Origin of the sequence: Algoriphagus sp. NBT04N3 (assembly GCF_019443765.1) — a bacterium.
In the GTDB taxonomy this organism is placed as follows: domain Bacteria; phylum Bacteroidota; class Bacteroidia; order Cytophagales; family Cyclobacteriaceae; genus Algoriphagus; species Algoriphagus ornithinivorans.
Genome location: NZ_CP048415.1, coordinates 3,585,268 through 3,700,610, shown reverse-complemented (window position 1 = coordinate 3,700,610; position 115,343 = coordinate 3,585,268). Strand labels below are relative to the sequence as shown.

Below are 115,343 nucleotides of genomic sequence, written 5' to 3'. Positions count from 1 at the left end.
GTTCTACCTGAATAGATTTCACTTTACTGTAGGCGAATTTTCCATCAAAATCGAACTGCTTCAATCTATAGTAAATAATGCCTCCTGAAGCAGGAAGATTTTCATCCTTAAATTGATATTCTACGGATTCATTGGAATAACCTTGTCCTTTAACAGTGCCTATTTTTTGCCAATTAGCTACACCATTAATAGAACGTTCAATCTCAAAATGAGAGTTTTCCCACTCTTTAGAAGTTGCCCATTTGAGCAACCCTTTTTGATCAGATTCCAAATAAGAAGCTTCAAAGTAAAGGTATTCTACTTCGAGGATTCGTAGATTGAAGTAATAGATGTATACAACGCCTCTGCCTCCATTTCCTCCGCCATCAAATCCTGCTCCACCACCAGATCCTGTACCATCTCGACCATTTCCTCCGAAGTTTTGACCCGGAGGGTCAGGGTCTTCATTTTTATTTTTCTTTTCATCGTATTGATAAGGGTTGGAGTTACCACCTAAAGTATTTTCATCGATGTCCATTCCCCCTAATCCTGGAAATTCATTTCCGTTAAAGTTCGTGCCTAAACCACCACCTCCAGCTCCGAAATCAAAAGTGTGTAGATTCTCTATCGTAAACCTAACTGCATTTCCTCCATCTCCTCCAAATGCTGTCCCATTGCCATTTGGATTTCCATCTATATCTACTCCCGCGTTATCCAATCCACCACCACCTCCGCCGGAGATCGCTTGCTGTTGACCTTGCGATAAGGCTTCTCCTGCTCCACCAATACCTCCGTGTGATCCAGCTCCTCCCACTCCTTCTGAGTAATTATTTCCATTCCTTAGTGCGGCGCCTCCCCCTCCAGAACCGCCATTCTTCCCATTTAAATCAGATGCGCCTGAAGAAGCACCACCACCACCTCCTGGGGCTAATATTGAATATCCTGAACCATTACTTGGTCCGGTTACAGACGAAGGAGACCCATTTAAGCCTGATTGAGTGGAAGTTCCTGAGCCAGCTCCGCCTTGGCCAACTAATACTGTAAATGGGGTTCCGGCTGGATAACCATATGCGCTTGAAGATGTGAATGTTCCAGTATTTACACCACCTGAACCTCCACCTCCACCAGCAGATCCGGCGCCACCGCCGCCTCCTGCACCTCCGGCCCAAACAAAAAATTCAGCTAACCCTTCAGGTGCATTCCAAGTATAATTACAATTAAATCTGATTATCGTAACTCCAGAAGCGGAACCCTCATCGATTATTTCCATACAATCTTCCTGGTTAGCGTCTGGACACGAAAATGAAATTAATACGATTCCGTTACCTCCTGCTGCTCCAGAGTTATTATTTCCTCTGGAACCTCCTCCTCCTCCGCCAGGAGAAGTTCCAATGGTAGAGTTATTGCTACTTGTTTCTGCTCCTTCTCCTCCAGTTCCATTAGAATTTCCACCATTTCCGCCGTCACCTCCATTTTGGCCACTATTTCCCCAGTTATCTTCACCGTCCTCTCCATACTCTACATTTCCATAGCCTCCAATACCTGGTGTACCAATGCCCCCCGATGTCCCTCCTTCTGCATAAAGGATACTACCTGAATTATAGGGTAGGTTTGAGTCTCTTGTAACCCAAGAGTTTCCTCCGTTAGGACTAGAAGATGTTCCACCTCGACCAACGAATACTCCTAGAGGCTCGCCAGGGGTAACGGGAACGGTAATTTCTGAATAGCCGCCGCCGCCACCGCCGCCGCCACCGTTGCCATTTACAGAATTACCTCCTTTTCCACCACCTGCCCAAACTTTAATGGTGATTTCATAAACATTTGCCGGGACGAAAAAAGTGCCATCGCCTGTAAAAACTGTACTACAAATCCCAAAATATGTAATGTTTTGTAAGGAATTTGGATCTAAACTTACTGTACAAGTATCTGTAATTTTTTTAATACTGGTGAGACTTAGTTGAGTCAAGTCTGGATTTTGGATGCCAATTGTTGAAAATGTTCCAGTCCCATTTGAGATTGTTAACGTATCAGTTCCAGAGCCGTTATTTCCTATACTTAGATCGTATGTTACAATGTAGGTACCATTTGTTAAAATATTGGGATCCCCTAAGATTGTCACTGAAGCAGGACCATTTTCGTATGAAGCAGATATCGAGCTAATTGAAGTAATCTCATATTGTGGTGTAATATCAATTGTGCCAGTTGCCTCTAGACCGTTAATACATGTCCCGAAAAGAGGGATTGAGTATGATTGAGCCCCAATAGTTGGACTAGTAGGTGTGCCTGTTATAGTTATTACTCCCGCGCTGAAGTTAACGCTAAAACCATCTGGTAAACCATTAGGAGCACCGATTGATGAAACACCTGTGGTTGTTTGGGTAAAAGTTAAGGACTGCTGAGAACTAGGGTTGTAGCATACAGTTGGGTACTCAATTGAAGTTGCACTAACAGTAGCTAATAAATTCACATAGGTAGTGTTAGAAGCAGGAGTCAAAGAATTACAACCGGTATTAGGATCTGTGTAACCTACAGTTACAGTTTTATCTCCCTCTGTTAACCATTGAACTGTTACGCTGTTATCTGTATTACTTATTCCTCCAGAAATGATAATATAATCAGTCCCTTCAATGGCATTTAAATCCCAATCGTAATCAGTCTGGTTTGCTTCTGTTGTGTATGTTATATCTGTCTCTGCACATGAGGTACTAGCAGGACTTGAGGTAAAGGTTGGCAATGGCTCAGGGTGCACCACAAAAGGTCCTGTAGGATCGGAAGTTTCATTCCCACAGTCTCCAGATACTATGACATAATAATAGAATGTTCCAGGAACATTGACAGGAGGAGTGTAGGTTTCCTGATCAGAAGTTCCGGGAGCAGTACTACCGGGATTTGCGACATCGTCAGTGACATACCACTGATAGCTGAGATTGGTACCGGAAGCACTTACAGAGATATCGGAAAAAGGCGCATCACCGGGACAATAAGTTCCCGACCCGGATGGCTGGGTATCAATTACTGTAGTTTCTTTTACCACAAAAGGTCCTGTAGGATCGGAAGTTTCATTCCCACAGTCTCCAGATACTATGACATAATAATAGAATGTTCCAGGAACATTGACAGGAGGAGTGTAGGTTTCCTGATCAGAAGTTCCGGGAGCAGTATTACCGGGATTTGCGACATCGTCAGTAACATACCACTGATAGCTGAGATTGGTACCGGAAGCACTTACAGAGATATCAGAAAAAGGCGCATCACCGGGACAATAAGTTCCCGACCCGGATGGCTGGGTATCAATTACTGTAGTTTCCTTCACTACAAAAGGTCCTGTAGGATCGGAAGTTTCATTCCCACAGTCTCCAGATACTATGACATAATAATAGAACGTTCCAGGAACATTGACAGGAGGAGTGTAGGTTTCCTGATCAGAAGTTCCGGGAGCAGTATTACCGGGATTTGCGACATCGTCAGTGACATACCACTGATAGCTGAGATTGGTACCGGAAGCACTTACAGAGATATCGGAAAAAGGCGCGTCACCGGGACAATAAGTTCCCGACCCGGATGGCTGGGTATCAATTACTGTAGTTTCTTTTACCACAAAAGGTCCTGTAGGATCGGAAGTTTCATTCCCACAGTCTCCAGATACTATGACATAATAATAGAATGTTCCAGGAACATTGACAGGAGGAGTGTAGGTTTCCTGATCAGAAGTTCCGGGAGCAGTATTACCGGGATTTGCGACATCGTCAGTAACATACCACTGATAGCTGAGATTGGTACCGGAAGCACTTACAGAGATATCAGAAAAAGGCGCATCACCGGGACAATAAGTTCCCGACCCGGACGGTTGGGTATCAATTACTGTAGTTTCCTTCACTACAAAAGGTCCTGTAGGATCGGAAGTTTCATTCCCACAGTCTCCAGATACTATGACATAATAATAGAACGTTCCAGGAACATTGACAGGAGGAGTGTAGGTTTCTTGATCAGAAGTTCCGGGAGCAGTATTACCGGGATTTGCGACATCGTCAGTGACATACCACTGATAGCTGAGATTGGTACCGGAAGCACTTACAGAGATATCAGAAAAAGGCGCATCACCGGGACAATAAGTTCCCGACCCGGACGGTTGGTTATCAATTACTGTAGCTTCCTTCACTACAAAAGGTCCTGTAGGATCGGAAGTTTCATTCCCACAGTCTCCAGATACTATGACATAATAATAGAACGTTCCAGGAACATTGACAGGAGGAGTGTAGGTTTCCTGATCAGAAGTTCCGGGAGCAGTATTACCGGGATTTGCGACATCGTCAGTAACATACCACTGATAGCTGAGATTGGTACCGGAAGCACTTACAGAGATATCAGAAAAAGGCGCATCACCGGGACAATAAGTTCCCGAGCCGGACGGCTGGGTATCAATTACTGTAGTTTGGTTTATTCTGATTGTTGCGTTTGCCTCTTCTCCACCAACACAACTTCCTCCAGATAGTGAAATAGTTAGGTTAAAATCTCCGACTTGACCTGCGTCTGGCGTCCCGTTGATTGTTAAGGTTGGGCCAGTAATATTAATGTTAATTCCAATAGGTGCCCCAGTTACTGAAACAGTTGATGTGCCTACAATTGTATAAATAATTGGATCAATTGCATCACCTTCACAAACTTCTTGATTATCAGAACCTGGAGGGGATGTCCTAACTATAGTACATGCAAATGTTTCGTTGATTTTATTTCTATATTCCTTTGGATTGAGCTCATTAGTAAATCGGCCTTTATCCAGATCAAGAATATTTAAACTTTTTGAATTAGGACTTAATGGGTAAAAATTATCTTTGTTTATGTTTTTGGCATAAAAGTTCCAGCTGACCAAAACCAGAAATAGAATTAATGCAATATGGAGTAGTTGTTTCTTCATACAACTATAATTGCTTGAAAAATGAATTTCAAATCAATAAAAATGTATTTCAAATATACAATTAATACGATTTACTACAATAAAATTTAGATGTTTTTTTAATTAAGTAAATTGAAAATCAATTAATTAACACAATTTTCTAGGTTAGTTGGAATTTTCGAATTGTAAAAGAAGGTGATTTACCGAAAAAACAAAACGATTTATTTAAAAAAGCCAAAAATTATTTGGAAGAATGTTGTTTAACTGACAAATATTGCATTTTGTAATTATTTGATATGTTTGGACAAAAAAAATGATGTTATCTAGTGTTATTTAAGCAAAATAAGTTTTTTCTGAGATTGGAGTGGTCCTCGATGAGCGAGATATTTTCAAACGTAAATCTAAACTGAACCCCTCTTTTTTTTAACCAAAAAGGGATTCTTAGCTTATAGATACTTCATGAATTGGCTTTTCTGGATAAAATTGTAAATGCATTATTTATGTATTTGAATAAAAAGGTTGACGAATCAAAATGGTCCTTTTTCAATACAAAAAAATATAAGGTTAATGAAATATTAATTCTTCACGCGAAATTAAGGGATTCGAATCTCCGATAAATAAATCCTACCCAGAGAAATTTAAATTCTGATCAGTTTGATTTGTTGCTGATGATTTCCCCAAATTAATTGAACTACAAATACTCCTTGATCAATAGCTCGGAGGTGAAAATTTACCTTTTCAGAAACATCTTCAGGAGACCTTACTGCATAAGTCTCTGTGACTCCTTTTGCATCGGATATTCTGATTATGATCGGTTCGTCATTATAAACTGATGTATTTAGAAGGGTGAGTTTTATTTGCTCATTTCTGCTACTTGGATTTGGATATGTTACCCAATAGGAACTTCCTGAAACAGGCTCCACTTGGATTGATTTCACTTTACTGTAAGTGAATTTTCCATCAAAATCAAACTGCTTTAATCTATAGTAAATAATTCCTCCAGAAGGGGGAAGATTTTCATCACTAAACTGATATTCAAAAGGATCATTTGAATAGCCTTGTCCTTTAACACTGCCAATTTTCTTCCAATTGTCTACACCATTAATTGAACGCTCAATTTCAAAATGAGAGTTTTCCCATTCTTTAGAAGTAGCCCATTTAAGCAGTCCTTTTTTATCTGATTTAAGATAGGTGGTTTCAAAGTAAAGATACTCTACTTCTAGAATACGGAAATTGAAATAATAAATATAAACCACGCCATTTCCTCCTCTGCCGCCTCCAGCGAATCCAGCCCCTCCACCAGAACCAGTTCGATCCAAGCCTTGAAGTCCAATTGAACTGGCATTATCTTGATTCCCATCACCGCCAATTTTCACGTCTACAACTTGGCCTGCTGAATTTACAACTTTACCTCCGAGGCCATTAAACTTATTGACACCATTAAAATTATTTCCTATTCCGCCGCCTCCTGCTCCAAAATTTCTTGTTACTCCTGCAATTACAAACTGGATGCCATTTCCTCCGTCACCACCTTTTCCCTGACCTGTTCCAGCCCCTTGTCCTGTTTGGCCTAAAGAAAAGATTCCTCCACCTCCACCGCCGGCATGAGCACCATTTGTGGAAGCATCTCCTGTTCCACCTGCTTTTCCAATTGAAGTGTTTGAAGGAGCTCCTCCCTGAAAAATTGTTACAGGGGGAGAGCTAGCTGCCCCGCCACCACCTGAAGCGCCACTCGTACCTAGGCCGTTTCCTCGTGAGCCACCCCCTCCACCTCCTAAAGCGAAAGCACCTGAAATAGGACTTCCATCAATGGTTCCAGTTATTGAAGAGGGTAAACCTATGCCACCTTTTTCATTTATATTAGCGGCTCCTTGACCTCCTTGCCCAACTGTAATAGAAAATGTAGTTCCAGCAGGGAGTCCATATGGGTTAGTGGTGGTATAGGATAAATTTTGTACGAGTTGACCGGCACCGCCTCCACCACTCCCTGAGCCGTAGCCACCGCCACCTCCAGCTCCACCTACAACTGCACTAAATCCAGCTAGTCCTTCCGGGGCTGTCCAAGAGGTATTACAAGTGAATTCTATAACGGTAGTTCCCGAAATAGCTCCGTCATCGATAACTTTAAAGCATGATGAGACCTGTGGAAGCGGGTAAGTAATAATTACATATCCGCCGGCGCCATTTCCACCATTTGCATTTCCTTTGGCTCCACCGCCTCCTCCACCGAATGGAATACCAGGGTCACCAGGTCTATTTCCCGCTCCTGCACCTCCAAGCCCTCCATTACCACCATCAGGACCTCCTCCCTTGCCTCCTCTACCACCAGTGTCAGGCGCAGTTGTGTTAGGAAGAGCTCCAATATTTCCAGGTTGATTAATTGTGCCATTCAATCCGGGAAGTGCTGCTGCACCTCTTGTAGTTCCATTCGCTCCACCTCCTCCAAAAGCGTAGGCTACACTAGATGCTTGTGGATTAGGGTGGCTTGAGTCTCTTGTAACCCAACTATTACCTCCATTTCCAGCTGGAGTACCTGGATTAATTTGACCAGCACCACCAGCACCCACGAAAATGCCTAAGGGTTCACCTGGTATCACATTTATTGTTCTTTCAGAATATCCTCCGCCACCACCACCAGCACTATTCGAAGATAGGTTGCCACCACCACCACCACCACCAGCGCCATATACTTTGACAGTTACTTGGAAGATTCCTGCTGGAACATAAAATGTTCCATTAGAGTCAAAGATTTTTGGCTGGATTCCAAAAAAAGTATTGTTGTTGGATGTGAGGGTAATTGGGCAAGAAGTAGGATCAGTATCCTTCCTGATTGAGTTGATGGTCAATGAAGTTAAATCAGCATTGTTTATCCCAGGACTGAAAAATGTAGCTACACCATTGGTGAAATTTACTGTGATATTATTTGCGGCAAGTGGGTTTGCTAATCCCCTTTGGTAATTTATTACAAAGGGCCCATTTGCAAATGAAGCAGGATTTACCTTTAAGGTGACGGTGGCCGCACCTCCAAGATTCGAAGGAGAGACAGAAGAAATTTCTGTTATTGTATATTGAGGTTGTATATCAATAACTCCTGTCGCAGCTACAGTTCCACATCCACCAGTCAAAGGAATAGAATAGGATTTAGGACCAGGAGTTACCGAAGGGTCAACAGTACCACTAATTGTAATTGTACCATTTGTTGCTGTTCCCGACCAAGTAGCTGATAATCCTAATGGAAGACCATTGGCTCCTGAAATGCCAGCATTTGAAATTCCAGTTGCTCCAGTAGTGTTATGTGTAATCGTTGGAAAAATTCCGCCTCCTACCACTGGATTACAGGAACTAGGATTTGGGTTTGATGGTGGAGAAGCAAAATTTTTCTGAATTGTTATTGTATTTGAGATAGCTGGAGTGGTTGCCCCACATCCTTGTGCGTCTTGGTAATTAACTGTTACTGACTTGTTTCCAGGAGTTAGCCATCTTAAAACCAAATTGGGATTTCCATTTCCACCGGATACAATTGTATAATCGACATTTACAGTGCCGGGAATTGTCCAAACATAATTTGTTTCTCCTGGCTGTGTCGAATAGGAGATATTGGTATCTACACAGTAATTTCCTGGTGTTGGTTGACCGACGAAGGAAACAATTGGTAAGGAGTTTACTACGAAAGGTCCTGATGCCGCACTAGTAGCTGTGGTACTACAAGCGGACGATGTAACCCTCACATAATAATATTTTGTTGGCCCAGGAGTAGAGGGAGGGGTATAGGAATTGGATGTGGCACCCGCGATAGCTGTTCCGCTGGAGTTGTTGTTTGCAGTGTTTTCAAACCATTGGTAGGTAAATCCTTGTCGATTTGCTACTGAGATAGGAGAGAAAGCCGCATTTTCACATCTGGTCTGTCCTGTTAGGCTTGGAGAAATAATTGCAGCTTGTGCATTAACTATAATGGTTCCTGTTGCATTGACAATTCCACATCCGCCAGTAACTGGAATGGAATAGGAAAATACCCCAAAATTCGTTGGAGTCCCATTGATTGAAATTATACCTGAATTTAAGCTTGCGGTGATTCCTCCTGGATTGGATGGGCTCCATGTGATTGTTCCCAAACCGGTTCCTCCTGTGACACTGTGTGTTATTGTAGGAATAGCTGTGCTCACACAAACTGTCGGCGATGAAGAAGCAGGAGACACTGTGTTATTTGGATTTACAATATATGCTCCAGAAACTGAGCTTGTTACACTGCTACAGGTAGGTGAATTTACCACTACATAATAATAAGATGTTCCAGAGATATTATTTGGGGGGGTGTAAGTGTTTGAGGTAGCCCCAGAAATCAAGTTGGGAGTGGTATAATCCTGCGTGTCGTTGCTGTACCATTGGTAAGTGTATCCAAACCCTGTCCCAACTGACAACTGGCCAAATGGAGTACCATTAATACATGTAACACCTCCTGGAGTATTCTGGGCTGTAATCGCAGGGGTAGCGTTTATCGTTATTGTTCCAGTTGCATTAATATTTCCACAACCCCCTGTTAATGGAATGCTGTAATTAAAGGTGCCCGATGTAGCAGGAGTCCCGGAGAAAGTAATTTGGTTGGATGCCCAAGAGGCTGTAATTCCTCCTGGATTAGAAGGAGTCCAAGAAATGGCGCCTATTCCTGTTGCTCCAGTAGTAGGTTGAGTTACTCCAGCAGGTAGTGGTGAGCCTTGGCAAAAGATATTTGAGGAAATTGTTCCAGCAGTGTTATTTGCGTTAACAATAAAAGAGCCAGAAAATGAAGATGGTCCTGTACATCCTCCAGTAGAGCCCGAAGGATAAGTAGGAGTAAGTGTATAAGAAAACGTGCCAGTAGAAGATGGGTTACCTTGAATGCTTACAGTTCCTGCGATTGGATCAGTTGTAACATTAATTCCTGATGGAACAGATGGTGACCAATTAATATTGTAACCTGTTGCTCCAGTTAAATTATATGTTATAGTTCCTATACCAGTACCAAGACATATTGGAGCCGGGTTTGGATTACCAGAAACTAATGATGAATTACAGGCCCAATTCAAGATTATTCTACCATTACCACCATTGCCACCATTACCATTTCCTGTTCCTTCTCCTCCACCACCCCCACCTGGTTGATTTCCTTCCGAACCTGAGTTTCCACTATCTCCTCCGTTTCCACCAGCTCCACCTCCAATAGAAGTTCCACCTATCCCTCCTAATGTTGATAATGCTGCTAATCCCGGATTTCCTGCTCCACCCGGTCCGCCAGCTCCACCTCCACCAGAACCTCCTCTATTATTTGAATTTGGAGCATTATTTGAATTACCACCAGAAAAGTTTAATGATCCGCCAGAGCCAGCCCCCCCCGTTCCACCAATAAGTTCATTTCCTCTTCTACCTCCATTTGCTGTTATTGATCCAAATATTGATAATGATCCATCCGTAGAAACTATTGATGGAGTTCCCCCAAGTCCGCCATTACCAACAGTATAATTAATATTTGTGCTAGGAGTTACAGGCAACAGCGGGTGACTTGAAAATCCTCCACCACCTCCACCAGCAGCAGGTCGATTACTTGCAGAGTTATATCCACCACCGCCACCACCGCCCCATACTTGAACCTCAATTGTTGAAATATTATATGGAATTGTAAAATTACCAGATCCCGGAGTATTTAAAGTCAAAGTTCTTGTCTGCCCATACGCCTCCAACCCGACTATAATCAGAAAAGCTAAAAATAAAGATGTAAGTATATTTCTTCTCATACTCATCTTTTTATTAGGATGGTTTTTAAATCAATAAAAATGCATTTCAAATATACTACCTTTTTATTAATTGCAAGAATGAAAAAGGAAGTTGGTTAAAATAATTTGTTGAAAATCAGTGCTTATACGAAGATTGTATGAAATTGTTGATCAAGTACAATAACCAGAAAAATGCCTAATGCATTTTTTTGCTTTCCAAAATACATTTTTTTATTTTCTATAAAATAATATTTTAAATAATTAAAATTTACCGATTAAAATTATGTAAAGTATAATATTTAACAAAATTTATAGTGAAAAAATTTTTATCAACTTAGAAATAAAAAATGATCTATGATTTAAGTTTGATGAATCTTATTCGGGCTGGTCACTGAATTATTAAAAAAATAGGTTTTAAATAAACTAAAAACCATGAAAACAGGCAATATTAATTAGCTCTGGGTAAGGTTCAGAGAACAGTTTTCTTAAAAAAAAAAATTATTTCCTTAATACCTTAAACTGCTGATTTCTATCAGCCCAGCTTAAATCAATAAAATAAAGCCCTGCCGGCTGATCGTTAAAATAGCTTTTAACTACCTCCTGAACTTCTGAGATATTTTTTAAAAATAATGAGGTCCCAAATCCTTTGGAGTTACTGATCCTTAAGATGACTTGTTCCTCCTTCCAATCTTGAGGCTCTCTCCATTCGATTTTAACCTCTTCCTGTAGGAGAGAAGGATTAGGATACAAAACCCAAGGGTTTTTTCCAGGAATTGCATCTATTTGTACAGCCTTTACGGGGCTATAACTGAAGGTTCCATCAAAATCAACCTGCTTAATTCTATAGTAAATATTTCCTGCAGAAACTGGGAGACTCCAGTCGGCAAACTCATACTCTACTTCTCCATCCGAGTATCCTTGGCCTGAAACACTTCCTATAGATGCCCATTCTTGTATGGAATTAAATGATCTTTCTATTTCAAAGTGAGAGTTTTCCCATTCTTTCAAAGTTGCCCAGCGGAGCATAGAAATTCTTGAGTCAATATTTTTTTCAGCTGTAAAATAGGCTAAATCAATGGGTAAGATTCGCCCGTTTAATACTTGACAAAGCTCTATTAGTTGAATTTCATTAGTCCAAGAGATGTTTCCTGAACTTCCTGGGATAGGAGGGTTAGAATTTTCACATAAATCTATTTCATTTCCGGTCCAACCATTTATGACCAATCCGCCTGAGCCTATGTCAATCGTTGCATCCCCAAATTCAAGAGTTGCATTAGGCCCCTGTAAATTTATAATTACTTGGTCGAGTGAAAATGTATTTCTTTGAGTGCTTCTAGAATCAAACCTTACTTCACCACCCTCTTCAACACATATTGTCACATTTTGAAGTTCTGTTATGTATATAAAATTGAGGATTGACCCAGACCCAACTACTATACATCCATTAGTTACAGTAAATCCAGGACCACTACCTTGGTTTGGTCTATCCAAACTAAGATCAGCTCCGTTTCTAAGCACAATTCCACTTAGATTAAAATCATTTTCTCTCCAAAGAAATGATGTATTAGATCTTGCGAATCTTGCAACTTGGCCTTGTGAAAAATTGCCCGTACCCGTCCAATTAACATTGCTCCCAGTTGTTCGATTGGTAGTTACGGTAGTGTTTGTTCCATTATAGGTTCTTGAATTTGAACAATCTGTGCATTGTCCAAAAGAATTAGAGGGCATAATTCCCGCTAAAGCCATTATTAACCAAATAATAACGCAATAATTACCTTTCAAAGTGTCAAGAGTTAGGGTGTGGTGTGATTAGGACAAAAAAACTGCCAAAATTGTTTTCTCAATTTGATAAAAAGCAAAAAATTGATATTCAACATCAAAAAAATAAGGATAGACATAATAATATTGTATGTCAAAAAATAAAAAACCATCCCTCAATCAATAAGGGATGGTTTCAAATTTTTCCAGATTTTGGAATTTTAATCTTTTTTATGGAAAGATTAGCCATTCATACTGATCAAAAACTCAGCATTGTCACGGGTACCTTTCATACGCTGAAGCAAGAATTCCATTGACTCCTGAGAGGTCATATCGCTCATCAGTTTTCTCAAAATCCAAACTCTTTGCATTTCTTCTCTATCCATCAATAAGTCCTCTCGTCTCGTACCTGAGCTAAGTACATCAATAGCCGGATAAATTCTTCGATTGGCAAGCTTACGATCCAAGGCCAACTCCATATTACCGGTACCTTTGAATTCCTCAAATATTACCTCATCCATCTTAGAACCTGTCTCCACAAGAGCGGTCGCAATGATAGTTAAAGAACCTCCGTTCTCAACATTTCTTGCAGCACCAAAGAATCTCTTTGGTTTGTGCAATGCATTCGCATCCACACCACCGGAAAGGATCTTTCCTGAACTTGGAACAACTGTATTGTGTGCTCTGGCTAATCTGGTGATTGAATCCAATAGAATTACTACATCGTGTCCAACTTCCACCATTCTCTTGGCTTTTTCCAAAACGATATTGGATACTTTCACGTGCCTGTCTGCGGTCTCATCAAATGTGGAGGAAATCACTTCAGCACGCACAGACCTAGCCATATCAGTTACCTCTTCAGGACGCTCGTCAATCAATAAGATCATCAGGTGAACTTCAGGATGGTTTTGTGTGATAGCGTTGGCTATTTGCTGTAATAAAACCGTCTTACCAGTTTTAGGTTGAGCTACAATCATCCCTCTTTGTCCTTTTCCAATAGGAGCAAACAAATCCAAAATTCTGGTGGAATAGCCGTCAGATTTGGTGGATAGATTTAATCTTTCCTCTGGGAATAATGGGGTAAGATATTCGAATGGAACTCTGTCTCGGATTTCATCCGTGGTTTTACCGTTAACAGTTCCTATTTTAAGTAAAGCAAAATATTTCTCTCCTTCTTTGGGAGGTCTGATGGATCCTTTGATATGATCTCCGGTCTTCAGGCCAAAAAGTTTGATTTGACTTGGAGATACATAGATATCATCTGGAGACGCCAAGTAATTATAATCTAAAGAGCGAAGGAAACCATATCCTTCCTGCATCATTTCCAAAACCCCCTCATTTTCAATAACTCCATCAAATTCACGCGGATTGACAAAGGTCTTTTTTCTAGAGCCTTGAGGACTGGTTTCTGCCGCAGGTGCCATTACTTCATCCTGAGACTTGAAGTTTTTTCTTTTTGGAAGTTCCACTTCCTGTTCAGGCCTTGGTTCTCGCTGTTTTTGCTCCTGCGCCTTCGGTTTTTCCTCAGTTTCCGTGTCTTCGGAGACATTTACTTCTTCAAAAACCTTTCTTCTCGGACGAAAAGTCTTGTTTTCTTTTTCCTCAACAGCCTTATCCTGAGTTTCTTTCTTTTCAGCTTTTGCAGGCTCTGCTTCCTTTTTCGGCCTTGGCTCTGGATTGTGTTTTGGCTTTTCAGCTTTTTCTTCCTTTTTTGAGTCTTCTTCTGCCTGAATTTCTGTTACGTTCTGTCTTCTAAACTTAGGCTTGAATTCAGGTTCCTCTTTGCTTTCAGGCTTTCCAGACTTTTTTTCTTCTGGTTGGGAAGCTGCAGGCTCTTGAGCTTCTGCGAGGGAGGGCTTTTTCTTAGGGAGGGCTTGCTCTGGGGTGATTGCTTGTTGATCCAAAATGGCGTAGACTAATTCGTCTTTTTTGAGTGATTTGTGGTTTTTAACACCTAACTCTTCAGCGATCTCCTTCAGTTCAGATAAAAGCCTGATTCTGAGTTCTTCTATGTTGTACATAAAGAGAGTATGAAATAAATAATTTGTGGTAAAATGCGAATATGGAATCGTGGATGATTTTCTGAGCAAAAAAGGTCTGCAGGAAAAACTCAAGTCAAAGTGGGCTGACTTGCTCATTCACGGTGATAGCACAATATTAAGCCTTCCAATTTTAATACGCAAATTTTTGGCAATACAAGAAGAAATAAATAAGGTCTTTTTGATCAAGCCATAAGTTGCCTAAGAATAGCCATTGATTTCCAGGGACTTGAGTTATCGAGTTGCTCGCTAAAAAAATTGAGCAAATAGTCCAATAATTTTCTCCTGATCTGAATTCCTGCCTTAAAATCGCATAGAAAACCTTCCTCAATCAACTTTTCCAAATATTCATGGACTAAGGGTAATTCTTCTGGACTGAATGGAAGGGTTCTGCTTTCTTCCAAATAATCTGAGGCTATTTCCGGACCGAAACCCAGATAGTTGGCTTCTTGAATTAAAAAAACTAAGGGGAAGTGCTTGATATCAATATTTTTTTGGTCCAGCTGTTTCAGGCTACTTTTTAAAAAGTCGAAGAGCCACTCGTTTTGATAGTTTTCATAGAGAGTCTTGGAACAAACCTCCGCCATAAACATCAAAATGCCGGAACGCACGAAGTCAAAAGGGATTAGCTGATAGGCATAATCTATTTTCGCCTCTGATATTCTTTGCAAACCAGCTCCTTCTTTTTCATATACAACCAAATCCAAAAGGGTCATGGGTTGATATAAGGCTGCTTTTGATTTGGTTCCCTGGGTTCTTACTCCATTAATAATATAGGATTTAAGACCTAATTCACGGCTGAAGATTTTGACAATGATGCTGCTTTCCTTGTAGCGAATGGCACTCAATACAACTCCCTCTGTCTTCTTCAGCATTTTGCTTTTTATTTTTTATCCTCAAAAAAGCACTTTCTGCATCTGGCCTCGTAACTGTCTTTTTCGCCTAACATTACCTTTTGCCTGGCATCTGAAAGACGCAATGAAAAAGCTGCCAAGTCGCCACATTTCATGCAGATAGCATGAACCTTTGTGACAAATTCTGCAACTGCCATCAATTTGGGCATAGGCTCAAAGGGCAAGCCTTCAAAATCCATATCCAATCCTGCTAGAATCACTCTTTTTCCCTGATTGGCTAATTTTTGTGCAACACTGACAATCTGATCATCAAAAAATTGAACCTCATCTATCCCTACCACATCACAATTGCCACTGAGTAATAATATGTCTTCTGCGAAATTTACCGGAGTGGAACGTATGCTATTTTCATTATGAGAAACCACATCCTCCTCATGATATCGTTTATCAATACTAGGCTTAAAAATCTCAACTTTTTGTCTTGCTATTTTTGCTCTGTTTAATCGTCGGATCAACTCTTCAGTTTTTCCTGAAAACATGGACCCACAAATTACTTCAATCTGACCTTTTTTCTCAGGGTTGTTTTTTCTGCCTATGGAAGGTTCTATGAACATGCCTACTCGCTATATTCTACTTGAGGAAACTTATTGATTTCAGCTACTTTTATTCGCAGCTCACCTTTTTCTAAAATGGACTGGCAAGATAATCGTTCGTTGGCTCTTAATCGGTTTTGTTTTCGATAAAAAAGTTCTCGTTCATTCGGATCGTTGAGATTTTCCATTCCGGACAAGACTATCATTTTACAACTGGTGCATCTCCCTTTTTTCCCACAGGCATGCATCCAGTCAATATTATTTTCATGAATTAATTCAATAACTTTACGATCACTTGCCTCGGAATTAATTTTACGATTAAATAGGTTTTCTATGACTATTCTGGGCATTTCTTCGTTGACTTTTGTAAACGCTATCCTCAATGACAGTTCAAATTAACAGCAATTATTTAGAAAAATATGCCGAAGAGTACGCCACAATAGTTTGTGAGCGGTATTATTCGGGAAAACAGTTTATCACAGGTCAGGATATCATCCAGTTAACCAGCTCCATTCAGGTTAACTTTTTCGTGATCAAAAGGCTATTTGAGCTTTGGCAGGAAGAATTAAATAAGCTCAAGAGCAATCCCTATTTTGATTACAGAGATATCAGTGTTCATGAAGCTTTGACTCAGTTTATGAATGTGCTTTCCAGAAGAATCAAAGTGGAAAAGGGTCATCTTCAGCCACTGGTGAAGCATGCTTTAATGCAGTCAGTTCAGGTTGCTACAGATCCTGTATCTTTTTATCAAAAAGAAATAGACAAAGCCCCTTCTGGCAAAATCAATGAATACTTAAAAGAGAATAAGAAGTATTACAAGTGGAATGCTCAGGTAATTTCTTTTTTGATTGATAAAGCTGGATTCGGACATGACGAGTCTGCTTACAAAAGAGCAATTGCAGCAAATTATCAGGTGATTTCTGAAAATTTGGAATCAGTTAATTTATTGATTGCGACTCTGGGTGATGTTAAGGCTTTTGACCTCGACGCCTATCTGATACAAAATGACACACCAGCTAGTTTGGAAAAAGAACCCGAGCAAGAGGTGTCAAACAAAGAAGAGAGTTCATTTTTTGATGAAGTAGAGAAAGATACCACTCCGTCTCCTGAGACTCCAGTCAAAATTGAGATCAAAGAAGAACCTAAAGCGGTTGTCACCATGGAAAGACCAGCGCCATCTAGGGCTTCCTCTTCTATCAGTGCATCAGAATTGAAGCATAGATTCTCAGCGGAAACTTACAGAGGGATGAAAGGAGTGATCGGTGAATTGTCTGAAGGATTGGCAATCAATCAGCGCTTTATGTTTACCAAGGAATTGTTTGATGGAAATGCTGACCTCTTGAGCCATGCCTTGAAATCTATCGACAACTGCAATTCCTTCGATCAGGCGATTGAATTGATTAATCAGCGTTATGTCAGTGAATTGGGTTGGGAAGGCTCCAGCGAAGAAGTTCAGGAGTTTCTCCAGCTAGTGTACAGAAGGTTTCTGGATTAAAAATTGATCAATTGATTCTTCCTAGCTGCTGAGCTCTGGAAGAATCAAGCTTGATAAAAATAAACAGCAATACAGTAAAAGACCAAAGAGAAGAACCACCATAGCTAAAGAAAGGTAATGGGATTCCAACTACTGGGAAAAGCCCGATTGTCATAGCTATATTGATCATAAAGTGGAATAGCAAGATAGAGATTACTGAGTACCCGTAGATTCTTGAGAATCTTGTTTTTTGGCGCTCTGCCATGACTACCAAGCGGTAGAGTAGGGCAAGAAAGAGTAAAATCACCACTAAGCTTCCAATCCATCCAAACTCTTCTCCCAGAGTACAGAAGATAAAGTCAGTATGTTGTTCAGGAACGAAGTCAAATTTGGTCTGCGTACCCTGCAAATACCCTTTACCCCATAGTCCACCGGATCCAATAGCAATTTTGGACTGAGTTACATTCCAACCTACACCCAATGGATCCAAATCAGGATTGAATAAAACCATTATTCGGTTTTGCTGGTGCTCCGGAAGCTTGGACACAACGAAGTCTATACTGTAGCTATATGCAATTGCTCCAAGGCCAATCAAGGAAAAAGCGACTATTCTCTGCCAGGATTTTTTGCCCAATAAAATCAAAAAGATTACGAGGGCGGTAATTCCGAAGACTATATAAATGTTCTCTTTTATTCCCAGAGAAAGAAGACTTAAAGCAATAAAACCTAGACCTAAAATATAGTATCGCTGTGGAAGTCCCTCTCTGTAAAACATGATTAGAAAGGAAAAGTAAACCATCGCAGTACCTGTATCCGGTTGTAAAAGGATTAAAAGTACAGGTAGCATAAGCACTCCGAATGCTACTAGCTGATTTTTAGTCTTAGAGAGATCAAAAGTGGGTCGCTCCATGATTTTTGCCAGAGCAAGTGCAGTAGCAAATTTTGCAAATTCCCCGGGTTGAATTCTAAATGATCCAAACCCTATGGACAGAGTTTGGCCATTCACTTCTTTCCCAAAAAATGGAGTGACTATCAGAATCCCTATGAATATGAGGTAAATGATGATGGATAGATTTTCAAATAACCTATGGTCTGCGACCATAATTACTGTAATCAGGACGATTGCAGTGAAAATCCATACCAACTGCATTCCGGAATTAATCGAAAAATCGAAAATGCTTTTTTCAGCCTGTCCATCATACACCGCCGCATAAATATTGAACCAACCGATCATTACTAAAGCAAAGTATAGTAATACGGTCACCCAATCGACTCGGTTGATATGGATATCAGACTCTCTCATTTAATAAATAAAATTTCCTGCCAAGACATATTCCTGCAGCGCAGGTCTGGTAATTTCTCCTTTGATATATTTTTCTATCATCAAGGAAGCAGTACTCGCGGCCGCTCTACCTCCCCAGCCAGCATTTTCCACATATACCGCGATGGCAATTTTAGGATCATCCTTGGGTGCAAAAGCCACGAAAACTGAGTGGTCCTCACCATGTGGATTTTGAGCAGTTCCTGTTTTTCCGGCAATGACCAAATCTTTGATCACAGCTCTATTGGCTGTTCCATAAAGCGCCTCTGCCATTGCATTTTGAATCAGATCAAAATGTCTGGCATCAACTCCCACTTCATTTTTGTATCTATATTGGGCAGGTATCTTAGATGGATCCCCGTCTACTGCTTTGATCAAGTGAGGAGTATAATAGTATCCCTTGTTTGCAAAAATCGCAGCTAAATTGGCCATCTGTAAAGGAGTTACCTGTAATTCTCCCTGTCCAATAGATAAAGAATAAATGGTAGAGTATTTCCACCTTCCTTCTCCATAGACTCTATTGTAAAGTTTGCTGGAAGGTACATCTCCACCTTTCTCACCAACCATATCTACTCCTAGAGGCGAGCCAAGTCCAAATTTCATTACCTTTTCTCTCCAATCATTCAAGCCGATTTCGGTGTCTTTGAAGGTGTTGCTGGAAATCTCTCTATTGATGATTTTCCGAAATGCCTGATGATAATAAGGATTACAGGAGTTTCGAATCGCTCCGAATAAATTCACAGGCGATGGGTGATTGTGACAAGCAACGAGAGATCTATTGCAAGCAAAGGTTGTTTCAGGAACTAGGATTCCATCCTGCAATCCGATTAAACTTTGTACGATTTTGAAAATTGAGCCCGGAGGATACATCGCCATAATAGGGCGATTGAATAATGGCTTTGTCTCTAATCGATTGAGTCTTGTGTAAGTTTTTCCAAAATCTGATCCGGTCAATTGATTAGGATCATAAAATGGAGCAGAGATCATTGCCAGAATTTCTCCAGTCTTTGGTTCAATCGCAACCACAGAGCCTGTTTTGCCCTGCATGAGCATTTCTCCATACATTTGAAGCTCCCGATCAATGGTTGAAGTCAGATTGATTCCTGCTACTGAAGCGGTATCGTATTCACCGTCTTTGAATGGTCCTTTATCGATCCCCCGTACATTGACCATTTTGTATTTCACCCCTTTGACGCCACGGAGCTCTTTTTCATAATAGCGTTCAATTCCACTTAAGCCTACATAATCTCCTTGAGAGTAATATTTTAAGGTATCACGCTCGAGTTGCCCGGCACTGATTTCTCCAATATATCCCAAAGCATGTGCAGCGATAGGTTCTGGATAAGACCTGACCGATCGAGTCATGATGAACAATCCTGGATAATCGATCAAAAAGTCCTGAATCTTGGCAAAATCTGTAGTGGAAATTTGCTTGATCATAGGAGAGGGTTTCACCCATGAATATTTCCTAGCTGCATTGTACGATTCGATTAAATGCTCCTTTGTAATTCCAAAGAGCTCTAAAAATCGGGTTGTATCTTTAACTTGAAATTCTTTGGGAACGACCATCAAGTCGAAAATGGGGTTATTGTAAACCAATAATTTCCCATTTCTATCGTAAATCAAACCTCTATAGGGATGATCTACGACACGCTGAATAGCATTCCGTTCAGCCTTTTTCATAAAGCTGTCATCCACCACCTGTATCATGAACAGTTTTGTCAATAAAACTGCACCAATCAGGAAAATGAAGATAAGAATAACTACAGGCCTCTGATCATTCATTAAATACCCCTCCTTTTTTTAAAGAAAAGCAACTGTACAAGTATAGCCAAAAGGAAAGTTAAAGTCGAGGAAAAGAAGCTTTTGTTCAATACTCCAAAAAACCCTCCTGTTCCCCATTGATCGATTGAGAAAAAGATCAATGAGAAGAAAAAAATCATAGGTACAGCATAGGTAAAATACCAACCCATACCCATTTCTTTGAGAGTTGGTTCATTACTGTCATCATAGCCTCCCGTGGGGCTGATTACTTTCAGCCAATACGGCCTGATAAATCCTATGAATGTAGCTGAAGCTGCATGTATACCCATTGTATCATAGAACATGTCAATAAACAAACCAATTCCAAAACTTAACAGAATTAAAGGAATATGGCCGATGGAAACCGGAAGGGAAAGGATAATCAACAGGTACAGAAAGCATAGAGCTACTCCAAACAGTGCCAGGTTTTTAAGCAGGAAAATCTGCACGGCGACTAATATCAGTCCCATCAGGAAAAAGGAAATGAAGGTTCTAATATTCATTGCGGATCTCTGCTTGTTGATATAAGGAGTCTAATTCCCCAATCTGAGTATTTTCTACCAGATACACATAATTGATTCTGCTAAAGTCAGCACTCAGTGCAATCAAGATATCCAGATAGTTTTGCTCTTTTCCAGGGTTAATCTCTTTGATGGTTCCAATTTGTATTCCGCTAGGAAAGATGGAATTGAAACCAGAAGTAATAATTGTATCTCCTACACTTGCCTTTACGTGTCTAGGTACATAGAGCAATTTTGCCTCGTCCGGATTTTTGCCGTCCCAATTCACCGAACCAAAAACGTCATTAGACTTGATTTTGGAGGATATCAATAAGCCGGTATTCAATAAGGAAATCCCAACGGAATAGTTTTTAGAAACAGTTTTGACTCTTCCCACGACACCATCCTGATTGAAGATTCCCATTCCGGGCTTGATGCCATCCTTTTCACCTTTATTAATGGTGATGTGATTTTGGGCAAAACGGAGGGTTTGACTAATTACTCTGGCACTTTTAAACTTAAAGCTTGCTTCAAAGGCAGAGTCAAGTTCAAAAGTAACGCTGTCCGCAGGAGGATTAATCCGAGTCAGCTTTTCCAGCAAAGCTGCATTCTGTTCTGTCAGTTCCTTATTTGCTTCAGCCAAAGTAAAAAAATCCACAACATCGGACTGGGTTTTTAAGACTGAACCTGTCAGAGCTGTTGATGAATTAAAGAAAGCTGCACCCTGAGGGGAATTGTTAGAGACAATCATCCAGACTGCCACTACTTCCAGCAAAACAAAAAGAAGAAAAGACCTGAGACTATAAAGGAATTGGAGGATGCGTAGCATTCAGGGTTTAGGTCATCAATACGGTTCTGAAATTCTGTACATTTTTCAATGCAGTGCCCGTACCTCTTACAACAGCTCTGAGTGGGTCTTCTGCAATGTGAATTGGAAGTTTGGTTTTCTGATGTAATCGCTTATCCAAACCTTTTAAAAGTGCTCCACCACCTGTCAGGTGAATACCGTTATCATAAATATCAGCGGATAGTTCCGGTGGTGCAATTTCCAAAGCTTTGAGAACGGCCTCTTCGATTTTTGAAACAGATTTGTCCAAAGCAAAAGCAATCTCTGAGTAGGATACCTTTATCACTTTCGGAATTCCGGTCATCAAGTCTCTACCTCTGATTTCGTAATCTTCTGGGGCATCGTCCAACTCGGTCAATGCAGATCCGATGGCAATTTTAACCTTCTCAGCAGATCTCTCACCGATCAATAAATTGTGCTGCCGTCTCATATAATCCAGGATGTCTTTGGTGAAAGTATCACCCGCCACTCGAATAGATTGATCAGCTACAATTCCCGATAAAGCAATCAAAGCGATTTCTGTAGTTCCACCTCCGATATCTACAATCATGGAGCCCATAGGCTTTTCGATATCAATACCAATACCAATTGCAGCTGCAATCGGCTCAAAAATCATATAGACTTCCTTTGCACCAGCATGCTCGGCTGAGTCACGAACGGCCCTTTTTTCAACTTCAGTAATTCCGGAAGGAATACAGATCACCATGCGGTGAGACTGCGGAAACATTCCCTTTTTCTGGCCGGGAATCATTTTGATCAATCCTCGGATCATCTGCTCTGCAGCGTAGAAATCAGCAATTACTCCGTCTTTTAATGGACGGATTGTCTTAATATTTTCATGGGTTTTCTCATGCATGTTCATGGCTTCGCGACCAACAGCGAGTACCCGGTTGTTGGTTTTGTCGATTGCGATGATAGACGGTTCGTCGACCACGATTTTGTCCTTGTGTATGATCAGGGTATTTGCAGTACCTAGGTCAATGGCTATATCGCTTGAGAAAAAATCAAATAATCCCATTTTGTATGCTTGGCTTTTTGAAATTGAGGTTTATGGTTTAATATAACATGAATCGATGCATATTAAACGAGGGTCGGCAAAATTATTATGTTCATCCCATAAAATGCAGTGATTCCCGATATTTTTTGAATTTAAATTTAAAGAAATCTCTTTAAGGCAAGTTAATTAATCTTTTAGCAATCAATCCTTTTTGGAAAAGACTCCATTACATTTAATTCATTCGCTTGATTTTTAGTGCTAATTGTTTTTCGAATAAAATTATTTTACCTTTGTGCCGTATTCGAAAGTTTCTGGAGGGGACACCATGTCCCCTCTTTCATTATGCATACTATGTCGGATTTAAAAGGAACATTAGCACAAATCGTTGAGAAGCATCTTCCAGATGAAAGCCACTTTCTTGTGGACTTAAGTTTGGGGCAGAAGGGGAATCAAAGTACCCTCAATATACTCATTGATGCAGATCAGGGGGTAACTATTGAGACTTGTGCCAAGGTGAGCCGGGCGGTTTCTGATGAAATTGAATCGCAGAATTTGATAGAGGATGCATATAGAATAGAAGTTTCTTCACCTGGAGTGGATTTCCCCTTGACCGGCAAGAGGCAATATATAAAAAATGTCGGTAGAACACTGAAAGTTTTATTGGTGTCAGGACAGGAAGTAAAAGGGAAACTCAAAGAAGCTGACGATGCCAACATCACCATGTTGGTGAGCAAAAAAGAAAAAGGAAAAAAAGCCCAGGAAGAGGAAGTGAGCCTCTCCTATGAAGACATAAAAAAATCAGTTGTACAAGTATCTTTTAAATAAATAAAATGGATGCCAAAGTCTTAATAGAATCCTTCGCTGAATTTGCGAGATCTAAAAATGTGGATCGACCAACCATGATCCGTATTCTGGAAGATGTTTTCAGAGCCATGATTCGCAAGAAGTTCGAAACTGATGAGAACTTCGATGTGACAATCAATGCGGACAAGGGAGACTTGGAGATTTTCCGTATTAGGGAAATAGTTGACGATAACTCTGAGGATATCTGGGATTTTGATAAAATCAGCTTAACAGATGCCCGCAAAATCGAACCTGATTTTGAGATCGGTGAAGAGGTATATGAAAAAATTGAATTGGAAGAGTTTGGAAGAAGAGCGGTACAAATGGCTCGTCAGACTTTAATCCAAAGAATCAAAGATTTGGAGAAAGATATCCTTTTTAATAAATACGAAGAGCAGGTTGGAGAAATCGTTTCTGCTGAAGTATACCAAATCTTAGGTCGAGAAGTCCTCTTGATGGACGGTGAAGGAAATGAATTGATATTACCTAAAGGAGAACAAATCCCGAAGGATAGATTTAGAAAAGGAGATACCGTGAAGGCAATTGTCCACAAAGTGGATATGATGAACGGAAATCCAAAAATTATCCTTTCCAGAACATCTCCGGTTTTCTTGGAAAGACTTTTCGAGAACGAAGTTCCTGAAGTCTATGATGGCTTGATCACCATTGTAAAAATCGTGAGAGAACCAGGAGAAAGAGCGAAAGTTGCGGTTGAATCCTATGATGATAGAATTGACCCAGTTGGAGCATGTGTTGGTATGAAAGGTTCCAGAATCCACGCAGTAGTGCGTGAACTTCAGAACGAAAATATCGATGTGATCAATTTCACAGACAACTTGGACTTGTATGTATCTAGAGCATTGAGCCCAGCCAAAGTTTCATCATTGACTGTCAATGAAGAGACTAAGAGAATTTCAGTTTTCTTGAAGCCAGACCAAGTGTCCTTGGCAATTGGTAAAGGAGGATATAACATCAAGTTGGCCAGCCGTTTGGTAGGTTACGAAATTGATGTGTTCCGTGAATTGAACGAAAATGAGGAGGAAGATGTAGACCTAGCAGAATTCGATGATGAAATCGAAGCTTGGATCATCGATGAGTTGAAGAAAACCGGTTTGGATACAGCCAAGAGTGTTTTGGCTCTGAACAAAGAAGATTTGTTGAGAAGAACTGAACTGGAGGAAGAAACAATCGACGAAATATTCAGAATTCTCCGACAAGAATTTGAACAGTAATGGGTTAAATACCCGAATAATTACCCAATTTTAAATAAGATTTCGAAAGAGGTTTTTGCTTATGTCAGAAGAAAAAATGATGCGATTAGGCCAAATAGCCAGAAAACTCAACGTGGGTACGGCAACCATCGTCGAGACACTGGCCAAAAAAGGCTTTGATGTGCAGGACAATCCGAATTCTAAAATCAACATGGAGCAGGTAGATATGTTGACCAAGGAATTCAAGTCCTCAGCACTTGAAAAGGAAGAGGCTTCCCACCTCTCGATAGGGAAGAGGCATGAAACAGTCTCCCTTGAGACTGAAACCAAGCCAGAGCCAGCTCCGGAACCAACTCCGGAACCTGCGCCAAAACCTGCGCCTGCACCTGAGGCGAAGAAAGAAGAGCCAAAACCTGCTCCGGCTCCAAGTCCAGAACCTGAAAAAGTTGCTCCTGAAGCTCCAAAGCTCGAGGGTATCAAAGTTCTAGGAAAAATTGATTTGAATAAGAAGCCGAATCCGGCTCCTAAACCTGAGGCACCTGCGAAGGCTCCTGAAGTAAAAGCATCACCAAAACCTGAGGTCAGAAAAGAGCCTCAAGCGCCGAAGACAGAAGCAAAACCAGCTCAAAAACCGCAACATCAACAAAAGCCGAAAGAAACTCCTCCCCAGCCTAAAGTTGAGAGAAAAGAGCAAAAAGAGGTACAAAAGCCAGCTCCTAGCGAAGTGATTTCCGCAAAGGCAGACTCCTTGAAAGGATTGACTGTTTTAGGCAAAATTGAATTGCCGGTTGAGAAATCTAAGAAAAAAGGAGGTCCTGTAGCCTCTTCTGATGAAAGAGCCAGAGATAAGAAGCGTCCAAGAAAACGCATCGATAAGAGTGGCGGAAATAGAAATCAGGGGAATAACCAAGGAAATAGAAACCAAGGTCAAAAGGGAGGACAAAAAGGAGGACAGCAGGGTAGAACCCAAAAAGCTGAACCTACCCAAAAGGAAATCCAAGATCAAATCAAACAGACTCTTGCTAGACTTCAGGGAAATAAATCCGGAGGTAAGAAGAGCCGAAGAGATAAAAAAGCCGAGCGTGAACGTGAGGTTGATGTAGATAACGAAGAAACCAAAATCCTAAAGGTTACTGAATTTATTTCAGCTAATGACCTGGCTGCATTGATGGATTTATCTGTGAACCAGATTATTTCTGCTTGTATGTCTTTGGGGATGTTCGTTTCAATTAACCAGCGATTGGATGCTGAGGCGATTACTATTATTGCCGATGAGTTCGGGTACGATGTAGAATTTACCAAGTCTATTGAAGATGAAATCGAAGTAGAGGAGGAAGATTCTGAGGAGGATTTGGAGGAAAGAGCTCCGATCGTCACTATCATGGGTCACGTTGACCACGGTAAAACATCCTTGTTGGATTATATCCGAATGTCAAAAGTAACTGCCGATGAGGCGGGAGGAATTACACAGCACATTGGTGCATACGATGTAATGACCAAAACAGGGCATAAAATTGCCTTCTTGGATACCCCGGGTCACGAAGCATTTACTGCGATGAGAGCTAGAGGTGCTAAAATTACTGACGTTGCCATTATTGTAATCGCAGCTGATGATAGCATCATGCCTCAGACCAAAGAAGCTATCAACCACGCACAGGTGGCTGGTGTTCCGATGATTTTTGCAATCAACAAAGTGGATAAGCCTAATGCAAATCCAAATAAAATCAAGGAAGAACTTGCCAATATGAATCTATTGGTAGAAGAATGGGGTGGTAAATACCAATCCCAAGACATCTCTGCCAAAACAGGTCAAGGTGTTGACGAACTCCTTGAGAAAGTTCTATTAGAGGCTGAAATTCTTGAACTGAAAGCCAACCCTGATAAAAATGCTGTTGGTACAGTAATCGAAGCATCCTTAGATAAAGGTCGAGGTTATGTAGCTACCATGATGATTCAGGCTGGTACTCTTAAGGTTGGAGACGTTATGCTTGCTGGTCAACATTATGGTCGTGTGAAGGCCATGTTTGACCACAAGGGTAAGAAGATGAAAGAAGCTGGACCATCAACTCCTGTACAGGTGTTGGGTCTAAGCGGGGCTCCTCAAGCTGGTGATACAGTGAAAGTATACGATTCTGAGAGAGAAGCCCGTGAAATTGCCAACTCAAGAGAACAGATACAAAGAGAGCAAAGCTTACGAACCAAAAAGCACATTACTTTGGATGAAATTGGTCGTCGTTTGGCAATCGGTTCTTTCAAAGAATTGAATATCATCATCAAAGGTGACGTGGATGGTTCGGTAGAAGCACTTTCGGATTCCTTGCTGAAACTATCCAAAGAGGAGGTTAAAGTTTCCATCATACATAAAGGTGTAGGACAAATTTCTGAATCCGATGTCTTATTGGCTTCTGCTTCAGATGCGATTATTATCGGTTTCCAAGTAAGACCTTCTTCCAATGCTAAAAAATTAGCAGAGCAGGAGGAAATCGAAATCCGTCATTACTCCATCATCTACGATGCGATCAACCAGATCAAGGATGCGATCGAAGGTATGCTTGAGCCTGAGTTTGAAGAAGTGATCACCGGTAATATCCAAGTGAGAGAAGTCTTCAAAATCTCTAAAGTTGGAACAGTTGCAGGTTCTTATGTAACGGACGGATACATCACTAGAAAAAATAAGATCCGCGTGATCCGCGACGGTATTGTAATTCATGAAGGTGAAATCGATCAGTTGAAGCGATTCAAGGACGATGTAGCTGAGGTGAAAGCCGGTTATGAATGCGGTATTTCCATTAAAAACTTCAATAATATCGAAGTGGATGATACCATCGAAGGTTATGAGATGAGAGAAATCAAAAGAAAAAAATAAGTAATTACTTATAAGGTAAGGGGCTGTCTCAAAAGTGATTTTGTCACATTGAGGGAAGTCGAAATATGAGCCATATCGAAAAAAATGGCCTTCGACTCCACTACCAATGACGAGATATGTTTTATTTTGTTTTTTCTTAAAATTCAGAATTTTCTTAGCCTTCATTGAAATCCATTTTCATTTCAGCTGCAAGCCTTAGAATATATTTCTTCTTTTGGGCTTGCAGCTTTTCATGATAATGTTGGATTCCGTATTCTACGAATTCTTGACCCTTTACCATTAAGCGCCAATATTGTTCGGCCAGCTTTCTTGCTACCGCCTTTATTGCAACGGCGGTACCTTTTCTTGCTCGGAGCCTTCTCCCGAATTCTCCTAATGCAATCTTTTTGCTTTGAAGTAAACTTCGGGCAGTCATTCTGAATATTTGGCCTGTTTTAGGGACACCTTTGGATTTTGAACGTTTCTGTTTTCCTGAATGATTCTGTCCTGGGGAAAGTCCAAGCCAGCTGGTAAAATGCTTTTCTGTCGGCCATCGGGATAAGTCTGCTCCCGTTTCAGTATACAGTTGGAACCAGCTGTAATCGGTGATACCCGACAGTTTGGTTGCATCTTTTCCCTCAAATAGTTTTAAAAGATGCTTTCCCAAATCTTCTACCTGGGGCTTGTTGTGCCGGATTGGTTTCCTAGGATCATCCAGTTGAATATCTGAAAGATCTGTTTGGTTACGTTGGAGGCATTCCTGAATCTTTTGGTCACAGGAGGCGACCTGTTGTCTGTAAAACTTAAAGCCTTGGTAAGCCTGTTCCAAACTAAACAGCCCTACCGGGGAATAATACCCTTCCAGTGCTTTTAATAGTTCTTCTCCTTTCCTGCGGATCAAATCCTTCTGACAGAGAGAAACCAGTTTGTCTGGATCCCGCTCACCGGAAAGAATAGCTTCAATTATAGCCAAGCCGCTTACTCCCTGTACCTGACTCAATACCTCAGGAAGCCTGATATTCATTTCAACCAAGGCCTTTTGCATATGATTGATATGCATAGACATGCTCCTGATGTGATCTTCCCTGAGACGCTGATATCCCCTAAGTTCCTTGATCAAACCATCAGCGACGAAACAGCGGTTCAAAAGACCATAAGAATGCAGTTGGTTGATCCATTGGCAGTCTTTTACGTCTGTTTTTCGACCAGGAACCTGTTTTGTTTGACGTCCGTCTACCAGCCAGACATCAATTCCTGCCTCTTCCAGAATATCATACAGAATGACCCAATAGTTACCGGTTGCTTCCATAGCCACGGTACGAATACCATGTTCAAGTAGGTAAGATGCAGCTTGCCTAAACTCAGAAGTGAATGTACCAAAACTGACCACTTCTTTTCCTTCGATACCCATATAAATGCTCCTTGAGCCTATATCGATCCCTGCTGAATGAAGATTAATCTTTTCCATAAAAGGTAACTTTATTACCCTAAACCCACTGAACACCTGTATTGACAGGCTACCAATCGGACAAGTGATAATCACTGTACCATTCTTTTATACTCAGTTCAACGGAGCCATACTCAGGCGCAGGCAAATGCACTATCACGAAGACGGCCAAACTGTTTAGGATAAAGCTAATTTAACACCGTCATTACTTTTTTTGTATGTTCGAAGAATATTTAAGACTCAGGCTGACATTTGAGCGATTTTTGGGACAGCCCCTTTTATTTTCGAAGGATGTTAGAAGCTATACTCTTTTTGATTTTTATGCTTTGGGCATTAGCCCTACTGGGATTGATTTTGGGTTTGATTAGGCCAGTTATCGTTTTGTGGTTTTTAGATAGGTTCAATAGGCTGAAGGTTTTAAAGATCTACGGAATACCTTTTTTGATCTTATCTCTTTTGCTATTTCTTTTTCGTGCATAAAAGGCTTTTCTAACGTTAAAGGGAAATACCGCTTATTGTCAGCTCAGAGGATTAGAATCCTGGAGCTTCGCCTGCCAACCGTGGCTGGGTCTTCTGTCTTCAATAGACTGCTCTGAGCGAAGTAGAAGTGTCCAGTCATTCAAAAAAATATAGTAAATGGTGTAATTAAGGATTTTCAGAATATTATATATACATCCTTTGATAATGTCAGAATTTTATAAGTAATTTCTGAAAATTTATCCATTTGAGATCAGTAGTATCCATATTGCTTTTGGTTTGCTTTGCCAGTTATCATTTTGGCTACTATCTATTTTATTATTCTCATCAATACCATTTAGAATCCAAGTGGATAGAAAAAATTTATACAGATCAGATAGAAGGATTGGAAGAGCGAATGATGGTCATTCCACTTTCGGCACCTTACATGTCCAATCAAGAGCACTTTCAAAATACAAATACGCGCTTCGAAAAAGACGGGAAATTTTATAGAGCTATTAAGCAGCGGTACCAAAATGATTCCTTGGAAATTATTTATGTGCCAGATACTGCTAGAAAATCACTAGAATCCACTGTTCAAAAATGGATTTCTGCAGTTACAGACGGCGATTTTGATTCAGAACAGTCTAATTCAAAATCATTCAAAAGTTTTGTAAAAGACTATATTCAAACAGTTTCGCATGAATTTCAAGGGGTCAATTCAAAGGCTTCTGTTACAACACTAGGGTTTATTTTTTCACCTTATCAAAATCCATTTTATACACTTGATTCCCCACCTCCCCAGTTTTTAGGTTGAACTTCATCTTCGGGGCATTTAGCTCTATCTACTTCTTTTTAAGGCTTCAGTATCCTGTTGCCTTTTCAACCTATTACGTTATTTATCATGAAAAAATTATTTCTATCCGGGATAATTGGAGCTTATTTGTTTCTATTCCCGGAATTTGGCTATGCTCAAGGATGCGTAGCCATTCGCCAATTTTCTGGAGTTGGCAATGCTGTGGGACAAGGTAATTTTCAAAATCAAGGAGATTGGAACATCAGTGCTAATTACCGATATTTTAAATCGTTTCGTCATTTCCGGGGAACTCATGAGGAGCCTGAAAGGATAGAGAATGGAACGCAGGTGATCAATTGGTCTCATGGGATGGACCTTACTGTCAGTTATTCCTTTACTTCAAGAATTTATGCGCTGGCTTCTATCCCTTTTGCATATAATGAACGCTCCTCTCTATATGAACATGGAAGAACTGAACGTCACACTACATACAGTTCGGGTTTGGGTGATATTAGAATTGGTGCTGGCTACTGGTTGTTTCCCGAGTCAGAAAAAAGAAAAGGAAATATGGCTGTCGGTTTAGGGATCAAAATTCCCAGTGGAAATTTCCGGGCAGAGGATACATTCTACAATGTAGGTGTAGGAGGTCAACCTGAAATTCGGCCTGTTGATCAATCTATACAGTTAGGAGATGGTGGGTTCGGATTCAATGTGGATTTTCAGGGTATCTGGAGTATAAACTCCTCCCTTTTCGCGTACTACAGTGGTTTCTATCTCTTTAACCCAAAAAACACCAATGGTACAAAGACCTTTAGAAGCAGAGAAAGTGAATTCATTATGAGCGTTCCTGATCAATATGCGCTTCGGGGAGGGGCTTTTTATTCTATGAAACAAATTCATGGTTTAGGCTTCTTGCTTGGTGGTAGAATAGAGGGCATTCCGGTTAGCGATTTATTGGGAGAAAGTGATGGCTTTCGTAGACCTGGCTATGTCATTTCGGTAGAACCGGGAGCAAGCTATATGCTCAAAAATCTAACTGGGACATTGACTGTGCCTTTAGCTTTGGTAAGAAATAGAACTAGAAGTCTTACTGATATAGCTGATTCTACTCCTGAAAACAAAAGACATGGAGATGCTGCCTTTGCAGATTATGTGATCAATTTTTCCCTAGCCTGGAGAATACCTAAAAAGGTGCCTCAGATTTTTAATACTTTATAAATTAAGTAGAAATCAAAGGGCTTTAGAAGGCTCTTTGATTTCTTTTTTGATACTCTTGGTTGCCAATACCAACAGCGAAATGGCCAAAACAAAAAGTAAAGCAGCGATGATGGATAAGACATAGACTTCTTCCTGAAAGTTTTTCCATGCAAATAAACCCAAAGAAGCCAATGTTACTGTAAACATGAAAAACATGGGAAGCGTAACGAAGAGTGCATTTTTCTTTTTTCGAATCATCCACACTGCAATCGTTAAGAGTGCTAAGGCTGCTAACAGTTGGTTAGCTGACCCAAATATTGGCCAAAGGGTGGTAAACTCTCCCGAAAGTAACAGAAGAACAGAAAAAACTACGACTAAACCTGTGCTAATAAATCGATTATTGGAGATGTATTTGGCACTGGGCTGAGGAAGGTCTTCAAAATACTCTTGCAAGGTAAACCTAGCCAAACGGGTACAAGTGTCGAGCGTAGTCAGGGCAAATGCGGATACGGTCAGGGCCACAAAACCTACAGCAAAAGATTCAGAAATTCCTAAACTGGCAATCATTCCACCTAAACCAGTTGAGAAGAGTGAAACAGGCCCTTCTCCTGCCAGTCTTTCCAAGTACTCTGTTTTGGTCAATACCACTACTGCACCAACTGATATAATGGCCAAAAAGGACTCTATTAGCATCCCTCCAAATCCTACGACCTTGGCATCAGATTCTTTGTCCAATTGTTTGGAAGTAGTACCTGAGGCTACTAAAGAGTGAAAGCCCGAAATTGCTCCACAGGCGATAGTCACGAATAAAACAGGAAATATATAGCCAAGATTTTCCGTGGAAACTGTCACCTCCGAACTCATTTTAATTTCAGGATTGGCAATGAAAACACCCAAGATGGCTGCGATCATCATCCCATAGAGTAAAAAGCTGTTGAGGTAATCTCTTGGCTGAAGCAGTAGACTAACGGGTGTGACAGAAGCAATAAATGCATAAGCCAGCAAGGCTAAAATCCAGATTTTATAATCCAATACAAATGGAACTTGCATGCCGAGGTACACAAAAAAGTACATTAATATAACTCCTACCACACTTATAATTACAAAGGTGATTTTTTTATCTCCTACCGCTCTGTTGACCATTCCGAATGCAATGGCTAAAAAAATGAAAAAGATAGAGGCGGATGCTACACCGGGATTACTGACGAAAGTTTTGGCAATAATATCTGCAAAAACACCAATAACTAGAATTAAGGTAGAGAAGCTGAAAATGACAAAAAGTTGCTTTCCTTGGAGGCCTATTTGTTTTCTGATGATCACACCTATGGACTTACCTTCAGTTCGCAAGGAAGCTGCCATACTCCCCAAATCATGAACTGCACCAAAAAATATTCCCCCAATCAAAATCCATAGAACTGCCGGAACCCATCCAAAAGTAACTGCGATGATGGGGCCTACGATAGGCCCAGCCCCTGCAATCGAAGCAAAATGATGCCCCAAAACCACTATTGGCTTGCTTGGCTCATAATCTACACCATCTCTGAGCGTATGAGAAGGCGCTTTATTCTCATCGGAAAGTCCAAATTTCTTGTACACATAGCTTCCGTAAAATTTATATGCAAGAATCAGAATGATGGCTGAAAGGACAAGCAGGAGAGCAAGATTCATGGGGAATATTTTGGGTTTACCTAAATCTAAAAGAAAATATTTCTTGAAGACCTATTCAAAATAAAGCAAAATTTGTGGCCTCTAAAAGGAATACTACAGGAATGAAATTAGAGGTTTTTCATACCCATGTGAAGGAGAGAAATGAGGATGAGTTTTATTTCACAGATATAAGGACTAAATTTGTATCCTTTGACTCGTCAAAAATCATTTTAAAAACTCAATATGGCTTGGTTTAAAAGAACTGATAAAGGGATCAAAACCTCCACAGCAGAGAAGAAAGATGCGCCGGATGGATTGTGGTTCAAAACTCCCAATGGAAATATCATTCATACTAGAGAGCTCAAAAACAACGCTTATGTATGCCCTGATGATGATTTCCACGTAAAAATCGGATCCAAGGAATATTTTGAAATCCTTTTTGATAACAACAAATTCACGGAATTAGACAAGGACATGAAGTCTGGAGACCCTTTGAAGTTTTCAGATACCAAACCTTATACTTCCAGAATTGCTGCTACTATAGATAAAACCGAACTCAATGATGCCGTAAGGACTGCTTATGGCAAAATGAATGGGCTTGATTTGGTAGTGGCCTGTATGGATTTCAATTTTATCGGGGGGTCTATGGGCTCTGTGGTTGGAGAAAAAATCGCCAGAGCAATCGATCATTCCCTGAAAAACAAAGTGCCATTTTTAATGATTTCCAAGTCAGGTGGTGCTAGAATGATGGAAGCTGGTTTCTCTTTGATGCAGATGGCAAAAACTTCTGCCAAATTGGCCCTGTTGGATCAGGCAGCTATTCCATACATTTCACTTTTAACAGATCCGACAACCGGAGGCGTAACTGCCTCGTATGCTATGCTAGGTGATTTTAACATCGCTGAGCCTGAAGCATTGATCGGATTTGCCGGTCCAAGAGTAATTCGGGAGACAATCGGTAAAGATTTACCAAAAGGTTTTCAAAGTTCTGAATTTGTTTTGGAACACGGATTTCTTGATTTCATCATCGATAGACGACAGTTGAAAAGCAGGTTGACCACTTTGTTAAACCTCTTGAACAATTAATCAGTTATCTAAAAAAAATCTATGCTCGATTAGGCTCAAATTTGAAAAGCAAATTGGCCTGTTTTATTGATTAATAGATATATTTGTGCACCGAAAACGGGTATCAATCCATACGAAAAGTAAAACCAAAATTTCATGGGTTCTGTAATTATTACATCCATTGTAGCATTTACCTTAATCATATTGCTACTGGTATTTATTCTCTTGTTCGCCCAGTCCAAACTGGTTAATTCAGGAGATGTGAAAATTGTCATCAACGGAGATGAAAGCAATGCTATCACTACCTCAGCTGGGGTGAGTTTGCTGTCTACGCTTGGTAACCAAAAAATCTTCCTTCCTTCTGCCTGTGGTGGAGGGGGTACTTGCGCTATGTGTAAGTGTGTCGTGGAAGAAGGTGGAGGAGAAGTTCTTCCTACTGAAGTTGGTCACCTAAGCAGAGCAGAGCAGCAATCTAATGTGAGATTGGCTTGCCAAGTCAAGGTAAAGCAGGATATGAAAATCCGCGTACCTGAAGAAATCTTCGGAATTAAGAAGTGGGAGTGTGAAGTTGTGTCTAACTACAACGTATCTACTTTCATCAAAGAATTTAAAGTTAAGTTGCCAGAAGGTGAAAACTTGGACTTTGAATCCGGAGGTTATATCCAGATTGACGTTCCAGCTATCACGGTAAACTTCAAGGATATGGATATCACTCCGCATCCTGAATTGGGTCACCCAGATGATGTTTATCAAAGTGATTGGGATAAGTTTGGTCTTTGGGACTTAGTCATGAAAAATGACGAGGAGCTTTTCAGAGCTTATTCCATGGCCAACCACCCTGCTGAAGGTAATATTATCATGTTGACAATCCGTATTGCTACTCCACCATGGGATAGAGCAAATAACAAGTGGATGGATGTCAATCCAGGAGTTTGTTCCTCATACGTATTCTCAAGAAAGCCAGGGGATAAAGTGATGATCTCCGGACCTTATGGTGAATTCCATATCAACCCGACCCAAAGAGAAATGATCTACATTGGTGGTGGTGCTGGTATGGCTCCATTGAGATCTCATATCTTCCACCTTTTCCATACAGAGAAAACTGATAGAAAAGTATCTTACTGGTACGGTGGTAGATCTAAGAAGGAATTGTTCTATGTTCCTCATTTTAGAGATATCGAGAAAGAATTCCCTAATTTCAATTTCCACATTGGACTTTCCGAGCCACTTCCCGAAGACAATTGGAAAATCAAGAAGTCTTTGGACGATAAAGAAGGTGATGGCTATGTAGGTTTCATCCACCAAGTGTTGTATGACAACTACTTGAAGGATCATCCTGAGCCAGATGAGGTAGAATTCTATCTTTGCGGACCTCCTTTGATGAACGCAGCGGTTCTTAAAATGCTAGACGATTTAGGAATTCCTCAAGAAAATATCCGATTCGATGATTTCGGAGGATAATCAAAACTTAAAATCCCGCTTCGGCGGGATTTTTTATTTGTGGTCACATTTTTGATTATTTTTACCCAACATCACACCCTTATGAATATTCAATCTTTTTTCGATCCCGTTGCGGACTTTCTTTGGCAAAAAAAATACCCGGAAAATTCATTTTTCCGACAAATCCACTGGTATGGAGAAGAATTCCCTGATCTGAAGGGTATTCAAATTGCTTTGGTAGGACTAAAAGAAGCCAGAGGAATTCAAAAGTCCGAAAGTGTAGAGCGAGGATCCCTTGAAATCCGTGAAAAACTGTATGAATTAAAACGCGGAGTTGGCCCTTACAGAGTAGCCGATTTGGGAGATTTAATCCCAGGAGAAACCTTGGAGGAAACTTACCAAAAAATGCAAAAGGTAGGGGAGTTCTTGATGAAGCAACAAATCCTTCCGATTTATTTTGGGGGCACTCATGATTTGGATTATGGCCAATATCTATCCTATCAAAAAATGAAAAAGCTGGTCAGCCTTTTGACTGTCGATGCCAAATTGGACATGGAAGAAGAGGGGCCGCTTTCAGACCAACACACACAGGAAATTATTTTACATCAGCCGAATTTCCTCTTTTCTTATTCTCATTTGGCCTATCAAAGCTTTTTGGTAGATCCTTCTTTGATCAATGTGGTAGAGAAACTCTATTTTGATCACATGAGACTGGGAATGGTTAGGAAAGAATTTAAAGAAATAGAGCCATTGATTAGAAATGCTGACTTTTTGAGTTTTGATCTATGTGCGATTCAATCCTCTGATGCTCCAGGAGCTGTGGATCCGCAGCCATTTGGATTGACAGCCGAAGAAGCCTGTCAAATCTGCTGGTTTGCCGGAATGAATGAGAAATTGAGTTCCATTGGAATTTATGGTTACGAACCTTATTTTGATGATGCCTCCAACAAGACAGCTAAAGTTAGCGCTGTCATGATCTGGTATTTCATCGAAGGTTTTTATTCCAGAAAAGACAGCCTTTCCTTCAAGAGTAGCGATTATACCAAATACACGGTTTCTCTAGATACAAAGCCTAATACTCTGGTCTTCTATAAAAGTAAAAGAAGCGGAAAGTGGTGGATGGAGATTCCTCATAATGAAACGGAAAAGTTTGATAGGGTAAGTACAGTTCCTTGTAGTTATTCTGATTATCAAGTTGCACAAAAAGGAGAAATTCCGGAGCGTTGGATCAATGCTCAGATCAAGTTATTGTAATGAAGGATTACACGAGGCAACAATTGGCCTTGAGGAATGGGCAAGACAAGCCGGAAGTATGGGTCTCTTACAAGGGTTTGATATACGATGTAAGTGCATCCAGACTTTGGAAGACGGGCACTCACTATGAGCATTGGGCTGGACAGGATCTGACGGAGGAATTGAAAGATGCTCCCCATACAGAAAAAGTTTTTGAAAAATTTCAGCCCATAGGGCGATTGATTTGAAATGATATTAATAGCAGATAGCGGTTCCAGTAAGACAGACTGGAGAGTAATTCATCAGGATGGAAAGATTTCCCAGCATAGAGGTGTTGGCTTCAACCCCTATTATCAGACGGCCGAAGAAATGGCTATTCAAATGCGGGATGAGTTTCTTCAAAATCTATCTGATGAAATTGAGCAGATTTATTACTACGGTGCAGGCTGTTCCGCTCCTGAAAGAAAAGCTGAAGTTGAACAAGCTTTAAAATCCATTTTCCCTGATTCTGCTGTAGAAATTGATCATGATTTAGCTGCTGCTGCTCATGCTACCTGTGGACATCAGGCCGGGATAGCTTGTATTTTAGGCACAGGTTCAAATAGCTGCGATTATGACGGAGCTAAAATTGTGGATTCAAGACCCGCTCCGGGATATATTCTGGGGGACGAAGGAGGTGGAGGATATATTGGGAGAAAGCTACTCCGGGATTTTATCAACCAAGAAATGCCCTCTGAAATCTTTCAGGAATTGAAGGATAGATTTCATTTAACCCAGGCAATCATCCAGGATCATGTTTATAGGCAACCCTTTCCAAATAGGTACATGGCTAGTTTTTGTAGATTTATTACAGAACATGCATCCAACCCTTACTGCTATCGCTTATTCTATGATTCTTTTATTGAATTCTTCGAAAAGCATATCTTTAAGTATAAAGACTGCAAGTCTAAGCAAGTTAATTTTGTCGGATCCATTGCCTTCTATAACTCAGATATTTTGAGAAAAGCAGCGAGGGATCAAGGCTTACAAGTAAATTTGATTATAGAAAGCCCTATAGCAGGATTGACTCTGTATCATCAGAATAAATTATAAATCTATTCTGTGGAAAAGAGTCCTCATACATTTGGTTTGGAGCATTCAAAAAAGATATAGCGACCCAAAAAAATCTATCAAAAATGAAAGTGACAGAAAGTACCTCTTACTATGATAATCTGGAGCAAATGTCTATTCCGGAATTATTGGAAAATATTAACCGGGAAGATCATAGAGTGCCTGAGGCTGTCAAAGAGGTTATTCCAGTCATTACATCCCTGGTAGAAGAGATTGTTCCGAGGATGGAAAGGGGAGGGAGACTAATCTATATTGGTGCCGGTACTTCTGGCCGTTTAGGCATTTTGGATGCCTCAGAGTGCCCTCCGACCTATGGAGTGCCTCATGATTGGGTCATTGGATTGATAGCTGGAGGGGATGCCGCTATACGCAAAGCCGTAGAAAATGCCGAGGATGATGCAAATCAAGCCTGGAAGGATATTCAGGAATATGGATTCAACCCAGATGATACGATCATTGGTATAGCCGCTTCTGGCACGACTCCTTATGTAATTGGAGGTGTGAAAACAGCCAAAGAAAATGAACTTCTAACAGCCTGTATTACCTGTAATCCAAATTCTCCCTTAAGTCAGGAAGTGGACTTTGCAATAGAAGTAGTCGTAGGTCCCGAGTTTGTCACAGGAAGCACTAGAATGAAGGCCGGTACTGCCCAAAAATTAGTGTTGAATATGATTTCTACTACGGTGATGATCAAATTGGGAAGAGTAAAAGGGAATAAAATGGTGGATATGCAGCTTTCCAATGCCAAGCTAATTAACCGAGGAACCTTGATGATCATGGAGGCTACGGGCTTGGACGAGGAAAAAGCAAGAGAATTGCTCCTTTCTCAAGGTTCAGTAAGAAAAGCAACAGAATACCATTATAAAAACAAGTAAATCTCTTACTTAACTAGTAAATATCCTTGGAATGGCTGTATCTTTGCAGCCCAATTAAACAATTGAAATCCAATTGTTTATTTAAAGTTTATGTATATCCGCTTTTTTTTCCGCTGAATGGGAAAAATTGTTCAGTTTTAGCCTTATGGATCAGAATCCGAAAACTTCGGTCTTCAGTCTTCTGTCTTCTAGCTCGATGAACAAAGAAAATATGTCAATTGGAAGGATTTGCGGATGATCAGTTAAAAATTAATACAGCAGTGATGTTGCATACTTATGAAAAAAGATAATTCAAGAAAACCATTTTTTGACTCTAAAAAATCTGAATCCTCAGATTCCAAAAAATTCCAAAAAGGCAAGCCGGCTCCTAAGTCTAAGTTTGGTTCAAAAGACTTCGATAAAAAGAGTTTTGGGCCAAAAAAAGATTGGAAAAAATCTGACACTTCAGCTAAATGGGATAAAGAAGACAAGCCCGGGAAGAGACCAAATTTTAGAAAAGATGAGGGTAAATTCTCCAATTCCAGTCAAGGAATGGAGAAAAAACGCTTTTTTGGAGCTAAGCCTGAATCAGGTTCCGAATCAGGCGACTTCAAAAGAGAGCCTTTCAAAAAATCATTCAAGAAAGATTTCCAAACAAAGCCTGAAGGAGATAAACCAAGAGCTTATTTAGGAAGAGGGAAGGATCAAAAGCCTATTTATGGAGAAAAGGAAGTAGGCAGAAGCCCTAAGCCTGCAGGGAAAAAGGGTTTTGGGAAAAATCGTCCCAGTCGTTTTGAAATGGATCAAAACCGTCCAGATTATAATTTCGATGCATTGCCTGCGAAAAAATCTAAGGGGTCAGAAGGATCTGATTTAATTCGACTGAATAAATACATTGCCAATTCCGGAATTTGCAGTAGGAGAGAGGCCGACGAATTGATCGCTCAGGGATTAGTCACAGTGAATAATGAGGTCATTACTGAGCTAGGGTATAAAGTAAAGAAAGCAGACCGAGTAGTATATCAAGGAAGAAGAATTAATCCTGAAAAGCCGGTGTATGTTCTATTGAATAAGCCAAAGGACTTTATCACTACGACCGAGGATCCGATGGAGCGTAAAACAGTGATGAAGTTGGTAGAGAACGCCTGTGAAGAAAGAATATTTCCGGTAGGTAGATTGGATAGAAATACTACTGGACTGCTATTATTTACCAATGATGGGGAATTGGCTGCCAAGCTTTCTCACCCTTCCAATGAGATCAAAAAAATCTATCAGGTAACCTTAGATAAACCTTTGACCAAAAAGGATGAGGAAGCTGTATTAGAAGGCTTGACATTGGAAGACGGACCGGCTAATGTAGATGACATGCAAGTGCTTTCTAAGGATCGTAAAATTCTAGGTCTTGAAATTCACATAGGACGAAACAGGATTGTAAGAAGAATATTCGCTCACCTTGGCTACGAAGTGACTGCCTTGGACAGAGTAATGTTTGCCGGATTAGATAAAAAAGACTTAAAACGGGGACATTATCGTTTCTTATCCGAAAAGGAAGTTATCAAACTGAAATTCTTTGTTTAAAATAGAAAAGCTCCTTAACCGGGAGCTTTTTTCATATAAAGCTTTTCAAAGCCTTTTCAATTCAGGTGTGGTTAAAAACATGGAACACTAAATATAATAGTGGGGTCTATCGAGAAGAGATTGAACATGATGACTTACTACTGTTAAATCGCTTTAGGTCGGTTGGTAGGGTTTTTTTATCATCTAATCTATGGGTTATGCCCATGGCTAGGTTCGACGCACATTTAATAAAAGTTTCACCACTTTATAGTCAAGATTTTTCGACATTTTTTGTGATTGTAAAAAGACGGTGTAGCCGTCCAACCCTTCAATAGTCCTAGGTGAAACCTAGAGCTAGATATAATAGTTGGGTCCATCAAGAAGAGATTGAGCATAATGACTTATTACTGTTGAATCCCCTTAGGTCGGTTGGTAGGGGTTTTTTATCATCTAATCTATGGGTTTTGCCCATGGCTACGCTCGACGCACATTTAATAAAAGTTTCACCACTTTATAGTCAAGATTTTTCAACGTTTTTTGTGATTGTAAAATGACGGTGTAGCCGTCGAACCCCTCAATAGCCCTAGGTGAAACCAAGGGAATGAATACGACAAATAATTTAGTTTTGGCAACCCTGAAAGGGTTGAATTATAGGTATTCTATTTGCAAATTCTAATAAAATGAAATCAATACTAGGCGCAATAAATTGACTCATCAAACCTCATTTTAGCTTTGCCAGATTGTAGGAAAGGAAATCTATGTTTACACGAATGTTTATTATATGTTCAGAAGGGATGGCTTGAAAATAACTTCTCCATATTGTTCGACCCCTTCAGGGTCTGTAAGTACCATATAAATTGTATTACCTGTCACCATGGGTTGCACCCATGGCTATTCAAAGGTTTGACCCCTCTCGGGGTCATTATCATTGTACCAGAGGAATGGATAAAAGACGGTGAAGCCGTCTAACTTCTGAAAAGTCCTAAGCCTTCCTCTATCGGTCGGTCGGCGGAACTGGTGGAAAAATAAATTTTTGTTGGTTTGGATCTGGCAACCCTAAACAAGTTAAACTTTGAAAATGGAATTACATCTAACAGTTGCCTTAGTCCATGGCGTCCATTCCAAACATAGGCGAAAGGGGGCATAGTTTGACGAGTACCGCACCATTCTAAAAAAATCGGGTTTCGGGATTTGTTCAATGCAGTTCTGATGCTTCTCTATTCCAGAAATATTGGGATTAAAACTCCCTTTTCTGGGAGGAAATTCAATCAAAAATGGCTCAATATTCCACTCCATTCCTTCTTGAACCAGATAGAAAATCAGAACTATTTTTTATCACAAGTGTTGAATAGTAGTAAGAGTAAACTTTTAAACATACAACCATTATGGAAATTACTAGAAAAGCTAAAGAAGAATTGGAAAATAGAATCGATAGAATTGAAGAGTTTATCGGCAAAAAAGGATTGGGATCAAACTACCTACAAAAAGCAAAAAAAACGCAAAGGGATATCAATTTGGCCTTGGCAGTGGGAGGAGTGATTATGATTGCCGGTGTAATACTCTGGATGAAAAGTAACGATTAATAGGTCATTTTTTCTAAGCATTCTTTTACTGGACGCTAACCTATAAAAAGAATCTTTTTTTAGGTAAAGCCTTTTAAAGCCTTTTCCAAATCTCTTTTAGTGATAATCCCTCCCTTTCTCCAAAGAATTTTGCCTCTCTTGAAGAGTGCATAATGGGGGATTGATCTTACTGCAAATTGCTGCGCAAGCTGAGGATATTTATCAACGTTTAGTTTTAAAAGCTTTATTTTGCCGTCGAGTTCTTCGAGAACCTCGGAAATAATTGGATCCATGGTTTGACATGGTCCGCACCAATCCGCGTAAAAATCCACTAAAATGGCGTCTTGGCTTTTGCTAAGTTTATCCTTAATCGATTCTTTAGGCATGCAGTAAAAGTAAATGATTCTCTAGAGCTTCGAAAACTCAAACAAAAGTTAGCTCTGATCAATTTGGCCTAAACAAAAAAACCGACCCACTATGTGGATCGGTTTCTTTATATTCTTGGAGTAATTACTCCTGCATTCTTGGTCTAGTGGAATCCAAAGTAGCTGGTGCCTTAGGCATTTCTACGCCTAATTTTGCCAATACCAACTCAGTAAACTTATCTTCTTCTTTGGTATAAAGAAGGATAGGAGCTTGTCCTGCTGTCTCAGCAAATACATGAGTGTAGTTATTTTCAGCAGCTACAGCGTTAATTGCATTGATTACTTTAGTCTGTACAGGGTCTAATAGTTCCTGTAATTTTCTTTGATAGCTAACTTGAGCGTCTTGCTCATATTTCTGCAAATCTTGCTGAAGTTTAGTAAGCTCCTGCTCTTTTGCAGCTCTAGCCTGCTCAGTCATAGTACCAGCTGCTTGCTGATAAGACTGTACTTGTCTTTGGAAATCCTGAGCTTTTGTTTGAATATTTGTTTGAAGTTGGGTTTGATAATCCTGAATGTCAGCACCGATTTGCTCCATTTCAGGCATCAAGTCCATGATAAATTCTACATTGGTATAACCAATTTTTACTTCCTGCGCTTGGGCGACAAATCCTACGCAAAGCAATGCGATTGCGGAAAGGATAACTTTAACTTTCATACGTTTAGATTTTAATTTTAATTGTTGTCTTCTATTCCTAACTCTTCCAAAACAAACTCTGAATAGTCATGTCTTGGGTCTGTATAAATAATTCCCGAAGGTACGGAGGCTTTGTCAAATAACATGGCCAAATTGTTTTTTCTGGACACCCGCTCTATGGCATCATAGATCTTTGACTGCAAAGGTTGTAAAAGCTCCGCCTGCTTTTGGAAATATTGTCCATCAATACCGAATATACGGCTATTGAATTCCTGAGATGCCTTCTCTTTTTTCTTGATCTCCTGCATCCTATTCTGATACATTTCCTCTGTCAATAGAACTTCTTCAGCTTTTAGCTGAACGTACATTTCTTTGATCTCTTTATCCAAACTTTGTGCCTCTTTCTTCCAGTTGTCGCTGAGCTTTTGTAGCTCCTGCTGCACAATTTTGTAATCTGGATGCTTATTTAAGATAAACTCTGAATCTATATAACCGAACTTTTGTGCCTTTAGAGAGCCAGAAAGCAGGATTAAGAAAAGCAAAAGTACAATTTTCGATGAGTTATTCATGTGACATCAATTTGAAGATTCAGCTCTTAAACGAGCTTTGTTCCCTTAAATTTTGACATAAATTAACTAATCTCGCACTCATTTCAAGCTTATCTAAACTGCTGACCAATGGTAAAGTGGAATTGTGGACCACTTCTTCTGGTTTCTCCAGGTATTTGATCAAAGCCATAACCCCAGTCTACACCTAATAATCCGAATGCCGGCATGAAGATTCTTGCACCCACACCTGCTGATTTTTTCAGATCGTATGGATTAAAGTCCTTATAAGATCCCCAGTTGTTTCCGGCTTCAGCAAAGGTTAATAAGAATATCGTTGCTGATGGGTTAGGAGAAACCAAGAATCTAAGCTCCATGACATATTTGTTGTAAACCACACCACCAAAAGGATCAGGGTTGGCCGTACCTCTCGTTTCTCTTCCTGGAGTAATCGATTGATTTTCGTAACCTCTTAGGCCGATGATTTCCTGACCCAAAGCAAAGTTATTAAAGGTCATACCGTCACCACCCATAACAAATCTTTCCAAAGGAATCAATCCAATTCTATTACCATAAGAGCCCAAGAAGCCCATATGTGCTCTGGCACTTGCCACAAATTTGGTGGATCCAAATAGTGGAGTATAGACAGAAGCATCAAACATCCATTTATGATATTCCAACCACTTATATTTTTCCTCATCACTTGATTCAGAATTCAAGTTCTGATTCAAAGAAGTATAAGGTGGAGTAAATGAAGTGGATAACATGATATTCGACCCAAATCTTGGATAGATTGGATTATCCACGTTATTTCTGGCAATCGTATTGTTGATTGATAAGCTATTAGATCTTCCGGTCGGATAACTCAATCCGAAGGATGTTCCAAATTGATCGAACTCATAAATCTGGAACTGAAGTGAGTTGGAAACGCTAAAGTAATCATCCGGCCAGGTTACTCTTTTTGCTAATCCAAGAGTCGCTCCAGTGATTTTGAAAAAGCCCAATTCATTTCCAAAGTTTGCTCTATTGAAGAAGTCAACCTGTCTTTGTACAGAGTGGTTAAAACTAAAGCTCAAGGCATTTGGTTTCTTTCCTCCAAACCAAGGCTCGGTCAAGGAAAGAGAATAGTTTTGGAAAGAACGCCCATTAGCCTGAACTCTCAATGATAATTTTTGGCCATCTCCTACAGGAAGTGGATCCCATTTATCAAAGTTGCCGATGTTTTTGATGGAGAAGTTGTTGAAAGTAAGTCCAACAGTTCCAACGAACCCAAAGAATCCTCCCCATCCACCGGATAGTTCGATCTGATCATTAGGCCTTTCTTCCAGTTCGAAAGTGATATCCACCGTCGCTGCTTCGAAATTAGGACGAAGGTCCGGATTGATTTTCTCAGGGTCAAAGTATCCTAATTGGGATAATTCCCGGATCGTACGTACCAATAAGGCTCTGTTGAATTTCTGACCAGGGAGAATCCGGATTTCACGCATCACCACGTGATCAGAAGTTCTTTCATTTCCTTTGATGCTAACAGAATTTACAGTTACCTGCGGGCCTTCAAAAATCCGCATTTCCAAATCAATGGAATCGCCGACTACATTAACTTCTATCGGCTGTATATTGAAGAACAAATAACCATTATCCTGATAAAGGGAACTGACATCATCTCCCTTTTGAGGATCATAATTCAGGCGCTTATCGAGCTTTTCTTTATCGTAAACGTCCCCTTTTTGAATACCAAGCTTGGCAGCCAACACCTCATCAGGGTGAATGAAATTACCGGTGAATTCAATATTTCTGTAATAATACTTTCTTCCCTCTTCTAGCTCTATGTCAATGTTGATCTCATCTTTCCCGAACTTGTAAACAGAGTCTTCGACAATTTTGGCATCTCTGAATCCCTTGCTTTGGTAGAAGTTGATTACGTTTTCTTTATCATTCCTATATTCCTTGGGAATGTATTTGGACCCGGCAAAGAAATTAAGTTTGAAGTTTTTGTTGATGTAAGTTTTAGCGTCCTCTTTGGAAACAGAATCAGTGTGTAAAACTGCATTTCCAATGTCTTCAGGAGTAGCTGCCGTAACTCTGGAATAAATATCGCGGAACACACTTACTCTCGCATGCTCTTTGGTTTTCTTCAACTTCCCCTTCACTTTGGAATCAGCGATCTCCTCATTTCCAAAGATTCTGATTTCATTGATCTTAACTTTCGAGTTTTGATTAACATCGAATCGGAGCTTGACAGAATTGGGAAGTGTGGTATCTCGTTCTTGAGTCACTTTTACATCCGTATTCAAAAAGCCTTTGTCCACAAAGTACTTTTGGATATTTCGCTGCGCGGTGTTGAGAACGTCCTCCCGAACTACTCTTCCTCGAATATTGACTTTGTCTCTCAGTTCGCTTTCCTGAGTTTTATTGATTCCCTTAAATTCTACTCTGGAAAATCTAGGTCTTTCAGTTAAATCCAATAGCAGGGAGATATCCTCACCTTCCACTTTCGTCACTAAGATTTTTACATCTCCGATGATCCCTTGATTCCAAAGCTTTTTCAAAGCATTCGAAATAGCCTCTCCAGGAACTTCAATTCTATCATCGACTTTCAAACCGGAAAGGGATAGAATGGCGGTTTCGTCCAAAGTGGTAAGACCAACTGCTTTTATTTCTGCGATTCTATAGGTTTCTGGTTTGGAATAATTTAATTCCAAAATATTCACCGGTCTAGACGATGTATAACGGCTTTGACCCAAACGAATTTGAGCCATTGCAGAACTTGCCCAGATCAGACAAAACAGAATCAGTAAACTTCTTTTCATAAGACTATAATTTGACCGAGATGGTCATATGGAATCTCGCTTTACAATCTTCATTTGCTGAAATGAGAATCGAATCAAGCTTGACTACATTTATTACCTAAGGTTTAACTTGCTCTCCGGTTTTACCAAATCTTCTTTCCCTTTTTTGGAAATCCAAGATGGCTGCTTCCAGATGCTCTCTTCTAAAATCCGGCCATAATACAGGAGTAAAATGTAACTCTGTATAGGCCAGTTGCCACAGGAGAAAATTACTAATCCTGTACTCCCCACTGGTTCGGATCATCAATTCAGGATCTGGTATTCCTGCGGTTTCTAAATGCTCCGCTACCAAATTTTGATTGATATCCTCAACCTTCAATTTCCCCTCAGAGATTTTTTGAGCAATGCGTTTGGTCGCTTGGGTTAGTTCCCACTGTCCACTGTAGCTTAATGCCAAGATGACGGTGAGACCGGAATTGGTAGAGGTTATTTTTTTAGCCTCCATTAGTTTTTCGTATGCCGAAGGAGGGAGGCTGTCAATATCGCCTATGCTTTCTAATCGGATATTGTTATTCATCATCATGGGCACTTCATCGGTAATAGTTTTTACCAATAATTCCATGAGACCATTCACTTCATCTTGAGGTCGGGACCAGTTCTCGGTAGAGAAAGAAAATAGGGTTAGATATTTCACTCCCAGGTTTTCTGCTCCCTCTATTGCATCTTTTACAGCCTGAATTGCATGTCTGTGGCCGAATATCCTCATGGCGCCTTTTTTCTTGGCCCAACGGCCATTGCCGTCCATGATAATTGCAATATGTCTGGGGATCCGCTCTCTGTCTAGTACTTCCTTCATTACTTGGGTTCAGAATACCTTACATTTTTGGAGGTACAAAAATGCTATTTCTTTTCCAATAATTAAGCCTAAGACTCAATTAATTAATAGGCGTAGCATTTGGTAGAAGCGATGGTGTAGCTAAGTGTCACACCCAAAAAGTAATACCAATCCTTGTCATACGGGTTTCCGTAGTTGATCCCATAGGGTTGATTAGGGTTGGCCGGATCCTGAAATCTGGGTATAGGCGGTGTTCTACTATCTACCTTATCCAGGTAATCCGTAAATGTGGCTCTAATGCCAGCTTCGACTGCAAGTGTCCACCTATCATCAAGCCTGTATTTTACCCCTCCTCCAAATGGAATTACCACGGTACCTACATTATACCTTTCCGAAAATTGGAAAGCATAGGTGTTTCCTTTTGAAAAGAAGTGAGAATAACCTATTCCAAAGAATGCATAAGGAGACCAGAAAAATTCAGAATCATTCCGAAGGAAATCCAGGAAATTAAATTCCATAATGGCTGTTCCTTCAATAATCCCTCCTCTGAATCTTGCATCTCTTCTCTCTGCTACCAAGTCATAAGGTCTTACACTATCGGTAGCTCTTAGAGTACCGGCTGTCAAACCAAGCCGAAGCGTCCATACATTGTCAAAATTTCTCTTGCCAAACAACGTGCCGTGAAGACCTAAGTGGTCCAGATCAATTTTCCTCAGGATATCCCCGGTATATGCCGTGGTACCCAGTCCGCCACCTATTTCATATTTCTGAGCCTTTGCTTCCGAAAGAAAACAAAGACCTAGTATAGAAATACAGACTAGTGTTTTGAAAATCTGAAAATTGACCTTTTTCAAGACGATGCAAGTTATGAAGTACCCAACGTTTAAAAAACGCTGCCTAGTATGATTGCGGTTAATATTTGTTAAGCTAAAATTGGCATTTTTTTACCTTTTAGCCTCAATTTCTCATATCAAAACCCCAATTTAATTTATACCGCAAGGTATCAAAAAAATTGTAGCTGGGTAATTTGACAAGCCGGGCACAGAATTGTTCTTTTTTTACCTTCAACTTCAAGTCTGAAGAAATGGAGGTAGATCTGGAGTCCAATGAAATCAAAAACTTCTCTGCCCTTCCTTCTATTTCGAAGGTAATCTCACTTTCATCTGAAACGATGATAGGTCTCACATTTAAATTATGAGGACTTACCGGAGTGATGACTAGATTTTTTGCCTCTGGAGAAATTAAAGGTCCCCCGCAACTCAAAGAGTACCCCGTAGAGCCGGTTGGAGTTGCTACAATGAGTCCGTCTGCCCAATAGCTGTTCAGATACTTTCCGTCAATGTAAGTATGAACAGTGATCATGGAAGAAGTATCTCTTTTGTGAATGGTGAATTCGTTCAATCCGAAATTCAACCCATTGAAAAGTTTTCTTTTTGCATCCAGAGATACGAGGCTTCTATTTTCAATTTGGTAATTATTCTCGCTTAGGTTTCTAACTGCCTCGTCAATTTTATCGGTGGATACAGTCGCCAAAAATCCTAACCTACCCGTATTTAAACCCAAAATCGGAGTTTCTACTTCTCCCACCTGACATACGGAGTCCAGCAAAGTCCCATCGCCTCCGATGGAAATTAAAAAATCCATCTGGCTCATATCATCTGTACCGTCCAGCAGCCAATAATTCAGCCCGGTATTGCCGTGCATTCGAAGTTGCCTGTCAAACTGTTCCGTGACAAATATTTCGAACTGATGATTTTGTAAAGCTGTGAATAAAGCTTTGACGTCATTTAGAAATTCTATTTTGAGCGCCAAGCCGTGCAAAGCGACTTTCATCTGTTTATTTTTTATTTTTCATAGGTCACTACCTTCCCCGAAAATCGGGATGGAATCCCTGCCTGTCGCAGGCAGGTCGCATAATTCCCCGATACATCGGGGCATCCCCCAGAATGACGGCTTTGTCATGCTCGGTTTCACCTGTTTAAAATTTGAGTTTATTTGGCATAAAATCCCTCTTTAATCTGCAAAAAAGCAGGGTTTTTAATAGGTATTGAATCAAAAAAGATAAGTATTCCTTTCAGGTGGGGAATACTCATTTCTTGAAATCATAGCCTAAATATCTAAAAATCTTAGCAAGTTACCGATTCTGTCTTCTTCACTACTCACACCGGTTTCCTCCTGGTAATGGTCTAGGATCTTATAACCAAAACGCTCCAAGGTAGCTTTGATATGTCGGAGTTCAGGCTTGTCTAGTTTCAGAGTAAGCTTAATTTTAGAATCATCCAATGGGTCACTACTTATAAATGAACTTAATACTTTGGTATTTTCTGTTTCAATAATCCTACTGATTTCTGCCAAAGAATAATCCGTCATGTTCAAAGAAAGAATCAATACAGAGCCTTGGGATTGGATAGAAAGGCTATCCGCAAAAGCAGAGATTGCATCTTCCATGGTTACGACTCCCAAGTAGGTCATATCTCTATCTACCACCGCAACAATATTGGATTGATGCTCTGAGCTGGCCTTGAGTACATCGTAAATGTGCTTGTCACTGTATACCCAACAATTTGGATTTTCAGGAACAATACCCAAGATGTCTTTATCCAAATCATTCAACTCAAAAATCATTTCATCTCGGAGAAGCCCTAAAAAATGACCTTGATCCACAACGGGTAAAACATCCGTTCGGATCTCTTCCATCCAAGCCAAAGCCTTTCTAGTCTTGTCGCTTAGCTTCAATGGAGGAATAAGGTTATTGATAAATTCGTAGGCCTGCATAAAGGAAATATAGGAAATGATTTACGGTTTTAAAACGTCTAAAGCCTTATTCTTGTTCCTTTTTGATTGGATAGACCTTTTTCGTTCTAAAATTAGGAGAGGAAATTCACTCCAATTCCTAATAAAATACCCCCCAAAATGATCATAGGGGAGGATATTTTAGTGAATTGAAGCAGGCAATAGGTTCCCAATATCATTAAAATATTAACTAGGTTAGCTTCTAATGGCTCAAAAAGTAAATAAGCTGCAGCAATCAACATCCCGCAGGATACGGCATTGATTCCTTCCAGCGCAGCTCTTACAGGTCTGTATTTTTTCAGTTGATCCCAAAATCGAATCACAAAGAAGATCATAAATATTCCAGGCAGGAATATTCCTGCAGCAGCGATTAATCCGCCAGTTAGAAAACCAACCAATCCAAACTCTTTCATGGAAAATGCCCCTACAAAAGACGAAAAAGAAAAAGTAGGTCCCGGTACTCCTTGTGAAATAGCGTATCCAGTCAGGAATTCTTCAGAACTGAGAAAGTTTTTGAAATCCACAAATTCAGTGTACAAGTAAGGCACCAATACTTGACCTCCTCCAAAAATCAAGCTCCCGTTTCGATAGAAATTCTCAAATAAGATGACAGGTTGGTATTTGGTCAAAGCACCTAGAGTTGCCGCCAAGACCAAAACCCCGCCCCATAAGTAGAAATTGGCCCATTGGATGACCAAAGGCTCATCTTTTTCATACTTGGGTTGATTTTTATATTTGATTGAGGTGCTTAGTCCCCCAGCCAAAAGAAGAATGGGGAATACATAGGGAGAACTGTAGAAAAATGAAATGAAGGTAGAAATCAAAACCAAAACCATGGCTTCAGTGGTCTGTACCATTTTTGAAATCGTTTTTTGCGCGGCAAAAATGATAAAACCTATCGCCATGGGCTGAATGAATTTGGCGAAGTTTAAAGCCCCTGGGGTATTTTCTTCTAAAAAGTAAATCAATGCAGCTGCAGAGGTCATCAGCAGAGTTGCAGGGATTATCCAAACTAATAGCGCTAAATAAGCGAGATTAGGACCTCCCACTCTGAAGCCAATTGCTGAAACCAATTGCGTAGAGGAGGGGCCGGGAAGCATGTTGCATAAGGCATTGAGCTCCCAGAGTTCTTCTTCGGTTATATAGTTTCTTGTATGTACCATGCGATCAATCAGCATGGCTAAAAATGCCTGAGGGCCACCAAAGGCTGTCAAAGAAAGGGTCAGAATGTCCCTTAGAAATAGGTAGTATCTGACCCTTTTGACTGACATGATTATTTACGAAGGCCTAATTCCCGAAGTCTCTCCTCCAAAAACTCACCAGCTGTGGCATCTTTGAATTGCTTCGGATTTTGCTCATCTATGCAACTTTCCAGGCAGGTCAAATCCATATCGGATCTTGGATGCATGAAGAAGGGGATAGAATACCTACTTGTGTTCATCAATTCGCGCGGTGGATTTACTACCCGGTGAATAGTTGACTTCAATTTTTTATTGGTCAATCTTTCCAGCATATCGCCGACATTGACCACCAACTGATCAGGAAGCGCAGTGATTGGAATCCATTTGCCATCCTTTCTCAAGACCTGCAAACCATCCGCACTTGCACCCATCAATAGCGTGATCAAATTGATATCTCCATGTTCCGCTGCACGTACAGCATCAGCTGGAACCTCATCGGGATTAGTGATCGGGAAATAATGAATTTGTCTCAAAATCGAATTTCCGTGAGCCACCTTTTCTTCAAAGTAATCTTCCGGTAGATCCAAGTTAAGCGCAATCGCTCTCAACATGGCTTTCCCTGCATTTTCCAGTGTTCTATAAGCTTCTAAGGCATCATTCTTAAACTCTGGAAGTTCATCCGGCCAAATGTTTTCAGGATACTCTGCTTTGATAGGATCTGAGTCTGGAATATGTGCCAGCTCTTGCCCTACATGATAAAATTCTTTTAAGTCTCCGGTGTTTCTACCTTTTGCATGCTCTTTCCCTTTTCCGGTATAACCTCTTTGAAAACCGATTTCAGGTTTTTCATATTTGGACTTTACTTCATCCGGTAATGCAAAAAATGATTTGATACTGCCGTATAATCTGTCTTGTAAATCCTGTGACAATCCATGATTTTTGATCGCCACAAAACCTATGTTTTGATATGCTTCGCCTAATTTTTTGACAAAAGCTGCTTTTTGTTCTGGTGTTCCTGAGGTAAAGTCTGCTAAATCCAGACTTGGAATCTCGTCGAATAGGATGTCCATCGTAATATTCTGTTAGGTATGATTTCCTGAAATTTTGCCCTAAAAATAATACCTTTAGTATCAAAACCCCGCGGTATGAAAAAAAACCTGTTATGGATGCCCGTTTTGATCCTTTTTATTTGGGCTTGTAGTGAGGAAAAGAAAAAAATCAACGAGGAAGTCATGGAGATTTCCCAGGATTCTCTTTCTCTAGACCTAAGCCAGCAGAAGGTTACCTTTTATCAATACGAGGACTCCTCAGATTATCCTGATGCTATTCTTGAGTTATATACCCCGCTGGGAAATCAGGTATTTCGGCCCGGAAAAGTACCTTTTGAATTTAATATCAAAAACTTTCCTTTTGAAGAGCAGTCTGCAGAGCGCTTTTTGCTATTCAATATTTTGAATGGTGGAGATCCTGCAGGTTTCAGGACACCAATATTTCAAAGGCAATTGGAAGAAGGAAGCTATAGGGTAGTAGCTTATCTGGTAGATGAAGAGGGATTGGCCTTAAAAAATTTCGGAAATTATGTTGATAGAGATTTTCAAGTAGGAGACTCCAGACCATTTCCGTACTCAGCAGAACCCTATTTGGCAGTCAATCTTCCTAGAAATAATCAGATTGTAGATGCTGATCATGAGTTGATTATTGATTTTTTGGTAGTAGGAGGAGATATGAAACTGGATGGGCTGAAGGTAAGAATTGAGGTAGGGGAGTTTTCCTACGAAATAGATCACATGGCCCCAGTTCGGGTAGCCAATTTGCTTCCAGGAACCTATCAAGTTCAAATTTCCCTTTTGAGAAATGATGGAAAAGAGCTGGAAGGCCCTTTCTCCTCTGTTACAAAGAGCATCATTGTAAGATAAGTCCTTATCTTTGCAGCTTTCTAAAGAATACCTTTTCCATGCTATTAGTAAATCATATTCGAGATAATTTCGAGGCCGTTTTAGCAGGTCTTAATAAAAGAAATTTCCCAAATGCTGAATCATTGTTGAATCAGGTGATTCAGCTGGATGATCAGCGAAAGTCCTCCCAAACTCTGAGAGACCAGATTCAGGCTGAATCGAATGCTATTTCCAAACAAATTGGCATGCTGATGAAGGAAGGAAAAAGGGATGAGGCGGAAAAGGCAAAAGCCCGTACAGCTGAGATAAAAGCTCAGATTAAAGAGTTGGATGATGAAAATTCAAGAGCTGAGGAGGATTTAAAAGCACTTTTATATACTATTCCGAATATCCCTCATACTTCCGTTCCTTCAGGGAAATCAGCTGAAGATAATGAAGTGGTCTTAGAGCATGGTGATATCCCCAATCTATATGATGGAAAGCAACCACATTGGGAGCTGATCAAGAAGTACGATATCATTGACTTCGATCTAGGAGTAAAAATTACCGGCGCGGGTTTTCCTGTTTACAAGGGGAAAGGTGCTCGACTACAGAGAGCTTTGATCAACTTCTTTTTGGATGAGGCCTTGAAAGCTGGCTTTATGGAAGTTCAGCCGCCAATATTAGTGAATGAAGATTCAGGATATGGTACGGGCCAGCTTCCGGATAAGGAAGGGCAGATGTATCATGCAACTGCAGATAATTTGTATTTGATTCCTACTGCCGAAGTTCCAATTACGAATTTATATAGAGATGTCATCGTAGCTGAGGATCAATTACCGATTAAGAATGTTGGCTATACCCCTTGTTTCCGAAGGGAAGCAGGTAGCTGGGGAGCGCATGTGAGAGGATTGAACCGTCTGCATCAATTTGATAAGGTAGAGATCGTTCAAATAACTCATCCGGATAAGTCCTATGAAGCTTTGGAGGATATGAGCAGCTATGTTCAAGGTTTGCTTCAAAAACTTGAACTTCCTTACAGGGTCTTAAGATTGTGTGGGGGAGATATGGGCTTTACTTCTGCTTTGACTTATGATATGGAAGTTTATTCTGCTGCTCAAGAAAGATGGCTGGAGGTGAGTTCTGTTTCAAATTTTGAAACTTACCAAACCAATCGATTAAAACTTCGCTTCAAAGGTGAGGATAAGAAAACTCAATTGGCTCATTCTCTCAACGGCTCGGCGCTTGCCTTACCGAGAATTGTTGCCGCTATCTTGGAAAACAACCAGACTGAAGAAGGAATTAAAATGCCAAAAGTTCTTCATTCGTACTTGGGTTTTGAAATGATTTAGTGTAAAAATTTATAAATATTTGAAATTAAGGCTGCTCCATAATTGAGCAGCCTTTTTTATTGTTTTTGACGATTGGTAATAGAATAATTCTATTGATCTGAATAAGTTTTGTCCGCAAAGGATTGCGATCTCTAGAGAATTCTATTGTATTTCGTTTTATGATATAATATTTTAAATAAAAATTAATAATAAAATATAATTTTGTTAATATCATTTCAAAAAACTTAATTCGATAGTTTATTCTTTTTATTCTGTTTGATGCTTTTTAATTTCGTGTCCATCATTAAAATAAAAATACATGGCATTAGTAGGAAAAAAAGCTCCATTATTTTCTGTAGGAGCGGTAATTAACGGAGAAGAAATCATTGAAAACTTCAGCTTAGAGCAGTATCTGGGTAAAAAGAATGTTGTTCTTTTCTTCTATCCAAAAGACTTCACTTTTGTATGTCCAACTGAGCTACATGCTTTTCAAGAAAAATTAGCCGAGTTCGAAAAGAGAGATACTGTAGTAATTGGATGTTCTACCGATACAGAGGAGACTCACTTGGCTTGGATGATGACACCAAAGGCTGAAGGAGGAATTGAAGGAGTGACTTACCCTATCTTGGCAGACGCTGCTAAAACCATTGCTTTAAATTATGGGGTTTTGGCGGGAAAATATTCTTTCGATGCTGAAACCAACTTCTGGTCTTTTGAAGGAACCCCTGTAGCATACAGAGGAACTTTCTTGATTGATAAAGAAGGAACGGTACGTCATGAATCAATCAATGACCTTCCTCTTGGAAGAAACATCGATGAGTACTTGAGACTTTTGGATGCTTTGCTTCATGTGGAAAAATTTGGTGAAGTATGTCCTGCCAACTGGGAGGAAGGAAAAGAAGCGATGCAGGCTACTAATGAAGGTGTAGCTAATTATTTATCCAATAATTAATCAAAACCATGATAGAACTAACTGAAGATACTCTACAAGAGCTTGTAGCATCAAACGAGGAGGTAATCGTGCAGTATTCTGCTGGCTGGTGTGGAAATTGCCGAATTATGAAGCCTAAATTCAGAAGACTTGCAGGAGAAAATGCAGATAAAGTATTTGTGGTAGTTGACGCTGAGAAGTTTCCTCAATCTAGAAAGCTGGCACAAGTCAATAACTTGCCGACTTTCGCCTCATTCAAAGGAGGTCAGTTGGTCAAGCAGATTCAAACAAATAAGGAAGATCAATTAAAAGCCTTAATCAATGAAATTGCCAGTAATTAAAACCATTCAGAGAACTTGTACTCCTGAGCAGATTGAAACGGCTCTGGAAGTTTTAGAAAATGTTTCTGAGGCTCCTTCTCTAAAAGAAAATGAGGTAGATGTGATTGGAGAGCTTATTTCCAATCTCTGTGGTGCGCTGGAGGTTCATGAAATGGTAGCTTCTGGTATGTCTGAAAAAGACGCTGGAAACGCCTTTATGAAAAAGGTATTGAGCTCAATTGATCGATAATTAAGGGTCTATTGTTAATTAAAAAAGGAACTCTAATAGGGTTCCTTTTTTTAATGATATGAATTATTAAATCTTGTTCGAAAGTTTGAGCCATAAAACATTTTCCTCCCGATTAATCGTTTATTGAAAAGTTGAATCTTACTCTAAAGACATGAAGAAACTTATACTACTCTTTTTTCTTTTGAGCTTATGTGAGCTTTCATTTGCCCAAGAACAATCAGACAGAGATTTAATCACTAAAACTGTACATTTGTATTTTGACGGGATGATTGAGCGGGATAAAGAAAAGCTTGAAAAAGCATTTCTTCCCGAAGCTAGGTTGATTGGGTACAGAGGGGAAAATCTGACCATAACGGACTTCGCTACATGGGCAGAAGGTACTTCCAAAGGAGACAAAAGAAATCCTTCTGACTATAAAAATGAGATTATTTCCATCAGAGTTCAGGGAAATACTGCCTCAGTTGAAACAGAGTTGTTCTGGCCGGGAATTTATTATTATGATTTTCTAACCCTTATCTTGGTGGAGGGCAATTGGAAAATCGTTCACAAAAGCTGGTGGGAAAAACCTTTATGATTGGAGCTTTTGATGAATTTCTAAGACTTGGGGAATCAGCATCTTATTCTCTGTATTTTTGATGACAAAATCAGCTCTTTCATTTTTGTCTTCATCTGGGATTTGCTGATCAATAATCTGATTGATTTGCTCTAAGGATCGATGAGGGTCTCTCATAAGCACCCGGTTTACTCGTATTTTGAGGGGTGAACTTACATTGATGACGGCATCGAGTTTCTTTTCACCGCCAGTTTCAAAAATTAATGCTGCCTCTTTAAGCACATAAGAAGTACTTTGAATACTAGCCCAGGTTTCAAAATCCCTTCCTACAGCTGGATGAACCAAGCTATTGATCTTTTTTACTTTTTCAGGATCAGAGAAAACGGTGGATGCTAAATACTTTCTATTTAAGTCCCCTTCTGAATTATAGCTTTCTTCTCCGAATTCTTGGATGATTTGCTCTTTTAATTCCGAATCATGGTTCATCAGGGATTTGGCTTTATCATCTGCATAGTAAACAGGGATTCCCAATATCTCAAAAATTTTAGCCACGGTGGATTTTCCAGAACCTATTCCTCCCGTTATTCCGACAAGCTTTGGCTTAGGGCTCATACTTCAATCTTAATTGTGGAGGCTCCACTCTAACCTGATCTAAAAAGGAAGGAAGCGGGTTGATTTGTACGGATATAGTGGAGTCCTGTCGGTTTCTTTTGGAGTAGTCCAAAATTGCTTCAAACTCCATTTTCTTTAGCTCTTGGGTTTTTCGCTCATCCACCAAGTAGTACATCATAATCAATGGATCTTCTTCTTCCAGGCTGACAGTTCTGGGAAAGTTAATTTTTTTAACCTTCAGTCTTTTATTTCCTTCCAAAAAAGCAACCAGATCCAATTTCACCTGAATGACTTCATCTTTGATGGTGATGAATTGCTGAATATTTTCACCTACTTCTAATTTGACAGTTTTTTTGAGGTCTTTGTTGAGCCTATTTTCCTTAAGCTGAACAGGGAACTTGCCCTCGAAAAGGTCGATAATAGAGCTAGGGCCAACTACTGTCACTTGAGAAGGTTCGAAAATCGGTTTTTCCAGCAGCCTATAATTTTTTGCTAGGGAGTAGCTTAAAGAATCCAATTCAGGCTGTAGTTTGACTGTTTGAATTCTATCAATTTCATATTCAAGCGAATCTCTGACTAAAGAGACAAGCTGGGTTGGGGAAATAAATTCGGAGATTCCCCGCTTGATATCGGCAGTCAGGATGAAGTTTCTGGAAGTAGGATTACTTAATTCTATGACATAGGGATTGTTGTTGAAGTTGAAGTACTTTCTTAACAAATCCCACCCGTTGCCGGAAATTTCGATTTCCACGCTTTTTGGCAAAGGCCTGACTGCCATAAACTTCTCTTGATTAAAAGAGAATTCTATGGGATAATCGACAATAGTCGTATAGTCGTCCTTATTCAGGGCGTTTAAAATCCAAAAAGTGGTAGCCGCTGCAACGCAGAGAACTACCACTTTTAGATTAGAGAGTTTTTTCGGTGAAATCCCGCTAGAGGATTTTTTAGTATCCGGCAAAATTCAATGTTTTATTTTGTTGGTTTCTTAGAGAAATCCATGGAGATAGCTGATTTTTCAACTTTGACTTTGAATCCTCTATCTAATTCAAGAATTACCACATCACCTTCAACCGAACTCACTTTACCGTGAAGTCCTCCGATTGTGACTACGTCTTCTCCTTTTTTGATTTCTTCTATAAATTTCTTGGTCTCTTTTTGTTTCTTCTGTTGAGGTCGAATCATAAAGAAATACATGATCAAAATGATCGATCCGAACAGAAAAACCTGTCCCATAATGCCTGCGCCACCGCCCGAAGCTTGCGCTAAAACTGTTGCTATCATCAATTATCTTTTTACCGGTCCTACTGGAGCTCCTGCAGCACCTGCACCAGGTGTAACAGTACCCTTCATTTGAAGACGGGTTACAGTTGGATTGGTATTAGCTTGAATAGTAACAGTTGGAGCCTGAGCACCTGACTTCGCAGTAGAGTTGAATACTACTTTCACGAAACCTTTTTCTCCTGGATTTACTGGAGTCTTAGTCCAATCAGGGCTGGTACATCCGCAAGAAGCAGTGATGTTGGAAATCACCAATGGAGCCTGTCCATTGTTGGTGAAGTTAAAGATATGCTCAATCACTTCTCCCTCTTTGATAGTACCAAAGTTGTACTCCATTTCTGCAAACTCAAATGCGCCTAGAGTGCTTGGGTCAGCAGTTTGGGTAGTTTGAGCGTTTACAGGGGTGATGGAAGAACTACCAGCTTCAAGCTGTGCGATTTTATCTTCCAATGCTTGAATTTTAGCGTCCTGATCGTTTTTCTGGCTGCAAGAAGTACCCAATGCAATCATCAGGGCTAATGCAGCTACACTCAAGAGTTTAGCTTTCATATTAGTTTTTGTCTTTGTTTATTTGGTCAATTAATTTATTCACGTCACTCAGAAGGTTTTCCGCCTTGTTTTTGGCTTCTGTGATTACTCTTTTTCCTTCTGTTTTAGCTTCGTTGAGGTGAAGTTCTTTTCCCTCTACTAATTCGTCGATCAATTCTTCCAGTTCCTTTTTATATTTTGAAAGTCTGAAAGAAAGTTTGTCTCTTGTATTAGAACCGCTATCCGGTGCGAAAAGTACACCCAATGCCGCACCTACACCGGCTCCAATGACAAATGCGATGAGTGAATTACTGTTTTTGCTCATAGTTGTATTATTTATTGTCCAAAAGTCCTCGTCCACTTTTACGAATTTTACCGCTTTCGGTTAATTCTTTCGCCATGACATCCAACAATCCGTTGACGAATTGCTTACTCTTTGGAGTACTGTATGTCTTGGAGATATCAATGTACTCATTGATGCTGACTTTGACAGGGATGCTTGGGAAGTTTTGCATTTCAGTAATCGCCATAGATATGATGACTTTATCTGTAAATGCCAATCGATCAATATCCCAGTTTTTGGTTTTTTGACTGATTAACGCCTTATTTTCCCTGTCATTTTCAATGGTGAAGTTAAAGATATTTTGAAAAAACTCCTTATCCTCATCCCAGTTCATTGCAATTTCAGGCATTTGCCCATCAGAATCTTCTCCAAGACCTGCTGCATTTTTCAGAACCTTTGATGCCAAGCTGCGAACGACTGACTTGTTCTCTGTCCAATTAAGGTCTTTTTCAGAAAAGTAGTTCAATATTACGTCGTTTTTGAATAGAATCTTCTTCAAAAGTTCATCTGCAGCATGCAAATCTTCTTCCACGGAAGGATTACTCAACTTTATATATGCCTGGTATTCCTCAGAAGGTTTGATATAATCTCTAAACCATTCTCTGATTTCCAATTCCAAATCATCCAGGTTTGCATTGTTTTTAGCTACTGCTGCACGATAGATATCAGATTCTCGAAGGTTTGCCAGAACCCTATTGTTTGTCAGATTCAGCTCATTGGCAAATGCTACAGGGTTCCCCGCCTGAAGCTTTTTTTTCTTTTCAATCTCTGTACCGGCTTGCTTGGAAAATGCCTGCAATAATTCGATTGCTAAAAGATAAAGTTGGGGTATTCTTTCTGCGGAAGCGATCATGTTTTTCAACAGAAAATCCTGATCTTTTTTATTGGAAGAATGGAAAGTATTGATTGCCTCCAATACGACCTTTTTGATTTTTGGACTTCCGTCAGAAGCTTGAAGCTGACTTTTGCTATCTACACTTTGTTCGAATAATTGGATAGCTGACTGTGCATCTCTGGAGAGGGCAGCCTTGTCCTGGACTTCCATACTATTCAAATCTGGTAGAAAGGACTCCTTGATGTAATCTTTTGCAAGGTTAAAATTGGAACCTTTGCACTGCTCATAGGCGTAAAGATTTTGAAAAGCTTTGACCCTGAGGATTCTTCTGTTTAGCATAGTTTGAGAAACGAGCTGTAAATATAGACATTTTGACCGGGCTTCACCCTGCCATATGAAGACAAAAAACCACCGAAAGGTCCTTCCGGTGGTTTTTATCAAGTAATTTTTATTTAGAAAGAGAGCTTAACTCTTCCAATTGCATTGATACGCTCTTTAGCAGCTTCGATAGCAGCCTGCTGAGCAGGAATATTTTCTTTTTCAGACTTATTCAAGATGTATAAACAAGTGTCGTAGATCTTTTCTGCCTGCTTGTAGACAATTTCTCTATTGTAACCGCCAAAATACTCTGCGCCAACATTGATCACACCACCAGCATTGATTAGGAAATCTGGAGCGTAGATTATTCCTTTTTCTAAAAGGATCTGACCATGCTTGGCTTCGTCTTTCAATTGATTGTTGGCCCCTCCGGCAATGACAGCACATTTCAGTCTATCAATTGTATCATCATTGATAGTAGCTCCCAAAGCGCAAGGTGCGTAGATGTCCATATCCATGTCATAAATCAGATTAGGATCAATTGCTACAGCTCCTGTATCAAGGGCTACTTTCTTCAGTTTATCTTCGAAAATATCGGTAATCAATACTTCAGCGCCTTCTTTGATCAAGTATTCGATCAAATATTTACCTACTTGACCTACTCCCTGAACACAGATTTTTTTACCTGACAATGAATCTGAACCGAATGCTTTTTTCGCGGCAGCTTTCATACCCATGTAGGTTCCGTAAGCAGTTACAGGAGATGGATCACCACCACCGCCTTTGATCTCAGGAAGTCCGGTTACATGTTTGGTTTCCATGGCGATGTACTCCATGTCAGATGTCTTCATGTTGACATCTTCCGCGGTTACATATCTGCCGCCCAAACTCTGAACAAATCGACCGAACCTTCTGAGGAAGGCTTCATTTTTCAGTTTTGGATCGCCAATAATTACTGCTTTTCCTCCTCCAAGATTTAATCCGGCAAGTGCATTTTTGAAAGTCATCCCTCGGGAAAGACGCAACACATCAGTAATCGCCTCTTCTTCTGTAGCATAAGGCCACATGCGGGTACCTCCGAGTGCAGGACCCAAAGTAGTATTATGAATGCCTATCAAGGCTTTAAGGCCAGTGGCCTCGTCATGACAAACCACGAGCTGCTCGTGATCCATGCTGCTGATTTGTCCAAAGATGGATCCTTCTTTCACGGTTTGCGAAGCTTTAATCTCTAACATGTGAACTTAGCTTTTTAGAATGTGTTATATTTGGGTTCTTCCTTCTATACCAAGGCTGATACAAAATTAAATACTTTTATTAGCCTTCAAAGAATTAATCTAACTAGAATAATTAATCCAATTCCTCGATTTTAAAGTTTTTATTTGGTGAAGCCGCTCTGGAGACTCAATAAGTATTTATACAAATACAAGGGCTTATTGCTTTTGGGAATACTATTTACTGTAATCTCAAATATATTCGTAATTATTCCCGCCCAACTTGTAAGACTTGCCATAGATTATGTGGTGGAAAGCTCGGTGATATTTAAGCCTTTAGACCTAGGAGGATTAGGAGATATTGCCTCTGAAAATTTTTTAAAATTTGTCCTCGTCTTTGGTGTATTAATTTTAGTTATGGCCCTTTTGCGGGGTTTTTTCCTTTTTCTCATCCGACAAACTATCATTATCATGTCCAGAAGGATTGAATATGATATGAAAAATGAGATTTTTGAAAAGTATCAAAACCTGTCACTATCCTTCTACAGAAAAAATAGCACAGGAGACCTGATGGCTAGAATCACAGAGGATGTCAGTAGAGTCCGTATGTATTTGGGACCTGCCATCATGTATGGATTAAACCTTCTGATTCTTTTTCCATTGGTAATTTCATACATGATTATGGTCAATCCTGAATTGACACTGTATTCATTATTGCCACTTCCGGTACTCTCCATTAGTATTTATTTTGTCAATAACCTGATCAATGAGCGCTCGGAAAAGATCCAAAGAAGCCTTTCTAATCTGAGCACATTTACCCAAGAAGCTTTTTCGGGAATTAGAGTTCTTAAGGCATTTGTGCGTGAAAATGATAGTGTCAGAGACTTTTCGGATGCCAGTGAAGAGTACAAGGTTAAATCCATCAGGCTGACACGTGTGAATGCTTTGTTCTTTCCTTTGATCATGGCCTTGGTGGGAATCTCCACCATCATCACCGTCTATATTGGAGGTCTGCAGGTGATCAATGGGGATATAGGATATGGCGTGATTGCAGAGTTTATTCTTTATGTGAACATGCTGACTTGGCCAGTGACATCCTTGGGTTGGGTAACCAGTATCGTGCAGCGGGCTGCTGCTTCTCAGACTCGAATCAATGAATTTTTAGATGAGGAAAATAATATCATCAGTACTGAAGATGCCAAAGATGAAATTCATGGAACAATTGAAATGAAGGACCTTTCATTTGTCTATCCTGACTCGGGTGTGAAAGCTTTGGATCAGGTTTCTTTTTCAATTCAATCGGGACAAACCTTGGGAATTATTGGTACGACCGGTTCTGGCAAATCTACTATTGCCAATTTATTGATGCGAATGTATGATCCTGCTAAAGGTCAGATTTTAATTGATGGCAAACCCATTGAATCCTTTGATATTTCCCACCTGAGAAAAAACATTGGGTACGTACCTCAGGATGTATTCTTGTTCTCTGATACTATAGGGAATAATATCGCTTTTGGATTGGACCATACAGAAAAGGATATAATAGAACAGGCAGCAAAAGATGCCGATGTCTACAAGAATATCGTGGACTTTCCAAAAGGTTTTGAAACCATGCTGGGAGAAAGAGGAATCACACTTTCAGGTGGTCAAAAACAAAGAGTTTCCATCGCCAGAGCTATTGCTAAAGAGCCTAAGATTTTGATTTTGGATGACTGCCTTTCAGCAGTGGACACCAAAACAGAAAATGTTATCCTCAATGCGCTGAAGAAAATCATGAAGAACAGAACTTCTGTGATTATTTCTCATCGGGTTTCTTCGGCCAAACTGGCTGACCAAATCATAGTTTTGGATGATGGTAAAATCATAGAACGTGGAAATCATCAGTCTTTGATGGAGCAAAAAGGCGTTTATGCTGAGCTTTATGAAAAGCAAACCCAAGCCGGAGAATCGGTGGATTCTGATCTTTAATATCCCTTTATTCCATTCTTTGAAATAAATTGGTTAAATTATTAACTCAATAAAATTCAGATTTTTAGCTATGAAATGCTCTTGAAATTTCAGGCACAAGGCCAGAAAATTTCATGAGTATTCCATCTGAACATTTAAACCAAATAACAGATGAAAACAAACAATAAAGGTATTTCGGAAATTGAAGCTACCCTTCAGGAGATCGGTCACAAGATAGAGGAACTGGTCCAAAAAGGGAAAGACGCAGGTTCAGAAGTCAAAGAAGAAATCGATAAGAAAATCAGCGAGTTGAAAGCGAACAAAACTTCTTTGGAGGCTGAGTTGAAAAAGGGAAAAGAAATGCTGGAGAAGGAGTATGAGGAAAGAAAAAAGAACCTAGAACCCAAACTCAAAGAATCTAAAGGCTTTTTTAAAGAAGGATTCAAGCAAATCGGAATGGCGTTTAAAACGCTTTTTGGTAAGAATTAAGTGCTGTTATTTACAAAAAAGGGAGCTGATTCAACATCAGCTCCCTTTTTTATTTCTTTTCTACCAATGCGTTGCATCGATCATATGCGGGGTCAATATCTATAAAGACGTCTTCTTTGGCAGTTACAAACCAAGTACTTAGAATTTCATCTTCTTTCTTTCTCAAGGCCGCTGCTTTCATCTTCTCGTAATCATCATTGAGGTTAGCTCGATGAGCTGGATATTTGGCTTTATAATAAAGAATTCTAACCTTGGTTCCTTCTCTAGGATCTTCAAATCGTATTGGTTTGGAAATGGATCCCACCTTCATACTGTCGATTGTGAAATACAATACAGGATCCTCTAATGTTCGAAGCGTTAATCGGTTAGAGCTTGTTCCCGGATCAGTAAAGAATCCGCCATTATCGCTGGTATTTCTATCATCAGAATAGTCCTTGGCTGCTTTCGCAAATTCCAATCTTCCTGCTTCAATTTCCGTCTTCAAGCTATCCAAGTAACGCTCGGTCTTTTTAATATCATCTTCCGTAGCTTGTGGAATTCGTAGAATATGTCTGGTATTATAACTCCCTCCTTTATTTTCAAGAAGTTGGATCATATGAAATCCAAATTGGGTTTCTACGGGATCAGAGATTTCACCTTGTCTCAAGCTCAATGCAGTAGCCTCATATTCTGGAGCCAATTCACCTCTGCGGAAAAAACCTAAGTCCCCTCCTTGAGCACCTGAGCCTGGATCTTCAGAATACCTTCTGGCCAAGTCAGCAAAGTCTGCTCTTCCTGCCAATATATCCTCTTTGAATTGCTTAAGCTGGTTGTAAATATTTTCTTTTACTTGAGGATTTACCTCAGGCTTTTTTACAATTTGTCCTACGGTTACTTCTGCAGAAAAGAATGGGAGGGAGTCCTGCGGTATGCTTTGGAAGAATGACCGAACTTCCGCGGGAGATACAGTCAGTCCTTGCGTGATTTTATCACGCATTCTTTGAACGGTCAACTGCTCCTTCATGACATCATAGATTTCATTCTTTAGCTGCTCAGCAGTTTTTCCATAGACTTGAAGTAGGGTGTTTTCATCTCCGCCGATTTGCTGCAATACCATATTGAATCGGTTGTCTGCCTGAAGCATTACCTCAGCTTCTGTCACGATTACGGAATCTATTTCAGCTTTTGCAACCATCAGCTTATTGATCAAAAGCGTCTCGAAAACATCACATCTTGATGGAGGTGTCATGCCTTGCTGCGATTGTGCCACAGCTTCCAAAAAGGTCTTTTGCACATCTGATTCCAGCAAAATGTTGTTATCTACTTTGGCGACAATTTTGTCCAGTACCTGCCCGGAAACCGAACTCTCCTGAGCAATTGCCTGCTGGGTGAAGAATAAGCTGAAAAGGATTAATGTAAGTAGGTTTAGTTTATTCATGGATGATAATTCCGACCTGAATCGGTGTAATTGAATTTATTGATTCAGCGCAATGAATGCCTCTTCTTTTACGCTCTTGTTCACTTTGATGGGATATTTTTTGCGAAGCGACTGAATAAGTTGCTTGTCTAAGTATTCTTGATAATCTCTGATAACCGGGCCTCTTGTTTCTTCAAATGCCATAGGTCCGGGAGGAACTTTAGCTCCCACCACCACTAGGTGAAGGTGTCCATCAGCTTCTATTTCTTGGAAAGACTTGGATAAGTCTGCTTTGGAAAGAATAGGGTTATCAGCAATTTCAATCAATCCTGACTGAGTTTGGTAAGCCAGTGGATCATTGCTTTTATAAAACTCTTCAAATTCATTCACCAAGCTTTCAGAATAAGCATTTCCCTGAAGTCTGGATTTGGCCTGTTCTAATTTATTTATATCTAATACCTTGACGATGAAAGCATTTACTCTTTCTCCCCATTGATAATCCCTGATATTTTGTTCGTAAAAGGCTCTTTGTCCAATAGAATCTTGTATTCCTTTTTGCCACACCTCTTCATTCATCAAAGTAAAAAGCAGGATTCCATCCCTATACTCCTTGAGAAGCATGGCGTATTCTTTATTATTAGCCTCTAAGTCTTCTTCTTCTATTTGAGCTAATAGTTCACCTGCAAACCTATCATACCATATATCGAATGTTCCTCCTTTAGTTTTTGGATTGACTTCATCGGTTTCCATATAGGTGAGCATATCTTCCGTAGAATATGCCTTTCCTCTCAGAGTAAATAGGTTAGAGGCTCCCATTCCTAAAGCTGTGATTTCAGGACGGAATTCATTCTTTTTCTTGGTATTCAAAGTAGCTCTTAATTTTTCGACATTGGCTTCATTTTCCTTGAATCCATATCTAGCTTTCTGGATTGCAAGAACTTGAGATTGAATCATGGTTGATCTGGAATCTCTCAAAATTCTTGATCGAATCATATCCTCCATTTCTTCAAAGGAGTCTATTGGCTTTTTATTTTCTAATCTTAGAATGTGATATCCGTATCTGGTTTTCACTGGAGGAGATACTTCTCCAATTTCAGTAAGTGAAAATGCAGCCATTTCAAATTCCGGAATCATATTTCCGACAGAGAACCAAGGCAAAAGCCCTCCTTTTTTACTGGTGGCTGGATCTTCTGAGTAGTTTTTCACAATATCCTCCCAAAGCGTGGTAGGCTTTTGAATCTCAGTATAGATATCGGAAATCTTTCTCCGGGCTTGATTTTCTGAGTTAGGATTGGTTTCATCTACTCTAACCAAAATGTGAGATACCTGAACTTGTCCAGGGTTAGGTTGTCTTTCCTGAACTTTAATAATATGGTATCCGAAACTTGTAAGAACAGGATCAGAAACTTGCCCAGGCTGAAGTGTGAAAGCCGCATCTTCAAATTGCTGCACCATCTGTAACGCGGTAAAATACCCAAGGTCTCCCTTATTGATTTTTGCTGAAGGATCGTCCGAGTATTCTACTGCCAAAGCATTTATATCTCCGCCATTTTGAATTTCCTGCTTGATCTTCAGAGCCATTTTCAACACGATCAAACTATCTTCTGAACTGGCATTGGGTGGAAACTGGAATAGAATGTGGCTGGCTCTGATGACTTCTTGCATCCTGGAATAGGCCTTTCTCAGTTCACCATCCTCCAGAGAGTTTTTTATAAGAAAAGGGGATTTGAGGCTTTCTTTGAAGGAAGCGAATTCTCTTTTAAACTCAGTGGTCTCATCCAAGCCTAGGGCTTCGGCTTCTCTTACTTTCAATTTATAGTTGATGAAGAGATCCAAATTTTCCTCAAATTCTTCCCTGCTTAAACCAGGGGTATTTGCATCGGAATTGGAGCCTTTCCCTATTAAATAGACGAATTCATCTCTGGACACAGGCTTACCACCCACTGTCAAAAGAGGATCTTCCTGTGAAGCTGTCTGGGCAATTGAGCCCGGATTGATATACAGGAAAAGAAAGGCCGAGAGAATTGCCGAAATGGTTCGGTTAGTCATGAATCAGAAAGCTGAATTTTCAAGATGCAATGTTACAAAATTATCAGGATTTCAAGGGAAATGCCTTTTGAATTAAGGATTTAACAAGAATTAGGATCGAAAAAGTTTGATTAGCCTACAGGTATTAATTCCTCTGTCACTTTCAAACTCTATTTCGTCCATGATTTTACGTACCAAAATGATGCCTAGACCTCCTTTTCGCTTTTCGGAAATTACTTTTTTCAAATCCGGCATTTCGTAATCCAATAAATTAAAAGCTTCGCCCTCATCTTTAATTTCAAAAATAAGCTTCTCAGCATCTTTTTCTACTGAAAGGACAATATGGTCTTCCTCATTACAGCTGTGAGAATGTATGATGAGATTAGCGCACACTTCTTCCACCGCCAGCGTGACTTGTAAAATATCACTGTCTGACATCCTGGAATCCATGAGGGTCTGATTAAGAAAGTCCCTTAATTCCGAAAGTGCCGTGGTGCGGCATGCTATCTGAATCTTTTGTACCATGTTATACTTCCTGGATCGCTTCTTCTTTAGTGGGGAAAATTGAAATCAATTGATCCAGTCCCAATATTTTAAATACCTCAAATACTTTAGGGTCCAGTGCGAAAATTTTTAAACTAACTCCCTGCTCCTGAAAGTCTTCTAAATAAGACATAAATACTCCCAATCCTGCTGATGAAATATATTCAAGATCAGAACCGTCAACTAAAATCGACTTGGCACCATTATCAGCAAGACTTCGGATAGACTCATCCAGTTGCACTGAGTTGCTGGCATCAATTTCCCCTTGTATCCGAAGGATATGGTGGGTATGTTCCTCATGAGTGTGAATCGAAAGCATGTTTTTTGATTAATTGAACTTAACTACCATGAGAGAATAATCGTCGTCAATCATTCCGTCTCCTTCCACGAAATCGTGCAGTGAGTCGATTAATTTTGTCTGAATCTCTCTCGGTGATAAATGATGATAAACTTCTACTAAGGATCGGACTCTTTCAAATCCAAATTGTTGAGATTTTTGATTTTTTGCCTCTACTATACCATCTGTAAACAGCAGCAGTATGTCTCCTGACTCAAAGCTGAATACCTTTTCCTCAACGTGTTTTTCATACTGCATGTTTCTTAAGATTCCTAAACCCAATCCGTCAACCCCCAAGAAATCAGCTTTATTTTTGGATTTTTCCCACATTAAAGTAGGCACATGTCCTGCTCGGGCATGTAAAAAAGTATGATTGGAAGTATCAATTATAAATATCGAAGCAGTAATAAAATGATTTCTTTCCAGGCATCTACTCAAGGCACTATTGGCACGATTCATAAATTCAGAAGCTCCTAGATCCAGTTGAATCAGACTTTGGAATATCCCTTTCATTTGGGACATGTGAAAGGCTGCCGAAGTTCCCTTTCCGGAAACGTCCCCGATGATCAGTACAAATCGATTTTCGTCCAGCTGAAATGTATCGTAATAGTCACCCCCAACCTCATCGGCAGCATTGGAATAGGCGCAAATTTCAAAGGATTCATTATGATCCAATTTGACAGGAAGTAGGGACTTTTGTACCCGCTGGGCAATTTTCAACTCTTCCTGATACCGTTCATTCTGAATAGCCTGATTCAGCAATCGGTGATTTTCTACTGCGATGCTGGCCTGACGGGTAAAGGTGCTGATGATATTGATCATCTCTTTGTTGAAACCATCCTTTACTTCTTTGCACAGTACCAATCTGCCGATTACTGACTTATTGACCACCAAAGGGATGATTAGTATGGATTCGAACTTAGGGTGATCCAATCTCAAGGCAAGAGGACTTAGATTATCAGGCTTTGTTTCTGTCTCCCATTGAGAGGCCGCCTTCATACCCGAAATTTTCTCAGAAAGCTCATTTCTGGTTTCTTCATTGATCCACCTTTCCTGAATAAGCTCTGTGCCTGTTTCCAGTCTATGCATTTCCATCCAGGCAGCATCTGCATAAGCAGCACTCATGCAGGAGTCAATCAGGATATCCAATACCTGCTCTTCATTTTCTTCTGGCTGAATGGATTGACTTAGTCGCTGAAAATTGATCGCCTCTGTCAACTTCTGCTCAAAAACTGAAGATGTGGGTAAATTGAAAAGGGTAACTAGGAAGCTGAATAAGGCATAAATGAGGATGAATAAAAAAAGTGAAATCAGGAATAAGTTATCCAGCAGATTGATAGGGTAGGTTTGCTGGGCATTGCTAAACTGGCTGGTTTGATAAAATAAATAACCCCCACTCAAAAGTATGAAAAACAGGAAAAGTAGGGACTTCCATTTCTCCTTAAAGGTAAGATATGGGATCCATTTCAAATTTCCTGAAAGAACTATCCCCAAGCCAGTCAAAATGACTAAGCCAAATATAAAGCTATAATCAAAGGTGTTTTTATTGAAGAAAATGAAAAACATGGCTAGCAATAATGCGAACTCATAAGTCTGCCATTGCTTGACTACTTGTTTGGATTTTTGATAGAGGATCAGATTCTTCCAAAGAATCGCACTGGATATCAAAAATATAGTGACTAAGGCAAAGTGCACATGGTAAAAGAAATTTCGAAGAAATGGCTCATCGGCCAATCTGCTTTCTCCCAACAGGATATAAAAAAGCTGGACTAAGAGGAAAATCGCCGAGGCAAACATGCCTGTGGAAGCCGCTCTCCATATCAAATTTAGGAAATCGTTTCTTGCATCCTTATTGATTGCGTAATTGTAGAATCCATACACTGTGATAAAAAATAAGATTTCCAGTATCCATGTGAATTCAGGGGCTATTCCGGAATTTAAATCGTTGATCGCCCCAAATAATCTGGTAAGGTCTACAAAAAGCAAAGCCAGCCATACTAGTATGGCGAGCAAAAAGCTAAGCTTTCCGATATGTATGCTAGGTAGTTTGATCATGTATGCATCCCCAATATTAGTTAATGGGAATGGAAAAAAGACAGTAATCTCTCGATTGCTTTCTTATGTAAGATGTTAAAAAATTCTAATAACCATCTAAGGATTATATCAAAGGCAAATAAGCTCTTCAATCATCCCTGCACCAAACCTCTCATCAATCAGGTTTAGAATTTTACTTTTATTCATCTGCACTTCCCGCTTGATTGGGCCGGATGAAAGTTTTACAAACAGCTTTTTATCCCGGATAAAGACTGATTCGGTTCGAGAGGCGATAGTTTTACCTACCAACTCTCCCCAATCGTGGATCAAAGATTTTTCCTGAAATTTCCCCTCCAATCGATAGACCTTCAGCAAATCTTTGAAAGCATCCTCTAGAGGAGCGGCTTCTTTTTTTCGGCTATTGGGATTATAATTCATAGGTTAATTTAGAAAAACAAGGCTGCTGCTATACTATCAGCCAAAAGCATTCCGCTTTTGCTCAAAGATAGGGTATTATCTTTCCAAACAAGCCAGCCCTGCTCTTGAAATTTGGAGATTTCACTCCTTTTCTCCTGAATCAGATCTTTTTCAAATGTTTGACTTACAAATGAAATATCCAATCCCCAACTTGTTCGGAGACTGGTTAAAATGTATTCGTTTAAGCGGTCAAGTTCATCCATTTCCTCAATTTCAAAAGGGATTTGGTTGGCTTCAATTGCCCGGATGAATTGGATGTTGTTCCTGACGTTTGCTCCCCTTTTCTCACCGTCAAATGAGTGTGCTCCTGGGCCTAAACCCAAGTATGACAGTCCTTTCCAATAGTTGCTGTTATGAATCGCTTCATTACCAGAAGAGGCAAAATTGGAGATTTCGTATTGCCTATAGCCTTTTGTTTCGGTGAATGCTTGGAGAATTTCAAATTGTTCTGCCACAAAATCTTCAGAAGCAGGTTCAAATTTTCCGGTTTTTTCCCATTTTCCCAGAGCAGTTCTTGGTTCCACACTCAATGCGTAGCAGGATAAATGCCCTGGATCCTGCTCCAATGCGGTACTTAGATCTTTTTCCCAAAGCTGATGGTCTTGACTAGGAAAGCCATAAATCAAATCCATACTAAATTTCTCAAAGCCTATTTTGCGGGCCTTTGCAATAGCTTCTATGGATTCTTTTGAATTGTGGGCTCGATTATAAAATCTTAAAATTTCATCGTCAAAACTTTGAATTCCCAAACTCAATCGATCAATACCCACTGATTTCCAGGCTTGCAATTTTTCAGTTGTCAGATCGTCCGGGTTAGCCTCAAGTGTAATTTCTTTCAAATTGAGTTGAAAAATCCTTTTGAGATTTTCCAATAAAAAATCAATCCACTTGGGTTCTAAGATGGAGGGAGTGCCTCCGCCAAAGTAAATGGTTTCTATCGTATGTCCTTTGAGATACTCCTTTCTGAGTGCAGCTTCCTTCCCGATCATCTGAATCATCTGCTCCAAGTAGCTAGTATTTGTGCTGAAGTGGAAGTCACAATAATGGCAAGCCTGTTTGCAAAAAGGAATATGGATATAGATACCTGCCATCGATTTCTTTTAATTTGCGAATATAATGAATCCTAATTTCCTCAGATGAAATCGAGCATATCGGAGTCTGCATACACTGGGATGCCCCGATGTTCGGGGAAAATATGCGAGATTCCATGTGGTCTTTGAAAAACAAATTATAAACACATGAAACTCATCTTGTTCCTTTTTTTGGTTTATCTCCCTCTGACTTTTTCGCTTCAAGCACAGGAAAAGCTTTGGTTGGGATGGAGCTTAGATGGAGTGGAGTATGAGTGGCGGCAGTTTGAATCCGATAAAGGTCGAGGACATGGAATCGATTCCCTTTTACTATCCTATCAGGCACAGGGTTATTTGGGTGCGTTTATTCAAAATCAGCGAGTTCAAGGGGATTCGCTCTGGATTAAATTTGAAACAGGTAAAAAAATAGAGGAAGTAATTTTGTCCCAAGGGAATCTACCTTCCACCATGGCAAAAGAATTGAACCTTGGGAAATTGTCTTTCGCTCAAGTCAATTCCATATTTGACAGAATTGTAGGAATCTCCGAGAATCAGGGCTATCCTTTTGCGTCGGTTCAGATGGACAGTCTGGAAAGAACAGAAAACGGGATAAAAGCTTCCATTATATATGAATCCGGGCCCTTGATAGTTTGGGATAGTATTAGTTTGGATGGAACTCCTAAAACTAAGGCCAAATATTTTCAGAGATTTTCCGGGCTCATTCCTAATGATCCTTTCTCTCAGAAAGAACTGGAAAGGGCAAGCAGACTTGCGAATCGATCTCCTTATTTCAGACTTAGAAGTCAACCCGAGGTGGAATTTAGGATTCAAAAAGCTCAGCCAGTTTTTAGCTTGGTCGAGAGAAACTCTAATGTGTTGGATGGAATCATTGGATTTTTGCCTAATCAAAATGAACCAGGTAAGGTGTTGATTACCGGTCAGTTGGACTTGCAGTTATTTCATTTAGGAGGGAAAGGAAGAGATGTGGAGGTCAGCTGGCAAAGGTTTAATGAATTAACCCAAAACCTCAATATCAAAGCCAAGGAATCGTTTCTTTTCAATAGTCCTTTGGATGTGGGGGGAGAGTTTAGTCTTCTCAAGCAGGATAGTACCTTTATCAATAGAAATCTAGGACTTCGGGTGGGTTATAATGCGAGTAGCTCTTTGTACCTGACCTTTTTTACCAACAGAAAGGCAAGTGATTTACTCTCAACTTTTGCATTCAGGCAGGTGGAGCAATTACCAGATGTAGCCGATTTTAGATGGAATGAATATGGTTTGGGAGTGGATTTTAATTTGTTGGATGATGTGATTGCGCCGAGAAAAGGCTGGAAGGTTTCTGGGAAGATTTCAGCTGGAAACAAGAGAATACTTCAAAATACAGGGATTCCTGAAGCTGTTTATCAGGATTTGGAATTGAGCAATCCACAATATTCTGTCAGTCTTATTTGGGAAAAGCATCTGTTTCTTAAACCTTCCTGGGGAATGTACTTTGGGGGTGCAGGAGGTTTTGTGCGAAATGAAACACTTTTGGTCAATGATTTATTCAGATTGGGAGGTCTGAAAAGTATTCGAGGCTTTAATGAAAATTTTTTCTTTGCTTCCTCTTTTGCCTATCTGAATGCAGAGCAGCGATTATTTTTTGGAGAAAATTCATTTCTACTGGCATTTATAGATCTTGGGATTCTAGAAAACCCTTACTTTGCAAATTCCTTTGACAGGCCGGTTTCTTTTGGTGCGGGCCTGAATTTTGAGACAGGTTCGGGGATTTTCAGATTTATCTATGCGATTGGAAAGTCCAATGAACAACAAGCTTCCTTTTCCCAATCAAAAATTCATTTTGGATATTTAGCGAGATTTTAAAAAAAAATGGCCAGAATCCGGATTTTCTTTCTCTTCACAGTTTTCTTTATTCCTGGTTTTTCCCTGTCTGCACAGGTTTTGGAAGATTATTCCAAAACTTGGGAGGTAGCTGAAAGAGAGAGTTGGTTTGCAAGTAGTGATAGAATAAGTCAGGAGTTGAATCTGGCTACTTTTCCAAAGGCTAATTTTTATCTGGAAGTCCCAGAGCAGACGGTGGTATTCGCTGGAGAAAAACTCTGGTTTTACTCCAATTCTGACACTGTTTTGATTCGAAGGGTAACAGATGTCGCACAAGAATTAGCTCAGGAAAAAGTGACTTTGACCCTATACAAAGAAGGTATAGGAAGCCAAGATATCATTTTGAAAAAAATGATTGGAACTGAGTTGGATCAGACCACTCCGGAGGAAAGCAAGAATTTCATAAGTATCCGGGAAAAAAAGAGAAGTGTACTCAGGGATTTTTTCGGACTAGGATTACTTATTGTTTTGTTTTTCATTGCCTTTTACAAGCAAGCATATCCTTTTCTTTTTTCCGGCATGCTGAGACCCAGTGGGCTACTTAGTGATGAGGATTTTTCCGATGTTGGGAGTTTGCAAAAGTTTTTTTCATTGGACGTTTTGCTATTTGTATTTATGGTCAATTTACTGCTGGCTTTGGTGGGTACATTGGGTTTTGTGATCTACAAGGGAGATTTGGTTTTTCAATTGATTGATCAAGATGTGATGTCTCTGATGATTTTCTGGTTAGTTACAACAGTTGGTTTGCTAATTCTTACAGTATTCAAGTTTATTGGGATAAGAATTGTTGCCTATTTATTTGATTTAAGGAAGCTGGAGTTTCCACACTTTTTCTATTTGCTTCGCTTAATTGTTTGGGCATGTTTTATTATGATCGGAGTTATCTTCGTTTATCTGATGAATTCCTTTTTTATGCTGGAAAATGTTCTTGAATTATCACTCCAAGTTTTCTTTTGGCTTTATCTCTTTGGGATTACAGGACTTTTCTTAATTATGATGAATCGCCTATCTTTTAAGAAATACCATTTATTTACTTACCTTTGCATCGCAGAATTAGTGCCTTTTCTGATCCTGGCGAAATGGATCATGGTATTAGGTCAATAGTAGATAAAATTTAAAGAAATTAATAAGCATGAGTGCAGCTATTAAGGATCGGTTTAAACCAGTCAAAAGTATTCTTGTCTCTCAACCTAAACCGAACGATGTAAATTCACCTTATTTTCAACTGGCTGAAAAATACAATCTAAAGATTGATTTTAGACAGTTTATTAAGGTAGAGCCGGTTCCTCCCAAGGAATTCCGAAAGCAAAAAATTGACATTCTTAAGCACACTGCAATCATCTTTACGAGCAGAAATGCGATCGATCATTTTTTCAATATTTGTAAAGAATTCAAAATAGAAATGCCCGCTGACATGAAATACTTCTGTATTTCGGATCAAACAGCCCATTATCTTCAAAAATATATTGTAATCAGAAAAAGAAAGCTTTTTGTAGGTCAGAAAACCGCATCAGATCTTTTTGATTATTTCAAGAAACATAAAAACGAAAAATATCTCTTTCCTTGCTCTGACATTCGTAAAGATGATATTCCAGATTACATGGAAAAAGCGGGTATTGCATTTACAGAAGCAATCATTTATCATACGGTAGCCGCTGATTTGTCAGACCTAGCGGATGTTAAGTACGATATTTTAGCCTTCTATAGTCCTTCGGGAATAAAATCTTTGAAACAAAACTTCCCGGATTTCGAACAAGGAAGAACCAGGATCGCGGCTTTTGGTCCGACCACAGCACAAGCCGTAAGAGATATGGGATTGATTTTGGACATTGAAGCACCGCTTCCAAATGCCCCAAGTATGACAGGAGCGTTGGAGCTTTATATCAAAAAGGCAAACAATTTGTAAATCTTGAAATCAAATTCTGTGGTTTTTCAGTTTAATTGCTTACAATAGTTCTATCATCTGACAAAACCACATTCAAATGATTCAAAGCAGTCGGTGGAAATACATTTTTGGCTTTGCTGTTATACTCAGTTTTTTCAGCATTGAATTCAGCTTTGCGCAGCAAGATGCGCAATTCACTCAGTACATGTATAATGGCATGTATTACAATCCGGCATTTGCTGGAAGAGAAGGAGGGTTTCGATTTTCAGCACTTCACCGAACACAATGGGCAAATTATTCCACTTCGTCAGGGACAGGGGGAGCACCTGTAACGCAGCTTTTGACAGCTCAGGGTAATTTAGAAGGGAAAAATATTGGTTACGGTATTACTATAGTCAATGATCAATTAGGCGCCACAGGAAATTTGGAGATCAATCTTCAGGGAGCCTATCATAAAAAAATCAATAGAACCACGATCAGTTTTGGTGCCTATGCAGGTATGTTCTCAAGTTCAATTGATTATGGGGAGTTGGTTGTGGTGAATCCAGAGCCAAATTTACCTTCTTCTGGGAAAGAAAATGCCATCAATTTCAATTTTGGTGCAGGACTTCTTTTGGACCGAGGAGATTATTATGTAGGTTTGAGTTCTAGACATTTAAACCAACCCGAGTTTGATTTTGGAGATGGAGGTTTTGCAAACCCATTAAGAAATCATTCCTATTTATTGTTTGGGTATAGATTCAGACCAGTAGGGCAGTTGAGAATAGAACCAAGTTTTCTATTAAAATCTGTGTCCTTCAATAATTTTTCTTATGATGTGAGCGTTATTGCTACTCACCAGAATAAGATTAGCGGGGGATTGGCATTTAGAGGGGAAGAAAGTGTTTCCCTTATCTTGGGATATTCTTTGTTAAGAGATAATTCTCTTGTTTTAGGATATTCCTTTGATTTGGTAGTTAGCGGTTTGGAGGCAAAATCTCCGACAAGTCATGAGCTTATGTTGCGTTATAGACTAACCGATATAAGTAGAAATGTAGAGCGAGTCATTCAGCGGACTCCAAGATTTAGATTTTAAGAGATACAGGATAGCCCTTGTATAAAGCTGAACTTCAGGAGAATTTATGAAAATTTATTCTGTTTAAAATTGGCAAGTTATTTGCATATCTGTTGAAAATTCAGCTAAATTTCGATCTTAGTCAAGGTTTTAAATAAGACTTTCATTTGATGATATAAAAAATGTCATTTATGTATAAAAAAAATAATATCCGCTTAATGCCGATCGTTTTGGGCTTGGCAATTGCGACAATCTTACCTGGATGCGGACTTTTTAGTAAAAAAGGATCGGCAAGTGAAAAGCTCAATCGGAGAGGTGAAGTGACCGGTGTTCCGAAGAGAGCACAATGGCAACAAAACCTCCCATACGATATGGTACCTATTAAGGCAGGAACTTTTTGGATGGGACAATCTGATGAGGACATAGCCTTCACCCAATCATCAATGAACAAGCAGATAACCATATCTGAATTTTTCATGGATAAGTATGAAGTATCCAATAACAAATACAGACAATTTTTAGAAGCTGTAAGAGAAGGTACACTTACTACCGGTACTCCTACCACTTTAAAAGAAGAACCACAATTCAATTTAGATGAGTTAAAGCCAGACACTACAGTTTGGTCTACTAGCTTCTCATTTCACTACGGTGATCCATTGATGGAATTCTATTTTGATCACCCTGCATTTGACAACTACCCAGTTGTGGGTGTGACTTGGGATCAGGCGAAAAAATATTGCGAGTGGAGAACATACCATATGAACGCAAATGATGAGTATAATTTTGATATGCCAAGTTTCCGATTGCCATCTGAGGCAGAATGGGAATATGCTGCAAAAGGTGGAAAAGACGTAGCAAAATATCCTTGGGGTGGTCCTTACTTGAAAAATAAGCGTGGATGCCTTATGGCTAACTTCAAACCGGGAAGAGGTAATTACATTGACGATGGGTTTGCTTATACAGCACCAGTGGATGTTTTTGCTCCAAATGGATTTGGACTTCATAACATGTCTGGAAACGTTGCAGAATGGGTATTGGATGCTTATGCTGCTACTTCCAGAACTGCTACTTGGGATTTGAACCCAGTATATGATGTGGAAACTGAACCAAGAAAAGTAGTAAGAGGCGGTAGCTGGAAAGATATCGCACACTACCTAGAAACATCTACCAGAACTTATGAATATCAGGATGTGGCTCAGGCTCACATTGGATTTAGAACCGCAATGACCTTTATCGGAAGGTCTGGCTCCATGGATGTGAAATCCAGCAAAAGACGAAGACGATAAATCAACCCAACACTTTAAAAACCAAAAACCTTAATTCTTAATTACAAAATGGCTAGCAAAAGCAACTTCTTTTATTCCAGCGTAATGCCTAAAATCTATGGTATTGGTGCTGCAGTCGTTATCCTCGGTGCAATGTTTAAAATCCTTGACTGGCAAGGCGCTAACATCATGATCGGTGTAGGTCTTACTACAGAGGCGGCGATTTTCTTCCTTTCAGCCTTCGAACCAAGACCAGAGGAAGTAGACTGGACCAAAGTTTATCCGGAATTAGCTGGAGATGGTCCTGCTCCTAAGAAAGCAAGAGCAACAGCTGGAGCTGGTGATCAAGTTTCTCAAAAGCTTGACGATATGCTAGCCAATGCTAAAGTTGGTCCTGAATTGATTGAAAGCTTAGGTAAAGGCATGCAAAATCTTGCCAGCTCAGCTGAAAAAATGGGCAACTTGGCAGATGCAGCAGTAGCTACTAATGAGTATGCTACCAACGTGAAAACAGCTGCAAAAACCCTAGTAGACATGAACGCATCTTATGGTAAAACTGCTGCGGCATTGACGGAAATGTCAGCTGCTTCACAGGATGCTAAAGAATATCATAATCAGGTGGTAACTGTAACCAAAAACCTTTCTGCTCTAAATGCAGTGTATGAAATGGAGCTACAGGATGCTAACAGCCACGTGAAAACATTGAACAAGTTCTATTCTAATATGACTGCTGCTATGGAAGGACTTAGCGAAGCAGGCAAAGAAACTGAAGCTTTCAAAAACGAACTTGCGAAATTGAATCAAAACGTAAGCTCATTGAATAAAATCTATGGTGGAATGCTATCCGCTATGAAAGGTTAATTCTTTCCCAAACAAAAAAACCATTAGATAAAAACAAATGGCAGGAGTTAAAGAGACACCTAGACAGCGGATGATCGGGATGATGTACTTGGTATTGACAGCATTGCTGGCTCTACAGGTAAGTAATCAGATCCTCCAGAAATTCGTCTTGATCAATGACGGGATGGAGAGAACTTCAAAAAACTTTATCCTTAAAAATGAATCAACGGTAGGTTCAATTGAATACACAGTTGAACAACAAGGAAATAATGAAAAAGATGTTCCTAAGGTAGCAGCAGCACAGCAAGTGCGAGAAACTACTAAAGAGATCTACAGCTACCTTGAAGATTTGAAGCAGCAGCTGATCACTCAGTCTAATGCTAAGAATGAAGAAGGTAACTTTGTGAGTTCTTCTTTGAAAAATACAGAGGTTGCGGGAAACCTTTTCGTGAACAACGGGAAAGGCGAGGAGATGAAACAAACTCTAAATGCTTATCCTAATAAGATTGAGGAGATTTTGGCTAGTGTCGGAATTACCGATAGAAAGTTTGCTCCAATTGCTTTGGATGCAGCTGAAATTGACCTCTTCAAAAATGATTCTGAAGCAAAGAATAAAAGCTTTGTTGCTTTGAATTTTGTGAAGTCCCCAGTGGGTGCAGTGATGGCTTTGATTTCTCAATATCAAAATGAGGTATTGAATATCGAAAGTGAAGCCTTAACTACTATCGCCAACACGATCGGATCATTCTACTTCAAAGCAGATATCACAGAAGCTAAAATCTCTGCAGTTTCCAATATTGTAGCAGCTGGTACCAAATTTGAAGGTACTATGTTTATTGCTTCTTCATCTTCATCTGCTACTCCAACCATGACTTTGGATGGAAGATCAGTAACTGTGGATGAAAGAGGATTTGGTCAGATTGAATTTACGGCTACTCCAGCTTCTCAATATGATGATAGAGGATTGGCTAGAAGAGTATTAAAAGGTGAAATTGTTACCAATATCGGTGGCGAAGATCAAGTTCTTCCTGTAGAGTACGAATACTTTGTTGCTCAACCAGTAGTAAAAGTTTCTTCTGAGGTTGTTCAGCAATTGTATGCAGATTGTGCCAATGAGTTGCTAATTGAGGTTCCAGCGCTTGGAAATACTTATGCGCCTGAATTCTCTGTAAGTAATGGTCAATCTATCAAAGGAAATAAGCCTGGGCAGGTTACGATTATTCCTGGAGCATCTGGTAAAGTAACTATCGGTGTTAGTTCTGGAGGAAATAAAATTGATGACGTAACGTTTGATATTAAACCAGTTCCTGCTCCAACCATTGTTGCTGCTATGTCCAATGGATCTCCGGTTGACTTGGCACAAGCTCAAGCAATTGGATCGCTTACAGGTTTGAAAATTTTAGCTACTCCTGAGCCTACATTCGGAAGAACAATGGCGAAAGATGCCAATTTCGAGGTAACAGGTGGAGAAGTAAGATTATTGAGAAGTGATGTTCCAAGACAGACTATCCAGATTTCAAATGGAAACAGCCTAGCTATGAGATCACTTTTGGAAAGTGCAAGACCTGGTGATGATATAGTGGTGGTGGTGAATCAAGTAACCCGTACCAACTTTAGAGGAAATAAAATTCCTACCTCATTGAATCAAATCATTCGTATCGGAGTAAAATAATTTTCCGGTAAGAATTCAGAAAATACGATTATGAAAAAGTTTCTTCAAAATTTATTCTTATCCGTACTCGTAGCTGGTGGCTTAGCCCCTTTGACGAGTGAAGCCCAAGTTGCGGCTACTAGTGTGAGTCCATCTGGATACGGTGATAGACAATTTGCTATTGATACCGTTTTCTCTGCCAAAAGGATTAGAGAGGACGATAAAATGTATCAAATTGGTGTCTGGAGAAGAATTGATTTGAGGGAAAAGTACAATCTTTCTCTTTATGGCTCTGGTGATGCTAAGACTAATGGCATCATGAGCTATATCTATAAAGCTGTTGTGGATGAAAATGCTTTGGAAGTTTTTGCTGACGAAGACTTTACCCGTCCATTATCAATTGCTGAATTCCAAGAGAATTTCTGGTTGAATGCAACTGGAGATAGTATTTTCGTTAAGCAATTGTATTATCTGGATTTCAAGGAAGATTTTGTATTCGATAAGCATCATTCGGATATGGTTTTTGACATTAAATTCATTCATTTGGTAATGCCATCTGCTACCAATTCCAATGCAGGTCAAGAAACTATAGGTTATATTCGCTACAAAGATTTCTACAACTACTTTAAAGATCATCCGGAAGCCCGATGGCTTAATTACCAGAACATATCTAAAAGTTTGACTTATGATGAAGCTTTTGAAAGTAGACTCTTTAGGTCGGTAGTGAGAAGGTTCACAAATCCAGATGAAGCTCTAATTGCTGATATGGTTAGGGCAGATCATCCGAACCCAGACATGAAAGCATACATGGATGCATTAGCATTCGAATACAAACTACTAGAATTTGAAAACTCCCTTTGGGAGTGGTAAAATAAAAAGGGGCTTTAAGCCCCTTTATTTTTTTCTTTCCATTCAATCAAAGCTTTTGCCCTGCTTGATCCAATAATTTCGGTTAGCTCTTCCTCGCTGGCCTGACTGATCTTTTTTACCGATTTGAAATGACTCAAGAGTCTATTGGCAGTGGACTCCCCAATTCCAGGTATTGCTGTTAATTGAGTTCCAAAAGCATTTTTACTGCGAACCTTTCTATGGAAGGTGATTGCAAATCGGTGAGCTTCATCTCTTATTCTTTGAAGCAACCTTAAACTTTCTGATTTTTTGTCAATATGAATGGGGTAGGAATCTCCTGGGAAATAGATTTCTTCGAGGCGTTTGGCGATCCCGATGATGGGCATTTTACCATATATTCCTAAATCCTGAATTGCTTCAACCGCTGAAGAAAGCTGTCCTTTTCCTCCATCGATCACAATTAACTTAGGAAGAGGCTTTTCTTCTTCCATCAGTCTTTTATACCTTCTTGTCACGATCTCCTTCATGCTGGCAAAATCGTTAGGCCCTTCCACTGTCTTGATGTGATAATGTCTGTATTCCTTTACAGCAGGCTTTCCATTTAAAAAACAAACCATACTTGCCACAGGACTGGTGCCTTGAATATTGGAGTTGTCAAAGCATTCTATATGATCAGGAATCTCCGGTAAACTCAAATCTTGCTGCAACTGACGGATAACTCTGTCCTTCTTATCTTGATTCAATCCTTGAAGTAATGCCTTCTCTTTTTTATAGAATAGTGCATTCTTGGTTGAGAGTTCTATCAGTTTCTTCTTATCACCAATTTTAGGCATGGTTAGATTAAGACCTTCTATTGGCTCTGTGATATCTATGTTTACCAATACCTCCTCAGCGTCGCTATTAAATTGGTCTTGTAACCTGATTAAAGCTGCTATCAGTAATTCCTCATTGCTTTCATCCAGCTTCTTTTTTAATTCCACATTTTTGGAAACAATCAAAGAACCATTTTTGACGCGCATGTAATTGACATAGGCATATTTTTCATCTGAAACCAAAGTACAGACATCATGATTGGAAATGCTTGGATTAGCCACAAGAGATTTGGCCTGATATTTTTCTAAAAGATCCAGCTTTTCCTTCATTCTATGGGCCTTTTCGAATTCTAAGCTTTCTGCGTAGGCTTGCATTTCCTGTTTGAAATAGCTTTTGGCTATCCCCAAGTTGCCTTTCAATATATGCTTTGCCTGCTCCAAGTCCTTCAAATAATTCACTTCTGCCTGCTTTCCTACACAAGGACCTTGGCAGTTGCCAATATGGTATTCCAGACAAACCTTATACTTTCCTTCATCAATTTTGTATGGCGATAAGTCCAGCTTGCAGGTTCTGATAGTAAAAAGCTCCCTGATCAAATCCAGTACATTATTCATCGCCTTGACACTGGCAAAAGGTCCAAAGTATGTTCCTCTTTTTGGGATTAATTTTCTAGTGGGGAAAATTCTTGGGAAATGCTCTTTGGTAATCAGTAAATAGGGGTAAGTTTTATCATCTCTTAGTAAGATGTTATACTTAGGCTGAGATTTCTTGATTAGGTTGTTCTCCAATAGGAGCGCGTCAAATTCAGAATTCACCAAGGTGATTTCGATTTTCCGAATCTCTTTGACCATTCTTCTGGTCTTGAGGTTCACTCCTGTATTTTTATTGAAATAGCTACTTACTCTTTTTTTAAGGCTTTTTGCTTTTCCAACATAAATCAGATCTCCACTTTCATTGAAGTATTTGTATACGCCCGGATGATCGGGTAATTGATTATAAGCTTCCGGTGAATATGAAGATGACTGCATACGGCTAAATTAAAAAAACAGCTCCGAAATGAAGCTGTTTTCAATAATAGAAGATTTTTTACTTAGAAATCGTTCTTTTTCGAATCATAATCAAATTCTACGAATCGCTGACTTTCCTTTTCGTAGACATCACAATTGATTTCTATGCTGAGTGGTCTTTCAGGCCTCGGAAATGGGCCTTTGGTATATCCAAGATCTTTGTCTGCATATACTTTCTCCATATATTTCACCCAGATAGGTCTGGCTGTTCGTCCACCTTGACCATCGTACCAGCTTCTGAAGTGGATAGCACGATCATCTCCGCCTGTCCACACCCCTGTTACTAGGTCCTTGCTGATTCCAATGTACCAGCCGTCGGAAGCATTTTGAGTAGTTCCTGTTTTACCGCCTAATTCATTGCCCTCTCTCAAAGACCAAGGAACTCCTTGGCTAGTTCCGGACTCTTCTTCGAAGCCTCCTCTTAGCATATATGTCATCAAATATGCATGTTCCTCACTCATAGCAGGTCTCTTCTTCGGAGTGAATTGGTGAATAACATTTCCATTTTTATCCTCAATTCTATCGATGTAGAATGGAGTGGTATGCTCACCCTGATTAACAAAGGTTCCAAATGCACCCACCATCTCAAAAACAGATACGTCATTTACACCTAAAGCTAAGGCTGGAACTTCTTCCAAATCACTGGTAACGCCCAACCTTCTAGCCGTTTCAATGACTATTTTCGGACTGAGTTTTTTCATCATATATGCAGTCACCGAATTGACTGATTTGGCCATTGCCTTACGGATGGTCATTCTTTCGTAGGTGAATTTGCCATCAGCGTTGGACGGGGACCAAGCTGGCTGGCCTGGAATGTAAACTTCCACAGGTTGATCAATCACTGAATAACATGGGCTGTATCCATTCTCTATTGCAGCAGCGTAGACAAATGGTTTGAAAGTAGAACCTGGCTGTCTCTTTCCTTGCTTTACGTGGTCAAATTTGAAATATTTATGATCAATTCCACCAACCCAAGCTTTAATATGGCCCGTATGTGGATCCATACTTACAAAACCTGTCTGAAGGAATTTCTTATAGTATTTCAATGAGTCCATGGTACTCATCAAAGTATCTATCTCTCCATCCCAAGAAAACACTCTCATCTTCTTCTTCTCATTGAGCTTGATATTGATGGAGTCCTCATTGTCCTTGTAGCGGAGTTTCAATAGTCTGTAAGCTTCGGTTCGTTTAACAGCATTTTCGATGAAGTTAGGAATCACTCTGTTTTCGCTGTCTATCCAAGGGTCACGACTTCCCATTTCCTTATAAAACTTCTGCTGTAATGCTGCCATTTGTTCAGCAACAGCCTCTTCAGCATATTTCTGCATCCTGCTGTCGATGGTTACATATATTTTCAAGCCATCGCCAAACAAATCATAGGAGGTTCCGTCAGACTTGATATTCTCTTTGGTCCATCGAAGCAAATCTGCTTTCACTACTTCTCTGAAATAAGTAGCTAATCCTTGGTTTTGGTTTTGAACTCTATAATCCAGTTCAATTGGCATATTTGAAATCGAATCAAATTCATTTTGTGTCAAATGATCATTTTTCACCATTTGATACAAAACAGTATTTCTTCTTCTCAAAGAGTTTTCAGGATTGAAAACAGGGCTATAATAGGTTGGAGCTTTGAAAAGACCTACCAAGACGGCAGACTCCTGCACATCCAATTCTGCCGGAGTTTTATTGAAGAATGTTCTTGCGGCAGTTTTGATTCCGTATGCGTTCGAACCAAACTCTGAGGTATTCAGATACATGGTCAAAATCTCATTCTTGGTGTATGCCTTTTCCAGCTGAGTAGCTACAATCCACTCTTTGGTTTTGATAATCAACATTCTCAAACCCGGAATAGAACTCAAAAAGCCCTGATTGGCATCAGTTCTGGTTTTAAATAGGTTTTTAGCAGTCTGCTGGCTTAAGGTAGAACCACCCCCAGCATCTTGCCCCAAGAGAATTGATTTGACAAAAACCCGAACCATTGCTGTCATATCAATTCCAGAGTGATCTTCGAATCGAACGTCTTCTGTGGAGATGAGGGCATTGACTAGATTGGGAGAAAGCTCATTGAAACTTACCGGACTTCTATTTTCCCGGGCATAGGTTCCCAATAGCAGACCGTCAGAAGAATATAATTCTGAAGCTACTTCGCTTTCTGGGTTTTCCAGTGCTTTGAAATCCGGAAGTGGACCAAAAAGCCCTAAGAAATTTACAGAGACCATCCACACGAATAGGATGAATCCGAAAACCATTGCTCCAAAGGCAATCCAGAGGTATTTGATTGTTTTACTTGCCCAAGAAGTTGTCTCGGGCTTGGTGTTTTTACTCATATTTATTGATAATATGCCTCAAAAAAGGCTCTATATTCTTCTAAGTTTTTACTTCTATTCAGAATTTGAAAGTTTTCAATGGAGATAAAGAATGCCTGGTCTTTAAGCTCTTTGCTAAGTTTGGCAGACTCAAAGTTCTCCATAAATTTCAAATAATACTCTTTTGCCTTCTCCGCATTAGTGAATGGACTGATGATATAAATGGCATTTTCTCTATTCATATTCATATTACCAGTCCTCAACCTTGAATTGGAGAAGTTTTTAGCATGGAAATTTTCCAATTCTCCAACCAAACCTGCGGCCTTTTCTGCTTCCTCCGGGCTCATGACCAAAACCATGATATGAGTCTGATTTTCATCCAACTTAAATGGAGAATCCAATAGCTTTTTCTCTGTCGAAACAGAATCCTTCAAGGATAAATTCAAATTAGCAGAGTCCAGAGCGGTACTGTCTGCCTGATTTAATGAAGCCAAATCTTCTTTCGGCAAGAGTGGCTTGAGCATATTTCTTGCCAATTCTACCAAGCCCGCATCTTTTGTGTTTTCTATATAAGCCTCCAGCCTTTCTTTGAATCTTTCACGGCTTTCAACTTTTCCGGAAATCATGATATCCAAGAGCAATAATCGTTCTGTATTTCTTGTTAATGGATATTCTTCCAAAGTTGATCGGATAATTCTTCTACTTTCTCCGAAGTTGCCGTTGTAGTATAAATCATAGGCCTGCTCGTAATTTTTGGAAGATTGGAGATAGGCTATATTTCCTGAAGCTGCTTCTGGATTATTTACTGAATAGGTGTACTGTGAATCAGGATACTCCCGATTTAATCGGCCTACATACTGCTGAAAGTTTCCTCCTCTTTCTTTTTGTGCCAAATACAAAAGGTAATATGCTTCTGGCTTTTTGGAGCTGTTAGGATACTCTCGGACCAGTACCTCCAAATTGTCAATAGATCTCTCTATTTCTTTTAAATCAAAATAAAGAACCTTGCCCAATTCAAAATAAGACTCCTCCAATTCCTGATTTAATGATTTTTTGTCTTCAGCAGTCTGAGGTATCTGTGCTAACAGAGTTTCTATATCAGGTAATTGATTTAGGGGATTGTTTTCATCAGTAGTGGCGGTGGAATCTACTGTTGCCTGTGGATTATTGCCGGTATTTCCCTGAAAATTAACTGCACTTCTTCTCCAATTATCCTGAAGAGGACGATTACCCCAGGTTCTGTAAAATGTAATTGCTCCTTGCTGCATTGCAACTGCATTATCGAAATAGAAAGAAGAACCAGAGCCCCTGTCTGCAAAAGCTAAGAGATTATCAAAAATCCCTGAATTTTTGGGTTTTTCTTTTGCCTTTGCTTCGGCTAGAAGCCTTTCCTCTTCAGATTTGATAAACTGGTTTGCAAGTGCAGTCTGTTCCTCTTTGCTGAGAGAACTCAAAAACAAAAGGCTATCATTTTGTTGAATTCTCTCCACATGAAAGACATATTGATCCAAGGTTTCTTTTTGCTGTGCAATTTGAGCAGCGCTTGGATCTGAGGCTTTGATAAAAGTTAAGGCACTATCCAAGTAATACTTTGTGGCTCTGTAATCTTTAAATTCATTGAAATTTATGTCTGCCAGCTTTTGGTAAATGTACCCCTTCAACCTTGGGTTGCTACCGGGCTCTTTTGCTGCTTGGTGTAGTAGACTTACAGTTAAAGGAATATCACCTTGTTTTTCTTCAAAAAGAGCCCTTTCGTAAACCACTACATCTTTGAGGTCCTTGTTTTTTTGATCTGCATATAAGGACTCGTAGTAATTCCGAACTTTTCTCAAATCCTTGGAAGCATTCAACTCGGCCACTTGCTGAGCATAAAGTTGGGCAAAGAAACTTCTTTCATAGGGGGGATTTCCCTCCTGAGCTTTCTTGTAATAATCAAAAGCCAAAGCATCCAAGCCTTCTCTTTGATATAATTGAGCTAGAATAAAATTAATTCGGGAGGTTTCTTTTTTGTCTTGCGCATATTCGGTGGCTTTATCTAAGGCTCCGATCACTCCACTTCTATCCCTTCTTTTTTCGTAATAATAGGCCAGAGTCCTGTAAAGCTCATACCGATTTTCCTCATTGATTTTAGACTCTTTGGACAAATAATCTATAGTAAAATTGGCATCCTCAAATTGACTCAAATCCACATATAGTCTAAGCAGGTTAATCAATGCCTTATGTCTGAGGTCCCTGTCCTTGCTTTTGACATTGACGTATTTGAAGGCATTTTTTGCATCATCAGATTGAGCCTCCAGATAATCTACTTTTCCGATTAAATAGTAGCTATCATCTACCCACTTGGATATTCTATGCCATTCAATTGCCTTAGATGCCAATTCCCTCGCTGACTCCAATTTTTCATTGGAAGATTGGATAGTCGCAGAATCGATAGGAATAAATACCGGTAAAACCTGAGTGTAGTCTTCTTTATAGTTGCTTTTTACTTCTTTCAGCACTTCATTGATCTTGACATCTGCTAGATAGTAAGCATTGTAATGAGATGTGAGATTGTGAAAAGCCCGGTTGGTGAAGGTATTCCTCTCTGAAGAGCAGGAACCTAAAAAAATTGAACAAATAAATATGAGCCGGGATGTAAGCCGCATGAATAAATACAAAGATTTGTGATACCAAAATAGCTCTTTTGTGCTACATAGCGAACGAAATAGGCATTCAAATATTTCAATTCACTGAATACCAGAGGAAAGGTATCGGATTATTTTACTTTATTTAAGAATATGGAGCAACCTGAAGATCCAAAAAAGGAGAGAAAAGCATGGAATGACAGCAATTCCTTTGTCAAATATATTGGTTTATCCTTTCAATTATTTGGTGTGATAGGTGCGGGAACCTGGTTTGGTTGGTGGCTGCAGCAAAAAAGTGACATGAAATTTCCTGTGTGGATACTGTTGTTTTCTTTTTTATCGGTTTTTCTGGCTTTTTATCAGCTTTGGGTGTCGATGAAACAAGATAGGTGAAGTTAGAAAGCTAAAATCAGAAGTCTGAAATCTAAAATTAGAAGTCTTAAAAACAAGTAATAGCGAGGGCTGTGCTATAAGGTTTGATTTTCCTGGAAGTAAAATGCCATAAGCAATCTTATAGTCTAAAAGCAGGAATTCAATTCGTAAAACCATCATCCAAATAAAATTTGGTACTTTTGTAAAAAATTAATTCACCATGTCTTTACCAAAAAATATGCATCTCCGCTTCTTTATCCTTTCGGGGATTTTGGCAGGATTGATCTTGATTTTACAGGTTTTGGTACCACAGATTATCCACACTCATATCTGGCATATTTATTTTTTCCTCCTAATTATCTCCTTTTTTATCAATGTTTTAAACGCTTTTTTACTCAAATCATTTTCTGAAAATTTCTTTCAAATATCTGTTTTAGCAATGATTCTGAGATTAATTGGCTCTTTGGTGTTCGTTGGGATCGAAGTTTGGCCCGGAATGGAGAATATAATTTTGTTTATAGGAGATTTCTTTGTGATTTTTTTGTTCTACTTAGTTTTTGATATCTACGCCTTTCTATCTAACTTGCGCCCGATTTCAAAGTAGCCCTCAAATTAAAGAGTTGATGACGCGCAAACTACTGGCCCTAAGTATTTTATTATCAGCATTTTTGCTGGGATTTTCTAACCCCACTTTCGCAGCCGGATCAGAGGAAGACAAGACGAGCTTCATCATGCATCACGTGAAAGACTCGCATGAGTGGCATTTTGCGACCTTTGGTCACACGCATGTGACCCTGCCTTTGCCTGTAATTGTCTATTCCGGCGACAGAGGTTTGGAGGTTTTTATGTCCTCCAATTTCCAAAATCACGAAACTCATGAGTTTGGAAAAGAATACGCCCACGAAGGATATTACATTGACGAGCATGATCATTTGGGTAGAGTTGATGAAGGTAGCTTCGTTGAGTTATCCATTACGAAAAATGTGGTCATGATGTTTATCGTCATGTTCATTTTGGCATGGATTGCGCTTTCTGCAGCTGGACACTACAAGAAAAACGGTGCTGTAGCCCCTAAAGGTGCGGCTGCGTTGATTGAGCCTATCGTGATTTTTGTGAGAGATGAGATTGCAAAAAATTCGATTGGTCCCAAATACAAAAAGTTTGTTCCTTACCTAATCACACTTTTCTTATTCATTTGGTTTGGTAACCTATTGGGTCTTCTTCCTGGTGCTGCTAACCTAACCGGTAATATTGCTGTGACTTGCACCTTGGCGGTTTTGACCTTTATCATCACCAACGTGAACGGAAATAAGGATTATTGGAAACACGTTTTCGCAACACCTGGAGTTCCGATTCCAATGTTGTTGATCATTGTTCCGGTAGAAATCATCGGTTTGTTTACCAAGCCATTTGCTTTGATGGTCCGATTGTTTGTGGCAATCACTGCTGGACACATTGTAATCCTAGGTTTTATTGCCTTGGCATTCATCTTTGAATCTTACACTATTGGGGTAGTAAGTACCTTGATGGTCACATTTATCAATATTATCGAATTGCTGGTTGCTACAATTCAGGCTTATGTATTTACACTATTTACAGCGATGTACATAGGTGGTGCGGTAGCAGAGCACGCGCATGACGATCATCATTAATTAGGAATTTCTTTGTTCAATTTATAAATCTACAATTATGTTAATGTCTATCTTATTGACTGCTGGTTATGCTCTTATGGGAGCTGGAATCGGTGCTGGTATTGTTGCGATTGGCGCAGGACTTGGTATCGGTCGTATCGGTGGTCAGGCAATGGAATCTATTGCTCGTCAGCCAGAAGCTGCTGGTAAGATCCAAGGTGCTATGTTGATCATCGCAGCCTTGATCGAGGTGGTTTCCCTGTTCGCAGCGGTAATCTGTTTGTTGATCGCGTTGAATATCGCGGGCATCAGCTAATCAAAAATTGAAAAGGGTCTGGCTTCGTGCCATTCCCTTTTCTTTCTGTTTCATTGAACAATCTGAAATAAATCATACATCATGGATTTGATAACCCCAGGTTCCGGTCTTATTTTCTGGCAGCTATTAGGCTTCCTAGGTTTGCTTTTTATCTTGATCAAATTTGCTTGGAAGCCTATGCTTGCAGCTTTGGAAGAAAGAGAGAGCAGCATTGAAAATGCATTGAAAGCAGCTGAAACTGCTAGAAATGAAATGGCTAATCTCAAAGCTGAAAATGAGAAGCTATTGGCAGAAGCCAGATTGGAAAGAGATGTCATCTTGAAAAAAGCTCAGGATGCTTCCAATAAAATGATTGAAGACGCTAAGGCCGAGGCCAGCAAGCAGGGAGCTCAAATGATCGAAAATGCGAAAGCAGTGATCGAGACTGAGAAGAAAGCCGCTTTAGCTGAGGTGAAAACTCAAGTAGCTGTCTTGACCCTTGAAGTAACAGAGAAATTATTGAGAAAGAATTTGTCAGATGAGAAAGCTCAGAAAGAGTTGGTTGACGAATTCATCAAAGATTTGAAGCTAAACTAAGATCCTCCCATGTCAAACCAAAGAGTAGCATCCCGCTATGCCAAGTCCATTTTGGAACTAGCCCTTGAAAAAGGTCAGTTGGAAGAAGTTCATGAGGATTTCCAAAAGCTTACCACTATTGCCAATGGCAATAGAGATCTGAGCTTATTGCTGAAAAACCCAATCATCAATTCTGAAAAGAAATTGAAGGTTTTGAAAGCACTTTTTGCTAAAGGAGCTCAGGAAATGACCCTGACTTTCTTTGAAATTGTTTCCAGAAAAAACAGAGAAGAAATTCTGATAGACGTTGCTAAAGAATTTGAGATTCAATACAACATTCATAAATCTATTCAAGTAGCTGAATTGACTACTACTTTCCCGATAGATGAGAAAATGCGCAAAGAGTTTATTGCCATTGTTAAAGAAATTTCCGGAAAGGACTCAGTGCAGTTAGTTGAAAAAATCAATCCTGCGATGATCGGAGGATATGTATTAAAAGTGAATGACCGTCAATTGGATGAGTCATTAAGCAGTAAACTGAGAGTATTGAAAAATCAGTTTAGCGAAAATCATTACGAAAGTAAAATCTAATCCAAAAGCATTAATCAATCTATATCATGGCAGAAGTAAGACCAGATGAAGTTTCGGCAATCTTGAGAGAACAACTCTCCGGAGCCAGAACAGAGGCCGAACTCGAAGAAGTGGGTACAGTCCTTCAAGTAGGGGACGGTGTAGCTCGTATCTATGGACTTTCTAAGGCTCAGGCCGGTGAATTGCTGGAATTCGACAATGGTCTGAAAGCAATGGTACTGAACCTAGAAGAGGACAACGTAGGTGCGGTATTGTTCGGTGACTCTAAAGAGATCAAAGAAGGCGATACTGTAAAGCGTACCAAGAAAATTGCCTCTATCCAAGTCGGTGAAGGCATGTTGGGCCGAGTAGTGGATACTTTGGGTAACCCAATTGATGGTAAAGGACCAATCGCAGGTGATTTGTATGAAATGCCTTTGGAGCGTAAGGCACCAGGTGTAATCTACAGACAGCCTGTAACTGAGCCTCTTCAAACTGGAATTAAGTCTATCGATGCCATGATTCCAATTGGAAGAGGGCAGCGTGAATTAGTTATCGGTGACCGTCAGACTGGAAAGACTGCCGTAGTTATTGATGCTATCATCAACCAAAAAGAATTTTACGATAGAGGCGAACCTGTTTTCTGTATCTATGTTGCTATCGGTCAGAAAGCTTCTACAGTTGCAAACGTTGTTGCAGCCTTGGATAAAGGTGGAGCTCTTCCATATACAGTTATTGTTTCTGCATCTGCTGCTGACCCAGCTCCGATGCAATTCTTTGCTCCATTTACTGGTGCAGCGATCGGTGAATTCTTCCGTGATACCGGAAGACCTGCATTGGTTGTTTATGATGACTTGTCTAAGCAGGCAGTTGCATACCGTGAAGTTTCCCTATTGCTAAGAAGACCTCCGGGACGTGAAGCTTATCCAGGTGATGTATTCTATTTGCACTCCAGATTATTGGAAAGAGCAGCTAAGATCAATAAGTCTGATGCCATTGCTCAGCAAATGAACGATCTTCCTGAGTCTATCAAGCCTTTGGTAAAAGGTGGAGGTTCTTTAACAGCCTTGCCAATTATCGAGACTCAAGCTGGTGACGTTTCTGCTTACATTCCGACTAACGTAATTTCCATTACTGACGGTCAGATTTTCTTGGAGACTAACTTGTTCAACTCCGGTATCAGACCTGCAATTAACGTAGGTATCTCTGTATCCCGAGTAGGTGGTAATGCACAGATCAAGTCCATGAAAAAAGTAGCCGGTACTTTGAAATTGGATCAAGCTCAGTTCCGTGAATTGGAAGCATTTGCCAAGTTCGGTTCTGATTTGGATGCAACTACCAAGAGAACAATCGAAAGAGGTAGAAGAAACCAAGAGATCTTGAAGCAGCCTCAATACTCTCCAGTATCCGTAGCTCATCAGGTAGCTATTATCTATGCTTCTACAAGAGGATTGATGGATTCTGTACCTGTTGAGAAAGCAAGAGCATTCGAAAAGGAATTCTATACTTTGTTGGATACTTCTTATCCGGAAGCTTTGCAGTTGATCCTAAAAGGAGATATTGACGGAGCTGGTGAAATTCTAAAGAAAGCAGCTGCAGAATTATCACCGAAATACGCAAAATAAATCAATTAGCCGGGGGTGTATTCCTCCGGCACTTTATATCCGATTACAATTAAGCACTGATGGCTAACCTTAAGGAAGTAAAGCAGCGAATCACCTCGGTAGTTTCTACTCAGCAGATTACCAAAGCTATGAAAATGGTTTCTGCTGCGAAACTCAGAAGAGCTCAGGACAAAATCGTTCAGATGCGTCCTTATTCTCAGAAGTTGACCAATATTCTCAACAATGTTTCCGCTTCACAAGATGGAGCAGCAGATATTGTTTTTGCTCAAAAGCGGGAAGTAAATAAGGTGTTGATTGTACCTGTGACTTCGGACAAAGGCTTGTGCGGTGCTTTCAATTCCAACGTAATCAAAGCAACCAATGCTGCGATTAAAGGACAATTTGCCGGGAAAGAAATCACCATCTTACCTTTGGGAAAAAAGGCTTACGAGACTTTCAAAAAGCGTGAGTTTTCTGTAATCAGCCAATTCTATCAGGTTTTTTCTGATGTATCTTTTGACAATGTTAGAGCTGCTGCTGAGTTCGCTATGAACGCCTATGTAGCTGGAGACTTTGATCAGGTGGTTTTGGTTTACAATGAATTCAAAAACGTAGCTACTCAGATTATCCGTACTGAACAGTTTTTGCCAATGGCAAAAGAGAATAACGGAGAGGAAAAAGTAGCAGAAACAGATTATATCTTAGAACCATCCAGATCTTATATCATTGAGGAATTGGTTCCTACATCTTTGAAGATTCAATTTTACAAAGCAGTCTTGGAAAGCAATGCTTCCGAGCATGGAGCTAGAATGACTGCTATGGATAAGGCAACTGAAAATGCCGGTGAATTGCTCAAAGAATTGAGATTGATGTATAACAGAACCCGTCAGGCGGCTATTACCAACGAGATCTTGGAGATCGTTGCAGGTGCCAATGCCTTAGGAGGGAAGTAATTACAATAGACCTAATTTCCAGACCACAACTCGTAAGGGTTGTGGTTTTTTTATTTTTTCTTGAAAATGGTATCCAAGGAGTACTTTCCTCCCCCGAATGCCAATAAACCTAGAAATACCAGGCAGTATAAAAGTGGAAGCTCTTTCCTTCCAAATGGATCATCCCAATGGGCGTAGAAAGCTGCTGTAAGCATGGTAATCATTAATGGGATACTAGCCAGGCGAACCTTGACACCCAGAATAATCAAGGCAGAACAAATCACTTCTGCGAAGATCGCCAGCGCCAAAGAGAAGGTTGGACCCAATCCGAAAGGATCTGCAAACTTCACCTCATCAGCCATGATTCTTCCAATTTTGGGAATGCCATGTGTTAGCATCATACCTCCGGCACCAAGACGGATGATTAATAAGACCAAATGATTTTCAATTCCTTTCATTCTTTGGGTTGATTAAGTTCAACATGAAATAAATTAAATCAGATTAAAAAGAATAAACCGTTTGTAAATTTTTAATAGAAATAGAGTAATTGTTTGTTTGAACAAGAATTTTGGTCACCTGTTCATTTAATTAAACCTTCCCACTTCAAAACCGCCAATCTCTATTGAATTATCTTTTTGTTGATGCAGTTCGGCTAAGAGTTTTCCTGTAGCAGGTGCCAATGATATTCCCATCATTGAATGTCCACTTCCCACCAATACATTCGAATAACCAGGGGCAAAACCAATGTAAGGCAATCCATCTGGCGAGCAAGGTCTCAATCCTTTCCAAATATTTTCTGCTTTTGGAAACTTAGCTTGAAAATCTGGATAATAGCGATTAATAGATTCAAAAATACCTTTGACTCTATTCATATTGATAGACTGGTTTGTACCTGCGATCTCCATGGTGCCCCCAAATCTAATCTGCTCTCCATATGGGCTGACCGCTACCTTCATCTCAGTGAGGATACTTGCCTGTTTGATTTCGGGTTTGTTATCTTGAAGAAAAGAATATCCTTTTCCACCCATCATAGGGAGCGAAAAGTTCAGCATTTTTGCCAACTCACCAGACCAAGATCCTCCGCATAAGAGGACTTTCTCGGCGGGGATGGACCCCTTATCAGTAAGAATACTTGACACTTTTCCTCCTGATTTATCAAAACCTAAAACCTGGGTGGAGGCCAATATCTTTACTCCTTTTTCTTCTAAGTAGGTTTTCAAAAAGCTATACAAAGCTCCCGGATCTAAATGTGCATCTCCGGGAAAAAGAACAGCTCCCTTGGCCTTTACTTCTAAGTTTGGCTCTACATTCCTAATGTCTGATGGTATCAATACCTCAGCTTCTAAGCCATATTTTCTTGCCAGATGTGCAAATTCAACCTCTTCCTTTTCAACGGCTTCGGTTTGATAAACCATCATCAAGCCTTTTTCCTGTAATGCCAAATGCGCCTCAGGGTGTTCATCTTTAAAATTCAGATAAAGTGCCTTACTGAGTAAGCTTAGATTTTTCAGAAAAGGGATAGCTTTTTCTACCTGTTTTTGATTGGCAGATTTGAAAAATAACAAACACCATTGTAGGAGTTTGTAGTCTAATCTGGGATGGATATAAAATGGACTCTTGGAGGAAAACATCCAGGAAATCCCCTTTGTAATCATACCCGGCGCTGCCAATGGGATGATATGGCTCGGTACGATCATTCCCGCATTGCCCGTAGAGCAATTATCTTGAAGGTCGGTGCGATCAATAATCGTTACCTCAATTCCCTCTTTTTGTAGAAAATAAGCGGAAAAGAGTCCTACAATTCCTCCGCCGATGATGATGGTTGGTTTCATAATTAGAAGCTAGAAGCTAGATACAAGAAACAAGATTCCATAAAGTCTAATTTCTTGGCTCTCGCATCTTGACTCTTAAATGACTTGGAATCCATGTACATAAGGATCATCATCATCCAATATGATGGTGTTGTATCCATAAACTTTTGCCCAGCCTTCAATACTGGGTACTATGGCTGGTTTTCCAGCAATACTGGTAACCTCTTCAATTCTGCCAATAAACTTGGATCCAATAAAGCTTTCATGAATAAATTTCTCTCCGGGTTTCAACCAACCTTTCGCATACCACTGGGCCATTCTGGCTGAAGTGCCAGTCCCACATGGAGAGCGGTCAATAGCTTTATCTCCATAGAATACCGCATTTCTTGCGGTGCTGCTTTCTGCTAGGGTTTTTCCGGTCCAAAGAACATGAGAAAGCCCCCGGATTTGTTCGTGTTCGGGATGTATAAACTCATAGCGCTCATTCATTTTTTTTCGGAGATTTCTGGCCATTGAGATCAACTGTTCAGCCTTGTAATGCTCCAAGCCCTGAAAATTTTCCTGTGGGTCAACAATACAGTAAAAATTCCCGCCATAGGCCACATCCACTTTCAATTTGCCCAGTTCTTCAATTTCAACTTCCAAATCTTCCGCTGCCAGATAACTTTTGACATTGGTAAGTTTAACTGACTTCACTTTCTTGCCTTCCTGCTGATATTCGACCAAGACCAAACCGGCAGGAGCTTCCATTCTCAAGAATCCTGGAGTTTTGGGATATACCAAACCCTCTTCTATAGCAATGGTGATCGTTCCTATCGTACCGTGCCCGCACATGGGGAGGCATCCGGAAGTTTCGATAAAGAGCACTGCCAAATCATTTTCGGGATTATGCGGAGGGAAAAGCATAGAGCCTGACATCATATCATGACCCCTTGGTTCGAACATCAATCCCGTGCGAATCCAGTCGTAATTTTCCAGAAAATATTGTCTTTTTTCCAACATGGAGTTTCCGTGAAGGAAAGGGACTCCACCTGAAACTACCCGGACAGGATTGCCACAAGTATGGGCATCGATACAGCTGAATGTGTGACGAGACATTAAATGAAATGAAAGGTTTAAATTATATTGAAATATTCCCTCCTTCGTCGGGTGAAATATATCATACCAAGATTTCAGAAATACTAATTGAAAAGTATTTCACCCTGCTTGCTGGGCATATTTCCACTGTATTTCTATTGTATCTTATTTTTTATACTCACCATTCACCATTCTCCAGATTCCCAGTGGATTTCCATCTTTCAATGCATCTGGAAGCAATTCCTGTGGCATGTCCTGGAAAGCAATTGGTCTTGCAAATCGTTTGATGGCATAAGCTCCAACTGAGGTGCCTCTAGCGTCTGTAGTGGATGGGTATGGGCCACCATGCTGCATGGCAAAACCCACTTCAACTCCCGTTGGAACTCCTTTAAACAACAATCTTCCGCACTTTTCTTCCAGCAAATTCAACAAGAATAGCTGATCTTGTAATTCATGATTTTCAGCCCAAATAGTAATGGTTAATTGACCATGGAGGTGTTTTGCAATTTCGAGTAATTCATCCTGATTTTCATATACCACCATCATGGCGAATGCACCAAAAACCTCTTTTTGGAAAACAGTATCTTTGAGCCAATCCGAAGCTTTGATCTCGGCTAAGGCAGTACTCCCGTTGATCAAATGTTGAGGATCGGCTACTTTAACCCATCTCAATTCCTCTCTGGATTGTAAGTATTGTATAGAGTCGTAGTAGGCTTGAGCGATTCCAGGATGAAGCATAGGAGCTGAAGCGATATCATTTAATTCATCAGATATTGCCTTTTCAAAAGCTTTTGCTTGAGCTTTTGGGACGAATATTAATCCGGGATTAGTGCAAAACTGCCCAACTCCCAAAGTTAGGGAGCCTACAAAAGCTTTTGCCAAAGGTTCCAGCTGATTTGCCAACTTCTCTTTGAAACAAAAAATAGGATTCACTGAGCCCATTTCCGCATAAACAGGGATAGGTTCCTCTCTTTGATTAGCTAGATCAAACAAGGCCTTTCCTCCCTTATGTGAACCTGTAAAACCTACAGCCTTTGCCAAAGGATGTTTGACCAATTCCTGACCAATGTCTATTCCTCCTTCCACATGGCTGAAAATCCCGGAAGGAAGGCTTGATTTCAGAATTGCTTGGTGAATACAATCTGCTACTTTTTTGGAAGTTTCTGGATGTGCAGGATGCGCCTTGTAAATAACAGGGCATCCGGCTGCCAGAGCAGATATAGTATCCCCTCCCGCTGTGGAGAAGGCTAAGGGAAAGTTACTTGCCCCGAACACTACCACCGGCCCTAAAGGGCTGAGCATTCTCCTGATATCAGCTTTAGGAAGTGGTTGCCTGTTTGGATCTGCAGGATCCACGGTCGCTTCTAGCCAGGAACCTTCCCTTACCAAACCCGCGAATAGACGAATTTGGCCAACTGTTCTTCCTAATTCACCATTAATTCTACCCTCAGGTAAGTTGGATTCCTCTACGGCTAAGGGTACAATTTCTTCCCTGTTAGCCTCGAGTGTTTCTGCTATAGAATCTAAAAAAGCTGCCTTTTCTTTTCCTGATATATTCTTATAAAACAAAAAGGCCTCTTGTGCGGAGTTGAAAATCTGGTCTAAGTTCATGGGCTTAAAGTATGAATTATGCTAGAAATACCATGGGAATACCCTGAAATATGCTTCAATTCGCAAAATAATTTACCCTGCTTGCAAGGAGTATTTTGAGGGATCCCTAATTTATTTCCTTTCTATATTTTCGGACGGTTTTGTATTCCGTCCAAAATGATTTTTTCTATCCTTTCTCTTTCTTCTCCAATTATAGTTAGTCTAGGAGCACGGACATGCTCAGAGCCGATACCACAATGCTGTTCAGCTAGCTTAATATACTGAACTAGTTTCGGATGAATGTCCAGTTCCAATAAAGGTAAAAACCATTGATAAATTTTTCTGGCTTCATCGATTTTACCCTCTTGAATCAAGTTATAAACAGCCACCGTTTCCTTTGGAAAAGCGCAAACCAAACCTGCAACCCAGCCAACTGCACCCATTAGCAATTCTTCCATTGCCAAGGTATCTACCCCACATAGAATTTTGAATCGGTCCCCAAAGCGATTATGCATACGGGTGACATTTGAGATATCTCTTGTAGATTCTTTAATTGCCTGGATATTTTGGCATTCCGCCAATTCTTCAAACATGTCCAGCGTTACCAAAGTCTTGTAATCTACCGGGTTGTTATAAATCATCATAGGTAACTGGGTAGAATTAGCAACTGCCTTGAAATAGGCAACAACCTCTCTGGCATCTGCGGCATAACGCATAGGAGGCAGGATCATCAGACCAGACGCTCCTAGCTTTTCTGCTTCTTTTGCCCAATCTATGGCATCTCTTGTAGCCCCTTCTGCAATATTCAGGATTACAGGAACTTTTCCTCCAATGTATTGAACAGTTTCTTTTGTCAGTTGTATTTTTTCTTCCTGAGACAAAACAGAACTTTCTCCCAAAGTTCCTCCCAGAATAATTCCATGCACCCCGGACTCCAATTGGAAATCCAGATTTTTAAAGAATAAATCCATATCCAAGGATCCATCTTTGTGAAACTTGGTAGTGACTGCGGGGAAAACGCCTTTCCAATTCATAAGCTTTAATTATTTGATCTTTATTGGATCAAAGGTAGCTAAGAGCAAGTGGAAAGACTTTTACAGGATTAATCTATACTGATACTATATTGATTATATTTATGATTATTAATTCACAATTGAATAATTTGATATTAATTTATGGATATCCGCTTTCTTACCATTATTGACAAAAATTCGGCTTCTTGTCTGCTGAAAAGATCAGAATCCGGAAGCTTCGGTCTTCGGTCTTCCAACCTGTCAAGCAAGGAAAATAAGGCAACTGGCATGATTGCGGATAATCAGATATTAATATTTCAATGTCAAAAGTAATTTCCTTTCAGATACCTAAATCCCAAAAGGAGTTTATCCGGTTTCAAAAAGACCGTGGAAATCACTTTTATGACAAGTTGCATCAGCACCCCCAACTACAACTCACCTTAATTCTAGAGGGGAAAGGGCAGTTTTTAAGTGGGGATTACGTGGGAAGGTTTGAGCCGGGAGATATCTTTTTTTTGGGAGAAAATGTGCCACATGTATTTAGGAGTGATCCAGAATATTTTGAAGCGGATTCTAATTTAAAAGCTGCCGGGAATACTCTGTTTTTTGATTTTCAGGCTTTAGGGGATTCTATTTTGGAGGTAGAAGACTTGCAGGGACTGCGAAGCTTAAGCCAAACTAAGGGAGCCTGTTTTCAGGTTTCAGGGGCTTGTAGAGATAGGTTAACGGAATTGATAGCGGAATTTGAAAGCTGTAATGGACTGTTCCGATTTCAGAAAGGAATGGAAATGTTAGCTGTTTTAGAGAAAGCTAAAGATGATTTAAACGCCTTGAATCATGCTGAATTGAACTGGGGTTTGTCGGAGAAAGATGGCAGTAGGATGGATATTATTTTGCGTTTTTTGCTGGAAAACAAAAACCGGACTATAAGGCTAGAGGAAGCAGCAAGTGTGGCATCGATGAGTAAGGAAGCTTTTTGTAGATTTTTCAAATTGAGAACGAGAAAAACATTTACCCAATACCTCAATCAATTGAGGGTAAATGAAGCATTGAAGCTTTTGGAAGAAACGGAGCTGGGAATTGCTGAAATTGCCTTTCAGGTAGGGTTTGAAAATCTATCCTATTTCAATAGGGCTTTTAGAAAAATCCAAGGGGAGACACCTTCTTATTTTAGACGAAAAAGAAACTAAAAAGCCCTGAAATTTTCAGGGCTTTTAAATCAGATTGAAATAGAAGTTGTATTATCATCAGGAACTCGATCAATCAGCTTATTGTAAGGGTCAATTCCTGCTTTCACAGGTACTCCTCCTTTTACCTTTATAGTGATTGTGGATGCTCCAGGTTTGATTTTATGCTTTTGAATATAGAGTGGATTAACTCGAGTTCTTCCATTTTCATCCTTATCCTCCGCTGCAAATACACCTATATCAATGTAATCAGCTTTATATTCAGCATTGGACTCTCTTCCTGTTTCGTCTGCATAGAGCTTTTGAGAGCGAATGTTTAGGGTGATTTCGTATTCGTTATCTCCCAACTTTTTGGTGCTCACAGATTCTGCTCTATTATCATACAAGGTGATCTTATTCCAGGTATCGTCTAGATAGTATTGAATGCTATCAGGAGTAACTGCTTTAAGATGTCTGTATAAATCCGAACTTCCCGGGAAAGGAGGGCTTTGCCTCAAACCAAATTCCTTATTGAAGTTGTACAAAGCTGAATCCATTGCTTCCGCACCTATTAGATCCCGTAAGCCATAAAGAATCAAGCTACCTTTGTTGTACCATTGGTAAGGTCTGTTACAGTTGATGAAAACGTTCTCTTTTTTACTTTCATTTGATCGACCTCTCAAATAGTCATCTAGTTCGTCTTTGAGGAATCGCTTCATATTGTCTTTCCCATATCTTCTTTCTGTGAGAATGAGTGCAGAAAACTCTGCCAAGGCCTCCGAAGTCAAATTGGAACCTCGGGTATAGTTGGGGGTAATTTGATGGCCCCACCACTGATGAGCCAACTCATGCGCAGTCACGTAATACACGTAATCGAAGTCATCGGGATTTTTGAAGTCGGCAACCCATCCAAAACTTTCGGAAAAGGGAACGGTATTCGGGAAGGACTGAGCAAATCTTGCGTAGCGAGGAAATTCCAATAATCTCATTTGCCTAAACTGGAAATTTCCATAAGTCTCCGAAAAATAGGTTAACCCATCTTTGTAAGCCTGAAGGAAGCGGTCGAGATTGTAGGCATGCTTTTTATCGTAAAAGATTTCAATATCCACTTTCTGACCATCCGGTAATTCAGCTACGTCTTTCAATACCTCATATTCTGCCGAAACAAAGGTGAAGAAGGCCTGAATGGGAGTATCCTGAATATAATGGAAATATCTTCGTCCGTTTTCTTCCCACTCCTTTTGCAAATAACCCGGAGCTACAGCAATCTGTGATGGGATGGTACTTACTACAGCTTCGAATTGAATGAAATCTGCATCGTCCGCAAACAAAAGGGTTCTTTTACCCTGAGGATCATCGTGAGGTGGCAGATCCTCCGGTTTTTCCGGAAGCTCGTATTTTCTTCTGTCTTCATCAGAGGAAATTTCCGCTTGTGAATTATAGCCAATTTCTGGAATACCCCCTGAGAAGAAAGTTCCGTTATAAACCAGTTCACGTCCATAGCCAGAATTAGGGAATCCCTGATTGGTTGCCTTACTGATAATTGTAAAACTCAAAGTATCACCTGGCATCATAGTCTCCGGCAAAGCAGTGATTTTATACCATTCTCTTTCGGGTTTCCTGCCAAAAACTTGAAACAATCTAGATTTGTAGTCAAGTGGGAAGCGATGTGTCAAGGTGTCTCCATTCAAAACAACCTTAAAGTCATCCAAAGAGGTAGAGTTAAAATGAATGGAGTCTATTGGAGCTTCAGTTTTATTGACAAGTTCCACCTCTGCTGAAAAATATGCATCGCGTTCTAAAGGATAAAGATCTGCTTGAATAGTTACTTTCGTGTATTTGGGTTGAGGGATGCCTTCATATTTCTTAAGCTGCTTTTCATAAGCTACTTGTCTTCTTGTTCCCTCTTCAGGAGTCAGATAGCCATTTTCATAAACGACAGTTTGATAGATATAGGCTCCTGATAAAATTGCCAACAGGAGAAATGCGAAAGAGACTCTTGGTGCCAGGCTAGAAAGTCTGGATTTGGCTGTTTTCCATCTGCTTTTGAAAGAATTTTCAGTACCTCTTGAGAAGAAAATACTGAAGAATAAAACCAAGAATATTCCCCAGGCAGTCCAGTAAATATTGAACCAGAAAAGAGGTTCTCCAAAATGCCCCAAGCCATTCATGTCGCTCCAGGTATAACCTGGTTTATAGCTATAGAAAAACAGATTGAAATTGTAATCTGCAAATCCTCTAAGGATTAACATAACCAGCCAAATTCCAATAGCGGCTGCATGCCCTGCAAACTTATTGTTGACAACCAAATGAACGGCAAACACCAACATGACCATTTGCAAATAATCCGGCAACCCAATCAAGTAAGAGTCGGTGAGATAGACTCCTAAATCGTATTTGAAATACCCTTTAAGAGTCTGGACAATGATGCCCACAAAAATTGGGATGGTAGTTAAAATCAGACAGATGAATGCCATTCCCAAAAACTTGGAGGCAATGACTACCGTGTCCTTAACAGGGAAAGTATCATTGATTACAGAGTAGCCTGTGGCTTTATCTCTGTGTAAACTTTCTCCGGTGAAAAACACGATTATGATGAACACAAAGAGGTTGTAATCGAAAGTTTTATACTCCATCAAAAAGCTGGTGGATGGAAGGTTTGGCACAGAGTAAAGAGTAATCCCAATCCAAAAATCCAGTATCAGAAATATCAATCCACCCAATAAGATGGATTTGAAATAAACATCTTTGGAAATATTTTGGATTTCGATTTTGGTCAGGGTTTTTAAACTGCTCCATTGATAGGCCTTGGAAAAGTCTGAGACTGACTCGATTTTTCCCTGAATAAATCCTTTTTCCTTTACTTCTTTCTCCTTGCTTTTCTTCTGCGAGGTTTGGAAAAAATAATTGAAGCTAAACCTAAAATAGGAGGCTACGAAAAACACCAAGCCTACCGCCATCCAAAGCAACCTGTTCAACAGTAGGTTTCCTTCAAGAGGAAGAAAATAGCTGTTTTGCTCAAAAGGAGTTAAGTAGCGAGTTTCATATGCAAAGGAGTTGAGGCCAAAAGGGTCGATCAGTTGGACAATATTTTTGTTCTCAATATCCTGAGCCAGAAAATTTGCTAATAGGTAAGCAATAAAAATCACTATTCCTCCGGTATAAATGGAGCGGATATTCCTAGTGAAAATAATCAATGAGAAGAATAAGGATCCGGCCAACCAAAGGTTTGGAACCAATAAGGTAAACCAAGGCTGTAAATAATTAACCAAGGAATTAGGGCCATATCGCTCTACATCAGTTCCGAATGCTGGACCCAAAAGGCTGCCCAAATAAACCCCCAACAAGGCTCCAGAGGAAATGAATAATAAGGTCACAAATGAACCCCAAAATCTTCCCATGAAATAGCCAAATTTGGATATGGGGTAACTGAACATAAAGGTAGCTGTTTTATGCTCCAAATCCCTGTAAAGGGGTACTCCCATTACCGCTGACGCAATTAAAATCCCAAAAATTGAGATCAATAATAGGAGGTTGGCGATTACAATTGGGGCATTATGAAATACCTTTTCTGAAGCCGGAGTGTTCCCCGTACCAATTAGAATCAAGGCAACTACAAATAATAAAAGAAAATAAATCCAGGTTGCCGGTCTCGTAAATCTGTACTTTAATTCGAAAAGAAAGATATCCTTAAACATAGCGCAAGATTAAATAGTGATAGGATCTACTTTTTTCGAAATAAAGCTGAAGTATACATCTTCTAAATCTGCCTGACTTGGTTCAAAACCATTCCCGGGAGCTGCTTCACTTTCCACACGCAAGCTTAATTTGCCTTCAATAAGCTTGGTAGAGATCACATGGTAATCCTGGCGATATTGATCTAATTCACTTTTATCAATGGATTTTTTATAAATTTTCCCTTGTACCATAGCTAAGCCGTCTTTAGGTTTTCCCTGCATCAGTAATTCTCCCATGCAAATGATGGCCATATTTGAACAAAGGGTATTTACATCTTCGACGATGTGTGTAGAAAGAATCACGATAGTATTTTCTCCGATTTCGGAAAGTAAATTGTAAAAGCGGTTTCTTTCAGATGGATCTAATCCTGCTGTAGGTTCATCAACTATGATCAGACTCGGGTTTCCAACAAGTGCTTGAGCAATTCCAAATCGCTGTCTCATACCTCCAGAGTAAGTTCCCAAACCTTTCTTTCTATCCTTATACAAGTTTACCCTATTCAATAGTGAAGCTACCAGCTCCTTTCGCTCAGATTTATTTCCAATTCCCTTCATTTGCGCAATATGATCCAGCATAGTCTCAGCATTGATTCTAGGGTATAAGCCGAAATCCTGAGGGAGATATCCCAAGCGTTCCCTTACCGACTGTTTATCCTGAAGTACATCAATCCCATCCAGAGAAATGCTTCCTTCATCAGCATCCTGAAGAGTAGCTATCGTACGCATTAAGGTTGACTTTCCAGCGCCATTTGGACCTAATAATCCAAACATTCCCTGTGGGATGGTGAGTGAGATATCATTGAGGGCTTTCACTCCATTGGAGTAAGTTTTGGAGAGGTTTTGAATGATGAGTTCCATAAAAAGAGTTAGGGTTAAGTATAAAGGAATGTAAATTTTGGTTTAGTACGGGAAAACAATTTAATAATTTGATTTTTACTATGTTGTAAGAATTTAGTATTGCAGATTATAATCCTTAGATGCATAAAAGTGAAGGATGGATGCAGAGACGGATGAAAGTTTTTCTTACTAGCTTTATCTTGCACAATAAAACAAAGCACCCAAATGAATTTTAAACTCTGTGATTTAGCCTTTTTCGTTTTACTTATTCTATCAGCTTCCTGTACGAAACGCGAGTTTCTTAAAGAATCCGGTCAAGTGGAGGCGTTTGCCGAAATGGTGGCAACGGATGTCAAGCCTTTGGCTTTAGGCCCTTTGATGTCTGAGGCAGAAATGGATCTTTTTATGCCAGAAGCAGAGAGATTAGCAGAGAAATATCAAATCAGTTTTTTCAGAGAATCAGAGTTAGTTAAAACGAAATTGTTTCCTCAGGATATAGCAGAAGGAAAAGAAGTTCTAATTCTGTACAAGGGAACGGCCTTATTAAACTATGAGGATTTGAAAAAGCGGCTAGCATCTACTTCAGATGAAAAAGAGATCAGGGACTTGAGTCGGCGTTTCGGTAGACTTTTGGGCTATCCCTCATCAGCAATAAATAATTTGTTGGCCGAAAATTCTGAATTCAGGGGCTTGGAAGATTTTCAGATTCAGGGACAGGAGTTGATCTGGTTCTTTCAAGATTTGAATAAAGCAAAAGATTTTTATGCCGAAAAATTGGGCTTGAAGCTTCTGGAGGAGAATGCAAGCTCTGCTACTTTTCAGATAGCAGGAGATTCCCGCTTGGTTCTGAAAAGTGTGGCTGATTCTGAATATTCAGGTCAAGAAGCTAAATCTGTGGCTTTGGCATTATTGACCGATAATTTAGAAGCTTGGTATGAGCATGTTCAGAAGGAAAATATTCCGGTGAAATATTCACTCAAACAAAACCCGGAAGGAGCTCATGATGGATTTGTAGCGATTGATCCAGAAGGCTATTTATTGGAATTTGAAATGTTTCGGCAGCATCCTGAAAATGAAATTTTAATGCCCGAATTGCAAAGCCTGGAGCCTCAGTCAACCAAATTGGGGTCGAATTTGAATTTTTATGGCTCAGTCACCTGGCTTTATTACAAGGATATGCTTCCTATGGAGATTTTTATGACCGAAAATCTGGGTTTGAGATTGTCTGCAGATCAAGGTTGGGCTAAAATTTACCGGGTTTCGGAGAACAGTTATTTGGGATTAGTAGACGAAAAGCGGGGGATGAATAGTTTTGCTGAGGAGAAATTGGTGGAGGTGAAATTTGACTTGAAGGATGCGAATGGTTGGGAGGAATACTTGGAGAAAACTTCAGTGGATTCTACTCGCATAAAGAATACTTTCAAAGATCTTGGCGGGTATTTATTTCGGTTTTGATCTCAATGAAGAAAAAATTTTTACCGCATAGAGATCATAGAAATCATAGACTAAAAACTATAGTTTAAACTACATTTCTAATTTTTTTTATTTTAATTTAATGGGGATATGAACTACACCCAGAAATCTTTAGACGAACTGACTTACCAAGTTTTAGGCGCGGCAATTCATGTACATAAGTTTTTAGGCCCTGGTCTTCTAGAAAGTGTTTATCATCAATGCCTTATCGCTGAGTTTGACTATCGATCTATTAATTATAAATCGGAACTATCAGTTCCAATAATTTATCGGGGTCAGCAACTAGAGACTTTGTTAAGATGTGATTTTTTAGTGGAAGGAGTTTTGGTTCTAGAACTCAAGTCAGTTAATGAGATTTTGCCTATTCACCAAGCCCAGCTAATGAATTATATGAATCTTCTGAAAGCCCCTAAGGGTATTTTGATCAATTTTAATGTAATTAACCTTTTCCAGCAAGGCCAAAAGACTTTTATCAATAAATACTTTGAAAAATTGGATCGTTTCTAATTCTATGTTTTCTATCGTTCCTATGCGGTTTTAAAAGTGGCTATGTGGTTTAACTTAAATAGTAACCTTAGGGTTTATTTGGTATTTTAGACTTTGAACCACCAAGCTCAATTCAATTATGAAAAAAACACTCTTAGTTTTTCTATTTGTTTGCTTTAGTTTTTGGGTGCAGGCCACAGAATTGGCCAATATGATCACCACCTATCAAGCGGATAGGGGAGCACTGGGGCGATTATATACGAATAGACTTTCTGATGAATATTTTGAACGCATGCAAGCATTCAATCAAGAATACTTGGATGCTTTGCAAAGCTACAATTACGAGGCATTCTCTGAGGATGGTAAAATAGACTATGTGCTTTTCAGGAATTATCTCGAGACTCAGTTGGCAGAATTGCAACTTGAAAAAAGGGATTTTGATGCGATCAAAAACGTGGTTGCATTCGGTAGTCCTTTGCATGCATTCGTAGTGGATAGAAGAAGAGCCAAGCAACCCGATTCTCAAGCTTTGGCAGCAAGTTGGAACCAGGTAGCCAATCAAATTGATACGCAATTAAAGACTTTACCGACTACCTCCAAGTACAATTCTTGGCAAAAAGCCGATTTGGCTGCTTCCGCTGTGGAAAGCTTAAACCGTGTGGTAGGAGAGGCTTATAATTTTTACTATGATTATGATCCGCAGTTTACTTGGTGGATGCCTGAGCCTTGGAAGCGATTGGATGCTTCTATGAAAGCCTATGCCAAAGCCTTGAGAGAGCATTATACCAATTCAGTGAAGGATGATGGAAGTGGGATCATCGGAAAGCCTATAGGGCGAGAAGCTCTGCTAAATCAATTGGCATTTGAAATGATAGCTTATACTCCTGAGGAGTTGATTGCTGAAGCGGAAAAGCAATTTGCCTGGTGTGAAAAAGAAATGCTCAAAGCCTCCAATGAATTGGGTTTTGGGAATGACTGGAAAGCAGCATTGGAGATGGTCAAAGAAACCTATTTACCTGAAGGAGCTTGGCCGGAAGAAGTAGTAAGATTGGGAAATGAGGCAATTGACATCATGGAAAAAAATGATTGGATTACCGTGCCTGAATTGGCTAAAGAAACCTGGAGAACATCCATGATTTCTGCAGAAAGGCAGCGAGTAAGTCCCTTCTTTTTGGGGGGAGAGGTGATTCAGATTTCCTATCCTACCTCCGAAATGAGTCATGAGGAAAAAATGATGTCAATGCGAGGGAATAACCCTCACTTTTCCAGAGCTACAGTTCAGCATGAATTGATTCCCGGTCACCACCTGCAGCAATTTATGAATCAGCGCTACATGACTCACAGGCGCTTATTTCGAACACCATTTTGGACGGAGGGTTGGGCCTTGTATTGGGAGTTTGTGCTTTGGGATCGCGATTTTCCAAGAGATGCAAAAGACAAGGTAGGTATGCTATTTTGGAGAATGCACCGTTGCGCACGGATTATCTTTTCTCTCAACTATCATTTAGGAAAAATGACACCTCAGGAATGTATTGATTTACTGGTAAATCGAGTAGGACATGAATACGCCAATGCAGAGGCAGAGGTAAGAAGGTCTTTTGAAGGAAGCTACGGACCGCTTTATCAGATTGCTTATATGATTGGTGCTTTGGAGTTTTATTCCTTGAGAAAAGAAATGGTGGATTCCGGAAAAATGGATGAGAAAGCCTTTCACGACATGATCATGCAGCAAAATACCATGCCCGTGGAAATTTTAAGAGCGAAAGTGACTGGAAAACCTCTAGACAAAAATCACAAAGCCAGCTGGAAGTTTCTGAATTGATTTTCCGTTTTGAACCCTCCAAGGGTTTTAAACCCTTGGAGGGTTAGGACAAAGGAGGCTGAATGGCCTCCTTTTTTACTTTATGTCTTGCCTGATTATTTAATCTTAACTTTTGCTCCCTTTTTGAGGGTGATAATGATTACTCCATTTTTGCCCTTATCTCCGTACACTTCTGTGGCACTTTTATCTTTCAGCACAGTGATACTTTCAATATCATTAGGATTGATATCAAGCTGCTCCATTGAGGATTTTTCCATAGTTCCTGCATCCGAATTGATGACAAAAAGGGGCTGGTCACTGCTGGCTTCCCCAGCTACTACCACATTCACTTTCGAATTTGGAGAAAATCCAGAATAGGTACTATAGGCAGGTTGGCCCGATCTCGTTTGTCCAGTACCACGAAGTCCACTAGCTATTGATCCGCGTACAGAAGTTGAAGGGCTAATACTGGAATATCCTAATACTCGAGTTTGTCCCATCTGTTTGATTTGCTCCTCTGTCAATTCGTTTTTGATGGCAACCAAAGAACTGAGCTGCTTTTTCTTCAATTGGTTTTCGAGCTGTAAAACCTTGTCTAATTGTTTATTAACAGCTAAGGCATCTACTTTAGGCAATTGAAGCATCTTTTCCAATTTGGCATTGGCTTCATCCAAGTCCCATTTTAGGGTAGAGAATTCTCCAGCATTTTCTGCATGGATTTTTTTAATCTTAGTGGCTTGGGCATCAGTCAGGTTGATTTTCTCCCGTGCCTCCATGATTTGGTCGGCAGAGTATAAATTCTTTTTGAAAATATCCTGGGCCATCACAATAGAAGAAAGCAGGAAAAGGGGGATTATTAATAGGTTTTTCATAGGTTAAGTTGGTTTAGCTTAGAATTCTGTTAGTAATGAGGAGGTGCTTGACTCCCAAACATCGATGTATGCCTTTTCCTCTATAATCAATGTTTGCTGCTGATTTTCATTTTCTTGAAGAGAAATAATAATTACCTCATTGGGCGCTTCTTTGGCTGGTTCTTGTTGATACCATAATAATCCTCCAACGAGTAAGGATGCAGCTATTCCCATTGGGAACCACCAATTAAAGGTGCTCACCTTTGTTTCCGGGAATTCGGGAATAGGAAGGTTTTGATCTTGCTTCTTCATTTCAGAGAAAAAGTCTTTTATCAGTTGATCATTTTCCATGATATTCCAGTATTTGGGATTTTAAGATTAATTCTTTGAGTTTCTTTTTTCCGCGCTCGTAATGAGTTCGGGCCGTTCCAAGGCTGATTTGAAGGATCTCAGCACTTTCAGCAATAGTCATTTGGTGGTAAAAAACCGAAGTAATGACTTCTCTTTGCATTGTCGGAAGTTGGCTGAGAATTGCCTCAAAATTCAATTCTTCAGTATCCTTCTCAGGTTCTATAAAATCATCCTTTTCTCCTAAGGCCTGCAGTCTATTTCCTTTTCTCAATGAATCTATGCAAGTATATCGGATGATTGAAAAAAGCCAGGTTTTAACCTTAGTAGCATCTTTTAGCTTAGCTTTTCCTTCAAGGATTTTGAGATAAGATTGCTGAAGCATGTCTTTAGCGAGTTCATCATCAAATTGACAGCATTGCCTTGCCCAGATGTAGGCTTCTCGATGATGAAGCTTTAAGATATGTTCGAGCTGTGACCGATTCATTTACATCCTTTAGTCGGGTAAAGAGAGGAATATATGACAGAACGAAAGGAAAAAAATTAAGATTTTTAAAAAGGTTGAAAACCAATTACCTAAATAATCTATTTCTTAGTCTTAGGATCTCGCACTCTAAACAAATACGCTAGTGTAAACTCCAAATTTGTAGAATTCATGTCGAAAATCCTGTCCTGACTCTCAGGATTGGTGAAGTCATAAGAAAAACGAACCTCTCCCGAAATGGTGCTCTTGCCAAATAGTTTGGAAATCCCTGCTCCACCGGTAAGTCCATACATAAATCGATTCGGCTTGTCGTTGGCTCCTCCGTAAGTAGGAATCACAGGTGTATTGGGGTTGCTGATTTGCCTTTGAACTTCATTAGCTTTCATCAGATAACCAAAATGAGGGCCCATTTTGATTTGAAATCTTCCGCTTCTCCCGGCAAAAAAACTAGCTAGTAATGGGAATTTCAAGTATTCTAACTCTGTCCTATTGACTAAAATGGGTTCATCTTCTCCATTGACCTGCTGAAAGCCCAAAGTGATCCATTGGATATTAAGTTCAATCCCAGCGTTTTTTGAATTAAAATGCTCTACGACCAAGGCAAAAGTGGGCTTACCTACACTCTCGGTGCTGATAGCCCGAAAATTTGCTGCAGGCCTGTATGAATAAGAGGAAGTCGCATAGCCAGCTCTAACCCCAACACTTGTTTGGGAGAATCCAAAATGACTGAGAAAAATTAAAAAAGAAAGCAGGATGAATTGACGCATGTGCAAAATTAAGGATTAACCAACCAAATAACTATTTGGAATTGATGATGAAAGTTCCGGAAACTGGCTCTCCATTGAGTCCAAGACCCCTCACTTCCACAATCATCGGGCCAGCTAGATCATTGGTGTAAAAACTGATATTCACTTTTCCGGATTCATCAGTTACTAGGTAAGGATTCCAGTAAAGTGTTTGTCTTTGATCCTTCCCGCTGAAATCTTTTTCTTGCTCATAATCCATGTAAAAGAAGGACTTGACAGGTTCATACCCTTCGATCACAAATTGGGACAAGCCTACTGTAGGCATCAAAGGGGATGAGATGTTTTGATTTCCTTCTTTGAGATAAACAGCTATTACTCCATTTCTTCCTTGATCACCAAGCATAGATACAGTTCTGGAAACGACCTCAATTCTATCAATATCATTGGGATTGATACTTCTAAGGTTGTCTGCCGCAGTTGAACTTCCTGTACTGGCCATGATTGCACCATTGATCATGACCAAGGGTTCCATCGAGCTGCTTACTGAAGTAGCTCCACCTCTCAAACGTATTTGTTGTCTTCCAGAGGCACCCTCTAGGGTTACCCGCATGCCCGGAACATTCCCTGCCAAGCTATTGACTAAATCAACTGAATTTCCGGTTGCCATGATTTTATCACCGCTAACCACATAGTCAGCATTTCCATAAATAGCCTCAATCTTGGTGGCTTTTTTATCTTCTACCAGTACAGGTTCCAATTCCTGTTCTCTTTCACGGAGATTTATTTCCCGGATAGGTGTATCACTTTTTTCAATCGTAGGAAATATGCTGTTTTTTGGCAAAGAGACAGGTGCATTTAGTTCCGGCTCCAACTGAATATTAGAGATGTTCTTTCCTTTTTTGTCCTGAGCCTGAATTGCAATTTTCATAGGACCGTAGAATTCCATTTCCTCCAAAGAAAAATCCCCATTTCGATCTGACTCTAGATCTACAATTCCTTCAAAATCATTGATGAAAACAGTAACCTGACTTTGTACTCCTTTTCCTTTTTCATCCAGGACTTTTCCTTTTTGGGTGAGGGATTTTTCTACTGGATAGGAAAAGCGATCAATTTTGATGCTCTCTGGAATCTCATCCAAGACTAAAGTCTGTTTGATTTTAGCAGGATCCTCCATAGGCGACACCAAACTTTGATCTAAAACTGATACTGATAAATTGGCTTGAATTGGCTTTTGATTTTTATCAGTAAGAGTCAATGTCAAGTTTACTTTTTCCCGAGGGCCATAGCTATTTTTAGGGGTATTGACCTGAATATATTCCGAGCCCAGGGTCAGTTCCCCTTTAGCGTTAAGTCTTTCAAAAGGGCCTAAAACAGGAAGGGTTTTAATGAAGTAATGATCCGGGCCGTAATTTTTATTCCAGTTGGTATAGGCTCTCAGGTAATATTTTTTCTCTGATAAACTATCTGGTAGGTAAAAATTTCCCACTACTACTCCATCAAAAATTTTGAATTTTTTCTCAATGACAAAGTCCCTAGTAGAATTCAATAATTCCACATGCAGAACTTTGCTCAATTCCTCTTTCAGGTAAGGATTTCCATACTTAAAGTAAGCCTTGAAAAACACCTCATCTCCAGCATAGTAATAAGGTTTATCCGTATGCAGGTAGACCTTCTCCTGAAAATTAGCTGCAGTTCTCTCTAAATTTTGAAGTTGAATAGCTTTCTCAGCGTCGTAATCTAAGGGTAGGATAGTAGCGATCCTTTTCCTATCCATATCTCCGGAGAAAACCAGGTCCTGTGGATTGAGAATTGATCCATTTTCCCGAACCCGAACTTTTCCTCCATTGACCTCCAGCCAGGATACCGGATATGGGGCATCTTTGTAGGTGTTGATTTGTGTATATCCTTTTTGATAATGAATCTCAATTCTGCCTTTCAGATTGATCCAATATTCCCCTGGCTTGTCAGCTGGCACCACCATTTGATCAGTTTTGTAAGGGATTACCGAGCGACCCAATTCATTCGCAAAAATATCTGAGCGCATGTTGAGAGAAGGAGAGCCTCCTGGTTTATCTCCATAAAGGAAAAAGCCTTCCCTTTCCTGCTCTCCATTGATGATAGCCCGGAACATGTTCTGAGGGGACTTTCTGTAGACGTCGGCACGGTTTTGTTCCCAAGTTTTGCGCTGGGTTTCCGATTCAGGTTTCATCTCCTCAAATCTCGCTGCGCCTGCTATCCGATAATTGGTTGGGGTATTGAAAAACTCTTTTAAGTCAAAAGTTATTTTATAGCCCAAGTAGTTGTTATTGATTTCCAAGGGTAATTGGGTGGAGGCCTTGAAGGTGTTTTTATCGCTCACTTCGGGGAAGTCTACCACCCAGGGATTTTCTATGATTGCCTGCGCAGCAATGGCATCATTTCCCAAGAAGAGATTTTGAAATTTCCTTAGATCCCTTTCCCAACTTTTATCTCTTTTCGCTTTGATTTCTACATCTGACAGCTCGGTTTCAAGGGCTTTCATACTTAGGTTGACAGTCAGGAGACCTCCAGGATTTAAATTGACTTTTTTGGTCTCTGCCTGATAGCCCATAAAGGAAAAGCTCAACTCCAAGGGTCCCGCTTCAAGATTTTCCAATAAATAAGCGCCATTCATATCTGTGACTGTAGAGATGGTGGTATTATTGATAAACACATTGCAAAACGGTAGTGTCTCCCCTGTGTCAGCGTCTTTGACAATGCCTTTGATACTGCCTGTTTGGGAATAGGTTAAGGAAGCATTTAGAATGAATAACAAAAATAGAATGAGTGGTTTTCCTGCCTTCATCTGATTTGTCGAAATTATTAGGTAAAGTTTAAAAGTAATTAGTTTGCTGATAATTATCTTTAAAAGAAATGAAAAAAAGCTCCAATTAGGAGCTTTTTTCTATTTCTTAGGTTTTTTAACATCTTCTAAATCGTCTCGATCTTTCAACTTTTTGTCTTCCACATTTTTATTCAAAAACTCGTTGATTTTATCGATAGGAAAGGAAGAATTAATCTCCCCGAATGAGTTGATTTCCATTTTGAAACCTTTCAGTTCATCGTGAACCTTTGGGTCTTCTTTTTTGGTTTTTTTCTTTTTAGCCATGACTTGAATTTTATCCTGCAACAGGAAGGCTTTCAATCGCAAACTTGATTCTAGTTGCTACTTCCTTAGCACCTAAGATAGCAAATATCTCCATCAAATCCGGTCCTGCACCTGCACCTGTGACCGCCAATCTTACTGCTTGCATAACTTTTCCCAACTTAACTTCCACAGCAGCGGCGGAATTTTCCAATAGGGACTTGGCGGTTGCCCCGTCAAAATCGCCAGAATGAGCCTCTATACTTCCTGCATAGTGCTCCAGTACTTTGACTGCATCTTCATTCCATTTTTTACTGGCTACCTGCTCGTCAAATGAGGTAGGAGCGATTAGCAAGAATTTATTTTCACTCCACATTTCAGACGCGAACGTTACCCGCTCTTTTGTCAAAGCAACGATAGCCTCTGCCTTTTCCTGAGAAAGCTCCATGCCATCCTTGGCTGCATCGGCAATTACCTGTGTAGCCAATTCTTGGTTAGATTTTGTACGGATGTATTGCTCATTAAACCATTTTGCCTTAGCGATGTCGAATTTTGTTCCGGCCTTACCGATTCTTTCTATGCTAAATGCTTCTATCAATTCTTCTTTGGAAAAAATCTCTCGCTCATCT

The 115,343-nt window shown here is 39.9% G+C and carries 97 protein-coding genes (2 of these 97 only partly in view); 42 read left to right on the top strand and 55 right to left on the bottom strand.

Features of this window, described 5'->3' with window-relative positions:
• The 7 genes from GYM62_RS16165 to GYM62_RS16135 all read right to left on the bottom strand — a co-directional run.
• Nucleotides 1–4,894, bottom strand: the 5' portion of a protein-coding gene (locus tag GYM62_RS16165) for a glycine-rich domain-containing protein (protein ID WP_219957165.1). Its footprint begins 278 nt before the window's first position; only the first 4,894 of its 5,172 coding nucleotides appear in the window; its start codon is at nt 4,892–4,894; its stop codon lies beyond the left edge, outside the window.
• Nucleotides 4,895–5,511: 617 nt separating this feature from the next.
• On the bottom strand, nt 5,512–10,641 hold the full coding sequence (locus GYM62_RS16160; protein ID WP_219957164.1) for a glycine-rich domain-containing protein: 5,130 nt from the start codon (nt 10,639–10,641) through the stop codon (nt 5,512–5,514).
• A 477-nt stretch (nt 10,642–11,118) separates the two neighbouring features.
• Nucleotides 11,119–12,366, bottom strand: coding sequence for a hypothetical protein (locus GYM62_RS16155; protein ID WP_219957163.1), 1,248 nt, complete (start codon nt 12,364–12,366; stop codon nt 11,119–11,121).
• Nucleotides 12,367–12,620: 254 nt separating this feature from the next.
• Nucleotides 12,621–14,399: a transcription termination factor Rho gene (gene rho / locus GYM62_RS16150; protein WP_219957162.1), complete on the bottom strand. Its 1,779-nt coding sequence runs from the start codon at nt 14,397–14,399 to the stop codon at nt 12,621–12,623.
• A 203-nt stretch (nt 14,400–14,602) separates the two neighbouring features.
• Nucleotides 14,603–15,292 (bottom strand): DNA repair protein RecO, encoded by a 690-nt coding sequence (gene recO, locus GYM62_RS16145; RefSeq protein ID WP_219957161.1) that lies wholly within the window; start codon nt 15,290–15,292, stop codon nt 14,603–14,605.
• Between the two features lie 8 nt (nt 15,293–15,300).
• A complete protein-coding gene (locus GYM62_RS16140; protein ID WP_091652060.1) occupies nt 15,301–15,885 on the bottom strand; it encodes a thymidine kinase in 585 nt (194 codons plus the stop codon).
• Nucleotides 15,886–15,887: 2 nt separating this feature from the next.
• Nucleotides 15,888–16,214, bottom strand: a complete 327-nt coding sequence (locus tag GYM62_RS16135; RefSeq protein WP_219957160.1) for a 2Fe-2S iron-sulfur cluster-binding protein — start codon at nt 16,212–16,214, stop codon at nt 15,888–15,890.
• Between the two features lie 32 nt (nt 16,215–16,246).
• On the opposite strand from GYM62_RS16135, the gene GYM62_RS16130 reads away from it, so the two are divergent.
• Nucleotides 16,247–17,359, top strand: a complete 1,113-nt coding sequence (locus GYM62_RS16130; protein WP_219957159.1) for a hypothetical protein — start codon at nt 16,247–16,249, stop codon at nt 17,357–17,359.
• A 7-nt stretch (nt 17,360–17,366) separates the two neighbouring features.
• Here the strand turns inward: GYM62_RS16130 and rodA are convergent, their stop codons facing one another.
• From rodA to GYM62_RS16105, 5 genes are read right to left on the bottom strand one after another with little or no spacing between them, the layout of a single operon-like run.
• Nucleotides 17,367–18,641 (bottom strand): rod shape-determining protein RodA, encoded by a 1,275-nt coding sequence (rodA, locus tag GYM62_RS16125; RefSeq protein WP_219957158.1) that lies wholly within the window; start codon nt 18,639–18,641, stop codon nt 17,367–17,369.
• Nucleotides 18,642–20,444 (bottom strand): penicillin-binding protein 2, encoded by a 1,803-nt coding sequence (locus GYM62_RS16120; RefSeq protein ID WP_219957157.1) that lies wholly within the window; start codon nt 20,442–20,444, stop codon nt 18,642–18,644.
• Complete coding sequence (locus GYM62_RS16115) at nt 20,444–20,965, bottom strand: rod shape-determining protein MreD (protein ID WP_144604500.1); 522 nt, start codon at nt 20,963–20,965, stop codon at nt 20,444–20,446. Before GYM62_RS16115 ends, GYM62_RS16120 begins: the two co-directional genes overlap by 1 nt.
• Nucleotides 20,955–21,791 (bottom strand): rod shape-determining protein MreC, encoded by an 837-nt coding sequence (gene mreC, locus GYM62_RS16110; RefSeq protein WP_219957156.1) that lies wholly within the window; start codon nt 21,789–21,791, stop codon nt 20,955–20,957. Before mreC ends, GYM62_RS16115 begins: the two co-directional genes overlap by 11 nt.
• Before the next feature lie 7 nt (nt 21,792–21,798).
• Nucleotides 21,799–22,827 carry a rod shape-determining protein gene (locus GYM62_RS16105; protein WP_091652077.1) on the bottom strand — a complete coding sequence of 343 codons (1,029 nt, stop codon included), beginning with the start codon at nt 22,825–22,827 and terminating at the stop codon, nt 21,799–21,801.
• A 330-nt stretch (nt 22,828–23,157) separates the two neighbouring features.
• Between GYM62_RS16105 and rimP the strand changes: the two genes are divergently transcribed.
• The 3 genes from rimP to infB all read left to right on the top strand — a co-directional run bounded on the left by rimP (nt 23,158) and on the right by infB (nt 27,726).
• Nucleotides 23,158–23,631, top strand: coding sequence for a ribosome maturation factor RimP (gene rimP, locus GYM62_RS16100; protein WP_219957155.1), 474 nt, complete (start codon nt 23,158–23,160; stop codon nt 23,629–23,631).
• Between the two features lie 5 nt (nt 23,632–23,636).
• Nucleotides 23,637–24,881, top strand: coding sequence for a transcription termination factor NusA (gene nusA, locus GYM62_RS16095; RefSeq protein WP_219957154.1), 1,245 nt, complete (start codon nt 23,637–23,639; stop codon nt 24,879–24,881).
• A 61-nt stretch (nt 24,882–24,942) separates the two neighbouring features.
• Nucleotides 24,943–27,726 carry a translation initiation factor IF-2 gene (gene infB, locus GYM62_RS16090; RefSeq protein WP_219957153.1) on the top strand — a complete coding sequence of 928 codons (2,784 nt, stop codon included), beginning with the start codon at nt 24,943–24,945 and terminating at the stop codon, nt 27,724–27,726.
• Nucleotides 27,727–27,880: 154 nt separating this feature from the next.
• Here infB and GYM62_RS16085 read toward each other — a convergent pair whose 3' ends face one another.
• Entirely contained in the window at nt 27,881–29,173 is a 1,293-nt protein-coding gene (locus GYM62_RS16085; protein WP_219957152.1) for an IS110 family transposase, read from the bottom strand.
• 703 nt (nt 29,174–29,876) lie between these two features.
• Between GYM62_RS16085 and GYM62_RS16080 the strand changes: the two genes are divergently transcribed.
• Entirely contained in the window at nt 29,877–30,425 is a 549-nt protein-coding gene (locus tag GYM62_RS16080) for a hypothetical protein (protein WP_219957151.1), read from the top strand.
• Between the two features lie 87 nt (nt 30,426–30,512).
• Nucleotides 30,513–31,622: a hypothetical protein gene (locus GYM62_RS16075; RefSeq protein ID WP_219957150.1), complete on the top strand. Its 1,110-nt coding sequence runs from the start codon at nt 30,513–30,515 to the stop codon at nt 31,620–31,622.
• A 12-nt stretch (nt 31,623–31,634) separates the two neighbouring features.
• Here the strand turns inward: GYM62_RS16075 and GYM62_RS16070 are convergent, their stop codons facing one another.
• Nucleotides 31,635–33,269: a carbon starvation protein A gene (locus GYM62_RS16070; RefSeq protein WP_219957149.1), complete on the bottom strand. Its 1,635-nt coding sequence runs from the start codon at nt 33,267–33,269 to the stop codon at nt 31,635–31,637.
• A gap of 222 nt (nt 33,270–33,491) precedes the next feature.
• Here GYM62_RS16070 and accD point away from each other — a divergent pair, with 222 nt between their 5' ends.
• The 8 genes from accD (at nt 33,492) to GYM62_RS16030 (ending at nt 42,090) form a co-directional block, all read left to right on the top strand.
• A complete protein-coding gene (gene accD, locus GYM62_RS16065; RefSeq protein WP_091652101.1) occupies nt 33,492–34,334 on the top strand; it encodes an acetyl-CoA carboxylase, carboxyltransferase subunit beta in 843 nt (280 codons plus the stop codon).
• A 135-nt stretch (nt 34,335–34,469) separates the two neighbouring features.
• The gene (gene nqrF / locus GYM62_RS16060; protein WP_091652104.1) at nt 34,470–35,774 is read left to right on the top strand and encodes an NADH:ubiquinone reductase (Na(+)-transporting) subunit F; all 1,305 of its coding nucleotides are present in this window, start codon (nt 34,470–34,472) and stop codon (nt 35,772–35,774) included.
• 81 nt (nt 35,775–35,855) lie between these two features.
• Nucleotides 35,856–37,007 (top strand): formimidoylglutamase, encoded by a 1,152-nt coding sequence (locus GYM62_RS16055; RefSeq protein ID WP_091652106.1) that lies wholly within the window; start codon nt 35,856–35,858, stop codon nt 37,005–37,007.
• The gene (locus tag GYM62_RS16050; protein WP_219957148.1) at nt 37,007–37,234 is read left to right on the top strand and encodes a cytochrome b5 domain-containing protein; all 228 of its coding nucleotides are present in this window, start codon (nt 37,007–37,009) and stop codon (nt 37,232–37,234) included. Before GYM62_RS16055 ends, GYM62_RS16050 begins: the two co-directional genes overlap by 1 nt.
• Nucleotide 37,235: 1 nt before the next feature.
• Nucleotides 37,236–38,078: an N-acetylglucosamine kinase gene (locus GYM62_RS16045; RefSeq protein ID WP_219957147.1), complete on the top strand. Its 843-nt coding sequence runs from the start codon at nt 37,236–37,238 to the stop codon at nt 38,076–38,078.
• Nucleotides 38,079–38,134: 56 nt separating this feature from the next.
• On the top strand, nt 38,135–38,971 hold the full coding sequence (gene murQ, locus GYM62_RS16040; RefSeq protein ID WP_255590698.1) for an N-acetylmuramic acid 6-phosphate etherase: 837 nt from the start codon (nt 38,135–38,137) through the stop codon (nt 38,969–38,971).
• Between the two features lie 276 nt (nt 38,972–39,247).
• A complete protein-coding gene (locus tag GYM62_RS16035; protein ID WP_219957145.1) occupies nt 39,248–40,528 on the top strand; it encodes a pseudouridine synthase in 1,281 nt (426 codons plus the stop codon).
• A gap of 1,364 nt (nt 40,529–41,892) precedes the next feature.
• A complete protein-coding gene (locus GYM62_RS16030; protein ID WP_219957144.1) occupies nt 41,893–42,090 on the top strand; it encodes a hypothetical protein in 198 nt (65 codons plus the stop codon).
• A gap of 59 nt (nt 42,091–42,149) precedes the next feature.
• Here GYM62_RS16030 and trxA read toward each other — a convergent pair whose 3' ends face one another.
• The 10 genes from trxA to GYM62_RS15980 all read right to left on the bottom strand — a co-directional run bounded on the left by trxA (nt 42,150) and on the right by GYM62_RS15980 (nt 52,341).
• Complete coding sequence (trxA, locus tag GYM62_RS16025) at nt 42,150–42,455, bottom strand: thioredoxin (RefSeq protein WP_219957143.1); 306 nt, start codon at nt 42,453–42,455, stop codon at nt 42,150–42,152.
• A 124-nt stretch (nt 42,456–42,579) separates the two neighbouring features.
• Entirely contained in the window at nt 42,580–43,149 is a 570-nt protein-coding gene (locus tag GYM62_RS16020) for an OmpH family outer membrane protein (protein ID WP_219957142.1), read from the bottom strand.
• Between the two features lie 17 nt (nt 43,150–43,166).
• On the bottom strand, nt 43,167–43,697 hold the full coding sequence (locus GYM62_RS16015; RefSeq protein WP_219957141.1) for an OmpH family outer membrane protein: 531 nt from the start codon (nt 43,695–43,697) through the stop codon (nt 43,167–43,169).
• 89 nt (nt 43,698–43,786) lie between these two features.
• A complete protein-coding gene (locus tag GYM62_RS16010; protein WP_219957140.1) occupies nt 43,787–46,483 on the bottom strand; it encodes an outer membrane protein assembly factor in 2,697 nt (898 codons plus the stop codon).
• 97 nt (nt 46,484–46,580) lie between these two features.
• A complete protein-coding gene (locus GYM62_RS16005; RefSeq protein WP_091652158.1) occupies nt 46,581–47,318 on the bottom strand; it encodes an isoprenyl transferase in 738 nt (245 codons plus the stop codon).
• A gap of 83 nt (nt 47,319–47,401) precedes the next feature.
• Nucleotides 47,402–48,151, bottom strand: coding sequence for a DUF6089 family protein (locus GYM62_RS16000; protein ID WP_219957139.1), 750 nt, complete (start codon nt 48,149–48,151; stop codon nt 47,402–47,404).
• Between the two features lie 103 nt (nt 48,152–48,254).
• Nucleotides 48,255–49,130: an NAD kinase gene (locus tag GYM62_RS15995; protein ID WP_091652165.1), complete on the bottom strand. Its 876-nt coding sequence runs from the start codon at nt 49,128–49,130 to the stop codon at nt 48,255–48,257.
• A gap of 276 nt (nt 49,131–49,406) precedes the next feature.
• The gene (locus tag GYM62_RS15990; RefSeq protein ID WP_091652168.1) at nt 49,407–50,072 is read right to left on the bottom strand and encodes a CBS domain-containing protein; all 666 of its coding nucleotides are present in this window, start codon (nt 50,070–50,072) and stop codon (nt 49,407–49,409) included.
• 92 nt (nt 50,073–50,164) lie between these two features.
• Nucleotides 50,165–51,361 (bottom strand): chromate efflux transporter, encoded by a 1,197-nt coding sequence (gene chrA / locus GYM62_RS15985; RefSeq protein WP_219957138.1) that lies wholly within the window; start codon nt 51,359–51,361, stop codon nt 50,165–50,167.
• Between the two features lie 2 nt (nt 51,362–51,363).
• Complete coding sequence (locus GYM62_RS15980) at nt 51,364–52,341, bottom strand: isopenicillin N synthase family oxygenase (RefSeq protein ID WP_091652173.1); 978 nt, start codon at nt 52,339–52,341, stop codon at nt 51,364–51,366.
• A 75-nt stretch (nt 52,342–52,416) separates the two neighbouring features.
• Here GYM62_RS15980 and GYM62_RS15975 point away from each other — a divergent pair, with 75 nt between their 5' ends.
• From GYM62_RS15975 to GYM62_RS15950, 6 genes are all read left to right on the top strand, one after another.
• Complete coding sequence (locus tag GYM62_RS15975) at nt 52,417–53,187, top strand: hypothetical protein (protein ID WP_219957137.1); 771 nt, start codon at nt 52,417–52,419, stop codon at nt 53,185–53,187.
• Nucleotides 53,188–53,225: 38 nt separating this feature from the next.
• A complete protein-coding gene (gene serS, locus GYM62_RS15970; RefSeq protein WP_219957136.1) occupies nt 53,226–54,497 on the top strand; it encodes a serine--tRNA ligase in 1,272 nt (423 codons plus the stop codon).
• 298 nt (nt 54,498–54,795) lie between these two features.
• Complete coding sequence (locus GYM62_RS15965; protein ID WP_219957135.1) at nt 54,796–55,428, top strand: peroxiredoxin; 633 nt, start codon at nt 54,796–54,798, stop codon at nt 55,426–55,428.
• An 8-nt stretch (nt 55,429–55,436) separates the two neighbouring features.
• Nucleotides 55,437–55,748 (top strand): co-chaperone YbbN, encoded by a 312-nt coding sequence (locus tag GYM62_RS15960; RefSeq protein WP_091652184.1) that lies wholly within the window; start codon nt 55,437–55,439, stop codon nt 55,746–55,748.
• Complete coding sequence (locus tag GYM62_RS15955; protein ID WP_219957134.1) at nt 55,729–55,977, top strand: hypothetical protein; 249 nt, start codon at nt 55,729–55,731, stop codon at nt 55,975–55,977. Before GYM62_RS15960 ends, GYM62_RS15955 begins: the two co-directional genes overlap by 20 nt.
• Before the next feature lie 151 nt (nt 55,978–56,128).
• Entirely contained in the window at nt 56,129–56,551 is a 423-nt protein-coding gene (locus tag GYM62_RS15950) for a nuclear transport factor 2 family protein (protein WP_219957133.1), read from the top strand.
• Here the strand turns inward: GYM62_RS15950 and coaE are convergent.
• The 7 genes from coaE to GYM62_RS15915 form a co-directional block, all read right to left on the bottom strand.
• Nucleotides 56,546–57,142, bottom strand: a complete 597-nt coding sequence (coaE, locus tag GYM62_RS15945; protein WP_219957132.1) for a dephospho-CoA kinase — start codon at nt 57,140–57,142, stop codon at nt 56,546–56,548. The genes GYM62_RS15950 and coaE overlap by 6 nt on opposite strands.
• Entirely contained in the window at nt 57,132–58,100 is a 969-nt protein-coding gene (locus GYM62_RS15940; protein ID WP_219957131.1) for a YbbR-like domain-containing protein, read from the bottom strand. The genes coaE and GYM62_RS15940 overlap by 11 nt, the downstream gene beginning before the upstream one ends.
• A gap of 11 nt (nt 58,101–58,111) precedes the next feature.
• A complete protein-coding gene (yajC, locus tag GYM62_RS15935; RefSeq protein WP_091652198.1) occupies nt 58,112–58,423 on the bottom strand; it encodes a preprotein translocase subunit YajC in 312 nt (103 codons plus the stop codon).
• A gap of 3 nt (nt 58,424–58,426) precedes the next feature.
• Nucleotides 58,427–58,969, bottom strand: coding sequence for a DUF1573 domain-containing protein (locus tag GYM62_RS15930; protein WP_091652200.1), 543 nt, complete (start codon nt 58,967–58,969; stop codon nt 58,427–58,429).
• Between the two features lies 1 nt (nt 58,970).
• On the bottom strand, nt 58,971–59,273 hold the full coding sequence (locus GYM62_RS15925) for a YtxH domain-containing protein (RefSeq protein WP_091652203.1): 303 nt from the start codon (nt 59,271–59,273) through the stop codon (nt 58,971–58,973).
• 7 nt (nt 59,274–59,280) lie between these two features.
• Nucleotides 59,281–60,465: a transcription antitermination factor NusB gene (nusB, locus tag GYM62_RS15920; RefSeq protein WP_091652206.1), complete on the bottom strand. Its 1,185-nt coding sequence runs from the start codon at nt 60,463–60,465 to the stop codon at nt 59,281–59,283.
• Between the two features lie 113 nt (nt 60,466–60,578).
• On the bottom strand, nt 60,579–61,679 hold the full coding sequence (locus GYM62_RS15915; RefSeq protein WP_091652209.1) for a Glu/Leu/Phe/Val dehydrogenase dimerization domain-containing protein: 1,101 nt from the start codon (nt 61,677–61,679) through the stop codon (nt 60,579–60,581).
• Between the two features lie 147 nt (nt 61,680–61,826).
• Between GYM62_RS15915 and GYM62_RS15910 the strand changes: the two genes are divergently transcribed.
• Together GYM62_RS15910 and GYM62_RS15905 are read left to right on the top strand one after the other, a co-directional pair.
• Complete coding sequence (locus GYM62_RS15910; protein WP_219957130.1) at nt 61,827–63,623, top strand: ABC transporter ATP-binding protein; 1,797 nt, start codon at nt 61,827–61,829, stop codon at nt 63,621–63,623.
• A gap of 150 nt (nt 63,624–63,773) precedes the next feature.
• Nucleotides 63,774–64,091: a hypothetical protein gene (locus GYM62_RS15905; RefSeq protein WP_219957129.1), complete on the top strand. Its 318-nt coding sequence runs from the start codon at nt 63,774–63,776 to the stop codon at nt 64,089–64,091.
• Nucleotides 64,092–64,140: 49 nt separating this feature from the next.
• Here GYM62_RS15905 and GYM62_RS15900 read toward each other — a convergent pair whose 3' ends face one another.
• From GYM62_RS15900 to hemW, 7 genes are all read right to left on the bottom strand, one after another.
• Entirely contained in the window at nt 64,141–65,508 is a 1,368-nt protein-coding gene (locus GYM62_RS15900) for a peptidylprolyl isomerase (protein ID WP_219957128.1), read from the bottom strand.
• Between the two features lie 36 nt (nt 65,509–65,544).
• Nucleotides 65,545–67,536, bottom strand: a complete 1,992-nt coding sequence (locus tag GYM62_RS15895) for a peptidylprolyl isomerase (RefSeq protein WP_219957127.1) — start codon at nt 67,534–67,536, stop codon at nt 65,545–65,547.
• Between the two features lie 90 nt (nt 67,537–67,626).
• Nucleotides 67,627–68,040 (bottom strand): ATP-binding protein, encoded by a 414-nt coding sequence (locus GYM62_RS15890; protein ID WP_219957126.1) that lies wholly within the window; start codon nt 68,038–68,040, stop codon nt 67,627–67,629.
• 1 nt (nt 68,041) lies between these two features.
• Nucleotides 68,042–68,377, bottom strand: coding sequence for an STAS domain-containing protein (locus tag GYM62_RS15885; protein WP_091652227.1), 336 nt, complete (start codon nt 68,375–68,377; stop codon nt 68,042–68,044).
• Nucleotides 68,378–68,386: 9 nt separating this feature from the next.
• Entirely contained in the window at nt 68,387–70,450 is a 2,064-nt protein-coding gene (locus GYM62_RS15880) for a GAF domain-containing SpoIIE family protein phosphatase (RefSeq protein WP_219957125.1), read from the bottom strand.
• A 108-nt stretch (nt 70,451–70,558) separates the two neighbouring features.
• The gene (locus tag GYM62_RS15875) at nt 70,559–70,867 is read right to left on the bottom strand and encodes a DUF721 domain-containing protein (protein WP_091652233.1); all 309 of its coding nucleotides are present in this window, start codon (nt 70,865–70,867) and stop codon (nt 70,559–70,561) included.
• A gap of 8 nt (nt 70,868–70,875) precedes the next feature.
• A complete protein-coding gene (gene hemW / locus GYM62_RS15870; protein WP_219957124.1) occupies nt 70,876–71,997 on the bottom strand; it encodes a radical SAM family heme chaperone HemW in 1,122 nt (373 codons plus the stop codon).
• Nucleotides 71,998–72,144: 147 nt separating this feature from the next.
• On the opposite strand from hemW, the gene GYM62_RS15865 reads away from it, so the two are divergent.
• The 8 genes from GYM62_RS15865 (at nt 72,145) to gldN (ending at nt 81,422) form a co-directional block, all read left to right on the top strand.
• Nucleotides 72,145–73,839 carry a BamA/TamA family outer membrane protein gene (locus tag GYM62_RS15865; RefSeq protein ID WP_219957123.1) on the top strand — a complete coding sequence of 565 codons (1,695 nt, stop codon included), beginning with the start codon at nt 72,145–72,147 and terminating at the stop codon, nt 73,837–73,839.
• A gap of 6 nt (nt 73,840–73,845) precedes the next feature.
• Complete coding sequence (locus GYM62_RS15860) at nt 73,846–74,961, top strand: DUF4271 domain-containing protein (RefSeq protein ID WP_219957122.1); 1,116 nt, start codon at nt 73,846–73,848, stop codon at nt 74,959–74,961.
• Between the two features lie 28 nt (nt 74,962–74,989).
• Nucleotides 74,990–75,763 carry a uroporphyrinogen-III synthase gene (locus tag GYM62_RS15855; protein WP_144604584.1) on the top strand — a complete coding sequence of 258 codons (774 nt, stop codon included), beginning with the start codon at nt 74,990–74,992 and terminating at the stop codon, nt 75,761–75,763.
• 76 nt (nt 75,764–75,839) lie between these two features.
• A complete protein-coding gene (locus GYM62_RS15850) occupies nt 75,840–76,817 on the top strand; it encodes a type IX secretion system membrane protein PorP/SprF (protein WP_219957121.1) in 978 nt (325 codons plus the stop codon).
• Nucleotides 76,818–76,987: 170 nt separating this feature from the next.
• Nucleotides 76,988–78,082 (top strand): gliding motility lipoprotein GldK, encoded by a 1,095-nt coding sequence (gene gldK / locus GYM62_RS15845; protein WP_091652250.1) that lies wholly within the window; start codon nt 76,988–76,990, stop codon nt 78,080–78,082.
• Nucleotides 78,083–78,130: 48 nt separating this feature from the next.
• Nucleotides 78,131–78,922 carry a gliding motility protein GldL gene (gene gldL, locus GYM62_RS15840; protein ID WP_091652253.1) on the top strand — a complete coding sequence of 264 codons (792 nt, stop codon included), beginning with the start codon at nt 78,131–78,133 and terminating at the stop codon, nt 78,920–78,922.
• A gap of 37 nt (nt 78,923–78,959) precedes the next feature.
• A complete protein-coding gene (gene gldM, locus GYM62_RS15835; protein WP_219957120.1) occupies nt 78,960–80,573 on the top strand; it encodes a gliding motility protein GldM in 1,614 nt (537 codons plus the stop codon).
• Between the two features lie 30 nt (nt 80,574–80,603).
• Nucleotides 80,604–81,422: a gliding motility protein GldN gene (gldN, locus tag GYM62_RS15830; protein WP_091652258.1), complete on the top strand. Its 819-nt coding sequence runs from the start codon at nt 80,604–80,606 to the stop codon at nt 81,420–81,422.
• Nucleotides 81,423–81,436: 14 nt separating this feature from the next.
• Here the strand turns inward: gldN and uvrC are convergent, their stop codons facing one another.
• From uvrC to GYM62_RS15815, 3 genes are all read right to left on the bottom strand, one after another.
• On the bottom strand, nt 81,437–83,242 hold the full coding sequence (gene uvrC / locus GYM62_RS15825) for an excinuclease ABC subunit UvrC (RefSeq protein WP_219957119.1): 1,806 nt from the start codon (nt 83,240–83,242) through the stop codon (nt 81,437–81,439).
• Nucleotides 83,243–83,304: 62 nt separating this feature from the next.
• On the bottom strand, nt 83,305–85,608 hold the full coding sequence (locus tag GYM62_RS15820) for a penicillin-binding protein 1A (RefSeq protein WP_219957118.1): 2,304 nt from the start codon (nt 85,606–85,608) through the stop codon (nt 83,305–83,307).
• A gap of 2 nt (nt 85,609–85,610) precedes the next feature.
• The gene (locus GYM62_RS15815; RefSeq protein ID WP_219957117.1) at nt 85,611–88,232 is read right to left on the bottom strand and encodes a gliding motility protein; all 2,622 of its coding nucleotides are present in this window, start codon (nt 88,230–88,232) and stop codon (nt 85,611–85,613) included.
• Between the two features lie 132 nt (nt 88,233–88,364).
• Between GYM62_RS15815 and GYM62_RS15810 the strand changes: the two genes are divergently transcribed.
• From GYM62_RS15810 to atpG, 8 genes are all read left to right on the top strand, one after another.
• Nucleotides 88,365–88,604 carry an AtpZ/AtpI family protein gene (locus GYM62_RS15810; protein ID WP_219957116.1) on the top strand — a complete coding sequence of 80 codons (240 nt, stop codon included), beginning with the start codon at nt 88,365–88,367 and terminating at the stop codon, nt 88,602–88,604.
• A 199-nt stretch (nt 88,605–88,803) separates the two neighbouring features.
• Nucleotides 88,804–89,187 (top strand): hypothetical protein, encoded by a 384-nt coding sequence (locus GYM62_RS15805; RefSeq protein WP_219957115.1) that lies wholly within the window; start codon nt 88,804–88,806, stop codon nt 89,185–89,187.
• Between the two features lie 19 nt (nt 89,188–89,206).
• Nucleotides 89,207–90,235 carry a F0F1 ATP synthase subunit A gene (gene atpB, locus GYM62_RS15800; protein WP_091652277.1) on the top strand — a complete coding sequence of 343 codons (1,029 nt, stop codon included), beginning with the start codon at nt 89,207–89,209 and terminating at the stop codon, nt 90,233–90,235.
• A 37-nt stretch (nt 90,236–90,272) separates the two neighbouring features.
• A complete protein-coding gene (gene atpE / locus GYM62_RS15795; RefSeq protein WP_026947636.1) occupies nt 90,273–90,530 on the top strand; it encodes an ATP synthase F0 subunit C in 258 nt (85 codons plus the stop codon).
• Between the two features lie 81 nt (nt 90,531–90,611).
• Nucleotides 90,612–91,106: a F0F1 ATP synthase subunit B gene (locus tag GYM62_RS15790; RefSeq protein WP_144604603.1), complete on the top strand. Its 495-nt coding sequence runs from the start codon at nt 90,612–90,614 to the stop codon at nt 91,104–91,106.
• A gap of 9 nt (nt 91,107–91,115) precedes the next feature.
• Nucleotides 91,116–91,676, top strand: a complete 561-nt coding sequence (atpH, locus tag GYM62_RS15785) for an ATP synthase F1 subunit delta (protein ID WP_219957114.1) — start codon at nt 91,116–91,118, stop codon at nt 91,674–91,676.
• A gap of 26 nt (nt 91,677–91,702) precedes the next feature.
• The gene (gene atpA, locus GYM62_RS15780; RefSeq protein ID WP_219957113.1) at nt 91,703–93,280 is read left to right on the top strand and encodes a F0F1 ATP synthase subunit alpha; all 1,578 of its coding nucleotides are present in this window, start codon (nt 91,703–91,705) and stop codon (nt 93,278–93,280) included.
• 59 nt (nt 93,281–93,339) lie between these two features.
• Nucleotides 93,340–94,212 carry an ATP synthase F1 subunit gamma gene (gene atpG / locus GYM62_RS15775; RefSeq protein WP_219957112.1) on the top strand — a complete coding sequence of 291 codons (873 nt, stop codon included), beginning with the start codon at nt 93,340–93,342 and terminating at the stop codon, nt 94,210–94,212.
• A gap of 50 nt (nt 94,213–94,262) precedes the next feature.
• Here atpG and GYM62_RS15770 read toward each other — a convergent pair whose 3' ends face one another.
• From GYM62_RS15770 to GYM62_RS15750, 5 genes are all read right to left on the bottom strand, one after another.
• Nucleotides 94,263–94,649 (bottom strand): DoxX family protein, encoded by a 387-nt coding sequence (locus GYM62_RS15770; RefSeq protein ID WP_219957111.1) that lies wholly within the window; start codon nt 94,647–94,649, stop codon nt 94,263–94,265.
• Between the two features lie 126 nt (nt 94,650–94,775).
• Nucleotides 94,776–96,023: an FAD-binding oxidoreductase gene (locus GYM62_RS15765; protein ID WP_219957110.1), complete on the bottom strand. Its 1,248-nt coding sequence runs from the start codon at nt 96,021–96,023 to the stop codon at nt 94,776–94,778.
• A gap of 75 nt (nt 96,024–96,098) precedes the next feature.
• Complete coding sequence (locus tag GYM62_RS15760; protein ID WP_219957109.1) at nt 96,099–97,100, bottom strand: 4-hydroxyproline epimerase; 1,002 nt, start codon at nt 97,098–97,100, stop codon at nt 96,099–96,101.
• A 144-nt stretch (nt 97,101–97,244) separates the two neighbouring features.
• Nucleotides 97,245–98,690, bottom strand: a complete 1,446-nt coding sequence (locus GYM62_RS15755) for an aldehyde dehydrogenase (NADP(+)) (protein ID WP_219957108.1) — start codon at nt 98,688–98,690, stop codon at nt 97,245–97,247.
• Nucleotides 98,691–98,812: 122 nt separating this feature from the next.
• Nucleotides 98,813–99,703 (bottom strand): dihydrodipicolinate synthase family protein, encoded by an 891-nt coding sequence (locus tag GYM62_RS15750; RefSeq protein ID WP_219957107.1) that lies wholly within the window; start codon nt 99,701–99,703, stop codon nt 98,813–98,815.
• A 299-nt stretch (nt 99,704–100,002) separates the two neighbouring features.
• On the opposite strand from GYM62_RS15750, the gene GYM62_RS15745 reads away from it, so the two are divergent.
• Nucleotides 100,003–100,872 carry an AraC family transcriptional regulator gene (locus GYM62_RS15745; RefSeq protein WP_219957106.1) on the top strand — a complete coding sequence of 290 codons (870 nt, stop codon included), beginning with the start codon at nt 100,003–100,005 and terminating at the stop codon, nt 100,870–100,872.
• Nucleotides 100,873–100,901: 29 nt separating this feature from the next.
• Here the strand turns inward: GYM62_RS15745 and GYM62_RS15740 are convergent, their stop codons facing one another.
• A complete protein-coding gene (locus GYM62_RS15740) occupies nt 100,902–104,546 on the bottom strand; it encodes a M1 family aminopeptidase (protein WP_219957105.1) in 3,645 nt (1,214 codons plus the stop codon).
• Between the two features lie 9 nt (nt 104,547–104,555).
• Complete coding sequence (locus tag GYM62_RS15735) at nt 104,556–105,443, bottom strand: ABC transporter ATP-binding protein (RefSeq protein WP_091652309.1); 888 nt, start codon at nt 105,441–105,443, stop codon at nt 104,556–104,558.
• Between the two features lie 204 nt (nt 105,444–105,647).
• Between GYM62_RS15735 and GYM62_RS15730 the strand changes: the two genes are divergently transcribed.
• The 3 genes from GYM62_RS15730 (at nt 105,648) to GYM62_RS15720 (ending at nt 109,203) form a co-directional block, all read left to right on the top strand.
• Nucleotides 105,648–106,877: a VOC family protein gene (locus GYM62_RS15730; protein ID WP_219957104.1), complete on the top strand. Its 1,230-nt coding sequence runs from the start codon at nt 105,648–105,650 to the stop codon at nt 106,875–106,877.
• Nucleotides 106,878–106,985: 108 nt separating this feature from the next.
• Nucleotides 106,986–107,402, top strand: coding sequence for a GxxExxY protein (locus GYM62_RS15725; protein WP_219957103.1), 417 nt, complete (start codon nt 106,986–106,988; stop codon nt 107,400–107,402).
• A 118-nt stretch (nt 107,403–107,520) separates the two neighbouring features.
• The gene (locus GYM62_RS15720) at nt 107,521–109,203 is read left to right on the top strand and encodes a DUF885 family protein (RefSeq protein WP_219957102.1); all 1,683 of its coding nucleotides are present in this window, start codon (nt 107,521–107,523) and stop codon (nt 109,201–109,203) included.
• 95 nt (nt 109,204–109,298) lie between these two features.
• On the opposite strand, the gene GYM62_RS15715 is transcribed toward GYM62_RS15720, so the two are convergent.
• The 7 genes from GYM62_RS15715 to gltX form a co-directional block, all read right to left on the bottom strand.
• Nucleotides 109,299–110,054, bottom strand: a complete 756-nt coding sequence (locus GYM62_RS15715) for a Spy/CpxP family protein refolding chaperone (protein WP_219957101.1) — start codon at nt 110,052–110,054, stop codon at nt 109,299–109,301.
• An 18-nt stretch (nt 110,055–110,072) separates the two neighbouring features.
• Complete coding sequence (locus tag GYM62_RS15710) at nt 110,073–110,384, bottom strand: hypothetical protein (protein WP_219957100.1); 312 nt, start codon at nt 110,382–110,384, stop codon at nt 110,073–110,075.
• Nucleotides 110,374–110,868: an RNA polymerase sigma factor gene (locus GYM62_RS15705; RefSeq protein WP_091652319.1), complete on the bottom strand. Its 495-nt coding sequence runs from the start codon at nt 110,866–110,868 to the stop codon at nt 110,374–110,376. The genes GYM62_RS15710 and GYM62_RS15705 overlap by 11 nt, the downstream gene beginning before the upstream one ends.
• A gap of 98 nt (nt 110,869–110,966) precedes the next feature.
• Entirely contained in the window at nt 110,967–111,632 is a 666-nt protein-coding gene (locus tag GYM62_RS15700) for an outer membrane beta-barrel protein (protein ID WP_219957099.1), read from the bottom strand.
• A gap of 31 nt (nt 111,633–111,663) precedes the next feature.
• The gene (locus GYM62_RS15695; protein WP_219957098.1) at nt 111,664–114,435 is read right to left on the bottom strand and encodes a TonB-dependent receptor; all 2,772 of its coding nucleotides are present in this window, start codon (nt 114,433–114,435) and stop codon (nt 111,664–111,666) included.
• A 99-nt stretch (nt 114,436–114,534) separates the two neighbouring features.
• The gene (locus GYM62_RS15690) at nt 114,535–114,738 is read right to left on the bottom strand and encodes a hypothetical protein (protein ID WP_219957097.1); all 204 of its coding nucleotides are present in this window, start codon (nt 114,736–114,738) and stop codon (nt 114,535–114,537) included.
• 10 nt (nt 114,739–114,748) lie between these two features.
• Nucleotides 114,749–115,343: the 3' end of a glutamate--tRNA ligase gene (gene gltX, locus GYM62_RS15685; RefSeq protein WP_219957096.1), read on the bottom strand. Its footprint extends 944 nt past the window's final position; 595 of the gene's 1,539 nt are visible here — the last part of the coding sequence; its start codon lies beyond the right edge, outside the window; the stop codon is at nt 114,749–114,751.

Excerpts from the sequence above, each read along its gene's own strand:
- GYM62_RS16160 (WP_219957164.1), bottom strand. The coding sequence starts at position 10,641 with ATGAGAAGAAATATACTTACATCTTTATTTTTAGCTTTTCTGATTATA.
- GYM62_RS16155 (WP_219957163.1), bottom strand. The coding sequence starts at position 12,366 with ATGGCTTTAGCGGGAATTATGCCCTCTAATTCTTTTGGACAATGCACA.
- rho (WP_219957162.1), bottom strand. The coding sequence starts at position 14,399 with ATGTACAACATAGAAGAACTCAGAATCAGGCTTTTATCTGAACTGAAG.
- recO (WP_219957161.1), bottom strand. The coding sequence starts at position 15,292 with ATGCTGAAGAAGACAGAGGGAGTTGTATTGAGTGCCATTCGCTACAAG.
- GYM62_RS16140 (WP_091652060.1), bottom strand. The coding sequence starts at position 15,885 with ATGTTCATAGAACCTTCCATAGGCAGAAAAAACAACCCTGAGAAAAAA.
- GYM62_RS16135 (WP_219957160.1), bottom strand. The coding sequence starts at position 16,214 with ATGCCCAGAATAGTCATAGAAAACCTATTTAATCGTAAAATTAATTCC.
- GYM62_RS16130 (WP_219957159.1), top strand. The coding sequence starts at position 16,247 with ATGACAGTTCAAATTAACAGCAATTATTTAGAAAAATATGCCGAAGAG.
- rodA (WP_219957158.1), bottom strand. The coding sequence starts at position 18,641 with ATGAGAGAGTCTGATATCCATATCAACCGAGTCGATTGGGTGACCGTA.
- GYM62_RS16120 (WP_219957157.1), bottom strand. The coding sequence starts at position 20,444 with ATGAATGATCAGAGGCCTGTAGTTATTCTTATCTTCATTTTCCTGATT.
- GYM62_RS16115 (WP_144604500.1), bottom strand. The coding sequence starts at position 20,965 with ATGAATATTAGAACCTTCATTTCCTTTTTCCTGATGGGACTGATATTA.
- mreC (WP_219957156.1), bottom strand. The coding sequence starts at position 21,791 with ATGCTACGCATCCTCCAATTCCTTTATAGTCTCAGGTCTTTTCTTCTT.
- GYM62_RS16105 (WP_091652077.1), bottom strand. The coding sequence starts at position 22,827 with ATGGGATTATTTGATTTTTTCTCAAGCGATATAGCCATTGACCTAGGT.
- rimP (WP_219957155.1), top strand. The coding sequence starts at position 23,158 with ATGTCGGATTTAAAAGGAACATTAGCACAAATCGTTGAGAAGCATCTT.
- nusA (WP_219957154.1), top strand. The coding sequence starts at position 23,637 with ATGGATGCCAAAGTCTTAATAGAATCCTTCGCTGAATTTGCGAGATCT.
- infB (WP_219957153.1), top strand. The coding sequence starts at position 24,943 with ATGTCAGAAGAAAAAATGATGCGATTAGGCCAAATAGCCAGAAAACTC.
- GYM62_RS16085 (WP_219957152.1), bottom strand. The coding sequence starts at position 29,173 with ATGGAAAAGATTAATCTTCATTCAGCAGGGATCGATATAGGCTCAAGG.
- GYM62_RS16075 (WP_219957150.1), top strand. The coding sequence starts at position 30,513 with ATGAAAAAATTATTTCTATCCGGGATAATTGGAGCTTATTTGTTTCTA.
- GYM62_RS16070 (WP_219957149.1), bottom strand. The coding sequence starts at position 33,269 with ATGAATCTTGCTCTCCTGCTTGTCCTTTCAGCCATCATTCTGATTCTT.
- accD (WP_091652101.1), top strand. The coding sequence starts at position 33,492 with ATGGCTTGGTTTAAAAGAACTGATAAAGGGATCAAAACCTCCACAGCA.
- nqrF (WP_091652104.1), top strand. The coding sequence starts at position 34,470 with ATGGGTTCTGTAATTATTACATCCATTGTAGCATTTACCTTAATCATA.
- GYM62_RS16055 (WP_091652106.1), top strand. The coding sequence starts at position 35,856 with ATGAATATTCAATCTTTTTTCGATCCCGTTGCGGACTTTCTTTGGCAA.
- GYM62_RS16050 (WP_219957148.1), top strand. The coding sequence starts at position 37,007 with ATGAAGGATTACACGAGGCAACAATTGGCCTTGAGGAATGGGCAAGAC.
- GYM62_RS16045 (WP_219957147.1), top strand. The coding sequence starts at position 37,236 with ATGATATTAATAGCAGATAGCGGTTCCAGTAAGACAGACTGGAGAGTA.
- GYM62_RS16035 (WP_219957145.1), top strand. The coding sequence starts at position 39,248 with ATGAAAAAAGATAATTCAAGAAAACCATTTTTTGACTCTAAAAAATCT.
- GYM62_RS16030 (WP_219957144.1), top strand. The coding sequence starts at position 41,893 with ATGGAAATTACTAGAAAAGCTAAAGAAGAATTGGAAAATAGAATCGAT.
- trxA (WP_219957143.1), bottom strand. The coding sequence starts at position 42,455 with ATGCCTAAAGAATCGATTAAGGATAAACTTAGCAAAAGCCAAGACGCC.
- GYM62_RS16020 (WP_219957142.1), bottom strand. The coding sequence starts at position 43,149 with ATGAAAGTTAAAGTTATCCTTTCCGCAATCGCATTGCTTTGCGTAGGA.
- GYM62_RS16015 (WP_219957141.1), bottom strand. The coding sequence starts at position 43,697 with ATGAATAACTCATCGAAAATTGTACTTTTGCTTTTCTTAATCCTGCTT.
- GYM62_RS16010 (WP_219957140.1), bottom strand. The coding sequence starts at position 46,483 with ATGAAAAGAAGTTTACTGATTCTGTTTTGTCTGATCTGGGCAAGTTCT.
- GYM62_RS16005 (WP_091652158.1), bottom strand. The coding sequence starts at position 47,318 with ATGAAGGAAGTACTAGACAGAGAGCGGATCCCCAGACATATTGCAATT.
- GYM62_RS15995 (WP_091652165.1), bottom strand. The coding sequence starts at position 49,130 with ATGAAAGTCGCTTTGCACGGCTTGGCGCTCAAAATAGAATTTCTAAAT.
- GYM62_RS15990 (WP_091652168.1), bottom strand. The coding sequence starts at position 50,072 with ATGCAGGCCTACGAATTTATCAATAACCTTATTCCTCCATTGAAGCTA.
- chrA (WP_219957138.1), bottom strand. The coding sequence starts at position 51,361 with ATGTCAGTCAAAAGGGTCAGATACTACCTATTTCTAAGGGACATTCTG.
- GYM62_RS15980 (WP_091652173.1), bottom strand. The coding sequence starts at position 52,341 with ATGGACATCCTATTCGACGAGATTCCAAGTCTGGATTTAGCAGACTTT.
- GYM62_RS15975 (WP_219957137.1), top strand. The coding sequence starts at position 52,417 with ATGAAAAAAAACCTGTTATGGATGCCCGTTTTGATCCTTTTTATTTGG.
- serS (WP_219957136.1), top strand. The coding sequence starts at position 53,226 with ATGCTATTAGTAAATCATATTCGAGATAATTTCGAGGCCGTTTTAGCA.
- GYM62_RS15965 (WP_219957135.1), top strand. The coding sequence starts at position 54,796 with ATGGCATTAGTAGGAAAAAAAGCTCCATTATTTTCTGTAGGAGCGGTA.
- GYM62_RS15960 (WP_091652184.1), top strand. The coding sequence starts at position 55,437 with ATGATAGAACTAACTGAAGATACTCTACAAGAGCTTGTAGCATCAAAC.
- GYM62_RS15955 (WP_219957134.1), top strand. The coding sequence starts at position 55,729 with ATGAAATTGCCAGTAATTAAAACCATTCAGAGAACTTGTACTCCTGAG.
- GYM62_RS15950 (WP_219957133.1), top strand. The coding sequence starts at position 56,129 with ATGAAGAAACTTATACTACTCTTTTTTCTTTTGAGCTTATGTGAGCTT.
- coaE (WP_219957132.1), bottom strand. The coding sequence starts at position 57,142 with ATGAGCCCTAAGCCAAAGCTTGTCGGAATAACGGGAGGAATAGGTTCT.
- yajC (WP_091652198.1), bottom strand. The coding sequence starts at position 58,423 with ATGATAGCAACAGTTTTAGCGCAAGCTTCGGGCGGTGGCGCAGGCATT.
- GYM62_RS15930 (WP_091652200.1), bottom strand. The coding sequence starts at position 58,969 with ATGAAAGCTAAACTCTTGAGTGTAGCTGCATTAGCCCTGATGATTGCA.
- GYM62_RS15925 (WP_091652203.1), bottom strand. The coding sequence starts at position 59,273 with ATGAGCAAAAACAGTAATTCACTCATCGCATTTGTCATTGGAGCCGGT.
- nusB (WP_091652206.1), bottom strand. The coding sequence starts at position 60,465 with ATGCTAAACAGAAGAATCCTCAGGGTCAAAGCTTTTCAAAATCTTTAC.
- GYM62_RS15915 (WP_091652209.1), bottom strand. The coding sequence starts at position 61,679 with ATGTTAGAGATTAAAGCTTCGCAAACCGTGAAAGAAGGATCCATCTTT.
- GYM62_RS15905 (WP_219957129.1), top strand. The coding sequence starts at position 63,774 with ATGAAAACAAACAATAAAGGTATTTCGGAAATTGAAGCTACCCTTCAG.
- GYM62_RS15900 (WP_219957128.1), bottom strand. The coding sequence starts at position 65,508 with ATGAATAAACTAAACCTACTTACATTAATCCTTTTCAGCTTATTCTTC.
- GYM62_RS15895 (WP_219957127.1), bottom strand. The coding sequence starts at position 67,536 with ATGACTAACCGAACCATTTCGGCAATTCTCTCGGCCTTTCTTTTCCTG.
- GYM62_RS15890 (WP_219957126.1), bottom strand. The coding sequence starts at position 68,040 with ATGGTACAAAAGATTCAGATAGCATGCCGCACCACGGCACTTTCGGAA.
- GYM62_RS15885 (WP_091652227.1), bottom strand. The coding sequence starts at position 68,377 with ATGCTTTCGATTCACACTCATGAGGAACATACCCACCATATCCTTCGG.
- GYM62_RS15880 (WP_219957125.1), bottom strand. The coding sequence starts at position 70,450 with ATGATCAAACTACCTAGCATACATATCGGAAAGCTTAGCTTTTTGCTC.
- GYM62_RS15875 (WP_091652233.1), bottom strand. The coding sequence starts at position 70,867 with ATGAATTATAATCCCAATAGCCGAAAAAAAGAAGCCGCTCCTCTAGAG.
- hemW (WP_219957124.1), bottom strand. The coding sequence starts at position 71,997 with ATGGCAGGTATCTATATCCATATTCCTTTTTGCAAACAGGCTTGCCAT.
- GYM62_RS15865 (WP_219957123.1), top strand. The coding sequence starts at position 72,145 with ATGAAACTCATCTTGTTCCTTTTTTTGGTTTATCTCCCTCTGACTTTT.
- GYM62_RS15860 (WP_219957122.1), top strand. The coding sequence starts at position 73,846 with ATGGCCAGAATCCGGATTTTCTTTCTCTTCACAGTTTTCTTTATTCCT.
- GYM62_RS15855 (WP_144604584.1), top strand. The coding sequence starts at position 74,990 with ATGAGTGCAGCTATTAAGGATCGGTTTAAACCAGTCAAAAGTATTCTT.
- GYM62_RS15850 (WP_219957121.1), top strand. The coding sequence starts at position 75,840 with ATGATTCAAAGCAGTCGGTGGAAATACATTTTTGGCTTTGCTGTTATA.
- gldK (WP_091652250.1), top strand. The coding sequence starts at position 76,988 with ATGTATAAAAAAAATAATATCCGCTTAATGCCGATCGTTTTGGGCTTG.
- gldL (WP_091652253.1), top strand. The coding sequence starts at position 78,131 with ATGGCTAGCAAAAGCAACTTCTTTTATTCCAGCGTAATGCCTAAAATC.
- gldM (WP_219957120.1), top strand. The coding sequence starts at position 78,960 with ATGGCAGGAGTTAAAGAGACACCTAGACAGCGGATGATCGGGATGATG.
- gldN (WP_091652258.1), top strand. The coding sequence starts at position 80,604 with ATGAAAAAGTTTCTTCAAAATTTATTCTTATCCGTACTCGTAGCTGGT.
- uvrC (WP_219957119.1), bottom strand. The coding sequence starts at position 83,242 with ATGCAGTCATCTTCATATTCACCGGAAGCTTATAATCAATTACCCGAT.
- GYM62_RS15820 (WP_219957118.1), bottom strand. The coding sequence starts at position 85,608 with ATGAGTAAAAACACCAAGCCCGAGACAACTTCTTGGGCAAGTAAAACA.
- GYM62_RS15815 (WP_219957117.1), bottom strand. The coding sequence starts at position 88,232 with ATGCGGCTTACATCCCGGCTCATATTTATTTGTTCAATTTTTTTAGGT.
- GYM62_RS15810 (WP_219957116.1), top strand. The coding sequence starts at position 88,365 with ATGGAGCAACCTGAAGATCCAAAAAAGGAGAGAAAAGCATGGAATGAC.
- GYM62_RS15805 (WP_219957115.1), top strand. The coding sequence starts at position 88,804 with ATGTCTTTACCAAAAAATATGCATCTCCGCTTCTTTATCCTTTCGGGG.
- atpB (WP_091652277.1), top strand. The coding sequence starts at position 89,207 with ATGACGCGCAAACTACTGGCCCTAAGTATTTTATTATCAGCATTTTTG.
- atpE (WP_026947636.1), top strand. The coding sequence starts at position 90,273 with ATGTTAATGTCTATCTTATTGACTGCTGGTTATGCTCTTATGGGAGCT.
- GYM62_RS15790 (WP_144604603.1), top strand. The coding sequence starts at position 90,612 with ATGGATTTGATAACCCCAGGTTCCGGTCTTATTTTCTGGCAGCTATTA.
- atpH (WP_219957114.1), top strand. The coding sequence starts at position 91,116 with ATGTCAAACCAAAGAGTAGCATCCCGCTATGCCAAGTCCATTTTGGAA.
- atpA (WP_219957113.1), top strand. The coding sequence starts at position 91,703 with ATGGCAGAAGTAAGACCAGATGAAGTTTCGGCAATCTTGAGAGAACAA.
- atpG (WP_219957112.1), top strand. The coding sequence starts at position 93,340 with ATGGCTAACCTTAAGGAAGTAAAGCAGCGAATCACCTCGGTAGTTTCT.
- GYM62_RS15770 (WP_219957111.1), bottom strand. The coding sequence starts at position 94,649 with ATGAAAGGAATTGAAAATCATTTGGTCTTATTAATCATCCGTCTTGGT.
- GYM62_RS15765 (WP_219957110.1), bottom strand. The coding sequence starts at position 96,023 with ATGAAACCAACCATCATCATCGGCGGAGGAATTGTAGGACTCTTTTCC.
- GYM62_RS15760 (WP_219957109.1), bottom strand. The coding sequence starts at position 97,100 with ATGTCTCGTCACACATTCAGCTGTATCGATGCCCATACTTGTGGCAAT.
- GYM62_RS15755 (WP_219957108.1), bottom strand. The coding sequence starts at position 98,690 with ATGAACTTAGACCAGATTTTCAACTCCGCACAAGAGGCCTTTTTGTTT.
- GYM62_RS15750 (WP_219957107.1), bottom strand. The coding sequence starts at position 99,703 with ATGAATTGGAAAGGCGTTTTCCCCGCAGTCACTACCAAGTTTCACAAA.
- GYM62_RS15745 (WP_219957106.1), top strand. The coding sequence starts at position 100,003 with ATGTCAAAAGTAATTTCCTTTCAGATACCTAAATCCCAAAAGGAGTTT.
- GYM62_RS15740 (WP_219957105.1), bottom strand. The coding sequence starts at position 104,546 with ATGTTTAAGGATATCTTTCTTTTCGAATTAAAGTACAGATTTACGAGA.
- GYM62_RS15735 (WP_091652309.1), bottom strand. The coding sequence starts at position 105,443 with ATGGAACTCATCATTCAAAACCTCTCCAAAACTTACTCCAATGGAGTG.
- GYM62_RS15730 (WP_219957104.1), top strand. The coding sequence starts at position 105,648 with ATGAATTTTAAACTCTGTGATTTAGCCTTTTTCGTTTTACTTATTCTA.
- GYM62_RS15725 (WP_219957103.1), top strand. The coding sequence starts at position 106,986 with ATGAACTACACCCAGAAATCTTTAGACGAACTGACTTACCAAGTTTTA.
- GYM62_RS15720 (WP_219957102.1), top strand. The coding sequence starts at position 107,521 with ATGAAAAAAACACTCTTAGTTTTTCTATTTGTTTGCTTTAGTTTTTGG.
- GYM62_RS15715 (WP_219957101.1), bottom strand. The coding sequence starts at position 110,054 with ATGAAAAACCTATTAATAATCCCCCTTTTCCTGCTTTCTTCTATTGTG.
- GYM62_RS15710 (WP_219957100.1), bottom strand. The coding sequence starts at position 110,384 with ATGGAAAATGATCAACTGATAAAAGACTTTTTCTCTGAAATGAAGAAG.
- GYM62_RS15705 (WP_091652319.1), bottom strand. The coding sequence starts at position 110,868 with ATGAATCGGTCACAGCTCGAACATATCTTAAAGCTTCATCATCGAGAA.
- GYM62_RS15700 (WP_219957099.1), bottom strand. The coding sequence starts at position 111,632 with ATGCGTCAATTCATCCTGCTTTCTTTTTTAATTTTTCTCAGTCATTTT.
- GYM62_RS15695 (WP_219957098.1), bottom strand. The coding sequence starts at position 114,435 with ATGAAGGCAGGAAAACCACTCATTCTATTTTTGTTATTCATTCTAAAT.
- GYM62_RS15690 (WP_219957097.1), bottom strand. The coding sequence starts at position 114,738 with ATGGCTAAAAAGAAAAAAACCAAAAAAGAAGACCCAAAGGTTCACGAT.